Origin of the sequence: Bacillus haynesii (genome assembly GCF_001969855.1) — a bacterium.
GTDB classification, from domain to species: Bacteria; Bacillota; Bacilli; order Bacillales; family Bacillaceae; genus Bacillus; species Bacillus haynesii.
Genome location: NZ_MRBL01000005.1, coordinates 57,672 through 173,014, shown reverse-complemented (window position 1 = coordinate 173,014; position 115,343 = coordinate 57,672). Strand labels below are relative to the sequence as shown.

The window sequence follows — 115,343 nt, the reverse complement described above, 5'->3', positions numbered from 1 at the left end:
CCAGATGTTTGCGGAGGAGCATGCAGAACATCGGAGGGGTGCTCGGGTTGTCATAGGTTTCGTTTGTCAGGTGTACCCGCGCATAACTCGGGTGGGCGGAGAGCAGCAATTTGCGGTTCTGCCCGTTCGCCCTGATATGAAACACGAGCTCGTGCTTAAACGGCTGGTGTATTTTTGCGATCCGTCCGCCTCGAATTGTCTCATTTAATTCTTCGATCATTCCGTATGTAAAAATGCCGTCAAAAGACATATGAAAAACTCCCTTTTCTCGTTAATCCTCTTCGTAAAACGTCCATTCAATAATTATAGCATGATTTGGGACGAGTCTGAATAAATTGACTTATAGAGATGGATAAACCAAAAGCAACCTTTAGGGCAGGAGGAGTGGACGATTCAATGAAATGGCACGAGATGGGACAAACCGAATTGTTAAATATAACAAAAACGTCCATCGACAAAGGTTTAACAGAAGAAGAGGCCGAAAAGCGGCTGGAAAGACACGGAACAAACGAACTTCAGGAAGGGGAAAAAACATCGGCGGTCGCATTGTTTTTTTCTCAATTCAAGGATTTCATGGTTCTTGTTTTGCTTGCGGCCACGTTGATTTCGGGTTTTCTCGGCGAATATATTGACGCCATCGCGATCATCGCGATCATCTTTGTTAACGGCATTCTCGGATTCTTTCAGGAGAGGCGGGCGGAAAGATCGCTCGAGGCTTTGAAAGAACTGTCAGCTCCTCAAGTGGCTGTGCTCCGGGAGGGAGACTGGGTGAAGATCCCTTCCAAAGAGCTTGTTCCGGGAGATGTTGTCCGTTTTGCAAGCGGAGACAGAATCGGCGCCGATCTCAGGCTTATCGAGACAAAGAGCCTTGAAATAGAAGAATCGGCCCTTACGGGTGAATCGCTCCCCGTGTCAAAACAGGCAGAAGCTTTTCAGGCATCCGATGTCTCGCTGGGCGATCTGAAGAATATGGCTTTCATGGGAACGCTTGTCACAAGGGGGAGCGGCACCGGCGTCGTCATCGGCACGGGAATGAACTCTGCGATGGGGAAAATTGCCGATATGCTTGAATCTGCCGGGAATACGGCGACCCCTCTGCAAAGAAGGCTTGAAGAGCTCGGCAAAATTTTGATTGTCGCCGCTTTGTTCCTGACGCTGCTTGTCGTTGCTGCCGGCGTCATTCAGGGACATGATCTATACAGCATGTTTTTAGCGGGAGTTTCCCTTGCCGTCGCGGCCATACCTGAAGGGCTGCCGGCCATTGTCACGGTCGCTCTGTCTCTCGGCGTACAACGGATGATCAGGCAAAAGTCGATTGTCAGAAAGCTGCCCGCGGTTGAGACGCTCGGATGCGCGTCCATTATTTGCTCCGATAAAACCGGAACGATGACGCAGAACAAAATGACGGTTACCCATGTCTGGTCAGGCGGAAAAACGTGGAACGTATCAGGGATCGGCTACGAACCCGAAGGCTCTTTCAGCATGAACGGGCGCGACGTCCAAGCCAAGCACCATAAACCGCTCCAACAGGTACTATTGTTCGGCGCATTATGCAACTCATCTTCGATTATCGAAAAAGACGGGGAGTTTCGTCTTGACGGCGATCCCACTGAAGGCGCTTTGCTAACGGCGGCTCGAAAAGCAGGTTTTACGGACAGATATGTTGACGAACATTTTAAAATCATCGAGGAGTTTCCGTTTGATTCGACGCGGAAAATGATGTCTGTCATTGTGGAAGACAAGAGCGGCAAGCGCTTTGTCATCACAAAGGGTGCGCCGGATGTATTGATGAAGCGTTCGTCGCATACGCTGACAGAAGAAAAGCGCGAAATCTTCACAAAGGAAAGGCTCGCCGAAACAAGCGCGGCGCTGGAAACTCTTGCGTCCCAAGCGCTGAGAACGATTGCTGTCGCATATAAACTGATCAAAGAAACAGAAAATCCCCCGCTCGAAAAAGCGGAGTCAGGCTTAACTTTCATCGGGCTGTTAGGGATGATCGATCCGCCGCGGCCCGAAGTGAAAACAGCGATTAAAGAATGCCGGGAAGCGGGGATCAAAACGGTCATGATCACCGGCGACCATGTGATAACGGCAACGGCCATCGCAAAAGATCTCGGATTATTGCCTCCGCGCGGAAAGGTCATGGACGGCCAGATGCTGAACGAGCTCTCGCAGGAAGAATTGGCGGAAATAGTTGACGATGTTTACGTGTTTGCAAGGGTGTCGCCCGAACATAAGCTGAAGATCGTGACCGCCTACCAGGAAAACGGCCACATCGTCGCCATGACGGGAGACGGAGTCAATGATGCTCCTGCGATTAAACAGGCGGATATCGGTATATCGATGGGGATTACGGGAACGGATGTCGCCAAGGAGGCGTCGTCGCTCATCCTTGTCGATGATAATTTTGCAACGATTAAATCGGCCATCAAAGAAGGACGCAATATCTATGAAAATATTAGAAAGTTCATCAGGTACTTGCTCGCATCTAATGTCGGCGAAATTTTAGTCATGCTGTTTGCAATGCTGCTCGCTCTGCCGCTGCCGCTTGTCCCGATACAGATTCTATGGGTCAACCTTGTGACGGACGGCCTGCCTGCCATGGCGCTTGGCATGGATCAGCCTGAAGACGATGTGATGCAGAGGAAGCCGCGGAGTCCGAAAGAAGGCGTGTTTGCAAGGGGGCTCGGCTGGAAGGTCGTATCGCGCGGCTTTTTAATCGGAATCGCCACACTCGGGGCGTTTATGTTCATTTACAATCGCAATCCAGAAGCGCTTGAGTATGCTCAGACGGTCGCTTTTGCAACACTCGTCCTTGCGCAGCTGATCCACGTGTTCGACTGCCGGAGCGAGCGGTCCATCTTTGACCGCAATCCGTTTGAAAACATTTATTTGCTCGGCGCAGTATTGTCTTCGATTCTTTTGATGCTTGTCGTTATTTATTATCCGCCGCTGCAGCCGATTTTCCATACGGTTCCGATTTTAATGGCAGACTGGCTCCTGATTGTCGGAATGTCAGCGATTCCAACTTTTTTATTGGCCGGGTCACTTTTGACAAGAAAAAAATAGGCTTGTATGATATAATCTTAAAGGTAATAGAGGTTTCTATTGCCTTTTCATCTTGCGTAAATTTAAATCAAAGAAAGTCTTTTTCACTTATACGGAATTGGGTGTGTTTTATGATACGGAGTATGACCGGTTTCGGCGGCGCGAGCAAAACGAAGGATGGGCTGACAGCAGCTGTTGAGCTGAAATCTGTCAACTATCGGTTTAAAGAAGTAAATGCACGCATGCCAAGACCTTTGCTCTATTTAGAAGACAAAATAAAGCAAACGATTTTTAAACATATACAAAGGGGGCGGCTCGAGCTGTTCGTTTCCGTTGACGACGAGGCTCTGGTCACCCGGAAAATCCAGGTTGACTGGCCGCTGCTTGAAGAGTACCAGAAAGCCGCGCGCGAAATGAAAGACCGCTGCCGGCTTTCTGGAGACATCACGCTTCAAGACGCCTTTCAGTTTGAGCATGTCATTCAAGTCGAAGAAGAGCCGATTCAAAATGACAAGCTTGAAGAGGTTCTTCTTGAAGCGGTTGAGGCTGCCGTTCTTGAATTGTGCAGCATGCGCGAAGCAGAAGGGCTGAGGCTGAAGGATGACTGCCTTCAGCATATTGAAAGGCTTGAAAAGCTGACAGACGACATCGCAGAGCTTGCTCCCAAGGTCGTCGACCACTATCGGGAACGCCTTGAGGCGCGGCTTGAAGAATGGTCAACAGACGGTCTCGATGAAAGCCGTCTGCTGACGGAAGTCGCACTGTTTGCAGACCGTTCGGATATCACGGAAGAAGTGACGAGGCTGAAAAGCCATTTCCGCCAGTTCCGCGATATATGCGAAGCGGGCGGGGCCGCGGGGAGAAAGCTCGATTTCCTCGTTCAGGAGCTCAACCGTGAAGCGAACACGATCGGTTCAAAAGCGAATGATCACCAGATCACAAAACATGTGGTCGAAATGAAAAGCTCTATTGAAAAAATAAAAGAACAAGTGCAAAATATAGAATAGCGATTGTGCGTATTGTTTACGGATGTTCTCTGCAGGTTAAACTAGAGACGTCCAAGTACAGGGGGAACGTATAGGATGACGATTAAACTGATCAATATCGGCTTTGGAAATATCATATCCGCGAATCGGCTGATCTCGATTGTGAGTCCGGAGTCCGCGCCTATTAAGCGGATGATCCAGGATGCCAGAGACCGCGGCATGCTTATAGATGCTACATATGGAAGAAGAACCCGTGCGGTTGTCATTATGGACAGTGACCATATCATCTTATCTGCCGTCCAGCCTGAGACAGTAGCACAAAGGCTTTCCGTTAAAGAAGAAATTATGGATGAAGGGCAGGGATAAGAGCTTTATGAAAGAAAGAGGTTTATTAATCGTTCTCTCCGGCCCTTCAGGCGTCGGAAAAGGGACAGTCAGGCAGGCGCTGTTTGCTCAGGAGGACACAAAATTTGAATATTCGATTTCGGTGACGACAAGAAAACCTCGGCAAGGCGAAAGAGACGGCGTCGACTACTTTTTTAAGACGCGCGAAGAGTTCGAAGAGATGATCGAGAACAACAAGCTGCTCGAATGGGCCGAATATGTCGGCAACTATTACGGAACACCCGTTGACTACGTCGAACAGACCCTTGAAAGCGGAAGGGACGTTTTTCTCGAAATCGAAGTCCAGGGTGCGCTGCAAGTCAGAAAGGCATTTCCTGAAGGCTTGTTTATCTTTTTGGCGCCTCCGAGCCTTGCCGAATTGAAAAACCGGATTGTCACAAGAGGCACAGAGACAGAATCCCTGATCGAGAACCGGATGAAAGCGGCGAAGGAAGAAATCGAACTGATGGACGCCTATGACTATGTTGTCGAAAATGACAGCATTGAGCTTGCATGCGAAAGAATCAAAGCAATCGTTCTCGCCGAACATTTACGGCGCGACCGCGTTGCTCCAAGATATAAGAAAATGCTGGAGGTTGAATAATTATGCTAGATCCGTCAATTGACTCTTTAATGAATAAACTGGATTCAAAATACACGCTCGTTACCGTCTCGGCAAGACGCGCCCGCGAAATGCAGATCAACAAAGACGCGCAGATCGAAAATCCGAAGTCGCATAAATATGTCGGCAAAGCACTGGAAGAAATCGATGCCGGACTGCTTACATTCGAAAAGGAAAATCGCTAATAGCCTTAAAAATAGCAACCTATACACTAGGTTGTTATTTTTTTCAGGGCCGGCGAACAGAACATAAGGGGGAGAAAAACGATGCTGAAAAATCGCAACATCCTGCTGGGAGTAAGCGGAGGAATCGCGGTATACAAAGCGGCCGCCTTGACGAGCAAGCTCGTACAGGCAGGAGCCAATGTGAAAGTCATCATGACAAAATCCGCCTGTGAATTTGTGTCTCCGCTCACCTTTCAAGCGCTTTCGCGCAATGAAGTATATACCAATACGTTCGAAGAACCGAATCCCCGTGTCATTGCCCATATCGATGCCGCAGATTGGGCGGATCTGGTGATCGTTGCTCCGGCAACGGCCAATGTGATCGGAAAACTTGCTTCAGGCATTGCCGACGACATGCTGACGACGACGCTTTTGGCGACGACAGCCCCGGTATGGATCGCTCCGGCGATGAACGTCCATATGTACGACCACCCGGCTGTTCAGCGGAACATCAGCGTTCTTTACAAAGACGGCTACCGGTTTATCGAGCCGAGTGAAGGCTACCTTGCGTGCGGCTATATCGGCAAAGGCAGACTTGAAGAGCCTGAGCGGATCGTCCAGTTGGCCGAGTCGTATTTTTCAAACGAAAACAGCGGTTTGCTTGAAGGAAAGCGAGTCTTAATTACAGCGGGTCCGACAAGAGAACAAATCGATCCCGTCCGCTTTTTCTCCAACCGTTCAACAGGGAAAATGGGCTATGCTTTCGCTGAGGAAGCAGCAAGAATGGGAGCGCGCGTGACCCTGATTGCCGGCCCGACAGCGCTTGATGATCCCGCAGGGGTTGACGTTATTCATGTTCAGTCTGCAGAAGATATGTATCAAGCGGCACTATCCGTTTTCGATAAGAGCGACATCGTCATTAAAACAGCAGCTGTCGCTGATTACAGGCCAAAGCATGTTCACGATCAAAAAATGAAGAAAAAGGATGGCGGCCTCGTCATTGAGCTTGAGCGCACGAAGGATATTTTAAAAGCCTTGGGAGAGCGGAAAACAAAGCAAATCTTGGTCGGCTTTGCTGCCGAAACGCAGCATGTCGAAGACTATGCCAAACAAAAGCTGGAGACAAAAAATCTCGATATGATTGTCGCCAACAATATCACAGCTGAAGGCGCCGGTTTTGGAACGGAAACCAACATCGTGACGGTGTTTCATCGAGACGGCAAAAAGACGGAACATCCCCTGATGTCAAAGCGGGAGGTTGCCGCCGAAGTCTTGAAGGAAGCCGCTGAGCTTGCCGGACGGAGCGGGACGTCCTCATGAATTTCGCTGAAGTGATCGTCGATGTTACAACCAAAAATATCGACAGACCGTTTGACTACCGCATCCCCGACAAATTCAAAGGCATGATTAAAAAAGGGATGCGCGTGATCGTTCCGTTCGGAGCCCGCAAAATCCAGGGATTTGTCACCGGCGTGAAAGAATCGTCGGAGCTCGCCGGTCGTTCGGTTAAGGATATCGAGGATATCCTTGATCTGACGCCCGTTTTGACGGAGGAGCTGCTCGAGCTGTCAGACTGGCTGACAGAAAAAACACTTTCTTTTAAAATTACAGCTTTGCAGGCGATGCTCCCCGCGGCTATGAAAGCAAAATACGGCAAAGAAATCAAGGTGATCGGCGATCAGCCGCTTCCCGAACCGCTTCAAACCCTGTTCTCGCAAAAAGACACGCTTTCTTATTCAGATATAGATGACCACGGGACATTAAAGCTGATTCAGCGCCACGTTCAAGAGGGCAATCTTGAAGTGGCATATAAAGTAAAGCAGAAAACAAACAAAAAAACGCGGAGAATGATCGCCCCCCTTTGCGCGAAAGAACATTTAAAAGAAGCGCTTGACGGCCTCTCCCCGCAAGCTGTCAAACAAAAAGCGGTCCTTCAGTTTTTCATCGACCGCAAAGAGGATGGTGCTGTTCCGGCAAAGGCTCTGATCGACAAAACGGGAGGCTCTTCCGCGTCCTTAAAAGCGCTGATCGACAAGGGGCTGTTAAAGGAAAGGGAAGAGGAGGTTTACAGGGATCCTTATCAGGACAGAATGTTCAAAAAAACCGAACCGCTTCCGCTGACTGAAGAGCAAGCGCAGGCGTACGAGGCGATAGCAGATGCGATCGAAGACAAGCGGCACGATGTGTTTCTTCTTCACGGAGTGACCGGAAGCGGAAAAACGGAAGTCTATCTTCAATCGATCGAAAAGGTGCTGGAAGCCGGTAAAGAAGCGATCGTCCTCGTCCCGGAAATTTCGCTGACGCCGCAGATGGTCAACCGCTTTAAAGGGCGCTTTGGCTCACAGGTAGCCGTACTGCACAGCGGGCTTTCAACAGGAGAAAAATATGATGAATGGCGGAAAATCCACCGCAAAGAAGTCCGTCTCGTCGTCGGGGCGCGCTCGGCGATTTTCGCGCCGTTTGAAAATCTCGGCATGATTATTATTGATGAAGAGCACGAAACATCGTACAAGCAGGAGGAGATGCCGAGATACCATGCGAAAGAAGCGGCGATTCAAAGGGCTGAATACCACCGGTGTCCGGTCGTGCTCGGCAGTGCGACGCCAACGCTCGAATCGTTCGCAAGGGCGAAAAAAGGCGTGTACAAGCTTCTTTCTCTCAAGCACCGCGTCAATCACCAAGTCATGCCTGACGTGTCTCTCGTCGATATGAGAGAGGAATTGCGCAGCGGAAACCGTTCGATGTTTTCCAAAGACTTAATGGCCGGACTTGAGGAAACCCTTGAAAAAAGAGAGCAGGCCGTTCTGTTTTTAAACAAAAGGGGTTATTCCTCATTTGTCATGTGCAGAGACTGCGGATATGTCATCCAGTGCCCTCATTGCGAAATTTCATTGACGTACCACAGGTATGGACAGCGTCTGAAGTGCCATTACTGCGGCTATGAAACCGGTATGCCGTCAAGCTGCCCCGAATGCGGAAGTGAGCATATCCGCTACTTTGGTACAGGCACGCAGCGGGTCGAAGAAGAATTGACAAAGGTTCTGCCGGCTGCAAGGGTGATCCGCATGGACGTCGATACAACCTCAAGAAAAGGAGCGCATGAGAAGCTGCTCACATCTTTTGGCAGAGGCGAAGCCGATATCCTGCTTGGAACACAGATGATCGCCAAAGGGCTCGATTTCGAAAACGTCACGCTCGTCGGTGTTTTGAGCGCGGATACGATGCTTCACATCCCCGATTTCAGAGCCGCTGAAAAAACGTTCCAGCTGATGACGCAGGTGAGCGGAAGAGCGGGGCGCCACGAAAAGCCGGGCAAGGTGATCATTCAGACGTACACACCGTCCCATTACAGCATTCAGCTCACGAAAACGCACGATTATGAAACATTCTTCCGGCAGGAGATGCTGCACAGAAGGGAACAGGCCTATCCTCCTTATTATTACTTGGCGCTGGTCAGCGTATCGCACGAGGAAGTGACGAAGGCGGCACTCGTGACTGAAAAAATCGCCAACTATTTAAAACAGAACATTTCAAGTGAGGCGAAGATTCTCGGCCCTGTCGCATCACCGATCGCCAGGATCAAAGATAGATATCGCTATCAATGCGTGATAAAATACAAACAGGAAAACCAGCTTACATCGTTGCTTAAAACCATTATGGATCATTACAAACGCGACATTGAACAAAAGCAGTTGACGATTTCGATCGACATGAATCCATATATGATGATGTAAAAATAACAGTGTGATGGAGGGCTTCTAGATTGGCAGTAAAACCGATCGTAACGTATCCGGCGGAGGTTCTTGAGACCCCTGCCGAACCCGTTGCGTCTTTTGATAAATCATTAAAGAAACTACTCGATAATATGTATGATACGATGCTTGAGCTGGACGGAGTCGGACTGGCTGCCCCGCAAATCGGCGTTTCAAAAAGAGCGGCAGTCGTCGATATCGGCGATGACACGGGAAGAATTGAACTGGTCAACCCGGAGGTCATCGAAGAGAGCGGTGAACAAACGGGTCCTGAAGGCTGTCTGAGCTTTCCCGATCTATACGGTGAAGTGAAGCGTTCGGATTATGTAAAGGTCAAGGCGTTCGACCGCCGCGGGAAACCGTTTACGATTGAAGCTGAGGGCTTTTTGGCGCGGGCGCTGCTGCACGAAATCGACCACTTGGACGGTATTTTATTCACATCAAAAGTAACGCGCTATTATGATGCGGAAGAACTTGAGGAAATGGAAGGATGATTGGATGACAAGGATCGTTTTTATGGGAACGCCGGATTTTTCCGTCCCGGTGCTCAGCACATTGATTGATGACGGCTATGAGGTGGTGGGTGTCGTCACTCAGCCTGACCGCCCGAAAGGCAGAAAAAAGGTGATGACCCCGCCGCCTGTCAAGGAGGAAGCGCTGCGTCGCGGCATTCCCGTGCTCCAGCCTGAGAAAGTGAGGGAAGAAGCGGAAACGGACAAGATTTTGGCGCTTGAACCCGATCTAATTGTAACGGCGGCATTCGGACAGATCCTGCCGAAAAAGCTCCTCGATTATCCGAAATACGGCTGTATCAACGTCCATGCCTCTCTTCTGCCGGAGCTGCGCGGAGGAGCCCCGATCCATTACGCCATTCTGGAAGGCAAAGAGAAAACGGGCGTGACAATCATGTACATGGTCGAAAAATTGGATGCAGGCGATATGCTCGCCAAAGTTGAAGTTGACATCGAAGAAACCGATAATGTCGGCACGCTCCACGACAAGCTGAGCAAGGCCGGAGCTGCGCTTCTTTCCGAAACGGTTCCGAAAGTCATTGACGGTTCGGTAACCCCGGAAAAACAGGATGAACGGGAAGCGACATACGCGCCAAACATTAAGCGCGAACAAGAACTAATCGACTGGTCGAAGCCCGGCGAAGTCCTGTACAACCAAGTCAGGGGCTTGAATCCATGGCCTGTCGCATATACGGTTTTAAGCGGCCAGACGCTGAAAGTATGGACTGCGAAAAAATGCGAAACCTTAAAACAGGCAGAACCGGGAGAGATCATTAGCGTTGATAAAGACGGCGTTGTTGTTTCTACCGGAAATGACACCGCGTTAAAATTAACGGAAGTGCAGCCTGCCGGCAAAAAAAGAATGAAGGCTGGAGATTTTGTCAGGGGAGCGGGTCTTCAAGCCGGAATGAAATTGGGGCATGACGATGAAAAATAATGTGAGAGAAGTCGCGCTTGATGCACTGATTAAGCTTGACCAGAATCAGGCATACAGCAATCTTTTGCTTCAGTCTGTCATGAAAGCGAACGATTTAAGCGACAAAGACAGAGGCCTTTTGACAGAACTCGTTTACGGCACCCTTCAGAACAAGCTGGCGCTTGATTATATGCTGAAGCCGTTTATTAAAAAGCCGGAAAAAGTGAAAGACTGGGTCATTCATCTGTTGAGAATGTCGCTGTACCAGATGGAATACCTGGAGAAAATCCCTGACCGGGCCGCTCTTTTTGAAGCTGTTGAAATTGCTAAAAAACGCGGGCATAAAGGAATTTCTTCATTTGTTAACGGTGTTCTGCGCTCCGTTCAGAGGGAAGGCGTGCCTTCTTTTGCCGACATTGCCGACCCGATTGAACGCCTTGCGGTTGAGACAAGCCATCCGGAATGGCTTGTCAGAGAATGGACGAATGCCTACGGGTTCGAAGCGGCAGAACAAATCTGCCGGATTCATATGATCCCGCCGAAGCAGACGATCCGCGTCAACAGGCTGAAACACGACCGGGATACGCTTCTTTCCCGCCTGAATGAAGCGGGGATTGAGGCGGAAGAAGGCGACTTGTCCCAAGACGCTGTCAAACTGCTAAAAGGAACGATTGCGTCCACTCCTTTTTTCAAAGAAGGCGAAGTCACCATACAAGATGAAAGCTCAATGCTGGTAGCGAGAGCCCTCGGTCCTGAACGGGGAGAAACGGTGCTGGACGCATGCGCAGCTCCGGGAGGAAAATCCACTCATATCGGCGAACTGCTCGAAGATACGGGAAAGGTCGTTTCCCTAGATCTTCATCATCATAAAGTAAAGCTGATCAAAGAAGCGGCAGGCCGGATCGGACTTTCCAACATTGAAGCAAGGGCGCTGGATGCCAGAAAAGCCGGCGAAGCCTTCGAGCCGGAGCAGTTTGACCGGATTCTTGTCGATGCACCGTGTTCGGGCTTCGGTGTCATCCGCAGAAAACCGGATCTCAAATACAGCAAAACGCCCGAAGACAGCGCGCGTCTCGCCGGGATTCAGCTTGCGATTTTAAACGAAATCGCACCTTTATTGAAAACAGGCGGGACATTGGTCTACAGCACATGCACAATGGACCCGACCGAAAATGAACAAGTCATGCATGCTTTTTTGGAAGAACACGACGAATTTGAAGCGGACCCCACCCTCGCCGAGCGGCTGCCCGAAAAAACGGCGCCGTATGTCAAGGATGGAAGCATTCAAATCCTTCCCCACTACTTTGGAACGGACGGCTTCTTTATTTGCAGCATGAGAAAGAAGGGATCACAATAATGGAATCGAAACAAAAAGTGAGAAAAGAATTGCGGACAGAAAGACCGTCCATCTATTCTTTTGAAATAGAAGAACTGAAAAGCTGGCTTTCGGAAAACGGCGAAAAGCCTTTCCGCGCCGCGCAAATATTCGAATGGCTTTACGAAAAGAGAGTCACGTCATTTGAAAAGATGACAAACCTTTCAAAAGAGCTGCGGACAAAGCTGAACGAGCATTTCGTATTAACGACGCTGAAAACGGCCGTTAAGCAGACTTCACAAGATGGAACGATGAAGTTTTTATTCGAGCTTCATGACGGCTACACGATCGAAACCGTATTAATGCGGCACGAATATGGCAATTCTGTTTGTGTAACGACACAGGTGGGCTGCCGGATCGGCTGTACGTTCTGCGCGTCGACCCTCGGCGGCTTAAAGCGAAACCTGGAAGCCGGAGAGATCGTCGCCCAGGTTGTCAAAGTGCAGCAGGCGCTTGATGAAACAGATGAACGCGTCAGCTCAATCGTCATTATGGGAATCGGCGAGCCGTTCGATAATTTTCAGGAAATGCTTGCGTTCCTGAAAATCGTCAACCATGATAAAGGGCTGAATATCGGGGCGCGCCATATCACCGTATCAACGAGCGGGATCATTCCGAAAATCTATGATTTTGCAGACGAAAAGCTGCAGATCAACTTTGCGATTTCACTGCACGCGCCGAACACTGAGATCAGAAGCCGGCTGATGCCGATCAACAGAGCCTACAAGCTGCCGGATCTGATGAAAGCTATCGATTACTACATTAAGAAAACCGGCAGAAGGGTTACGTTTGAATACGGGCTTTTCGGCGGTGTCAACGATCAGGTTGAACACGCGGAAGAGCTGGCTGAATTGCTAAAAGGAATCAAATGCCACGTCAACTTGATTCCGGTCAACTATGTACCTGAACGAGACTATGTCAGAACACCGAAAGAACAGATTTTCGCCTTTGAAAAAACATTAAAGTCTCATGGAGTAAATGTCACGATCAGAAGAGAGCAAGGCCATGATATTGACGCTGCCTGCGGACAGCTTCGTGCAAAGGAGCGCCAGGAAGAGACGAGGTGAATCAAGGTTGAAAACAGCCTTAAAAACGGACAGGGGAAAAATACGCCAGCACAATGAAGACGATGCCGGCATTTTTACTGAAAAAAACGGACTGGTATTAGCTGTTGTCTGCGATGGAATGGGAGGTCATCTGGCCGGCGATGTCGCCAGCAGGATGGCCGTCTCAGCCCTTCGGGATATCTGGGAGGAAACCGAAGAAGTCCCGGCTTCGCCGGCTGAAAGCGAAGCGTGGCTGAAAGAGCAGATTTCAGCCGTCAACCAAAAACTTTTCGACCATTCGAGGGCGCATGAAGAGTGCCAGGGAATGGGGACAACGGTCGTCTGCGCTTTATACACGGGAAAAACGCTGACGGTCGCCCATATCGGAGACAGCCGCTGCTATCTCCTGCAAGGCGACAATTTCATACAGCTGACGGAAGATCACTCGCTTGTCAATGAACTCGTGCGGACTGGGGGGATTTCGAAGGAGGATGCCGAACACCATCCGCGGAAAAACGTGCTGACAAAAGCGCTCGGCACAGATCCGGAAGTGAAGGTTGAAGCGCACACATTTGAAATCGAACCGGGTGATCAAGTTCTATTATGCTCTGACGGGCTGACGAATAAAGTGTATGATGAGACACTGAAGGATATGCTCACGGCTCTTTCCTCTGCGGAGGAAAAAGCGGATCAGCTCGTTCAGCTAGCCAATGACAACGGCGGCGAAGACAATATCACCGTCGCGCTATTGGAACTTCCTTCTCAAATTGAAGAAGGTGAAGACAAGTGTTAATCGGCAGACGGATCAGCGGACGTTACGAAATCCTGCGCGCCATCGGCGGCGGGGGGATGGCGAACGTTTATTTAGCGCTGGACATCATCCTCGACCGTGAAGTTGCGATTAAAGTGCTGCGGTTTGACTTCGTTCACGATGCCGATTTCATCAGGCGGTTTAGAAGGGAAGCGCAGTCCGCCGCAAGCCTCGACCACCCGAATATCGTCAGCATTTATGATGTCGGAGAAGAAGATGACATCTATTATATCGTGATGGAGTACGTCGAGGGGATGACCTTGAAAGAATACATAAACCGCACAGGCCCGATTCATCCGAAAGAAGCGGTCCAGATCATGGAGCAGATCGTCTCCGCCATCGCACATGCCCATGATAACCAGATTGTCCACCGGGATATTAAGCCTCACAACATTTTGATCGACCATATGGGCCACATTAAAGTGACTGATTTCGGCATCGCCATGGCGCTCAGCTCGACGACCATCACGCACACCAACTCGGTTTTGGGCTCTGTCCATTATTTGTCGCCCGAACAGGCGAGAGGCGGATTATCGACGAAAAAATCCGATATCTACTCGCTCGGCATCGTGCTTTTCGAGCTGCTGACGGCGCGTATGCCGTTTGAAGGAGAATCGGCGGTCAGCATCGCGCTGAAGCATCTGCAATCGGAAACGCCGTCGGTAAAAAGGTGGAATCCGGCTGTGCCGCAAAGCATAGAAAACGTCGTCCTGAAAGCGATGGCAAAAGATCCATTCCACCGCTATGAAGCGGCCGAAGAGATGGAAAACGATTTGAAAACGGCTTTTGATCCGGACAGGCTCAACGAAAAGCGATTCACGATTGAATCCGATGATGAGATGACGAAAGCTGTTCCGATCATTAAGAACTTGCCGGAGGACAAGAGCAGCCCGCAATCCGGCGACGGAGAAGAGGAAGCGGCTCCATTATCAAAAAAAGAAAAGAAGAAGCAGGCAAAAGCAAACAAGAAGAAAAAAAGAAAGAAATGGCCGCTTATATTGCTGACAGTGTTTTTCGTTCTGGCTGTGTCAGCCGTCCTGGCTTTAACGGTGTTTCCGTCGCTCTTTATTCCAAAAGACGTTGCCGTTCCCGATGTTGCCGGCCTTGAGTATGAAGAAGCCGTCATCAAGCTTGAAGACGAAGGATTTGAAGTGGATCCGAATGCTGAAGACATTGCCGACGATAAAATTGAAGAAGGGCTGATCGTGAAGACGGACCCTGCAGCCGGCGATAACGTAAAGGAAGGTTCAACTGTCAAGCTTTATAAAAGCTCAGGCAAAGAGAAAACAGAAGTCGATGATGTGGTCGGCCAGAAAGTCGACGCCGCCAAAAAGATTCTCGAGCAAAAAGGCTTTAAAAACATCAAGACAGAAGAAGTGCACGATGAAGAAGAAGCTGGCACCATCATCGAACAGGACCCTGCAGCCGGAACCGAAATCGTTGCCGCCGACGATGAGGTCAAATTAACGGTCAGCCTCGGTCCGGAAGCCATTACTTTGAGGGATTTAAAAACATACAGCAAACAGGCGGCTTCTGGCTATTTGGACGACCATCAGCTTGTCCTTATCGAAAAGGAGGCGCATTCTGAAGACGTGCCGGAAGGTCAGGTCATCAAACAAAAACCGGAGGCGGGGGCATCCGTCAAGCCGGGAGACAAAGTCGAGGTCACGTTTTCACTCGGACCCGAAAAAAAACCCGTCAAAACGGTGACCGAGAAAATTGATATCCCTTATGAACCGGGAGCGGAGGGCGAAGAACAAAACGTCCAAATTTCGATCGATGATGAAGAACACAGCATTTCCGACGTCTACGAAAATTTCAAAATCACGGCGCCGGCAGAGCGGACGATCAAATTCAGGATTGCGCCCGGCCAAAAAGGGTATTATCAAGTAACGATCAACGATAAAGTGGTCAGGTCAAAAACGATTGAATATCCTGAGGATGAATAAGGGAGGTGCGATATGCCTGAGGGCAAAATCATTAAAGCATTAAGCGGATTTTACTATGTATTGGATGGCGATCAGATCATTCAGTGCAGGGGAAGAGGGGTCTTCAGAAAAAATAAAGTAACCCCTCTCGTCGGCGACGATGTCGTCTACCAGGCCGATAACGATAAGGAAGGCTACATTCTCGAGATTAAAGACAGATTCAATGAATTGGTCAGACCTCCGATCAGCAACGTGGATCAGGCGGTTCTCGTGTTTTCGGCAAAGGAGCCGACATTCAGCACGTCGCTATTGGATCGTTTTTTAGTGCTTGTTGAAGCGGCGGATATTTGGCCGATCATATGCATTACGAAAATGGATCTCGTGGATGATGATTCGCTGAAAGAGCGGATTCATCAATATGCCGAAGACTACCGGAACATCGGGTACAGCGTCTATTTAACATCGATGGAAAACGGAAGCGGCATCGAAGACATCATCCCCCATTTTCAAGATAAAATCACCGTATTCGCCGGCCAGTCCGGCGTGGGCAAGTCTTCGCTTTTAAATGCGATCAGCCCTGACCTTGAACTGAAAACCGCCGGTATTTCCGCCCATTTGGGAAGGGGAAAACATACGACGCGCCATGTGGAGCTGATCGATATAAACGGCGGGCTCGTCGCGGACACCCCGGGCTTCAGCTCGCTTGAGTTTGCCGGTATTGAAGCTGAAGATTTAGGGTCTGCATTTTTGGAAATCGGTGAAAAAAGCACCGAATGCAAGTTCCGCGGGTGCCTGCATCTGAAAGAGCCGAATTGCGCGGTCAAACGCGCCGTGGAAAACGGTGAAATCGCCCAGTATCGCTACGACCATTATGTTGAATTTTTAACAGAGATCAAAGATAGAAAGCCGAGGTATTAAGATATGGTATATGTTGCTCCTTCGATTCTTTCAGCTGATTTTGCCCGTCTAGGGGAGGAAATTCGAGATGTTGAACAAGGCGGCGCCGATTTCATCCACATCGATGTGATGGACGGCCATTTCGTTCCCAACCTGACCATCGGGCCGCTTGTAGTGGAAGCCGTCCGCCCGATCACTGAACTTCCGCTCGACGTTCATTTAATGATCGAAGCGCCTGACCGCTATATACCTGCTTTTGCAAAAGCGGGCGCCGATATTTTGTCCGTCCATGTTGAAGCGTGCCCGCACCTTCACAGGACGATCCAGCTCATCAAAGAGCAGGGAGTCAAAGCGGGTGTCGTCTTGAATCCGCATACCCCTGTGCAGCAGATCGAGCATGTGTTTGAAGACCTTGATCTCGTCTTATTGATGACAGTGAATCCGGGCTTCGGCGGACAGTCGTTTATTTCCTCAGTCCTGCCGAAAATCAGGCAGGTCAAGGAGATGGCTGAGCAAAAAGGACTCGCCGACCTGCTGATTGAAGTGGACGGTGGCGTCAACAAAAATACGGCAAGACAGTGTATCGAAGCGGGAGCGAACCTGCTTGTTGCGGGATCTGCCGTTTATAACGAAAAAGACCGCAAAAAAGCCATTTCCGATATAAAAGGTGCGCTTGGGTAAGGTGTCCCGATGAAAGAGAGCCGGCTTTCTGCAGCTGCGCTCTTTTTTTTAGGGCGTTCACAGAAAGGACAATGCGATGAAAACGATCAATATTGTAGCGGGAGGCCCTGATCATCTGATTCCCGACTTGGTGCAGTATCAGGACGGGGATGCGCTTTGGGTCGGGGTTGACAGAGGCGCTGTCACCCTTTTGGAAGCGGGGATCGTGCCTGATGAAGCATTCGGGGATTTTGACAGCATCACAGAAGAACAAAAAAAAGCCATTGAAAAGGCTGCTCCCCGCCTCCATATTTATCAGGCGGAAAAAGATCAGACGGATTTGGACCTTGCGTTAAGCTGGGCCGTCGGACAGCGGCCTTCATTCATCAGAATGTTCGGCATTTCGGGAGGCAGAGCAGACCATTTTCTCGGGAATCTGCACCTTCTTTATACCGCGATGAAGCAAAACGTCAAGACCGTCATGATCGACCGCCAAAATACGATCAGCATGCACCCCCCAGGTTCCTACACCGCCATGCATGATCAAACAAAACCGTATATTTCATTCCTGCCGTTTACGGAGACGGTAAAAAACCTTTCTCTCGAAGGATTTAAGTATTCTTTAAATAAGTGTCATATTGCTCTCGGTTCGACACTATGTATTAGTAACGAACTCATCCATTCACAAGGTGCTTTTTCGTTTTCTGAAGGCATATTAATAATGATAAGAAGCACTGATTAAATATCCTGGCGCTTCCGCTTGCTTTGTGTTTGGGATCCGATGTTGAAGGTGGATGCGGTTGCGGACTCTTTGAGGAGGGAAGGGAATGAAATTTTACACCATCAAATTACCGAAGTTTTTAGGGGGAATCGTCCGGGCGATGCTTGGCTCGTTTCGCAAAGACTAAGAAGCGCCGGGTGCGCTTTTTTTGCGGAGCGGGTCAAAGGGCTCTCCCCGGATAGCAGAGGAACGAAAAAACGCCTGCCTAAAGCGTACAGTCGCTCTTGGCAGGCGTTTATTTTTTCTTATACACGCTCAACTTTTCCAGATTTCAAAGCTCGAGCAGATACATATACTTTTTTAGGCTTGCCGTTCACAAGAATGCGCACTTTTTGAACGTTAGCGCCCCATGTGCGTTTAGAAGCGTTCATCGCGTGAGAACGAGAGTTGCCAGAACGTGCTTTTCTGCCTGTAATAACGCATTTACGTGCCATTTGTTTCCCTCCTAACTATCAAAAAAAACATCATCATTTTTTATCAGTTGATCACCTGTGATGCTTCAGATACTTTAATAATTTACCACAGCTAAAAACCGTTTGCAACTATTGATTGCTCTGCTTTCAAGAAAAATTCCTTGACATCTTGAAAAAATGAACGCGCTGTAGTATAAGTAGGGTTAGGTTTGGAGAGAAGCCTGCCTGTTCTTTTAAAAAGAAGGTCCTTATAGTAGAATGATGATAACCAGAGGTCAAAAGCGAGACTCGAAAAGGAGGAACCAACGTGTCCATTGAATTCCGAACAAAATACGGACAGATTGATATATCAAACGAAGTGGTCGCCATGGTTGCAGGAGGCGCAGCGATCGACTGCTACGGGATCGTAGGTATGGCATCCAAGAACCAAATTAAAGACGGACTGACTGAAATCCTCAGAAAAGAAAACTTTGCAAGAGGCGTTATCGTCCGCCAGGAAGAAGATCGTATTCATATTGACATGTACATCATTGTCAGCTACGGAACAAAAATTTCAGAAGTGGCACATAATGTTCAAACAAAAGTCAAATATACGCTCGATCATACAGTGGGTCTTGCAGTAGATTCCGTAAATATTTACGTTCAAGGAGTACGAGTGACGAACCCGTAGTTAGGAGGAAAACAAGAGTGTCTATACGAAATCTGGATGGAAAAGCTTTTGCAGAAATGGTTCTGTACGGCGCACACCATCTGTCTCAAAACGCAAATGTAGTTGATGCGTTAAACGTATTTCCGGTTCCGGACGGAGATACGGGAACGAACATGAATCTGTCGATGACATCCGGTGCAAAAGAAGTGGAGCAAATCGATACCGCCAATATCGGCAAAGTGGCACAAAGCCTGTCAAGAGGGCTTTTGATGGGAGCGCGTGGAAACTCGGGCGTCATTTTATCCCAGCTGTTCAGAGGCTTTGGCAAATCGATTGAACAGAAGTCGGACATTAACGCGAAAGAATTTGCCGCCGCGTTCCAGGCCGGAGTTGACACCGCCTACAAGGCTGTCATGAAACCGGTCGAAGGCACGATCTTGACGGTTGCCAAAGATGCGGCAAAAAAAGCAGTGCTCACCGCTCAAACTGAAACCGATATCATCAAGGTGATGGAAGCCGTCGTGAATGAAGCGGAGGCTTCATTGGAGCGGACGCCTGAGCTGCTTCCGGTTTTAAAGGAAGTCGGTGTCGTCGACAGCGGCGGAAAAGGGCTTCTTTACGTGTATGAAGGGTTTCTCGCTTCTTTAAAGGGAGAAAAGCTTTCTGAAAAAGCGGCAGCCCTTCCGTCATTGGATGATCTTGTCAGTGCGGAGCACCATAAAAACGCTCAAAGCCACATGAACACAGAAGACATCGAATTCGGCTACTGCACGGAGTTTATGGTGAAACTCGACAGCGGCAAAAGAAACTTTAATGAAGATGTGTTCCGCCAGGATTTAAGCGGCTTCGGTGATTCGCTGCTCGTCGTCTCAGACGAAAATATCGCCAAGGTGCACATCCATGCCGAATATCCAGGGGAAGTCATGACTTATGCGCAAAAATACGGCAGCCTAATCAACATAAAAATCGAAAATATGAGAGAACAGCACAGCGCGATTCTCAGTCAGAACAAACGTGAGACGGCTGCACCGGCTGAAAAAGCGCCGGCAGAAAAACAGCCGTACGGCATCGTCACAGTGGCCATGGGAGAAGGGATTGCCGAGCTTTTCGAAAGCATCGGCGCCACAAAGGTCATAGAAGGCGGCCAGACGATGAATCCGAGCACGGAAGACATCGTTCAGGCAATCAAAGACGCCAATGCGGAGACGGTCGTGATTCTGCCGAATAATTCAAACATTGTCATGGCGGCGAACCAGGCTGCGGATGTTGCCGGACAACATGTGATTGTCATCCCGACGAAGACCGTTCCTCAAGGGATGGCCGCACTGCTCGCATTCAACCCGGCCCTTGAAGCGGACGAGAATGAAGCCGCTATGCTCGGTGCGATCGGCGAGGTAAAAAGCGGACAAATCACCTATGCGGTCAGAGACACAAACATTGACGGCATCGATATTAAAAAAGGCGATTTTATGGGCATATTAAACGGAAAAATCGTTGAGACGGCGTCTGACCAGTTAACAGCAGCGAAAAAGCTGATTGCAGGCATGATCGATGAAGACAGTGAAATCGTCACCGTGATCAAAGGTGAAGACGCGCCGGAAGAAGAGGCCGAAGAACTCGCTGCCTTCATCAGCGAGACGTACGAAGACGTTGAAGTAGAAGTGCACGACGGAAAACAGCCGCTGTATTCCTACATTCTGGCTGTTGAATAAAGGATCAAAGGCAGAAGGGCAAGTTGATAAAAGCCCTTCTCTTCTTTTGGCTTTTTTTAAAGCATCAGTCCGCTCGGGCGTTGTCTGCTTGCCAATCGGGGCATGATCGATTAGTCTAAAAAAAAACGGCTTTTTTTCCTCCGTACAGCGGGGGAATCTGTGTGTAAAAGGGGGATAAGGATGAAGTACAGAAGTGTGTTTGATATTATCGGGCCCGTCATGATCGGACCGTCAAGTTCTCATACGGCCGGCGCGGCCAGAATCGGCAGAGTCGCCAGAAGCGTGTTTGGGAGGGAGCCGAAACAAATCATTGTATCGCTCTATGGTTCTTTTGCCGAAACGTATAAAGGACATGGAACAGATGTTGCGATCATCGGCGGCCTTTTGGATTTTGATACATTTGATGAAAGAATCAAAGATTCGATCCGCCTAGCCGAAGAAAAGGGAATCGCCATTGAGTTCCGGGAAGAAGAAGCGGTTCCGAAGCATCCCAATACAGCCCGCATCCTCATCTCTGATGATGAAGGCTCCCTTGAACTCGCAGGCGTCTCAATCGGCGGAGGGAAAATCGAAATCATTGAGCTGAACGGCTTCGAACTCCGATTATCGGGTAATCACCCCGCTATTTTAGTCGTCCATAACGACCGCTACGGAACGATTGCAGGCGTAGCCAATGTGCTTGCAAAGTTCGCAATCAACATCGGCCATATGGAAGTGGCCCGCAAAGACGTCGGCCAGGAAGCGCTCATGACGATTGAGGTCGATCAAACGATTGATCCGGCTGTTTTTGATGAATTGAGAGCGCTGCCGAACATCATTGAGGTGACCCAGATCGCTGACTAAAAGGAGGGTGAGACGATATGTTTCGAAATGTGAAAGAATTAATTCAGCTGACAAAAGAAAAGAACGTGTCCATCTCTGACATCATGATCACGCAGGAGATCGAGGTGACAGGCCGGACGCGGGAAGAAATATTCAAGCAGATGGAAGCTAACTTGGCTGTGATGGAAGATGCTGTTCAAAAAGGCGTTGAAGGCGTTGTGTCGCACTCCGGATTGACGGGAGGAGACGCCGTTAAGCTTCAGGCCTATCTCAAATCAGGCAAAGGGCTGTCAGGGGACGTCGTCCTTGACGCTGTCAGCAAAGCGGTTGCGACAAATGAAGTCAACGCTGCGATGGGAACGATTTGCGCAACGCCGACGGCCGGATCGGCCGGCGTGGTCCCGGGGACGCTCTTTGCGGTAAAAGAGAAACTACACCCGACGAAAGAGCAGATGGTCCGCTTTTTATTTACATCGGGAGCGTTCGGATTCGTCGTTGCCAACAATGCGAGCATTTCGGGAGCCGCCGGAGGCTGTCAGGCTGAAGTCGGCTCGGCCTCGGGCATGGCGGCTGCCGCCATCGTCGAAATGGCGGGAGGAACCCCTGAACAATGCGCCGAAGCGATGGCCATCGCTTTAAAAAACGTACTCGGTCTAGTCTGCGATCCTGTCGCAGGGCTCGTTGAGGTGCCGTGTGTGAAGCGGAACGCGATGGGCGCAGCCAATGCAATGGTCGCGGCTGATATGGCGCTTGCCGGCATTACAAGCCGCATTCCATGCGATGAAGTGATCGATGCGATGTACAAAATCGGCCAGACGATGCCGACGGCACTAAGGGAAACAGGCCGGGGCGGTCTTGCCGCAACACCGACGGGCAAAGAATTGGAGAAAAAAATATTCGGAGGAGCGTCAGCTGCACGTGGAACACAATCTGCAACTTAGTATATCTGTTATAAAAGGCGTCGGGACGGAAACGGAAAAAACGTTAAACGAGCTCGGAATCTATACAGTTCTCGATCTTTTAAACTACTTCCCGTACCGATATGACGATTATGAATTGCGCGATTTGGAAGAAGTGGCACACGACGAACGAGTGACGGTGGAAGGGAAGGTTCACAGCGAGCCTTCTCTTGCCTATTACGGGAAAAAGCGGAGCCGCCTCACATTCCGGCTATTAGTCGGAAACTATTTGATTACAGCGGTTTGCTTTAACAGACCTTATTTGAAAAAAAAGCTTGCGATCGGCTCGATTGTTACGGTAACCGGAAAATGGGACAAGCACAGACAATCCGTAATGGTGCAGGAGCTGAAAAACGGGCCGCACCAAGGTGATCAGTCGATTGAACCCGTCTACTCCGTCAAAGAAAACATCACCGTAAAGACGATGAGGAAATTGATTCAGGAAGCCGTCCGCAGCCATTTGCCGTTTGCCGAAGATCCCCTTCCGGAGAAGCTTCGGACCGCCTATAAACTTCTGTCTTACCAGGAGGCCGTGAAGGCGATGCACAAGCCTGAGTCGAGGGAAGCTTTAAAACATGCGCGGCGCCGTTTTGTATATGAGGAATTTTTACTGTTTCAGCTGAAAATGCAGGCTTTGCGGAAGTTCGAGCGGGAAGCGTCCGACGGAATCAGCCACACCTTTCAGCTGGAAGACGTCAATTCGTTTGTCAAAAGCCTTCCGTTTCCTTTGACAAACGCGCAGGCGAAAGCGCTCGACGACATATTAAGGGATATGGCTTCAGGGTATAAAATGAATCGGCTTTTGCAGGGAGACGTCGGTTCAGGCAAAACAGCCGTCGCCGCGATTGCGCTATACGCCTCGCTGCTTTCGGGATTCCAGGGGGCGATGATGGTGCCGACCGAAATACTGGCGGAACAGCACGCCGATTCGCTTGTATCCCTCTTTGAACAACACGATGTCAATGTGGCGCTTTTAACAAGCTCTGTGAAAGGGAAAAGGAGAAGAGAGCTTTTAGAAAGATTAAAAGAAGGAGAAATCGATATTTTGGTGGGGACGCACGCCCTTATTCAGGACGATGTCCACTTTAAACAGCTCGGGCTCGTGATCACCGATGAACAGCACCGCTTCGGCGTCGAGCAAAGAAAAAAACTGAGAAGCAAAGGGAAAGATCCCGATGTCTTGTTTATGACGGCGACGCCGATTCCGAGAACGCTGGCAATTACGGTTTTCGGGGAAATGGATGTGTCCGTCATCGATGAAATGCCGGCTGGGCGAAAGCGGATCGAGACTTATTGGGTGAAGCACGACATGCTTGAACGGATTCTCGCATTTATCGAAAAAGAACTGAAAAAAGGCAGACAGGCGTATGTGATTTGTCCCTTGATTGAAGAATCGGACAAGCTCGACGTTCAAAATGCGATCGATGTGCACAGCATGCTGACCCATGCTTTCAGAGGAAGATGGCAAATCGGTCTCATGCACGGAAAGCTGTCAAATGACGAGAAAGAACAGGTGATGAGGCAGTTCAGCAAAAACGAATGCCAGATTCTCGTTTCCACAACCGTCGTTGAAGTCGGGGTAAACGTTCCGAATGCGACGGTCATGCTGATCTATGATGCCGACCGGTTCGGCCTTTCCCAGCTGCACCAGCTTCGCGGCCGGGTCGGGCGGGGCGATCACCAGTCGTATTGCATCCTGATGGCAGACCCGAAATCTGAAACGGGCAAAGAGCGCATGAGCATCATGTCTGAGACGACGGACGGCTTTGAGCTTTCTGAAAAGGATCTTGAACTCAGAGGGCCCGGGGACTTCTTCGGCAAAAAACAGAGCGGGATGCCGGAGTTTAAAGTTGCCGACATGGTTCACGACTACCGTGCGCTGGAAACGGCAAGAAGAGACGCTGCAGAACTTGTCTCTTCAAAAGCGTTCTGGACGGATGCCGAATATGAAAGCCTGCGGGTACACTTGCAAAACAGCGGGGTTATGGACGGAGAAAAGCTGAGCTGACCTGAAGTCCCGTGAAAATTTATCGTGGGCGGGTAAAGAAAGATTGCATTCCAATCTATGAAATTATATACTACTATTAGTACCTAGTCATAATTGCGCGGATGGTGTTTAAAAACATGAGAAAAAGTAAGAGAGAACGCCAAGAATTGCTGCAGCAGACGATTCGTACGACCCCGTTTATTACAGACGAGGAGTTAGCGGAGAAATTTAACGTCAGCATTCAGACGATTCGCTTGGACCGTTTGGAACTTTCCATACCTGAACTGAGAGAAAGAATCAAAAGTGTTGCCGAGAAATCTCTTGAAGATGAAGTCAAGTCTCTCCCGCTCGACGAGGTCATTGGCGAGATTATTGACTTGGAGCTGGATGAGCACGCGATTTCAATTCTTGAGATCAGAAGGGAGCACGTTTTCAGCCGAAATCAAATCGCCAGGGGCCACCATTTGTTTGCCCAGGCCAACTCGCTCGCCGTCGCCCTCATCGATGATGAGCTCGCATTGACAGCCAAAGCGGACATCCGCTTTACCAGGCAAGTCAAGCAAGGCGAACGGGTCGTTGCAAAAGCGAAAGTCGTGAAGCTTGATAAAGATAAAGGCAGAACAGTTGTTGAAGTGAACAGCTATGTTGCCGAAGAGCCTGTGTTTTCAGGCGAATTTGTCATGTATCGTTCAAAACAATCATAGAAGGTGGCGCGTAAGTCATGAAAATTGCTGTAGATGCCATGGGAGGGGACAATGCTCCCAAAGCGGTTATTGAAGGCGTGATGAAAGCGGTCGAAGATTTTGAAGACCTCGAGATCACGCTGATCGGCGACCGGGAAAAAATAGCCGCCCATTTAACAGAACACGGGCGGATCACCGTCAAACACGCGGAAGAAGTCATCGAAGCGACCGACGAGCCAGTCAGAGCCGTCAGAAGAAAGAAGAATTCATCGATGGTTCTGATGGCTGGGGAAGTTGCCGAAGGCAGGGCTGATGCCTGCATTTCCGCAGGAAACACCGGAGCGCTTATGACGGCCGGGCTCTTTATCGTCGGCCGGATTGAAGGGATTGAAAGGCCTGCGTTGGCACCGACATTGCCGACCGTCTCCGGAGACGGCTTTCTCCTTCTTGATGTCGGAGCGAATGTGGACGCCAAGCCCGAACATCTTGTTCAATACGCCATTATGGGATCTGTTTACGGAGAACAGGTGCTTGGCGTCAAAAATCCGCGCATCGGACTTTTAAACGTCGGAACCGAAGACAAAAAAGGAAATGAGCTTGCCAAGCAGACCTTTCAACAATTAAAGGAAACCGATCTGAACTTCATCGGTAATGTAGAAGCACGCGATATGCTGGACGGAGTCGCTGATGTCATCGTGACAGACGGCTTTACCGGTAACGTTGCTTTGAAAACGGTAGAAGGCGCGGCGCTGTCCATTTTTAAAATGCTGAGAACGACGCTGACTTCGAGCTTCACGGCGAAGCTCGCCGCTTCTGCGCTGAAGCCGAAGCTGAAAGAAATGAAAACAAAAATGGATTACTCTGAATACGGCGGAGCCGGATTGTTCGGCTTAAAGGCGCCCGTCATCAAAGCGCACGGATCATCTGACGGACGCGCCGTTTATCACGCGATCCGCCAGGCAAGAGAGATGGTCAGTCAAAATGTCGCGGCATTTATCGAAGAAAAAATTCAACAAAAAGCAGATGAATAGTCTGGAGGTTTTAACACATGGGCAAGATTGCTTTTCTATTCCCGGGCCAAGGCTCGCAGCATATCGGCATGGGACACGAATTGTATGAAAAAGAACCGAATGCAAAGAAGATTTTTGAAGAAGCGGATCAAACGCTTGAAACAAAACTGAGCACCCTCATGTTTGAAGGGGATGCAAAGGAACTGACGCTTACATACAACGCGCAGCCAAGCCTTTTAACGGCAAGCGTCGCAGCGCTTGAAAAACTGAAGGAATACGGCATTAAAGCCGACTATGCGGCAGGGCACAGCCTCGGCGAATACAGCGCATTGGTAGCTGCCGGCGCTTTGTCGTTTAAAGACGCGGTTTATGCTGTCAGAAAGCGCGGCGAATTCATGAATGAAGCCGTGCCGGCAGGAGAAGGCGCGATGGCGGCAATTCTCGGCATGGACAGCCAGGCGCTGAAAGAAGTGACGGACAAAATTTCTGAAGAAGGAAACCTTGTTCAGCTGGCCAATTTGAACTGCCCCGGGCAAATCGTCATCTCGGGAACAGCTAAAGGCGTGGAGCTCGCTTCAGAGCTCGCCAAAGAAAAGGGCGCGAAACGCGCGATTCCTCTTGAAGTCAGCGGGCCGTTCCATTCTGAACTGATGAAGCCGGCAGCTGATAAGCTTCGTGAAGTTCTTGATGCGTGCACGATCAACGATGCAGCGATTCCGGTCGTCTCCAACGTAACGGCCGACTTTGTAACGGATAAAGACGATATTAAGAATAAACTGATTGAACAACTGTATTCCCCTGTGCGCTTTGAAGAAACAATCAGCCGCCTGATTGACGAAGGCGTCACAACGTTCATCGAAATCGGTCCCGGAAAAGTTTTGTCAGGGCTTGTGAAGAAAGTGAACCGCAGAGTCAAAACGATTGCTGTATCAGACCCGAACACAATTGAACTTGCCGTTCAAACGTTGAAGGAGGAAAACGAAAATGCTGGAGAATAAAACAGCCGTTGTTACAGGAGCCTCAAGAGGGATCGGCCGCGCGATCGCCCTGGACCTGGCGAAAAACGGAGCAAATGTCGTCGTCAACTACGCGGGAAATGAAGCGAAAGCGAACGAAGTCGTAGACGAAATCAAAGCGCTCGGCCGCGATGCGTTTGCTTTTAAAGCGGACGTTTCCAATGCGGATGAGGTTCAGGCGATGATGAAAGAAGCGGTTGGACGCTTCGGCACGCTTGACATCCTTGTCAACAATGCGGGCATTACAAAAGACAATCTGTTCATGAGAATGAAAGAAGATGAATGGGACGACGTCATTAACATAAACTTAAAAGGTGTGTTCAATTGTTCTAAAGCTGTGACAAGACAGATGATGAAACAAAGAAGTGGCCGGATCATCAATATCACCTCGGTTGTAGGCGTTGTCGGTAACGCCGGGCAGGCCAACTATGTCGCAGCAAAATCAGGCGTGATCGGCTTGACGAAAACACTGGCGAAAGAGCTGGCGTCAAGAAACATCACCGTTAATGCGATCGCTCCGGGATTTATTTCAACGGAAATGACGGACAAGCTGACGAAAGACATTCAAGATGAAATGCTGAAGCAGATTCCGCTTGCACGGTTCGGCGATCCGTCTGACATCAGCAGTGCCGTTGTTTTCCTCGCATCTGACCATGCGAGCTACATGACCGGCCAGACGCTGAACATCAACGGCGGAATGGCTATGGTTTAAACGACAGCAAAAATTGAATTATCTCTGGTTTTTTAAAAACGAATCAACTATAATACTTGAGGGGAGGTGAATAGCTATGGCAGACGCATTAGAGCGTGTAACAAAAATCATCGTAGACCGCCTCGGCGTGGATGAAGCTGACGTCACTCTTGAAGCTTCTTTTAAAGAGGATTTAGGCGCTGATTCCCTGGATGTAGTTGAGCTTGTCATGGAACTTGAAGACGAGTTTGATATGGAGATTTCTGACGAAGATGCTGAAAAGATTGCAACAGTCGGTGACGCTGTGAACTACATAAATAGTAAGCAGTAAGCTCATTTAAAGTCCCGTTTAAAGACGGGGCTTTATCCCTTTATAAATGCAGCTTTAATTTTCATGTCTTGCCCAATGATACACGAGCCTGCCTTTTCATAGGAGGTGAGGTGAACTTGATGTGCCCATATGGAGGTTGCTATGTCAAAACATTCACATTTCAGAGACAAAAAAATGTTTCAAAAGAAAGCGGAGCAGTTTAAAAAATTTCAGGAACGGATTTCGGTTCAATTTCAAAACGAGAAGCTTTTATATCAAGCGTTTACACATTCATCTTATGTGAATGAGCATCGAAAGAAGCCATATGAAGATAATGAGAGGCTTGAATTTTTAGGAGACGCCGTTTTGGAACTGACGATTTCTCAATTTTTATACGCCAAATACCCGGCGATGAGCGAGGGTGATTTGACGAAATTGAGAGCGGCGATCGTATGTGAGCCTTCTTTGGTTTCCCTGGCCCACGAGCTTTCTTTCGGAGAGCTAGTTTTGTTGGGAAAAGGAGAGGAAATGACTGGAGGAAGAAAGCGTCCGGCGCTTTTAGCCGATGTGTTTGAAGCTTTTATCGGTGCGCTCTATCTGGATCAGGGGCTCGAAGCTGTCGTGGCCTTTCTGAAAGCGTACGTTTTCCCTAAAATTGACGATGGTGCTTTTTCTCATGTGATGGATTTTAAAAGCCAGCTGCAGGAATTTGTACAACGCGACGGACGAGGCATTCTGGAGTATAAAATCCTTCAGGAAAAAGGACCGGCGCACAACCGCGAATTTGAAGCAAATGTATCGCTAAAAGGAGAAGTACTTGGGGTGGGAAACGGCCGTTCCAAAAAAGAAGCAGAACAGCATGCTGCTCAAGAAGCGCTTGCGAAGCTGCAAAAACACCATATGAAACAATAAATCCCCCTTGCAAAACTCAGGGGGATTTCAATGTATTTTGAGCCTTTTCAATAGGGTTATGATAGAATTGTAATACTTTAATACATAAGGAGGATCACCATGTTCCTCAAACGTTTAGACGTGATAGGATTTAAATCGTTTGCAGAACGAATTTCTGTAGATTTTGTAAAAGGCGTGACAGCCGTCGTCGGCCCGAACGGCAGCGGAAAAAGCAACATCACCGACGCGATCCGCTGGGTGCTCGGTGAACAGTCAGCCAAATCGCTCAGGGGCGGCAAAATGGAAGATATCATTTTTGCCGGCAGCGACTCGCGGAAAAAGCTGAACCTTGCCGAAGTGACGCTGACGCTTGACAATGACGACCGCTTTTTGCCGATCGATTTTCACGAAGTCAGTGTGACGAGAAGAGTTTACAGATCGGGGGAAAGCGAATTTCTCATCAACAACCAGCCGTGCCGCCTGAAAGACATCATCGATCTTTTTATGGATTCAGGGCTTGGAAAAGAAGCATTTTCCATCATCAGCCAAGGCAAAGTCGAAGAGATTTTAAGCAGCAAGGCTGAAGAGCGGAGAAGCATTTTTGAAGAAGCGGCCGGCGTCTTAAAATACAAAACGAGAAAGAAAAAAGCCGAAAACAAGCTGTTTGAAACCCAGGACAATCTGAACCGGGTCGAAGACATTCTCCACGAGCTCGAAGGACAGGTGGAGCCGCTGAAAGTGCAGGCATCGATCGCCAAAGACTACCTTGAAAAAAAGGCTGAGCTTGAAAAAATCGAAATCGCGTTAACGGCGCATGATATCGAAGAGCTTCACGGAAAATGGGAAGCCCTTCAGCAAAAAGTCGAAAAGGCGAAAGACGAAGAAATGTCCTCTTCTGCGGCCATCCAGGCCAAAGAAGCCAAAATCGAAGAGGCAAGAGACAAAATTCAAGCGCTCGATGAATCGGTCGATGAGCTTCAGCAAGTGCTGCTTTTGACAAGCGAGGAACTGGAGAAGCTTGAAGGCCGGAAAGAAGTGCTGAAGGAACGCAAAAAAAACGCGACGCAAAACAGAGCCCAGCTTGAAGAAGCGATCGTCCAGCGCAGTGAAAAAGAGCGTAGCCTGAAAGAGAAAATCGCCGCGCAGAAGCTTGTGTTTGAAAAGCTCGAGGCCGAAGCAAAAGAGCTTGCCCGCCAGGTGAAAGAAAAAAATCAGGCTCTCTCCGGATACAGCGAAAATGTAGAAGAAGAAATCGAACAGCTGAAAAGCGATTACTTCGAGCTCTTGAACGAACAGGCATCCGTCCGAAACGAGCTTCAATTTCTTGAAGACCAAATGTCCCAATCTGCGGCACAGCAAAAACGGCTCGCCCAAAACAATGAAAAATATTTAAGCGAGCGGAAGGAAATTGCCGACCGAAAGATGAAAACCGAACAAGAATTCAGCCTTGTGGACGAGCGTCTTCACAGCCAGATTCAAGCATTCAGGGACGCACAAAAAAGCTATGAACAGAAAAAAAGCCAGTACGAGAAAAAGGAATCCGCCCTTTACCAGGCTTATCAATACGTTCAGCAGGCGCGCTCTAAAAAGGAAATGCTTGAAGCGATGCAGGAGGACTTCTCAGGGTTTTATCAAGGCGTCAAAGAAGTATTAAAGGCCAAGAGCGAGCTTCCGGGAATTCGCGGCGCAATTGCAGAGCTGTTAAAGACGGACGAGCGGTATGAAACAGCGATCGAAATCGCGCTCGGCGCAACAGCCCAGCATGTTGTCACAGAAGATGAAGACGCCGCCAGACGGGCGATTCAATATTTGAAAAAGCATTCGTTCGGAAGGGCGACCTTTCTCCCGCTTTCCGTCATCAAAGAGCGCCGCATCCAGTCGAGAGACATCGAGACGGCGAAAGAAAACCCGTCGTTCATCGGCATCGCCAGCGAGCTTGTTTCATTTGATCCGGCCTACCGGACCGTCGTGCAAAACCTGCTCGGCACCGTGCTGATCACCGAACATTTAAAAGGAGCCAACGACCTTGCCAAGCGGCTCGGCCACAGATACCGGATCGTCACCCTTGAAGGGGATGTCGTCAATCCGGGCGGTTCAATGACGGGAGGAGCTGTTAAGAAAAAAAGCAGCTCACTTCTGGGGCGCAACAGGGAACTGGAAGCCCAGACAAAACGCCTCGCCGAGATGGAAGAGAAAACCGAATTGCTCGAAAAAGAAGTGAAAGCCCTGAAGCAGACGATTCAGGAGCTTGATGCCAAACTTCAGTCACTCCGCGAGGATGGGGAACGCTTAAGAACCGAGCAGCAGGAAATCAAAGGGCGTCTGTACGAACTCGAAATCGCCGAGAAAAACGTCAACAGCCATTTGGAGCTCTACGACCAGGAAAAATCGGCACTGCTCGAAGAGAACGAAGACAAGAAGCGGCGTAAAAAAGAGCTTGAAGAAAAGCTCACATCGATCGCCGGCGAGCTGAAGCGCCTTGATTCCGAAATCGAAGCCATGACGGAGCGGAAACAGACGCAGAGCTCGACGAAAGAAGCGCTGCAAAGCGAGCTGACCGATTTGAAAGTCGTGCTGGCGAAAACCGAACAGTCGTGTGCAAACGAACGGGAAAAGCTCGCAAGGCTTGAAGAAGAGGATGCCGAGAATGCGGAAGCGCTCAAGGTCGCCGAAGAGGATCTTTCTTTCTTGACGACAGAGATGTCCTCCAATTCTTCCGGTGAGGAAAAACTTGAAGAAGCTGCGAAAAAGAAGCTGAACGACAAAAATAAAACCGCAGAGCTTATCGCATCAAGAAGAGAGCAGCGGATGAAACTGCAAAAAGGCCTTGAAACCGAAGAACTGGAACTGAAAGAAATGAAGCGCCAGTATAAGCAGATGGCCGGTCTCTTAAAAGACGAGGAAGTCAAGCTCGGCCGCATGGAAGTCGAGCTCGACAACCTGCTCTCTTTCCTGAGAGAAGAGTACGGTCTTTCATTTGAAGGGGCAAGGGAAAAATATCCTTTGGAGCTTTCCCCTGAAGAAGCGAGGAAGCGCGTCAAGCTGATCAAGCTTGCGATCGAAGAACTGGGAACGGTGAACCTGGGCAGCATAGAGGAATTCGAAAGGGTCAATGAACGCTACCTCTTCCTCTCGGAGCAGAAAGACGACCTGCTCGAAGCAAAAAATACGCTCTTTAAGGTTATCGAGGAAATGGATGAGGAAATGACGAAGCGTTTTGCGGAAACATTTGCGCAGATCAGTTCCCATTTCGAAGACGTCTTCCGGGCGCTGTTCGGCGGAGGAAGAGCCGAGCTCAAGCTGACAGATCCGAATGACCTGCTTCAATCGGGCGTCGATATTATCGCTCAGCCTCCGGGCAAAAAACTGCAGAACCTGAGCCTACTTTCCGGCGGGGAACGGGCCTTGACGGCGATCGCGCTCCTGTTTTCGATCCTCAAAGTCAGACCGGTTCCGTTTTGCGTGCTGGATGAAGTCGAGGCGGCGCTTGACGAAGCGAACGTGTTCCGCTTTGCCCAATACTTGAAAAAATACAGCCATGAAACCCAGTTTATCGTCATCACCCACCGGAAAGGAACCATGGAAGAAGCCGATGTCCTTTACGGCGTGACGATGCAGGAATCAGGCGTTTCCAAGCTGGTCTCAGTCAAGCTTGAAGAAACAAAAGAATTAGTTCAATAAAGCGAGGTTACAGGACATGAGCTTTTTTAAAAAACTGAAAGAAAAAATCACACAGCAGACCGATTCGGTCTCAGGCAAATTTAAAGAGGGCCTGGCGAAAACGAGAAATACGTTTCAGGAGCGGGTCAATGAGCTTGTCTCCCGCTACCGGAAAGTGGACGAGGATTTTTTTGAAGAGCTTGAAGAGGTTCTGATCAGCGCTGATGTCGGCGTTGCAACGGTGATGGAGCTGATTGACGAACTGAAGAGCGAGGTCAAACGAAGAAATATTCAGGACCCGAAAGAGGTTCAGTCCGTCATTTCTGAAAAGCTCGTCGAAATCTATGAAGGCGGGGAGCAGGAAGCATCAGAGCTCCGCGTCGAAGACGGCCGCTTAAACATCATTTTATTCGTCGGCGTCAACGGCGTCGGCAAAACGACGACGATCGGCAAGCTCGCCCATCAATTCATCAAAGAAGGCAAAAATGTCGTCCTTGCTGCCGGAGATACATTCAGGGCCGGAGCGATCGACCAGCTTGAAGTGTGGGGAGAGCGCGTCGGCGCGCATGTCGTCAAACAGGCGGAAGGCTCAGATCCTGCGGCCGTTATCTATGACGCCGTTCAAGCCGCGAAAGCGCGCGGCGCCGATGTTCTGCTTTGCGACACGGCGGGCCGCCTGCAAAATAAAGTGAACTTAATGAAAGAACTCGAAAAGGTAAAGCGCGTGATTCAGCGCGAAGTGCCTGATGCACCTCATGAAGTGCTGCTCGTACTGGATGCGACGACAGGGCAGAATGCGATGACACAGGCGCGTGAATTTTCCAAAGCGACTGATGTCTCAGGCATCGTGCTGACGAAGCTCGACGGAACGGCAAAAGGCGGCATCGTCCTCGCCATCCGCCACGAGCTGCAGATTCCGGTCAAGTTTGTCGGACTGGGAGAAAAAATGGATGACCTGCAGCCGTTTGAAGCAGAATCATATGTATACGGCCTGTTTTCCGATCTGATCGAGAAAGAAGAGTAGGGCGCGGAAAACCCCTTCGCCGGGGTTTTCTTTTTCTCCGTCATGTATGACAAGATAAAAACTTGACAGATCAAATATTTCAGCGTAAACTAGTGTATCGTAAAGGGATTTGACTTAACAAAGGGGAGAGTCTCATGACGCTTGAAAAAACAACGAGAATGAATTACTTATTCGATTTCTATCAGTCGTTGTTGACATCAAAACAAAAAAGCTACATGTCGCTTTACTACTTAGACGATTTCTCCCTTGGCGAAATAGCTGAAGAATATCATGTCTCAAGGCAGGCGGTCTATGACAATATCAAACGGACGGAAGCCATGCTTGAGCAATATGAAGAAAAGCTACTTTTGTTTAAAAAATTTCAAGAGCGCAAAAAGATTTTTGAAGAGCTGAGAAAGCTGACTGACGGTCAGCCCGAGGCGGAGTCCCTGATCGATGCGCTTGAGAAATTAGATTAGGAGGCGGCACTTAATATGGCATTCGAAGGATTAGCCGACCGACTGCAACAAACGATCTCAAAAATCCGCGGAAAAGGAAAAGTAACGGAGCAAGACGTCAAAGACATGATGCGCGAAGTCCGTTTAGCGCTCCTTGAAGCGGACGTCAATTTTAAAGTCGTGAAAGATTTTGTGAAAAAGGTAAGCGAACGAGCTGTCGGACAAGACGTTATGAAAAGCCTGACGCCCGGACAACAGGTCATTAAAGTGGTAAAAGAAGAGCTGACGGAGCTGATGGGCGGCGAGGAAAGCAAGATTGCCACTGCAAAGCGTCCGCCGACCGTCATCATGATGGTCGGTCTGCAAGGGGCCGGTAAAACGACGTCGACCGGAAAGCTTGCCAACCTGCTTCGCAAAAAACATAACCGCAGTCCGCTGCTCGTGGCAGCAGACATTTATCGGCCGGCGGCGATCAAACAGCTGGAAACGCTCGGCAAGCAGCTCGATATGCCGGTATTTTCACTGGGTGACAAGGTCAGTCCGGTGGAGATTACCAAGCAGGCCATCGAAAAGGCGAAAGAAGATCATCACGACTACGTTCTCATCGATACGGCGGGACGCCTTCACATTGATGAAGAACTGATGGATGAGCTTGAGCAGGTAAAAGAAACAGCTCAGCCGGAAGAGATTTTCCTTGTCGTTGACTCCATGACGGGTCAAGACGCGGTCAATGTTGCCAAAAGCTTCAACGAACAGCTCGGTGTGACGGGTGTCATTCTGACGAAGCTTGACGGTGATACACGAGGCGGGGCGGCTTTGTCAATCCGCGCCGTGACAAACACGCCGATCAAATTCGCCGGAATGGGCGAAAAGCTTGATGCGCTGGAGCCGTTTCATCCCGAACGGATGGCTTCGCGGATTCTCGGAATGGGCGATGTGCTCACCCTTATCGAGAAAGCCCAGGCCAACGTAGACGAAGAAAAGGCGAAAGAACTCGAGCAAAAAATGAAAAACATGAGCTTTACGCTCGACGACTTTTTGGAACAGCTCGGACAGGTCCGCAATATGGGGCCGCTTGAAGACCTGATTCAAATGATGCCCGGCGCAGGCAAAATGAAAGGCTTAAAAAACGTGAAGGTTGATGAAAAACAGCTCATCCATATCGAAGCCATCATCAAGTCGATGACCGGGAAGGAAAAAGAGCAGCCTGAGATCATCAATGCAAGCAGGCGCAAGCGGATTGCAAAAGGAAGCGGGACATCCGTCCAGGAAGTCAACCGTCTTTTAAAGCAATTTGAAGAAATGAAAAAAATGATGAAACAGATGACAAACATGACAAAAGGCAAGAAAAAAGGGTTTAAACTGCCCTTCATGTAAACCTGTTTTCAGATGATAAAAACGTTGTTAAGAAAAAACACTTTACAAACACTTTTATCATTGTTAATATACTATCTTGTTGAAATATTTTCGGAGGTGCTAGTAAAATGGCAGTAAAAATTCGTTTAAAACGTATGGGAGCTAAAAAATCTCCTTTCTATCGTATTGTTGTAGCAGATTCTCGTTCACCGCGTGACGGCCGTTTCATCGAAACAGTCGGAACTTACAACCCGGTTGCAAAACCAGCGGAAGTCAAAATCGACGAAGAGCTTGCGCTTAAATGGCTTCAAACGGGAGCTAAACCGTCTGACACGGTTCGCAACCTGTTCTCTAAAGAAGGCATTATGGAAAAATTCCACAACGCTAAACAAAGCAAATAATGAGTGATCTGCACTTGGAAGAGCTGATTGTATCACTGGTCAAACCGCTTGTGGATCACCCGGATGATGTTCAGGTTTTCAAAGAGGAAAATCCAGAGCGGACGATGTTCCGCCTGTCTGTCAACAGAGAGGATACCGGCAAGATCATCGGCAAAAAAGGGCGCACTGCAAGAGCGATACGCTCTGTCGTATTTGCGGCAGGCGCACAGTCTTCTAAGAGAGTTCAACTTGAGATCGCAGACTAAGGGGAGAGGGTGAAAACCTCCCCCTTTTTTAACATGAAAGAAAAATAGAAACAGATGAACGATTCCGATTGTCAGCTTATGCCAGGCTGCCGGATTTCAGGGAAAGGAAAAATCACGGGACAGTAGGTGATGATGCCATGCAAATTATCCAACGTGTTACCGTCATGCAGGTTTTGACTGAAAACAGCAAAAAAAAGCTGCTGGCTTCTTTTGAAGAAAGAAAGGAAATTCTTGAGCGCGAATGCAACCAGCTCTATTTCCAGCTCAGGAAACACGAAAAGGAACACCACAATCCGGCAGCGACTGAGTCATTTAAAAAAGAAATTGAAAAACGCCAGGACAAGATCAAAATGATCGTTTTTCAAATCAATCAAATCCACACACTGCCGCTTGGCAGCGAAGTAAAGGAAAAAGAAATCGACGCTTTAATGGACATTGAAGTCGGGGATAATTGGCATGATATGACGGCGGGGAAAACAATCGTGATTAAAGACGGGATCGTCATTGAAATTCGTCCGAGGTGAAGAAATGCTGAAACAATGGTTTAATGTAGGGAAAATTGTTAATACTCATGGGGTAAAAGGCGAAGTTCGCGTCATTTCAAGAACCGATTTTCCTGAGGAACGGTACAAGCCCGGAAACACGCTCTACTTGTTCCTGGAAGGAAAAGATGAGCCTGTCCAGGTGACCGTCAGCGCCCACAGGCTTCACAAACAGTTCCACCTTTTGCAGTTTAAAGAGGTTGAAACGCTCACCGAAGCCGAAAAATTAAAAAATGCCTTGATTAAAGTTCCCGAAGACCAATTAAGCCAGTTGGCGGAAGACGAATACTACTTTCACGAAATCATCGGCAGCGATGTTTTCTCGGAAGACGGGGATTTAATCGGCAAGGTCAAAGAGATTTTAACGCCGGGTGCCAACGATGTCTGGGTCGTGGCCAGACCGGGAAAGAAAGACGCGTTCATCCCTTATATTGACGCCGTTGTCAAAGAGATTAATGTGGCGGATAAAACGATCAAGATTCATATCATGGAAGGGTTACTTGACGAATGAAAATCGATTTTTTAACGCTTTTTCCGGAAATGTTTGAAGGCGTGCTCGGCTCGTCGATCGTGCAAAAAGCCCAGGACAAGGACGCTGTCCGTTTTCGCGTGGTGAACTTTCGGGCCTTTTCCGACAATAAGCACCAAACCGTTGACGATTATCCATACGGCGGCGGAGCCGGAATGGTGCTGAAACCGCAGCCCGTCTTTGACGCGGTCGAAAAGCTGACGGCTGAAGCCGAAGGGTCTCCGAGAATCATCCTCGTCTGCCCCCAGGGGGAACGCTATACCCAACAGAAGGCGGAAGAACTGGCGCAGGAAGAACATTTAATGTTCATTTGCGGGCATTATGAAGGGTATGATGAACGGATCAGGGAGCACCTGTCTACAGACGAGATTTCGATCGGAGATTTCGTTTTGACAGGGGGAGAGCTGCCGGCGATGATGATCGCAGACAGTGTTGTGCGGCTTTTGCCGGGCGTGCTCGGCAAGGAAGAATCGCACCTTGAAGACTCTTTCAGCACAGGACTTCTTGAACACCCCCATTACACGAGGCCGGCAGATTATAAAGGCCTGAAGGTGCCGGACGTTCTGACATCCGGGAACCATGCGAAAATCAAAGAATGGCGGCGGAAGGAGTCTCTCAGGCGCACTTTTTTAAGGCGTCCCGACCTTCTGGAAAACTATCCTTTATCTGAAGAAGAGCGAAAATGGATTTCTGAATGGAAAAACCGGTAGATTCTATTGCACCCGGGAAAAAGGTGTGGTATGATACTACTTGTGACTTGAACGGGAACGCTCGTTTAAGTTTGAAAACGATGTTCCGCTGTGCCGCTTAACTCGCGCAAGAGCATCTGTTGGAAGGAGTTGAAGACGATGCAAAAATTGATTGAAGATATCACAAAAGAACAATTGCGCACTGATTTGCCTGCGTTCCGTCCTGGTGATACTTTACGTGTACACGTTAAAGTTATCGAGGGTAACCGTGAGCGTATCCAGGTTTTTGAAGGTGTCGTGATTAAGCGTCGTGGTGGCGGAATCAGCGAAACTTTCACAGTTCGTAAGATTTCTTACGGTGTCGGAGTTGAGCGTACATTCCCATTGCACACACCGAAAATCGCGAAAATCGAAGTTGTCCGTCATGGTAAAGTACGCCGTGCGAAACTTTATTACCTGCGCGAACTTCGTGGAAAAGCGGCTCGTATTAAAGAAATCAGACGATAATGATAACGAACGAAAAGAGCTTGTTAACCATAACAAGCTCTTTTTTTGTCAAACAAGTATAAATGCACCGCACCATTAAAAGAATAGCAATAACAGAAAGTAGGTGTCAGACAAATGGTGATCCAATGGTTCCCCGGGCACATGGCCAAAGCGAGGCGGGAAGTAACGGAGAAACTCAAGCTGATCGACATTGTATACGAACTGGTCGACGCCAGAATTCCGATGTCTTCAAGAAACCCGATGATCGAAGAGATTTTAAAGAACAAGCCGAGAATCATGCTGCTCAACAAGGCGGATAAAGCGGACTCCTCCGTGACAAAGGCTTGGAAGCAGCACTTTGAAAAAGACGGAATTCCTTCCCTCGCCATCAACTCGGTCAACGGACAGGGGCTCAATCAAATTCTTCCCGCATCAAAAGAGCTGCTGAAAGAAAAGTTTGATAAAATGAAAGCAAAAGGTGTAAAGCCGCGCGCGATCAGAGCATTGATCGTCGGCATACCAAACGTCGGCAAATCGACCTTAATCAACCGGCTTGCGAAAAAAAACATCGCCAAAACGGGCGACAGACCCGGGATCACAACGGCGCAGCAGTGGGTGAAGGTCGGAAAAGAGCTCGAGCTTCTCGATACACCGGGGATTTTATGGCCGAAATTTGAGGACGAGCTTGTCGGGCTGAGGCTTGCGGCAACAGGCGCAATTAAAGATTCGATTATCAACTTGCAGGATGTCGCCGTCTACGGTTTGCGCTTTTTGGAAGAGAATTACCCTGAGCGCTTAAAAAAGCGCTATGACCTGGAGGAGATTCCTGAAGAGATTGCAGCGCTTTTTGATGAGATCGGAAAAAAACGCGGCTGTCTCATGGCCGGAGGCGAGATCAATTACGACAAGACGACAGAAGTCATCATCCGCGATATCCGCACCGAAAAGTTCGGTCCGCTTTCTTTTGAAAAGCCGGAGGATATGTAAAAAGGCGCGCTTTTAAAAGAGCGGGCCTTTATTTTTGCAGGAGATGCGCCGATAAGAACATTAGGGGAGAAGAGAAAGTGAAAACATTAACCGTCAAAGAAATTAAAGAACATCTTCAATCGGTGAGTGATGAAAAAGACCCTTTTATAGAGCAGTGCAAAAATGATGAGAGGAAAAGCGTCCAAGCGCTCGTCGACGCCTGGCTGAAGAAAAATGAAAGGCTTTCGGCCATGCGGGAAGAGTGGCAGGTGATGACGTCTTTTGAACGGTCGCTGAGAGCGCGGGGCTATCAATATATCGCCGGAATCGACGAGGCGGGCAGAGGGCCTCTCGCAGGACCGGTTGTTGCCGCCGCTGTCATCCTCAAAGAAGACTGTGAAATATTAGGGCTGACAGATTCGAAAAAACTGTCAAAGCAAAAAAGAGAAGACTATTATTCATACATAATGGAAGAAGCCGCAGCAGTCGGCGTCGGGATCGCGGACGCCCATGAGATCGATGAGCTGAATATTTATGAAGCCTCGAAAGCGGCGATGCTGAAAGCGGTCCAAGCGCTGGACGTCGCACCGGATTATCTTCTGATTGACGCCATGTCGCTTGCAGTCGATACAGAGCAGTCATCGATCATTAAAGGGGATGCCAAAAGCGCCTCGATAGCGGCAGGCGCATGCATCGCAAAAGTGACGAGGGACAGGCTGATGGATGAATACGCTGAAAAGTATCCTCTCTACGGGTTTGAAAAGCATAAAGGCTACGGAACAAAGGAGCATCTGAATGCCCTTGCCAAATACGGCCCGTCGCCGATACACCGAAGATCGTTCGCCCCTGTTAAAGCACATGAATAACGTTCCGGAGGAAGAATGACTTTGATGATGCTGAACGATGTACATAACAGCTTAAGAAAACAATTTGAACAAGCGGATTCTCTCCAGCGGATCAGCGGAACGGAGACGGATCAGAAAAGGCTGATGCTCGGCAAAGTGCTCCGCTTTATCAGCGAGCAGTTCGCCGAAATACAAATCGGCAATACGAAATGGCAGGGGAAGCTAGAGGCACCCCTGAAAGCGGGCGCTCATTACTGGTTTTCGTATGAAAAGAAGCCGGATGAAGCGACAGGCCGCCTTCAGGTCGTTGAAGCGTTTGATAAAAACCCGAAGACAGTGCAGGATGCCGCCTTTAAGCTGTTGAACGGGCTTTCTCTGAGGCGGACGAAGGAAGCTGTCTTTCTGGTCGGAGCGTTGCTGAAGGAGCAGCAGCCGATCAGGGAAAACGATTTAAGAGCGGCCATCAAGTGGCTTGAAAATCTGCCGAAGTCTGATGCCCAGAAAGGCGCCGATGCCGTCATGTTCGCTCTTAAACGCGAACTTCCCGTCCATCCCGGCGTGCTCGATTCGATTTTGGCCGTCAAAAACCCCGTTCCGCTCAACGAACAGATTGCCAAAACGTTCGAGATGATCACGAACGCCACTCAGCCATCCGCAGGCATGGAAAAGCTGAAACAGGCGCTTTTGCCTGTTTTACAAGCGGAGACCGAGGTGCATGCCGAAAGGTTGATTCAAAAGCTTGCGGAACACGTCAGACCGCTGGAAAAAGGAGAACTGCAGGCTGTTCAGTCATTAAAGCCGCAGGTTCAGTCAGAAGGCGGAAAACCTCTGCAAAAAGCAGACGCTGGCGGCGCTCTAGAACAAGAAGCAAAAGCAGTTCAGCAGAAACCGCAAATCGCAGAAATCGCGGCAGCTAAAGACCTGTTCGCTAAATTGGCGGCACAAGCCGAAACGAACGGGACGCAGATTGGAAGAGAAGCGGCGGGCGTCATCAGAGCGCTTGAATCGCGAGGATCTTCCGGACAAGCTCCGGCCATTCTGGAAGGATTCACGCCAAAAGAGACGGAACTATTGCAGCATATCATGAAAGAAACAGCACCTGCATTGACGAATAAAGCCGATGTATTATCCGTTCTCCTCAAGATCAAAGACGTTTTAGGCGTCAGAGATGAACTCTCATTGTTGAAAGCGATGGAAAACGGCGCCGTTCTCAAAGAGCAGGGCCTTCAATCTTTAAAGCTTGTGCTGAATGAAATGAGGCATGCTTCAGATCTTCCGGCTCCTGTAAAACAGGAAGCGGACCAGATCTTTCACCGTTTAAACGGACAGCTGTTTTTGCAGAATGATCAGCCTGCCCAAAGCCAGCTTTTTCTGTCGTACCCTCTGTTTTCAAAGAACGGCGTCCAGGATTTGACCGTTTTCTTAAAAGGGCAGAAAAAAGACGACGGAAAAATCGACCCTTCCCAGTGCCGCCTCATGTTTTACCTTCAGCTGGAGGCCTTGGAAGAGACGGTGATCGATTGTTTGATCCAGCAAAACGTCATGACGGTTACGATTGAAACTGGGTTCGATTTGGAGCCTTTGATTGAACCGCTGGTCCCGGCTTTAAAGGAAAACCTGAAAGAACTGGGCTACAGCTTGTCAGGCGTCACAGCAAAAAAACGGGAAAACATGAAGCTTGCTCCTTTTTTGGACGCCCGTTTTGAACAAATTACAGAGAGCGCAGTGGATGTGAAAATATGAAGGAAGAATCTGTTCCATTAAGAAGAGCTGTTGCGCTTCACTACGATGAAATGAAAGATAAGGCGCCGAAGGTGGTTGCCAAAGGATCGGGATACACGGCGGAGAAGATCATTGAAGAGGCGCAAAAAGCCGGTGTACCGATTCAGGAGGATGCGACGCTTGTCGAATTAATGCGCCACTTGGAACTTGACGACCACATTCCTGAAGCGCTTTACGAAATCGTTGCCGAGATCTTTTCATTCGTCTATACGCTTGATGAAAAAATGAAAAAGAGGGAATGACTTTTGAAAAAAAGCCGTTTCCTCTATTAATTTTATATTTTTAATAAAATAAAAGTGTGAATGTTTAGAAGGATTTTACGATTTCTCATCGAAACCTAGACAATCGATCTATGATTATATAAAATGAAAGCGCAGTCTATTTTTATTTTTGCTACATAAGTTAGGAGGATGGGAAATGAATATCCATGAGTACCAAGGGAAAGAAGTACTCAGAAAATACGGAGTGGCTGTTCCGGAAGGTAAAGTGGCATTTACAGCAGATGAAGCGGTCAAAGCAGCGGAAGCGCTGTCCAGCTCGGTTTATGTCGTGAAAGCTCAAATTCACGCCGGCGGACGCGGTAAAGCTGGCGGGGTTAAAATTGCAAAATCAAAAGAAGAAGTCAAAGCCTATGCGGAAGAATTGTTGGGGAAGACGCTTGTCACTCACCAGACGGGTCCCGACGGCCAACAAATAAAACGCTTACTTATTGAAGAAGGCTGCGATATCAAAAAAGAATACTATGTCGGTCTGGTTCTCGACAGGGCGACTTCACGCATCGTGCTGATGGCTTCTGAAGAAGGCGGCACGGAAATTGAAGAAGTCGCTGAAAAAACACCGGAAAAAATCGTCAAAGAAGTGATCGATCCGGCTGTCGGACTGCAGAGTTATCAGGCGAGAAAAATCGCCTTCACCATCAATATCCCGAAAGAGCTTGTCGGCCAAGCCGTTAAGTTTATGATGGGACTGTACAAGGCGTTTACTGAAAAAGACTGTTCCATTGCTGAAATCAATCCGCTCGTCGTCACAGGGGACGGAAAAGTCATGGCCCTTGACGCCAAGCTGAACTTTGACAGCAATGCGCTATACAGACAAAAAGACATCTTGGAGTACAGAGATCTCGATGAAGAAGATCCGAAGGAAATCGAAGCCTCCAAGTATGATTTAAGCTATATCTCGCTCGATGGAAACATCGGCTGCATGGTCAACGGAGCGGGGCTTGCGATGTCGACCATGGACATTATTAAGCACTACGGAGGGGAACCGGCCAACTTCCTTGACGTTGGAGGCGGCGCGACAGCTGAAAAGGTAACGGAAGCGTTCAAGATCATTTTGTCTGATCAAAATGTCAAAGGGATCTTTGTCAATATTTTCGGCGGCATCATGAAATGCGACGTCATTGCAGAAGGCGTTGTTGAAGCGACGAAACAGGTCGGTCTGACATTGCCGCTTGTCGTTCGCCTTGAAGGCACCAATGTCGACCTCGGCAAGAAGATCCTAGATGATTCAGGACTCAATATTACGTCTGCGGAATCAATGGCTGACGGCGCGCAGAAAATCGTATCCTTAGTGAAGTAAGAAAGGCAGGGGACCAAAATGAGTGTATTTATTAATAAAGACACAAAAGTCATTGTTCAGGGGATAACGGGTTCAACCGCTTTGTTTCACACAAAGCAGATGCTTGAATACGGAACGAAAATTGTCGGCGGAGTCACACCGGGCAAAGGCGGAACAGAGGTCGAAGGGGTGCCTGTGTTCAACACGGTCGAAGAGGCTGTAAAGCAGACCGGGGCAAATGCGTCTGTCATTTACGTTCCTGCGGCTTTTGCGGCCGATGCGATTATGGAAGCGACAGATGCTGCGCTTGATCTTGTCATCTGTATTACTGAGCACATTCCGGTGCTGGATATGGTAAAAGTGAAAAGGTATATGGAAGGCAAGAAAACAAGGCTTATCGGTCCGAACTGTCCGGGAGTCATTACGCCTGAGGAATGCAAAATCGGGATCATGCCCGGATATATCCATAAAAAAGGCCATGTCGGCGTTGTGTCGCGTTCAGGAACCCTTACATATGAAGCGGTTCATCAGCTTTCCGAAGCAGGAGTCGGCCAGTCGACTGCAGTGGGCATCGGCGGAGACCCTGTCAACGGCACAAACTTCATCGATGTGCTGAAGGCTTTTAATGAAGATCCTGATACACATGCGGTGATCATGATCGGCGAAATCGGCGGAACAGCTGAAGAAGAAGCGGCTGAATGGGTGAAAGCCAACATGACCAAACCTGTCGTCGGTTTCATCGGAGGAAAAACAGCGCCTCCGGGCAAGCGCATGGGGCATGCAGGCGCCATCATTTCCGGAGGAAAAGGCACCGCGGACGAAAAGATCAAAACGATGAATGCCTGCGGAATCGAAGTGGCTGAAACGCCTTCTGTCATGGGAGAAACATTGATTAAAGTGCTGAAGGAAAAAGGCCTTTACGAAACGTGTAAAACACACTGATTTTAACATGAGCGGGAATAGTCCGATTGGTCTATTCCTGCTTTTTCATAACTGGTTATATCGTTTAGTACTTTCAGATTGTCTTGTTTTAAAAATTTTTGGAGGTTTTTGAATGAACGACATCAGCGAGCTTTTGATATTGCTCCGCCTTCGCGGCACACTCTCCCCTTCTCTGCTGACCAAGTGGTGGAAGCAAGACCCTTCCTTGTCTCTTACGGGCGAAAAAAACCATCTTTTAACGAAGCTTTCATTAAAAAGATCAGACTTGTGCTCCATACGAAAACTGGCCGAACAAGAACTGTCTAACGTGAAACGGCTGATCCGTTCTTACGAGGCGGACGGTGTCCGCATGACCGCCATATCTTCCCCCGATTATCCAGCCAGCCTGAAAACCATTCATGACCCGCCTCCCGTCCTTTTTTTAAAAGGAAACGAAAAACTTCTCCATGACCAAAGACTGATTGGAATCGTCGGTACCCGCAGCCCGTCATTATACGGAAAAAGAGCAGCGGTCCACCTTGTCAGGGAGCTTTGCAAAAAAAGCTGGACGGTCGTCAGCGGCCTTGCAAAAGGAATTGACGGTCTTGCCCATCAGGAGAGCATCCGTTCAAAGGGAAGGACAATCGGCGTCATCGCGGGCGGATTCAACAGCATATATCCCCGTGAACACCGCCAGCTCGCCGGTCAAATGGCCGAAAGCCACCTGCTGGTATCAGAGCACCCTCCCCACATTAAACCTCAAAAATGGCACTTTCCGATGCGAAATCGGCTGATCAGCGGATTAACGGAAGGAATCGTTGTCGTTCAGGGAAAGGAAAAGAGCGGATCGCTCATCACCGCATATCAAGCCCTTGAGCAGGGGCGGGAGGTGTTCGCCGTGCCGGGTCCGATCTTTGACGCCAACTCTATCGGTCCTTCGAGGCTGATCCAGGAAGGGGCGAAACTCGTATTGAATATTGAAGATATTTTGAGCGAACTTCCGCCTTCACACGCTTAATATACGGAGCCTGTTTAGAATTATCGTTTGACAAACCGTATTGTAATATTTAATAATAGTGAGGATTTCAAGTTTAAACGCTTTAATCGGCGTTCAACATATAGAAGGATTAAATCAGACACTTTTCGTAAAAATAATGACTATATAAACGACGATTATGCTGAATACAATAAAAAGGCTAAATTGAAAAGAGAGAGAACACCTCTTGAGGGGGATAATGTTATGTCCGAATACTTAGTCATCGTGGAATCGCCTGCAAAGGCAAAAACGATTGAGCGATACTTAGGAAAAAAATATAAAGTGAAAGCTTCGATGGGGCACGTCAGAGACTTGCCGAAAAGCCAGATGGGCGTTGACATCGAGCAGAACTTTGAACCAAAATACATTACGATCCGCGGGAAAGGCCCCGTGTTGAAAGAATTAAAAACGGCCGCCAAAAAGGCAAAAAAAGTCTATCTCGCAGCCGACCCCGACAGGGAAGGGGAAGCGATCGCGTGGCACTTGGCACACAGCCTTGATTTGGATCTGAACTCCGACTGCCGCGTCGTATTTAATGAAATTACAAAAGATGCGATTAAAGATTCATTTAAGCATCCGCGCATGATCAATATGGATCTTGTCGACGCCCAGCAGGCGAGAAGAATTCTGGACCGCCTTGTGGGGTACAAAATCAGTCCGATATTATGGAAAAAAGTAAAAAAAGGCTTGAGTGCCGGACGTGTCCAATCTGTTGCGCTCCGCCTTATCATTGACCGGGAAAAAGAAATCAACGATTTTAAACCGGAAGAATATTGGACCATTGAAGGGTCTTTTCTCAAAGGTAAAGAAACGTTTGAAGCGAGCTTCTTCGGAATCAACGGCGAAAAGCACCAGCTGAAAAGCGAAGATGATGTGAAGCAAATCCTCTCCCGGATCAAAGGGAACAAATTTGAGGTCAAAAAGGTAACGAAAAAAGAACGGAAGCGGAATCCTGCGCTCCCGTTTACGACGTCGACGCTTCAGCAGGAAGCGGCGCGCAAATTAAATTTCCGGGCAAAGAAAACGATGATGATCGCCCAGCAGCTTTATGAAGGAATCGATCTCGGCAAAGAAGGAACGGTCGGGTTAATCACTTATATGAGAACGGATTCAACCCGTATCTCGAATACAGCTCAAGAAGAAGCGGCATCATTCATCGGCGAACAGTACGGAAAAGAATTTTTGGGGAGCAAGCGAAAGCCTGCCAAAAAGAATGAAAACGCCCAGGATGCCCACGAAGCGATCAGGCCGACCTCGGTGCTCAGAAAGCCTTCCGATCTGAAGGCCGTATTGGGAAGAGACCAGCTTCGGCTATACAAGCTGATCTGGGAGCGCTTTGTCGCAAGCCAAATGGCTCCGGCGACACTGGATACGATGAGCGTCGACCTTGAAAACAACGGCTTGACATTTCGTGCAAACGGCAGTAAAGTCAAGTTTTCAGGCTTCATGAAAGTGTACGTTGAAGGCAAAGACGATCAGATGGAAGAGAAGAATAAGATGCTACCAGCTCTCGCTGAAGGCGATACCGTTCTTTCAAAAGATATCGAGCCCGAACAGCACTTCACACAGCCGCCTCCGCGCTATACGGAAGCAAGGCTGGTCAAAACGCTTGAAGAGCTCGGAATCGGCCGGCCGTCCACATACGCACCGACGCTTGACACAATTCAAAAGCGCGGGTATGTTGCCCTTGATAACAAACGCTTTACCCCGACTGAGCTCGGTCAAATCGTGCTTGAATTGATCATGGAGTTTTTCCCTGAGATCATTAACGTTGAGTTCACCGCCAAAATGGAGAAAGAGCTCGATGACGTTGAAGACGGGAACATTCAATGGGTGCAGATCATCGATTCCTTTTATAAGGACTTTGCAAAGCGCGTTGAAAAAGCGGAAGCCGAGATGCAGGAAGTCGAAATCGAACCTGAGTATGCCGGGGTCGATTGTGAAGAATGCGGGCATCCGATGGTCTATAAAATGGGCCGCTACGGCAAATTTATGGCCTGCTCCAATTTTCCGGACTGCCGCAACACCAAGCCGATTGTAAAAGAGATCGGCGTCAAATGCCCTTCATGCAAAACCGGCAACATCGTCGAGCGCAAATCGAAAAAACGCCGCATTTTTTACGGCTGTGACCGCTATCCTGAATGCGAATTCGTATCATGGGATAAACCGCTTGAACGGAAATGTCCGAAATGCGAGGACATGCTTGTGGAGAAAAAGCTCAAAAAAGGCGTTCAAGTGCAGTGCGTGAATTGCGATTATAAGGAAGAACAACAAAAGTAGCGGTGAGCAGGGCTTTGCTCACCTTCTTTGTTGTGTTAAAAGAATAAGTCAACTCATAAATTAGGAGATGTGAATATGAATCAAACAGTAAATGTCATCGGTGCAGGACTTGCCGGAAGCGAAGCGGCATGGCAGCTTGCCAAACGCGGTATCAATGTCCGTTTATACGAAATGAGGCCTGTCAAGCAAACGCCGGCACACCATACAGATAAATTTGCAGAACTTGTTTGCAGCAACTCGCTTCGGGCGAATTCATTAACGAATGCTGTCGGTGTATTAAAGGAAGAAATGCGGGTTCTTGACTCGGCCATCATCGCTGCTGCTGACAAATGTTCTGTTCCTGCCGGCGGTGCACTTGCCGTAGACAGGCATGAATTTGCCGCAAACGTTACCGAAAAAGTAAAGAATCATCCGAATGTGACCGTGCTTAATGAAGAAGTCACAGAAATACCGGAAGGGCCGACAATTATTGCGACAGGACCGCTGACATCAGAAGCGCTTTCCGCAAAGCTCCGGGAGCTGACAGGCGAAGACTATCTGTACTTTTATGATGCCGCTGCGCCGATTGTTGAGAAAGACAGCCTTGACATGGATAAAGTCTATTTGAAATCCCGCTATGACAAAGGGGAGGCAGCGTATTTGAACTGTCCGATGACAGAAGAAGAGTTTGACAGGTTTTATGACGCCCTCGTGTCTGCGGAAACCGTTCCATTGAAAGAATTTGAAAAGGAAATCTTCTTTGAAGGCTGTATGCCGATTGAAGTCATGGCAAAACGCGGCAAAAAGACCATGCTGTTCGGCCCGATGAAGCCTGTCGGACTTGAAGATCCCAAAACAGGAAAGCGCCCATACGCCGTTGTGCAGCTGCGCCAAGATGATGCAGCCGGCACGCTTTACAATATCGTCGGTTTTCAGACCCACCTCAAATGGGGCGACCAAAAGGAAGTGCTTCGCCTCATTCCGGGACTGGAACAGGCTGAAATCGTCCGCTACGGCGTCATGCACAGAAATACGTTCATCAACTCGCCGAGTCTTTTAAAAGCAACCTACCAGTTTCAAAAACGTGACGATCTGTTTTTCGCCGGTCAAATGACAGGTGTTGAAGGGTATGTTGAATCAGCGGCTTCAGGTCTTGTGGCCGGTATAAATGCGGCTCGGCTCATCCAGGGAAAAGAACCGGTCGCTTTTTCAAATGAAACAGCGATCGGCAGCATGGCCCATTACATCACGGAAACAAACAAGAAAAACTTCCAGCCGATGAATGCAAACTTCGGCCTGTTCAAAGAATTGGGTGTTAAAATTAAAAACAAGCAGGAACGAAATGAACAGTATGCTTCGCGCGCATTGGAGACAATTCGAAATATTTCGAAAACGCTATAGTTATTCATTGCCAGATGAACTTGTTATGTGATAACATTTAAAAGCCCTTTTCGAAGAGGTGTAATGATGGCAAATGTTAAGAATTTTTTAACTTTATTCATTGAATATTTACAAATAGAAAAGAATTATTCAAAATATACAATTGTGGGTTACATTTCTTCCATTGAAGACTTTGAACGCTTTTTACAAGTTCAGGGCATAAAAGGTTTTGAAGACGTGACTTATCCGGATGTGAGGATTTTCTTGACGGAAGCGCATGAAAAAGGGCTCACTCGCAGGACGATCAGCAAGAAAATTTCGGCTCTGCGAAGCTTCTATAAATTTTTATTAAGGGAAAAGATGGTAAAAGAAAACCCGTTTCTGCTTGTCAGTCTTCCGAAACAGGATAAGCGGATTCCGAAGTTTTTATATGAAAAGGAACTTGAAGAACTGTTTGAGGTTTCAGACTTGAGTACACCGCTCGGCCAAAGAAATCAGGCGCTCCTGGAACTTCTTTACGCGACAGGCATGCGGGTAAGCGAACTTTGCAGCCTGAAGGAATCTGATTTGGATCTGTTTTTAGATACGGTTTTGGTGCACGGGAAAGGCAGGAAGCAAAGGTATATTCCATTTGGTTCATTCGCCCGGGAGGCTTTGGATCTGTATTTGCAAAATGGAAGACGCATCCTTCTGTTAAAAGCGAAAGAGCCCTGCCCTTTTATTTTTTTGAATCAAAGGGGCGGGCCCTTAACCCCGAGGGGGGTTCGTTACATTTTGGGAGAACTGGTCAAGAAGACTTCGGGTACATTACATATACATCCGCATATGCTCCGCCATACTTTTGCCACCCATTTGTTAAATGAGGGTGCGGATCTCAGGAGCGTTCAGGAACTGCTTGGGCATTCAAATCTCTCTTCAACCCAGGTGTATACGCATGTATCTAAAGATATGCTCAGAAAGACATATATGTCTCATCACCCTCGGGCACATAAAGGGAAATAAAGGAGGTTCTTTTATGTCATCTTTTCACGCAACGACGATATTTGCCGTCCAGCACAACGGAAAAAGCGCGATGGCGGGAGACGGCCAGGTTACGTTCGGTCAGGCTGTCGTCATGAAGCATACTGCTAGAAAGGTAAGAAAGCTCTTCAACGGGAAAGTCATTGCCGGCTTTGCCGGTTCTGTTGCGGACGCTTTCACGCTCTTTGAAATGTTTGAAGCGAAGCTTGAAGAGTACAACGGCAATTTGCAGCGGGCGGCAGTCGAGCTTGCAAAAGAGTGGCGAAGCGACAAAGTCCTCAGAAAGCTTGAGGCGATGCTGATCGTCATGAATGCTGACAGCATGCTGCTCGTTTCCGGAACAGGCGAAGTGATTGAACCTGACGACGGCATTTTGGCGATCGGCTCAGGTGGAAACTACGCCTTGGCAGCCGGAAGGGCGCTGAAACGTCATGCAGGCGGTCAGCTTGACGCGAAAGCGATTGCGAGGGCCTCACTTGAAACCGCGGGCGAAATCTGTGTGTATACGAACGATCAAATCATTGTAGAAGAACTTGAATAGAAAGGATTTGAGGCATATGGAAAAAAAGCCGCTGACTCCTAGGCAGATCGTCGAAAGACTTGACCAATACATCGTCGGCCAGCTTGATGCGAAAAAAGCGGTCGCCGTGGCATTGAGGAACCGCTACAGAAGAAGTCTTCTTGATGAAAAACTGCGCGAAGAAATCGTTCCGAAAAACATATTGATGATGGGCCCGACAGGTGTGGGAAAAACCGAGATTGCAAGACGAATCGCGAAGCTCGTCGGCGCTCCGTTCGTCAAAATCGAAGCGACGAAGTTCACAGAAGTCGGTTATGTGGGCCGAGATGTTGAATCGATGGTCAGGGATCTTGTCGAAACGTCAATCCGCCTGGTTAAAGAGGAAAAAATGAACGAAGTGAAAGGCATCGCCGAAGAGAACGCAAATAAACGCCTCGTCCGCCTGCTTGTACCGGGAAGAAAAAAACAGACGGGTGCGAAAAATCCTTTTGAAATGCTGTTTGGCGGAAATCAGGATCAAGACACCAATGAAGCGGAAAAGCATGAAGACACGGATATTGAAAACAACCGGAAGCGGATTGCACATCAGCTTGCTCTCGGTGAGCTTGAAGACCATTATGTCACCGTTGAGGTGGAGGAGCAGCAGCCGTCCATGTTTGATATGCTCCAAGGCTCGGGTATGGAACAGATGGGCATGAACATGCAGGATGCGCTCAGCAGCCTGATGCCGAAAAAGAAAAAACGCCGCAAGCTTACGGTCAGGGAAGCGCGAAAAGTGCTGACAAATGAAGAAGCGGCAAAGCTCATCGATATGGACGAAGCTGCCCAGGAAGCTGTCCTGAGAGCCGAACAGTCTGGAATCATCTTTATCGATGAGATCGATAAAATTGCCAAAAAGAGCGGTGCTTCTTCTTCGGCGGACGTCTCAAGAGAGGGCGTGCAGCGCGATATTCTTCCGATTGTAGAAGGCTCTACCGTCATGACGAAGTACGGTGCGGTCAAAACGGATCACGTGCTGTTCATTGCTGCAGGTGCATTCCACATGGCGAAGCCTTCAGATCTCATTCCGGAGCTGCAGGGACGCTTTCCGATCCGTGTTGAGCTTCAAAAGCTGAGCATCGATGACTTTGTGAAAATCTTAACTGAGCCTGACAACGCTCTTCTAAAGCAGTATAAGGCTTTATTGAAGACGGAAGGTATATCTCTTGAATTTTCTGACGATGCTATTCGTAAGATTGCAGAAGTGGCTTATCATGTGAACCAGGACACAGACAATATCGGGGCGAGAAGGCTTCACACCATTTTGGAACGTCTTTTGGAAGAACTGTCATTCGAGGCTCCGGATGTGATGATGGAGGAAGTTGTCATCACGCCTCAATATGTTGAAGAAAAGCTTGGTTCGATCGCTAAGAATAAGGATTTAAGCCAGTTTATTTTATAAACAATTAAATAAGAGTAATTTAGGAGGATCAATTTATTATGGCTTTATTACAAAAAACAAGAAAGATTAATGCAATGCTGCAAAATGCGGCAGGGAAGCCGGTTAATTTTAAAGAAATGGCCGAAACGCTTCGCGATGTGATTGATTCGAACATTTTCGTCGTCAGCCGCAGAGGAAAGCTTCTCGGTTTCTCGATCAACCAGCAGATCGAAAATGACCGGATGAAAAAAATGCTTGAAGAGCGCCAGTTTCCTGAAGACTATACAAAAAGTCTTTTCAACATTCCGGAGACTTCATCTAACCTTGACATTAACAGCGAATACACGGCTTTCCCTGTGGAAAACCGCGATTTGTTCCAAGCGGGTCTGACCACAGTCGTTCCGATCATCGGAGGAGGCGAAAGACTCGGCACCTTGATTCTGTCCCGCCTTCAGGAGAAATTCGAGGATGACGATCTGATCCTTGCTGAATATGGCGCCACGGTCGTAGGAATGGAAATTCTCAGAGAGAAAGCTGAAGAGATTGAAGAGGAAGCGCGCAGCAAAGCGGTCGTTCAAATGGCGATCAGTTCATTATCTTACAGCGAGCTTGAAGCAATTGAACATATTTTTGAAGAGCTTGACGGAAATGAAGGCCTGCTTGTCGCAAGTAAAATTGCAGACCGCGTCGGCATCACCCGCTCGGTCATTGTCAATGCGCTGCGCAAACTTGAAAGCGCCGGTGTCATTGAATCAAGGTCATTAGGGATGAAAGGCACATACATTAAAGTGCTGAACAACAAATTTTTGATGGAATTAGAAAAACTAAAGTCTCATTAAAAGACGAAAGCCGCAGAACGGCATGTTCTGCGGCTTTTTTTATTTCATGTTTTAAACTATATTATCGTAATTTTTTCATAGCGAAAACAAATAGATTGCGGTGCTAAATCAATGCGTTACTTGAATAAAAGATATACTAACATAATGTTTCGGAACTTTAATACACGTAACATTACATAGTTCTTATAATCTAGGTCAAAAGTACTATTCATAAAATAGATATTTCTTACGATTTTTTTTTGCTTCCAGATCATAGACTTTAAGCCTATTATTCCTTACAATAGGCTTATGGTTTTTACAATTCTCGACAAGATTTTAAGACAGATGGAAAAAGATTGGAGGTATTTGGCGATGGATATATTTTCAGGAACAATACATAGACTAGAGGGAGCCTTGAATCAAGCGAACATTAAGCAAAAAGTCATAACGAATAATCTGGCTAATGTAGATACACCGAACTACAAGGCGAAAAAAGTATCCTTCAAAAATGTGCTGAATGAGGAGTCCTCCCGGATTAATGCTATAAAAACAGACTATAGACACATTGACTTCAAAGGGAATGAGTCAAATTATTCAGTTGTGTCGAGAGAGAATACGACTTATCAAGAAAACGGGAACAACGTGGACGTTGATCGGGAAATGAGTGAAATGGCGAAAAATCAAATCCAGTATCAAGCGCTGGTTGAAAGAGTAAGCGGTAAATTCAACTCACTAAGAACCGCGATTACAGGAGGTAAATAATGGGGGTATTCAATAGCATCAACATTTCAGCTTCAGCGTTGACTGCACAGAGAGTCAGAATGGATACCGTTTCTTCCAACCTGGCAAACGTGGATACGACAAGAGCGAAGCTGGTCGACGGACAGTGGCAGCCGTATCGAAGAAAGCTTGTATCGACGGCTCCGAAAGGCGAATCCTTCTCATCCGTTCTCCAATCATCGATGAATGCATCGGCGAGAGTCGGAGAAGGGGTAAAGGTGACCAAGATCAGCGAAGACAAAACACCGTTTAAACTCGTTTATGATCCGACGCATCCCGACGCAAACGAAGATGGATACGTGCAGATGCCAAATGTCGATCCGCTAAAAGAGATGGTCGATTTAATGAGCAGCACAAGGTCATATGAAGCGAATGTCACAGCAATGAACGCGACAAAAGGAATGCTGATGAAAGCATTAGAAATCGGAAAGTAGGGTGATGACACGAATGGTTAATGGAATCTCTCCGTTTGGAGTTCAATCCGTGCAGGCGGGAACGAATGCAACCAATCAGATCGCGAACAAGCAGGACGGTTCAGAGAACCAAGTCAGCTTTGCCAACGTGCTGAAAGATTCTATCAATGCTTTGAATCAATCTCAAAATGAATCTGATAAACTGACAAACGCGCTTGCTCTCGGTCAGGATGTCAACCTTGATGAAGTGATGGTTGCAGCCCAGAAGGCAAACATTACATTGACGGCTGCGACGGAATTCCGCAACAAAGCGGTTGAAGCTTATCAGGAAATCATGAGAATGCAAATGTAAGAAAGGAGTCTGAAAGCGAAGAGAATTAGTGTAACTACCGGGGGAGTAAGATGAATCGTACTTTATTGCAAATTAAAACGAAAATAACTGATTTTTGGAAAAACAGATCAAAGCTGCAGAAGATTTTGCTGATCGGCATTGTCGCTCTGGCAGTGATCATGTCAATTGTCATTGGAATTGTTGCTTCGTCAAATAAAATGGTGCCGCTCTATAAGGATTTAACAGCTGAAGAAACCGGTCAAATCAAACAGGTACTCGATGAAAAAGGTATTCCATCTGAAGTAACGACTGACGGTTCAGTCATCAAAGTTCCGGAAGAAACAGTCGATGGGCTGAAAGTCGACCTTGCGGCAGAGGGTCTTCCGAAAAGCGGAAGCATCGATTATTCGTTCTTTGGCGAAAATGCCGGTTTCGGCATGACGGACAACGAATTTGACGTTTTGAAAGTGAAAGCAACGCAAACCGAGCTTTCCAACCTCATCAAAGGAATAGACGGGATTAAAGATTCGAAGGTCATGATTAACCTGCCGAAGGAATCCGTCTTTGTCGGAGAGGAAAAGCCGGAAGCATCCGCTTCGATTGTTCTTCAGGTGAAGCCCGGCCACACGCTTGATCAAAATGAAATCAACGGCCTTTATCATCTCGTATCGAAAAGCGTGCCGAACCTTGACCCGAAAAACATCGTGATCATGGATCAAAACTCCACATATTACGATCAAACAGGAAAAGAATCCGGTTCTTACGCTGACAGCTATTCTAACCAGAGGGAAGTCAAAGCCCAGATCGAAAAGGACCTGCAAAGACAAATTCAAACCATGCTCGGCACGATGATGGGACAGGATAAAGTGGTTGTATCCGTCACATCTGACATCGATTTCACAAAAGAAAACAGGACCGAAGACCTGGTTGAACCTGTCGACAAAGAAAATATGGAAGGAATCACGGTCAGCGCAGAGCGCGTCAGTGAAACGTATTCCGGACAGGGAGCACAAGCGGGAGGTGTCAACGGAACAGGTGAAAACGATGTAACGAACTATGCGGAAACAGAAGGCGGAACAGACAACGGAGACTATGAGAAAAGCGAAGAACGGATCAACAATGAAGTCAACAGGATCCATAAAGAAATCGCTGAGAGCCCGTACAAAATCAGAGATCTGGGCGTCCAGGTCATGGTTGAACCGCCTGATGCAAACAACCCGCAGTCACTGCCTGCTGAAAGGGAGGACGATATTAAAAAAATCCTCTCAACCATTGTGAAAACATCGATCGACAAGAACTATGAAGAAGAGCCTCTGACAGATGAGGATGTTGAAAATAAAATCGTTGTTTCTGTCCAATCGTTCGACGGCAAGCAGACAATCGATGAAGGAACGGAAACAGGCGGCATACCGATGTGGGTTTACATCGCAGGCGGAGCAGTGCTTGTTGCTGTAATCGGCCTCATCATCTGGCTTGTCAGAAGACGTAAAAATAGAGATGACGAATACGAGGAAGAATGGTATGAGACGCCTCAGGAACCGATTCGGGTTGCTGATGTGAACAATGAAAAAGAAACGGAAGAAACTGTCAGACGAAAACAGCTTGAAAAAATGGCGAAAGATAAGCCTGAAGAATTCGCCAAATTGCTGCGCAGCTGGCTGACTGAGGATTAGGAGGAGTATTGAAATGGCAAAAATGAAACAAGACAGGCTTACAGGCAAACAAAAAGCGGCCATTCTCATGATATCCTTAGGGCTTGATGTGTCAGCTTCCGTTTACAAGCATTTAACAGATGAAGAAATCGAAAGGCTGACGCTTGAAATATCAAATGTCAGAGCTGTATCACCAGAGAAAAAAGATGAAATTATTCAAGAATTTCATGAAACGGCTGTTGCTCAAGAATATATATCACAAGGTGGCATCCACTACGCCAAGCAGGTGCTTGACAAAGCGCTCGGCGAAGACAAAGCCGCCAGCATTATCAACAGGCTGACATCGTCTCTTCAAGTCAGACCGTTCGATTTTGCCAGAAAAGCGGATCCCGAGCAGATTCTGAACTTTATCCAGCATGAGCATCCGCAGACGATCGCATTGATTCTGTCTTATCTCGATCCCGTGCAATCCGGTCAGATATTGTCAGAGCTGAATCAGGATGTGCAGGCAGAGGTTGCAAGACGGATCGCTGTCATGGACAGGACGTCACCGGAAATCATCAATGAAGTCGAACAGATTCTGGAGCAAAAGCTATCCTCCACATTCACTCAGGACTACACGCAGACCGGCGGCATTGAAGCCGTTGTCGAAGTGTTGAACGGAGTTGACAGAGGTACGGAGAAAACGATCCTTGACGCCCTTGAAATTCAGGATCCTGAGCTTGCCGACGAGATTAAAAAGCGGATGTTCGTCTTTGAAGATATCGTTACGCTCGATAACCGCGCCATTCAAAGGGTTATCCGCGATGTGGAAAACGACGATCTGCTTCTCTCTCTCAAAGTGGCCAGCGAAGAGGTCAAAGACATCGTCTTCAGCAACATGTCGCAGCGTATGGCTGAAACATTTAAAGAAGAAATGGAATTCATGGGCCCTGTGCGTCTGCGTGATGTAGAAGAAGCGCAATCCAGAATCGTAAGCGTCATCCGAAGACTTGAAGAAGCAGGTGAGATCGTAATCGCCAGAGGCGGAGGAGATGATATCATTGTCTAACATTATTAAACAGCGATTATCATCAATACCGCCAAAAGAAAGGCGGACGATTTCATTAAAGGAAGTCAAACTTCCCGAAACAGAAACCGAACTTGATACCGGACAGGATCCGGAATTCCTCCTCGATCATGCCAGACAAGAAGCCGGGAAAATATACAAAAAAGCCAGCGCTGAACTCGAACAGGTCAGACGGCAAATCGAAGAGGAAAGGTTAAGCTGGGAAACAGAACGCGAAGCGCTGATAGACCAGGCGAAACAAGAAGGCTTTCAAGCGGGGTTTGAACAGGGAAAGGCTGAGGCCCGAAGCGCTTATCAATCCTCTTTGGATGAAGCCAATGCCATCGTCAGAGCGGCGAGGCATGACTATGAAGAAAAGATCGAACAATCTTCCGAAGAAATTGTCGAACTTGCCGTGTCGCTGGCTAAAAAAGTTTGGAATCAAAAAGCTGACGACAAAGAAGCTTTTACAGCCCTCGTCAAACAGGTGCTGTCCGAAATGAAGGAGTTCGATGACCTTGCCGTCTATGTGGATCCGGAGTATTACACGGAGATTCAAAGCCACAAAAACGAACTTGAGCAGCTTCTCCAATATGGCGCCCATCTCGCGATATACGCCGATGAAAAAGCGCCGAAAGGAACGTGCTATGTTGAAACGGCTTTCGGAAGAATCGATGCAGGCATCGACACTCAATTACAGCAGCTGAAACAAAAGCTGCTCAGCCTGCTTGAAACGGCAGGTGAAGTCCGTTGATGCTCAAGCAGCTCCTTGAATGTATAGAAACCGCAGACTCCTACAAACGATACGGAAAAGTCAAACAGGCGGTCGGCCTGATGATTGAATCGAAAGGACCTGAATGCTCAATCGGCGATGTCTGCAAAATCTATACAAAAGGTGACGGGCCAAAGGCCATCAAAGCTGAAGTTGTCGGTTTCAAAGACCAAAACATTCTTCTGATGCCATATTTGGAAGCGGCCAATATTGCACCCGGCAGTATTGTCGAAGCGACGGGCGAATCGCTCAGAGTCAAAGTCGGCTCCGGATTGATCGGGCAAGTTGTCGATGCCTTCGGCAATCCGCTCGACGACAGCGCGCTCCCGAAAGGTCTGGCTCAAGTTTCGACAGACCAGGCGCCGCCTAATCCGATGAAAAGGCCGCCGATCAGAGAAAAAATGGCGGTCGGGGTCAGATCGATCGACAGTCTGCTGACCGTCGGAAAAGGACAGCGTGTCGGGATATTCGCCGGAAGCGGCGTCGGAAAAAGCACGCTTATGGGAATGATTGCGAGAGAGACGGCCGCAGACTTGAATGTCATCGCTCTTGTCGGAGAGCGGGGCAGGGAAGTCAGGGAGTTCATAGAGAAAGATCTCGGCGAAGAAGGGCTGAAGCGCACGATCGTTGTAGTGGCTACATCTGACCAGCCGGCATTGATGCGGCTGAAAGCAGCCTATACAGCAACTGCGATTGCCGAGTACTTTCGCGACAAAGGACAAAACGTCATGTTCATGATGGACTCGGTGACAAGGGTTGCCATGGCTCAGAGGGAAATCGGCCTGGCGACGGGCGAACCGCCGACGACGAAAGGTTATACACCCTCGGTGTTCGCTATTTTACCTAAGCTCTTAGAACGAACAGGAACGACGGAAAACGGGTCAATCACTGCTTTCTATACGGTTCTTGTCGACGGCGATGATATGAATGAACCGATCGCCGATACTGTAAGGGGAATCTTGGACGGTCATATCGTTCTTGACCGGAGTCTTGCGAATAAAGGCCAGTTTCCGGCAGTCAACATTTTAAAAAGCATCAGCAGGGTGATGTCGAACATCGCCGAGAAAGACCATATAAGAGCAGCGAACCGGTTCAGGGAAATGCTGTCAACCTATCAAAACTCTGAGGACCTGATCAACATAGGAGCCTATAAAAAAGGGTCCTCCAGAGAAATTGATGAGGCCATCCAATTCCATCCTAAGCTGATCAGCTTCCTCAAGCAGGAAGTGGATGAAGCGGCATCGCTGGAAGAGAGCATTTCCTTATTAAAGAGTCTGACAGGAAGAGAGGATTAAGAATGGCTTATTCATTTAAATTTCAAAAGCTCCTTGAGCTTAAAGAAAATGAAAAAGACCAATCATTCGCTGAATATCAGCACTCAGTTTCCGAATTCGAAAAAGTCGCGGAAAAGCTGTATGAAAGCATGAGCCAAAAAGAAACGCTGGAAAAAAACAAGGAAATCAAGATGCAGACGGGGATGAGCGTTCAGGAAATGCGGCATTATCAGCAATTTGTCACAAATCTTGAAACGACAATCTACCATTATCAAAAGCTCGTCATGATGAAGAGAAATGAAATGAATGAAAAACAGCACGATTTGACGGAAAAAAATATCGAGCTGAAAAAATTTGAAAAAATGAAAGAAAAGCAGTTTGAAATGTATTCGCTGCAAAACAAAGCAAATGAGTTAAAGGAAATGGATGATATCTCCATTGCTCAGTACATAACTCAAGGAAGCTAGGGGTAGAAAAACGATGACCGAAGAAAAAAAAGCCGGTAAATTTCAGACATTTTTGTTTGTCATCGTCATTCCGCTGATCTTTTTAATCGTTGTAGCGTTCGTCGGCATGTGGCTTTTGGGCGTCAATTTCCAGGATGCAGCCTCCAAAATCCCCGTCGTAAAAGAGCTTGTGAAAAACGGCGAGGATCAGGACATAGATCACGCAGCAAAGCAGCAGGAGAACAAAGCTGAAAAGCTCCAAAAGACGATCGATGAACAAAAAAGCGAAATCGAAACGCTGACGAGTGACTTAAAAACGAGTGATCAAGAGATTAAAAGGCTGAAACAAAAAATCAGCTCGCTCGAAAAAACGGCAAAAGATGAAAAAGAGCAGGATGAAAAGAACGCAGAAGGTCAAGGAGACGGAAAAGTCGTCAAAATTTATGAAAGCATGCAAAGCAATAAAGCTGCAAAAATTTTAAGCGAATTAAAAGAAGAAGAGGCAATCAACATTTTAGATTCTTTAAGCAAAAAGAAAGTGACTGAGATCCTCTCAAAAATGTCTCCTGATAAAGCGGCTCTATTCACAGAAAAACTTGTGAAAAACGAGGCGAAAAACGAAAAGAAAAAAGAAGGGGGGGAATAGCTTGAGGCTTTTTGACGCAATCTCCTTTGATGCCAAGCCTGCGGTGGAAACCGCATCTGCAAAAACGAGCAGGACGCCACTGGGCGCACTCTTTCAGAATGTGCTCCAGAAGGAAAACAGCTCACTTTCCCCTTTTCAAAAGGGAGAAGAGCCTTCTCAGGATACGCCGTTAGAAGGGCTTTTGCATGAACTGAAGCAATGGCTTTCAAGTAATGAAGGCGGCTCTTTCAATGAAGACTGGCTGAATTCCCTCAAGCAGCTTGAAGAGCTGAATGCATCTCCGGATGAACTGGCATTGGCAGAACAGCTGTTGCAGCAAATAAAAGAGCTCCTTAAAAATGCCGACCTGCCTGGACAATCAGGCAAAACGGCTGATGCTATTGAAGCTTTGCCTGCCGACGACAGCGGGACAGAAGAGCCGAAACTGCCTGACCCGCAAATTCTCGGTCAGATTCAGCAGCTGCTCGCTGTGATCGTAAATGAAAATCAACCGTCACTAAAAACTTCGCAAATCGCAGAATTATTGAAACAGGCGCCGGAATTTCTCGCCGCTCTTCAGACAAAGGCGGGAACAGAAGGGCTGATTGATCAACTTAAACGCCAGTTTTTCACGAAAGATCCGAGCGAGTCGCAGCTTTTGTCCATGTCAAACGCTGAGCTGAAAAGCTTGAAAAGTTTAATGGAGCAGATGATGAACGCAAACGCTGAACCGGATCAAAAAGAGTGGAAAATGGCGGAAAGCGAACTGAAGGCAATGCTCATGAGTAAAAAAAACGATGTCTCTCTTTCTGAGAAGCCGTTGTCCTTTGTTTTGAACGGAAGGGAAATTCAAACTGAAGGAAAGCAAGGCCAAAAGGAACAGCCGATTCAATCCTCTGTACTGGCCAATCATCGGACAGGCGCAGTGCTGATCCAGGGTCTCCAGACCTTGGCGGCAGAGGAATCTTCCGCTCAGCCGAAAAGCTTTTCAGAACAAATTCTCAGCTCATGGAAACAGGCGAAGTATACGCCGTTCGGCAGATCGACAGGCAGTTTCACGATCCGTCTGAATCCTGAAAATCTTGGTTTTATCACGATCAAGCTCGTCAAACAGCACGGGATGTTTTCGAGCAAAATCATCGCATCGACCCAGTCGGCCAAAGAGCTGCTCGAACACAATCTCGCGCACCTTAAACAGGCGCTGCCCAACATGTCTGTGCAAATTGACCGCTTCGGTGTACCGCTTCAAAACAGCGATCAGACTTTCGGACAGCTGGCGGACGAACAGAAAAATCAGCATCAGCCGAAGCAAGATCAGCAAAAAGAGCAGGAAAATGAGGATTTTCAGGAGTTTCTGGATGAGCTTATCGAGACTCGATCACTGGACAGCGAGGAGGAGATCTAATGCCTGACACTTCAATTGATACAAGAACTGCCATAGGGACAACAAACACGAAATCGACGACATCCGATTTTTTATCCGAAGCAAAAAAAGCCGAAAAAGCAGGGAGCGGCTCCAATCTTGGCAAGGATGAATTTTTGAAACTGCTCATGAAACAACTGCAGTACCAAGACCCCTTAAATCCGATGGAAGACCGTGAATTCATTGCGCAAATGGCGACCTTTTCAAGCCTTGAGCAACTAACGAATCTGAACACAACGATGTCGGCGTTCGTCGGACTTCAGGACCCGATGACGATGTATGTCAGCTGGATCGGAAAAGAAGTTACCTATGAAGGCGAAGACAGCGAAGAAAAAACGGCGCTCGTCAAATCAGTTAAAAGCTCAGACGGACAGTATCTGCTTGTCCTTGACGATGGAACCGAAGTCAATCCGTGGAATGTGACGGCGGTAAGCCATTCTGATAAATAAAAACAGACAATTCAGGGAGGAATAATTATGTTACGTTCACTATACTCAGGAATCAGCGGCATGAAAAACTTTCAGACAAAGCTTGATGTCGTCGCAAACAACATCTCGAATATCAATACGGCAGGCTATAAGAAAAGCCGGGTTACGTTTAAAGATATTGTCAGTCAGCAGCTTTCCGGCGCGTCGTCGTCTACTGCAAATCGCGGCTCTGTCAACGGCCAGCAGGTCGGACTCGGTGCAACGATCGGATCGATCGATATCATTCACACAAACGCAGCGCCTTCAACAACCGGCCGCCAGCTTGATATGACCATTACAGGAGACGGCTACTTCCGCGTCGGATCTGGAGATGAAGTGTACTACACAAGGTCCGGTAACTTCTACCGATCTGATGAAGGTGACCTCGTCACTGTTGACGGGCTGTTCGTCTTAACGGCCAATAATGAAAGAATTAATATCCCGCAAGACGCGCAAAGCTTCAGCATCGCACCTGACGGAACCGTGTCTTATGTCGATCAAAACAACGAGAACCAGACCGCCGGCCAGATCTCGCTCGCGACATTCAACAACACATCCGGTTTAACAAAAACGGGGGACAACCTTTACCGCGAAACATTGAGTTCGGGAGATCCGCAAGTCGTTGTGCCTGGGGAAGACGGCTCAGGAAAGCTTCAAACGAGTGCGCTTGAAATGTCGAACGTCGACCTTTCAGAAGAATTTTCCGAAATGATTATCGCGCAGCGCGGCTTCCAGTCCAATGCGAAAATCATTACCACCTCTGATGAAATTCTTCAGGAACTCGTCAATCTGAAGCGATAGGAGGGAAGGAGGCGTCCTCGTGAAGGCGCCTCTTGATAACACATGATCAAAGTTACGCGATTAAACGGACAGCCCTTTATTCTGAATGCACTATTCATTGAGCAAATTGAATGTTTTCCGGATACGACAATTACGCTGTCCAACGGAAAAAAGTTTGTTGTCAAAGAAGATGAAGATACAGTTGTGGATACAATCGTGTCATTCTATCAAAAAATCCAAATACTTTCTTGTGACCAAAGAATTGAGGAATCTGAATGAATAAAAAACTTCTAGGAATTATGCTGACGATTATTCTGGCAATTGCTGTGTTGGGAACCGCTGCGTTCTTTGTCATCAATGGAAGCGCAAGTGAAAAAGATCAAAATGCTGAACCTTCGATCGATGAAGTGGTCGAATCTTCAGTTGAAGTCGCCGAAATCACGACAAACTTGAAATCAGACAATGTGGTTCGTTTGTCAATCAAGCTTGAAACCGATTCGAAAGAGGCGAAAGAAGAGCTTGAAAAGCGGGATTTCCAAATTAAAGATTCAGTCATCTCGCTTTTGGCGAACACGAACGCAGATGAGCTTGAAGGACAAAAAGGAAAAGAAAAATTTAAAGAACAGCTGAAAGAAAAGCTGAACAAGAACTACATGAAAGAGGGAAAAGTGAAAACTGTATACATTACCTCCTTTAATCTGCAGTAGGAACATAGATGACAGAACCATGGAGGTGAAAACAGATGGCAGGAGAAGTGCTCTCCCAAAATGAAATCGATGCACTGCTTTCAGCGATATCGACCGGTGAAATGGACGCCGACGAGCTGAAAAAAGAAGAGTCCGTTAAAAAAGTAAAAGTCTATGACTTTAAACGGGCGCTCCGCTTTTCAAAGGATCAAATCCGCAGCTTGACAAGGATTCATGATAACTTTGCAAGGCTGCTAACGACTTATTTCTCGGCTCAGCTGAGAACCTATATCCAGATCTCGGTCAGCTCGGTTGACCAGGTTCCGTATGAGGAATTCATCAGGTCCATTCCGAATATGACGATCCTTAATCTGTTTGAGGTTCGCCCTCTTGAAGGAAGAATCATGATGGAGATCAACCCGACCATCGCCTATACGATGATGGACCGGGTGATGGGCGGGATTGGCTCGAGCCACAACAAAATTGACAGCATGACGGAAATTGAGACGAAAATCATGTCCAATTTATTCGAAAGCTGCCTCACGAATTACAAAGATGCGTGGGAATCCATCACGGAAATCGAGCCGGAAATGTCCGATTTTGAAGTGAATCCGCAGTTTGTGCAAATGGTATCGCCGAATGAGACGGTCGTTGTCATTTCGCTGAACACGCAAATAGGAGACATCAGCGGGGTTATCAACCTGTGCATCCCGCACGTCGTCTTGGAACCGATCATTCCTAAGCTTTCCGTTCACTACTGGATGCAATCAGACAGAATTGAACCAAAACCGGAGGAAACAAAGTCGATAGAAAAGCGGATTATGACGGCGCAAATTCCAATTGTCGCAGAACTCGGATCATCGGAATTAACCATTGAAGAGTTTTTAAATTTAGAAATTGGAGATTGTATCACTTTGGACAAATCAGTAGCAGAACCTCTTACTGTTTTGGTCGGAGATAAACCGAAATTTCTAGCACAAGCCGGCCGAATGAATCGAAAGACTGCGATTCAAATTCTAGATCACGACATAAGAGGTGAAGAATATGGAGAATAACAATAGGTTATCACAGGATGAAATTGATGCGCTGCTTAAAGGCGGCGATGATACGGCTCAAGAGCAGCCGGAATCAGGGTTGTCCCTGATGGAAAAGGATACGATCGGGGAAATCGGAAACATTTCCTTTGGGAGCTCTGCAACAGCTTTGTCCACTTTATTGAATCAAAAAGTCGAAATTACAACGCCGACTGTTTCGGTGATTGAAAAAAGCCATTTAAATGATGAGTTCCCGCACCCGTATGTTTCAATCGGTGTGAGCTATACGGAAGGTTTTTCAGGAAACAATCTTCTCGTCATCAAGCAGGAAGATGCCGCGATCATTGCTGATTTGATGATGGGGGGAGACGGGACGAACGCAGATCCGTCGCTTGGCGAAATTCATCTAAGCGCCGTTCAAGAAGCGATGAACCAAATGATGGGTTCCGCAGCGACGTCGATGTCCACCGTCTTCAGCAAGAAGATTGATATTTCTCCGCCGGAAGTTGACCTTCTTGATGTAAATGAAGGGGAAGGGACAGAGCAAATTCCGAAAGAGGACCCGCTCGTCAAAGTATCTTTCAGACTAAAAGTCGGAGATCTGATCGATTCGCATATTATGCAGCTTTATCCGCTGACCTTTGCAAAAGACCTGATTGATGAATTAACAAATCAGGACGGCGGAGAAGAGCCTGTGCAGACTGAAGAGACACAGCCGCCCGTACAGGAAAAGCCGGCGCCTAGTCCGAGTCCGGCACCTGCTCAGACACAGAGACAGGAACCTGCGCCTAAACGGCAGGGGACGGCAAAAGTTTCAGAGCCTGTGCAGGTGGCACCGGCAGAGTTTCAATCCTTTGCCCCTCAGACTGAAGCGCAGCCGCACCTTCAAAACCTTGACATGCTCATGGATATTCCTTTGTCCGTCACAGTCGAACTGGGGAGGACAAACCGCAGCGTCAAAGAGGTGCTTGAACTGTCAACCGGCAGTATCATTGAGCTTGACAAACTCGCCGGTGAGCCTGTCGACATCCTGGTCAACCAGCGCGTCGTTGCCAAAGGCGAAGTCGTCGTCATAGACGAAAACTTCGGCGTCAGGGTGACAGACATTTTAAGTCAGGCGGAACGAATCAGCAAATTACGATAATAACAGATTGATTGGAGAGATTAATAATGGCTTACAAGATTTTAGTAGTTGATGATGCAGCATTTATGAGAATGATGATTAAAGACATTTTGGTGAAAAACGGCTTTGAAGTCGTCGCAGAAGCGCAAGACGGAGCACAGGCTGTTGAAAAATATAAAGAGCATTCACCTGATCTTGTCACAATGGATATCACGATGCCGGAAAAAGACGGAATCACGGCTCTTAAAGAAATCAAGGAAATCGATCCGCAGGCAAAAATCATCATGTGTTCGGCAATGGGCCAGCAATCGATGGTTATCGACGCCATCCAGGCGGGAGCGAAAGACTTTATCGTCAAACCGTTCCAGGCTGACCGCGTCATGGAAGCGATCAATAAAACGCTAAGCTAAAGGGTGTACAACTTGTTTAAGAAACCTCTTATTTTCATAGCCGGCCTTTGTCTATCTGCCTTTTTCGTTTTGCCGTATGCTCCGGCTCTCGCAGAGGAATCGGGGGACCAGACCGTTGATCATCTGTTTGAGCAAAAAGGTGCGGGCAAAGAGAAAGAAAAAGAAAAAGCAAAAGACAAAGACAAAACCGAGGAAAAAAGTTCTCTTAAGGAAGAGGCGGAGACCGAACCCCCGTCTCCTTCCGTTTCCATATTTGATTTTGTGAAAATGATCGGCGCGTTACTGTTTGTCATTTTTCTGATCTATGCTTTGGTCAAATTCATGAATAAACGCAACCGCCTGCTAAAACCCTTCCAGTATGTCGAAAACATCGGCGGGACTTCGCTCGGACAAAACAAGTCCGTACAGCTGATTAAAGTAGGGAACAGGGTGCTGGTCGTCGGTGTCGGCGAAAATATCCAGCTGCTGAAAGAGATCGATGATGAAAAGGAATATAAAGAAATTCTCACGCAGCATGAAGCTGCGATGAACAGCAAGATTGAATGGCAGAAATGGATGGATCAAGTCAAAGTTCCAGGCGTGCAAAAACAAAGCGGCACGGCATCTTTTTCCGAGTCGTTAAAAGCACAGCTCGCGGAACTGAAACAAAATCGCGCAGAAGGCAGAAAGAAAGGCCAAAATCAACATGAATGAGTTTATGGATTTATTTAATTCTAGCGATGCGGCAAATGTCAGCGCCAGCGTTCGGCTCTTGCTGCTTTTGACAGTATTTTCGATCGCTCCGGGGATCTTGATCCTGATGACGTGTTTCACAAGGGTTGTCATCGTATTGTCCTTTGTCCGGACATCGCTGGCAACACAGTCAATGCCCCCAAACCAGGTGCTGATCGGACTTGCACTGTTCCTGACATTTTTCATTATGGGGCCGACTTTTTCAGAGATTAATAAAGAAGCGCTGACGCCATTAATGAACAATAAAATCACCTTGGATGAAGCTTACACAAAAGCGGAAGCCCCGATCAAAACATTTATGAGCAAGCATACAAGACAGAAAGATCTGGCTTTATTTATGAATTACGCAAAGATGGAAACGCCTGAATCCATCGATGATATTCCGCTCTCAACAATGGTTCCCGCGTTTGTCATCTCAGAATTGAAAACCGCGTTTCAAATGGGATTTATGATATTTATACCGTTTCTGATTATCGATATGGTTGTGGCAAGTGTTTTGATGTCGATGGGGATGATGATGCTTCCGCCGGTCATGATTTCACTGCCGTTTAAGATTTTGCTGTTTGTGCTTGTAGATGGCTGGTATTTAATCGTTAAATCTTTGCTGCAAAGCTTTTAGAGTAGGTGCTAATACATGAATTCAGAATTTGTTATATCGATGGCTGAAAGGGCTGTATACGTTACATTGCTTATCAGCGGGCCGCTTTTGGCGCTCGCTCTTCTCGTCGGACTGATCGTCAGCGTTTTTCAGGCAACCACCCAAATACAGGAACAGACTCTTGCATTCATTCCTAAAATCGTCGCCGTTTTGGTCGGACTCGTCGTTTTCGGTCCATGGATGCTGTCGACGATTTTGTCATTCGCGACTGAGCTGTTCTCTAATTTAAACCGTTTTGCAGGGTAGTTTTAACATGTCAATAATCGAATCATTTCCAGCCTTTTTACTTGTGTTTGTCAGAATTACAGCATTCTATGTAACGGTGCCTCTATTTTCTTATCGGACAATTCCGGCCGTTCATAAAATAGGTTTTGCATTTTTTCTTGCGCTCGTCAGTTTTCAGGCGATTGAAAAGCCTCCTCAGCTTGATGTTGACGGAGTTTACATGATGTTAGCCATGAAGGAAGCGCTCATCGGGCTTCTGCTTGGGCTGATCGCCTACATGATGATCTCAGCCGTTCAAATCGCCGGATCATTCATTGATTTTCAAATGGGATTTGCGGTGGCGAATGTGATCGATCCTCAGACAGGGGCGCAAAGCCCGCTTGTCGGCCAGTTTTTATATACGATGGCGCTGCTTCTCATGCTGAGTCTGAATGCGCATCATCTCCTGCTTGACGGGATTTATTACAGCTATCAATACATTCCGGTCGACAAGATGGCGCTGTCGTTTGGAAGCGAAGGGTTTGCCGAGTTTATTGCAAAAAGCTTTAACACGATGTTTATTACAGCATTTCAATTGTCTGCGCCTGTTGTGGCTTGTTTGTTTTTAGTCGATCTGGCATTGGGGATTGTGGCGAGAACGGTGCCGCAGCTCAACGTGTTTGTCGTCGGTCTTCCTTTGAAAATCGCGATCACCTTTATCATGCTCATCATCTGCATGGCCGTTATGTTCAGCATGATGCAGCACGTCTTCGAATTTGCCATTCGGACAATGAGAGATCTATTAACTTTGCTTGGGGTGGCATGATGAAGCAGACGTTGGATTTGCAATTTTTCGCAGGTGAAAAAACGGAAAAAGCGACGCCGAAAAAACGGCGGGAAAGCAGAAAAAAAGGTCAGGTTGCCAAAAGTGCAGATGTCAATACAGCGGTCACACTTCTCATCGTGTTTTTATCCTTTTTATTCATCGGACCTTTTATGAGAGACCGCCTGCTCGCCCTGATCGAAAAGTATTACAAAGAGTTGATCACGATGAAGGTGTCAGTCGCCAATATTCCCGGCCTGTTTCAAAGTATTGTGCTTGAATCGGGCCTCATCATGGCACCGCTTTTGCTGACAGCCGTCGTCTCCGGGGTATTGAGCAACTATTTGCAAGTCGGGTTTTTATTTGCCCCTGAAGCGATCAAGCCTGATTTGAAAAAGCTTGACCCGCTTAAAGGATTCAAGCGGATTTACAGCATCAGGGCGATTGTTGAACTGCTTAAATCGATTTTAAAAATCGTGATTGTCGGCGGCGTGACATTCGCCGTTCTCTGGCTGAACTTCGACAAAATCCTCAGAATCCCGGCGCTGTCCGCGGGCGAGGCTTTGTCATATGTCGGCTGGCTCACCTTTTTAATGGGGGTTTCCGCTGCAGTCGCATTGATTTTTCTCGCGGTGCTCGATTACCTCTATCAAAAATTCGATTATGAGAAAAATATTCGAATGTCGAAACAGGACATCAAAGACGAATACAAAAAAACCGAAGGCGATCCTCTGATCAAGTCGAAGATCAAGCAGAAGCAAAAGGAAATGGCGATGCGCCGCATGATGCAGGAAGTGCCAAAAGCGGATGTCATCATCACGAACCCGACCCATTACGCCGTCGCACTGAAATATGACGAAAACAAAATGGATGCGCCGTTTATCCTCGCAAAAGGGGTCGATCTGATGGCTCTGAAAATCCGGCAGATCGCCAAAGAACACGATGTCATGACGGTCGAGAACAGACCTTTGGCGAGGGCGCTCTATGACCAGGTTGAGATCGACCAGGCCGTTCCGGAAGAATTCTTTAAGGCCGTTGCCGAAATCCTGGCCTATGTTTACAAAACAAAGCAAAAAATCTAGTGAATTTTTCAGTTTTAAAAGGAGAGAAACAGCATGTCTGCAAGAGATTTATCTATTTTATCCGGCGTTGTCCTCATCGTGGCAATGCTTATCATACCCTTTCCAACATGGATGTTGAGCATCTTAATTATCGTTAATATTTCTCTTGCGTTAATCGTGCTTCTCACCACAATGAACATGCAAGAACCGCTGCAATTTTCGATTTTTCCTTCTTTGCTGCTCCTCTTGACGCTGTTCCGTCTCGGGCTGAATGTATCGACGACGCGTTCGATTCTGTCCAACGGAGATGCGGGGAAAGTAGTCGAGACGTTCGGGTCTTTCGTTGTCGGCGGAAACGTTTTGGTCGGTCTCGTTGTCTTTATCATTTTGATCATTATCCAATTTATCGTCATAACGAAAGGGGCGGAACGGGTATCTGAAGTTGCTGCCAGGTTCACCCTCGACGCCATGCCGGGGAAACAGATGAGCATTGATGCCGATTTGAATGCCGGAATGGTGACCGAGCAGGAAGCGAAAGTGCGCCGCGAGAAGGTGGCGCGTGAAGCCGACTTCTACGGCGCGATGGATGGAGCGAGCAAATTCGTGAAAGGGGATGCGATCGCAGGGATCATCATCGTCCTTATCAACGTCCTTTTCGGAATTGTCATCGGCATGCTGCAAAAACAAATGAGCATTCAGGAAGCCGCTTCACACTTTACGCTCTTGTCTGTAGGTGACGGAATCGTATCTCAGCTGCCTGCGCTCTTGATATCAACGGCGACGGGTATCGTCGTGACAAGAGCAGCATCGGAGGGAAACCTCGGCCACGATATTACAGGCCAGCTGTTTGCCTATCCAAAGCTTTTGTATGTCACGGCGGGAACGATTTTCCTGCTCGGGATTTTCACGCCGATCGGTATTCTCCTGACAGGCCCTCTGGCTCTTCTTCTCGCCATCGGCGGCTATATGCTCTCCAAAGCCGGTGAAGAGAAGGAAAAAGTGGAGGATATCCTTGAGGAAGAAGCTGAAGTGGACGAATTAAAAAGCCCCGAAAGCGTTGTCCATCTGCTCGATATTGACCCGATTGAATTTGAATTCGGCTACGGATTGATTCCGCTTGCAGATGCAAATCAGGGCGGCGACCTATTGGACAGGATCGTCATGATCAGGCGCCAGCTCGCACTTGAACTCGGGCTCGTCATTCCGGTCGTCAGAATCAGGGATAACATCGCTCTTCAGCCGAACGAGTACAGGCTCAAAATTAAAGGAAACGAAGTCGCGAAAGGCGAGCTTCTCCTCGATCACTTTTTGGCGATGTCTCCGACAGGCGAAGACGATCAGATCGAAGGGATTGACACGATCGAACCATCCTTCGGCCTCCCGGCTAAATGGATACCTGAATCTCAGAAAGATCAGGCCGAAATGCTCGGATATACGGTTGTCGATCCGGCTTCAGTCGTGTCGACCCATATTACAGAGCAGGTGAAAAAACACGCCCATGAACTGATCGGCAGACAGGAAACGAAACAGCTGATCGACCACTTGAAAGAATCTTATCCTGTACTGGTCGAAGAGGTCTCGCCGAATCCGCTGTCTGTCGGTGATATTCAGAAAGTGCTGGCAAAACTTCTGAAAGAAAAAGTATCGATCAGGAACTTGGTGACAATCTTTGAAACGCTGGCCGACTACGGAAAGCTGACGACGGATTCAGATATGCTGACCGAGTACGTAAGACAGGCTCTTGCCAAGCAGATCACCGCCCAATATGCGAAGGAAAATGAGACGCTGAAAGTGGTGACTTGTTCGGGCCGCGTCGAAAAGGCCGTGGCCGAAGGAATTCAGCAGACTGAACACGGCAACTTTTTATCTCTTGAACCTGCGTTATCCGAAAATATCATTCAATCTGTAGCAAGAGAAATCGAACAGCTCTCATTAAGGCAGGAAGTGCCGATCCTTCTATGTTCGCCGCCTGTCAGAATGTATGTCAAACAGCTGCTTGAGCGCTATTTCCCTGATCTGCCGGTTCTTTCCTATAACGAATTGGAAGCCAATGTAGAAGTTCAAAGCATCGGAGTGGTGGATATTCCATGAAAATCAAAAAATTTGTAGCTGGTTCTATGCAGGAAGCCACAAAACAAATTATACAGGAGCTCGGAAATGACGCCGTAATCTTGAATTCTAAAAAGATTCAAACAAGAAAATTTCTCGGCTTTGTGAAAAAAAACGGGGTTGAAGTGATCGCGGTTGTCGACCAGGACTTTTCCGACGCAAGGAAGCCGGAGCGGCAAAAGCCCGTTGTCAGTGAACAAAGCCCTTCGCCTGTCCCGCAGCCGGACCACCTTGATTTGGCAAGCCAAGTGAAAGAGCTGAAAGAACTGCTGGAAATGCGGCAGCATGAGCAGCCTGTTGATGTGCTGCCTGAGCCGCTGAAAAAGGCGGACCAGCTCCTGGCAAAGCAAGGGGTATTGCCGGCCATCCGTACGAAAGCGCTCGGCCGGTTGGTCAGCACTTCTTTAAGAAACGGCGAAGAGTGGACGGATGAAAAGGCACTGGCGCACTTAACAGATGCTTTGGCCGATCTTCTTCCCGTCAATCAGGAGCAGGACGTGGCGATTCATTCGCAATATATCGTGCTCTTCGGATCGACCGGAGTCGGCAAAACGACGACATTGGCAAAACTCGCCGCTTCTTCTGTGCTGGAAAAGCAGAAAAAAATCGCTTTTATCACGACGGATACGTACCGGATTGCAGCGGTTGAACAGCTCAGGACATATGCCGAGCTTTTGAATGCACCGCTCGAGGTGTGCTACACGAAAGAAGAATTTAAAGCGGCCCAGCAAAAGTTCGCCGATTTTGACCACGTCTTCATCGATACGGCGGGCCGGAATTTCAAAGACGGGAAATATGTCAGGGAGCTGACGGAAATCATTCCGTTTGAGCGTAAGATACAGGCGTTTCTCGTTATGTCCGCGACAAGCAAGTACGAGGATATGAAGGAGCTCATTAAGCAGTTCTCAAGCATTCCGATCGATCAGTTGATATTCACGAAAGTGGACGAAACCGATTCATTGGGAAGCGTCATGAATCTGCTTGCCGAATCAAGAATCGGCCTCGGCTATATTACAAACGGACAAAATGTTCCGGAAGATATTCGCTACTTGTCAAATGCATCATTTGTTAGACTGCTTACGGGGTGTTGAACATGGATCAGGCAGAAAGCTTACGAAGGCGGATGGGGCAGCGCTTCGCCGAACCGCCCGCCGCTATCGCTCATCCAAAAGCGAAAACGCTCGCTGTCATGAGCGGAAAAGGAGGCGTCGGGAAGTCGAATGTATCGCTGAATACGGCTCTCGCCTTCTTGGAAAAAGGAAAGAGCGTGCTGTTGATCGATCTTGATGTCGGTATGGGGAACATCGATATTCTGATCGGCCGGCAATCGCTTTACACCGTGATGGATCTCCTCCAGCAAAAAATGCCGTTTGAGCGCGCCTTGTCAGCCGGCCCGCGAGGCCTTCAATACATTTCGGGCGGAACGGGGCTGGATGCGATGTTCGAATTGAACAGGGAAAACTGGACGTTTTTTCTGAAGGAATTGACGAGGGCTTTGACAAGCTTTGATTATGTCATATTTGACATGGGAGCGGGGCTGTCAAAAGATCAGCTGCCATTCGTCCTGTCAGCGGATGAAATTCTGGTCGTCACCACACCGGAGCCGACATCCATCATGGACGCTTACAGCGCGATCAAGCATTTGGCATTAACCGGACGCGATCTTCAGCTGAAAGTCGTTGTCAATCGCTGTACAACCCAAAAAGACGGAATTTCTGCCTTTCTCCGCCTTTCCAATACGGTAAACGCTTTTTTACAGCAAAAGCTTGCATATGCAGGGCCGATTCCTGAGGATCCCCTGGTATCAAGAGCCGTTGTGGAGCAGCAGCCGTTTCTGATGAAGAATCCGCGTTCAAAGCCGAGCAGGGCGGTTTACCTGCTGGCAGAATCGCTGCTTCATAACGGCAGAACGGAAGTTGGCGAAAACCGGTCCTTTATCGATAAATTATCTTCATTCCTGAGGAGGGGCAATACATTATGATTCGTGTTCTTGTCGTTGACGACTCTGCTTTTATGAGAAACATGATCACCAAGTTTTTAACATCCAATCACGAGATTGCTGTAGCAGGAACGGCGAGAAACGGCGAGGAAGCGCTCCAAAAAATCAAGGAGCTCCGTCCGGACGTGATCACATTGGATATTGAAATGCCTGTGATGAACGGAAAAGAAACATTGAAAAGGATCATGGCAAGCGATCCAGTTCCGGTTGTCATGGTATCGAGCCTTACGCAGCAAGGGGCGGATATCACGATCGAATGTCTTGAACTCGGGGCGATCGATTTCGTCGCGAAGCCGTCGGGTTCGATTTCAATTGATTTATATAAAGTAAGAGACATGCTGATTGAGAAAGTTTTGACAGCAGGACGGGTGAAACTGAAAGGCCGGCCTGTTCCGATGTCAAAGCCCGCCATCGAGACGGCGAAGCAGCCGCTGGTGAGCGGCAGCGATTCAGTCCGCTTTCGGGCTGGAAAACAGCTCGTCTGCATCGGTACATCGACTGGGGGACCGAGGGCGCTGCAAAGAGTGCTTCCCAAGCTTCCTAAAACGTTGAAGGCGCCTGTTTTTGTCGTTCAGCACATGCCAAAGGGGTTTACGGCCTCATTAGCGAACAGGCTGAACCACCTCTCAGAAGTAACCGTGAAGGAGGCTGAAAACGGTGAGAGAGCGAAAGACGGCTGGGTTTACATTGCACCCGGAGGGAAAAACATGGCGGTCGGCCTTGAAAAGGGCGAATTGGTGATCACGCTTGATGACCGCGATACAGAAAGCCGCCACAAGCCTTCTGTTGACTACTTGTTCCAATCCCTGGCCTCACTTCGAGAGTTTGAAAAAATCGCCGTCATTATGACGGGGATGGGAAGCGACGGAACAGAAGGCGTAAAAGGCCTTTTGAAACATGGAAGCGGAACGGTGATCGCCGAAGCAGCCGAGTCGTCCGTCGTTTTCGGAATGCCGAAATCGGTCATTAACAACGGGCTTGCAAACGACATCAAGCATGTTGATGAGATTGCCGCAGCCATTATGACGTATATGAAAAAAGAGAGGGCGTGACTCATATGGATATGAATCAATATTTAGACGTCTTTATTGAAGAAAGCAGAGAACATTTGCAAACCTGTAACGAAAAATTGCTCGAACTCGAAAAAAATCCTACAGACCTGCAGCTTGTCCATGATATTTTCAGAGCGGCTCATACCTTGAAAGGGATGAGCGCAACGATGGGCTATGAAGACATGGCTCATTTAACGCACAGTCTGGAAAACGTGCTGGACGCGATCCGGAATGAAGAAATGACCATCACGTCAGAGTGGATGGACGTCATGTTTGAAGCGCTCGATGACCTTGAAGCGATTGTCCTTTCGATCATCGAAGGGGGCGACGGCAAAAGAGACGTTTCCGAAGTCTGTGCCAAGCTTGATGTGACAGGCGCAAACAAGGAGACAGCCGCATCGGCAGAAGCGCCTGAAGCGGCATCTTCCGAAACGAAATGGGCCTATGACGAATTTCAGCGGACGGTCATCGCCGAAGCTGAGGAACAAGGTTTTAAATGTTACGAAATCAATGTTGCATTGAAAGAGGACTGTCTGTTGAAGGGCGTTCGGGTGTACATGGTATTTGAGCAGCTGAACGAAATCGGCGAAGTCGTTAAAACGATTCCGGAAACGGAAGTCCTTGAATCGGAAGATTTTGATTCCGAATTCGTCGTTTGCTTTTTAAGCAAACACGGGGAAGAAGAGATTTTCAACAAAATCAACGGCGTTTCCGAAATCGAAAAAATAGAAGTGACCGAGCTGAAAAACGATTTTTCGGCACAGGAAGAAGCGAAGCCTGCCGCACCTGAAAAGCAAACCGCACCGAAAGAGGCGGAGAAAAAACCGGCGAAGCAGCCTGACGGCAACAAAGAAGCGGCGAAACCTGCAGCAGGCGGCGGAACGAAGACGATCCGCGTCAACATCGACCGCCTCGATTCATTAATGAACCTGTTTGAGGAGCTGGTCATTGACAGGGGGCGCTTAGAGCAGATCGCTAAAGAGCTTGAACACGGCGAATTAACGGAAACCGTCGAACGGATGACAAGAATTTCAGGCGACCTGCAATCGATCATCCTCAATATGAGAATGGTTCCGGTTGAAACGGTATTCAACCGCTTCCCGCGCATGGTCCGCCAGCTGACAAAAGAATTAAATAAAAAGATCGAGCTGTCGATTTTCGGGGCGGAAACAGAGCTTGACAGAACGGTAATAGACGAAATCGGTGATCCGCTTGTCCACCTCTTGAGAAACAGCCTTGATCACGGGATCGAAGCGCCTGAAGTCAGGGTGAAAAACGGTAAACCTGAAACGGGTCAAGTCCGCCTGAAAGCATACCACAGCGGAAACCACGTCTTTATCGAGGTGGAGGATGACGGCGCCGGCATCAACCGCAAAAAGGTGCTCGAAAAAGCGCTTGAGCGCAATGTCATTACTGAACGCGACGCCGAAACGATCGAAGATCATGAAATCGACGCACTCATTTTTGCGCCGGGATTCTCAACCGCAGATCAAATCTCGGATATTTCAGGACGCGGGGTTGGCTTAGACGTTGTCAAAAGCAAACTGGAATCATTGGGCGGTTCTGTCAGCATCAAATCGAGCGAAGGCGAAGGTTCGCTTTTCTCCATTCAGCTTCCGCTTACACTGTCGATCATATCGGTGCTGTTAGTCAAACTTGAAAATGAAACGTTTGCGATTCCGATTTCTTCTATTATAGAAACGGCTGTCATCGATAAGAAAGATATACTTCAGACGCACGATCGCGAAGTGATCGACTTCAGGGGCCATATCGTACCGGTGGTTTACCTGAAAGAACAGTTTAATGTTGAGGATTCTTCAGATGATCTTGATCAGCTTCACGCCATCGTCGTGAAAAAAGGGGACAAGCTGACGGCATTTGTTGTCGACTCCTTTATCGGCCAGCAGGAAGTCGTATTAAAATCACTCGGCGATTATTTAACAAACGTCTTTGCCATTTCCGGCGCGACGATTTTGGGAGACGGACAAGTAGCCCTGATCATCGACTGCAACGCCCTTATTAAATAGAAAGCGAAAGGAGAGCGATCCTCTTGACCACACAGACTACCACCGGTGAAAAAATGATTGTGTTCAAAGTAAATCATAAAGAGTATGCCATCTCTGTATCCGAAGTGATGTCCATTGAAAAATGGCAGCAGCCAACAAGGGTGCCGGGAGTGGAACCGTATATTTGCGGCGTCATTAATTTGAGAGGTGTTGTCACACCTGTCATCGATTTAAGAAAGCGGATTGAAGCGCCTGGAGATACGATTACAGATGAAACGAGAATCATCATCATCACCCATCAGGACATTGAAGTCGGCTGGGTGGTGGATGAAGCGAACGACGTCATCACCGTCGAGGAAGAGGAAATTGAATCGGCTCCCGAAACGGTAGGAAAAGACGGCAGGCAATGGATTAAAGGCATCGTCAAGCAAGGGTCCAGACTTCTCAATCTGATTGACTCTGAAGCTGTTTTAAACCGGAAGTCGAGCCTTGCCGCCGCTTCTGAAAATGTGAAGAAATAAGGAGCCAATGATGAGCGTATTTAACGGAATTAGAGAAGAGCATCTTGATATATTGCGGGAAGTCGGGAATATCGGAGCGGGCCATTCCGCTTCCGCCCTGGCTCTGTTGCTGAACAGGAAAATCGAAATGGAAGTGCCGTTTGTCAAGCTGATGTCGTTTGATGAGCTTGTCAACCTATTCGGCGGTGCAGACCTTCCTGTCGCAAGCATCTTTTTGCGCATGGAAGGGGATTTTCCTGGTTCTATGTTCGTGATCATGCCTTTTTCAGAGGCCGAGCAGCTGATCAGGGAGCTTGTCGGCAATCCGGAATTCGAGATTGACAGCATGACGCCGAACGATATCGGAGCCTCTGCCCTGCATGAACTCGGAAACATTATGGCGGGATCTTATTTGACCGCTCTCGCTGATTTAACAAACCGGCAAATGTACCCGAGCGTCCCTGAACTGACGCTTGATATGTTTGGAGCCGTCATCAGCGAAGGACTGATCGAACTCAGCCAAGTCGGAGACCAGGTCATCGTGATCGACAACTCCATTTTTGACGAGGAGCACAACCGGAAAGTTAAAGCGCATTTGTTCCTTCTGCCGGACTATGATTCTTTTGAAAAGCTCTTTCATGCATTGGGTGCAGCGCTATGAAAATCTTAGAAAAAGAAACATCGATTATCAGAGTGGGAATTGCCGATGTAAAAATTGTCCGCACGCCCGACAAGATCAGGACATCGGGTCTCGGCTCGTGTGTCGGGCTCGTGCTTTATGATTTGGAAGCAAAGACGGCCGGTCTCGTCCACGTCATGCTTCCCGACTCTTCCTTATCCAAGACGCCGGACATCAACGTGGCAAAATACGCGGACACAGCTGTCGAAGCAACGGTCAAGATGCTGCTTGAAGCCGGATGCCGAAAATACGCTTTGAAAGCAAAAATGGCCGGAGGAGCCGAAATGTTTAAATTTAAGATGACAAACGATTTGATGAAAGTCGGGCCAAGAAATGTGCTTGCGATTAAAAAACATCTATCTCTCTTAAATATTCCGATTGTAAGCGAGGATACAGGCGGAAATAGCGGAAGGACGATCGAGTTCGATCCGCAGTCAGCTGAACTTGTCATCCGGACAGTTAAACAAGGTGTAACGACGATTTAATATGCAATATAGGGGGATAAAGATGCAATCCTTGAACTATGAAGATCAGATGCTTTGGTCGCGGTGGAAAGAATGGAAAGATCCTCAGGCAGGCGATGATTTAATCCGCCGCTATATGCCGCTTGTGACATATCATGTCGGCCGGATAGCCGTCGGCTTGCCCAAGTCCGTTCATAAAGACGATTTGGTCAGCCTTGGCATGCTGGGTTTGTATGATGCCCTTGAAAAATTTGATCCGGGAAGGGATTTGAAGTTTGATACATACGCTTCCTTCAGAATCAGAGGCGCTATTATCGACGGCCTTCGCAAAGAAGACTGGCTTCCAAGAACATCCCGTGAAAAAACGAAGAAAGTGGAAGCTGCGATCGAAAAGCTCGAACAGCGTTACTTAAGAAATGTTTCGCCGAGCGAAATCGCCGCTGAGCTGGGAATGAGCGAACAAGACGTCGTGACCACAATTAATGAAGGTTTCTTTGCGAACCTCCTTTCAATTGATGAGAAGCTTCACGACCATGAAGACGGGGAGAACGTCCAGGTGATGATAAGGGACGACAAAACGAGCACGCCTGAAGAAAAAATGCTCAAAGACGAACTGATTTCCCAGCTTGCAGAAAAAATAAACGAGCTTTCAGAAAAAGAGCAGCTCGTGATCAGCTTATTCTATAAAGAAGAGCTGACACTGACGGAAATCGGACAGGTTTTGAATTTGTCGACTTCCCGCATTTCACAGATTCACTCCAAGGCGCTTTTGAAATTGAAGCATCTGCTGGATAAAGTGGTACAATAACATGTAAGCTGCCGGCATGAAACCGGCAGCATTTTTTAAGCGTCCGACGGGAAGTCTTTTTTTGATTAAATTTCATGGTTAGCGAGTGAAAAATATGTCAACAATATTATGGCTTGTGAGCTTTACGCTCCACGGTATATTGATTTATTTCGTCATCATTCTGAATACGAGGCTCAGCGCTTTTAAGGCCGCGGAGAAAGAGCAAAAACAGCTTTTGGAAGAAACCGAGAATACATTGACCGCTTTCTTGATGGAGTTAAAAGACGAAAATGAAAAACTCGTTCAGGAGATTCGGGCGAATGCCGAAGAAAAGCCGCAAAGACCGCAAACACAGCCTGACATTCCTGCTCAAACCCCCGTCCTTCCGGAAGCGGACGAATCGCGCGATCTGCCGCTTCACATCGAAGCGATGATCAATGAGGTGGAGCAGGAAGAGGATGAGCTCAATCAAAAGGAGCAAGAAGCATCCATATCCTATGAAGAAGAAGCTCTCGCATTATATGAAAAGGGGCTCTCTCCGGAGGAAATCGCAAGACAGCTGAAAAGCGGGAAAACAGAAATCGAGCTTTTCTTAAAATTTCGCGGAAAGCTGAAAAACGATTCTTGATTGTCGAGAAAGCTTATGTTATATTATTTCTTGGTGTTAATTACACACGCTTAACGATTTATGCAAGCGGTGCTGTGCAATCTCGTGCAGTCCTGCATAAAAATGACCTAAGCGGAGGAAAAAAACCATTATATTAGGAGGAAATAACACATGTCAGTCATTTCTATGAAGCAATTGCTTGAAGCTGGTGTTCACTTCGGCCACCAAACGCGCCGCTGGAACCCAAAAATGAAGCGTTACATCTTCACGGAGCGTAACGGAATCTACATCATCGATCTTCAAAAAACAGTCAAAAAAGTTGAAGAAGCATACAACTTCACGAAAAACCTTGCAGCTGACGGAGGAAAAATCCTTTTCGTCGGTACGAAAAAGCAAGCTCAAGACTCTGTTAAAGAAGAAGCGGAACGTTCTGGAATGTACTATGTCAACCAACGCTGGCTTGGCGGTACATTAACAAACTTTGAAACGATCCAAAAGCGTATCAAACGCCTTAAAGATATTGAAAAAATGCAGGAAAACGGCACATTTGACGTACTTCCTAAAAAAGAAGTCGTTCAATTGAAAAAAGAATTAGAGCGTCTTGAAAAATTCCTCGGCGGAATCAAAGAAATGAAAGAACTTCCTGACGCACTGTTCATCATCGATCCTCGTAAAGAGCGCATCGCGGTTGCAGAAGCGCGCAAGCTGAACATTCCGATCATCGGAATCGTTGACACAAACTGCGATCCTGATGAAATCGATGTTGTCATCCCTGCGAACGATGACGCCATCCGCGCTGTTAAATTGCTGACTTCTAAAATGGCAGATGCCATCCTTGAAGCAAAACAAGGTGAAGAAACAGCTGAAACAGAAGCGAAAGAAGCAGAAACAACTGAAACAACAACTGCTTAACCTGGTCAAAAGGTGATAAGGGGGTCTGCCTTTTATCACCTTTTTTTTCACCAGATCAACATTTACATATTTTGTTTGATATATAAGGAGGAAATCAAAAATGGCAATTACTGCACAAATGGTAAAAGAGCTTCGCGAAAAAACTGGCGCAGGCATGATGGACTGCAAGAAAGCGTTAACTGAAACTGACGGCAACATGGAAAAAGCGATCGATCTTCTAAGAGAAAAAGGAATCGCAAAGGCTGCCAAAAAAGCTGACCGCATCGCAGCTGAAGGTTTGACTTTGATCAAAACCGACGGCAACACAGGCGTTATTCTTGAAGTGAACTCTGAAACGGACTTCGTTGCGAAAAACGAAGGCTTCAAAGAGCTTTTGAACGACCTGGCTGACCACATTCTTGCTGAAAACCCTGAAAGCGTTGAAGCTGCTATGGCCCAAAAAATGGCTAACGGTTCAACTGTAGAAGAATACATCACAAGCGCGGTTGCTAAAATCGGAGAAAAAATCACGCTTCGCCGCTTCACTGTCCTGACAAAAGGCGATGACGCTGCATTCGGCGCATACCTGCACATGGGCGGAAAAATCGGCGTATTGACTGTCCTTAACGGCACAACTGACGAAGAAACAGCAAGAGACATCGCGATGCATGTTGCAGCTGTAAATCCTCGCTTCATTTCCCGCGACCAAGTGTCAGAAGAAGAAGCGAACCGCGAGCGCGAAATCTTGACTCAGCAGGCGCTTCAAGAAGGCAAACCTGAAAACATCGTTGCAAAAATGGTTGAAGGCCGCCTGAACAAATACTTCGAAGAAATCTGCCTGCTTGATCAAGCATTCGTTAAAAACCCGGATGAAAAAGTGAAACAGGTCGTTGCTGCGAAAAACGCAACAGTTGAAACATTCGTCCGCTACGAAGTTGGAGAAGGTATCGAAAAACGCCAAGAAAACTTTGCTGAAGAAGTTATGAACCAAGTGAAAAAATAAGATTGAAAAGCGCTTGCCTTAAAACACACGGCAGGTTCTTTTCAAGGAGAATAGGGGACACAATTTGTGTCCCTATTTTTAAAACAGTTTACAAACCTTTTTTTCTCTTGCATAATAAATAACGGCAAGCATGCACTTGGAGGTTATTATGGAAAAACCAAAGTATAATCGTATCGTATTAAAGCTTAGCGGAGAAGCCCTTGCGGGTGAACAGGGAAACGGCATCAACCCGACCGTGATCCAGTCCATCGCCAAACAGGTGAAAGAAATCGCCGAGCTTGATGTTGAAGTGGCGGTCGTCGTCGGCGGCGGCAACCTGTGGCGCGGAAAAACGGGCAGCGATCTCGGAATGGACCGCGCAACTGCGGACTACATGGGAATGCTTGCAACGGTCATGAATTCCCTTGCGCTGCAAGACAGCCTTGAAACGCTCGGGATTCAGTCAAGAGTTCAGACATCCATTGAAATGCGGCAGGTCGCTGAGCCATACATAAGAAGAAAAGCGATTCGCCATCTTGAAAAGAAGCGCGTCGTCATCTTCGCTGCCGGTACAGGCAATCCATACTTCTCAACGGATACGACAGCAGCGCTCAGAGCGGCTGAAATCGAAGCCGATGTCATCTTAATGGCCAAAAATAATGTCGACGGTGTATACAATGCCGATCCTAGAACTGACGAAACAGCCGTAAAATATGAACAATTGTCTTATCTCGATGTGTTAAAAGACGGTTTGGCTGTCATGGATTCTACCGCTTCTTCACTTTGCATGGATAACGATATCCCGCTGATCGTCTTTTCTATTATGGAAGAAGGAAATATTAAAAAAGCCGTTTTAGGCGAACAAATCGGTACAATCGTAAGGGGGAAATAACGTGTCAACTCAAGTGATGAATGAAACAAAAGAACGGATGGAAAAAGCGATAGGCGCTTATCAGCGCGAATTGGCCACTGTCCGTGCAGGACGTGCAAATCCGTCTTTGCTGGACAAAGTGACAGTTGAGTACTACGGAGCGCAGACGCCTTTAAACCAGATTGCGTCCATTACTGCTCCTGAAGCGCGCATGCTCGTCATCACACCATATGACAAAACGGCGCTCGGCGATATCGAAAAAGCGATTCAAAAAGCCGACCTCGGCGTAACTCCGTCAAACGACGGCAATATCATCCGGATCACGATCCCTCCTCTAACTGAGGAGCGCAGAAAAGAGCTTGCCAAGCTCGTGAAAAAATATTCGGAAGATGCTAAAGTCGCGGTCCGCAACATCCGCCGCGATGCGAATGATGATCTGAAAAAACTAGAGAAAAATGGTGAAATGACTGAGGATGAATTGCGCTCTTCAACGGAAGACGTACAAAAGCTGACAGATGAATATGTGTCAAAAATTGATGAGATCACAAAAGATAAAGAGAAAGAAATCATGGAAGTTTAATGAAAAACTCTGTACAATAGATAATAGTGAAAAGACCCTCTCATGTTTACAGGGGGTTTTTTTGTTAATACTGTTGTTATCTAGAATGATATAACAGGAAAGCAACCTTTTGGGTGATGGAGGACTCTCATGCTCAATATACTCAAAAATTGGAAGAATCAGCATTCAGCTGCTTCCAACATGGAATGTTACACAAAAGAAAATATTTTAAAAGGAGAAATTCCTGAACATATCGCCATTATTATGGACGGAAACGGCCGTTGGGCAAAGAAACGGGCGATGCCCCGCATTGCGGGTCATCACGAAGGCATGAAGGTGGTCAGACAGACGACAAAGCTTGCCAATGAGCTCGGTGTCAAAGCGTTGACGCTGTATGCCTTTTCGACGGAAAATTGGAAGCGTCCAAAGTTTGAGGTTGACTTTCTGATGAAGCTGCCTGAAGAGTTTCTGGGAACGTATCTCCCGGAGCTGGTCGAAGAAAATGTCCGGGTCCGCTTGACAGGCGATAGGGAAGGACTGCCGCCCCACACGATCCGCGCGGTTGAAAAAGCCATCCGTGATACGGAGAACAATGATGGACTTATTCTTAATTTTGCATTGAATTACGGGGGACGTGCAGAAATCGTCAGAGCCGCAAAGAGAATCGCCGAAGAAGCGAAAAAAGGCACATTGAATACCGAGGAAATCGATGAAAAGCTATTTTCCGATTATTTAATGACAGAAGCTTTGCAGGACCCTGATTTGCTGATTCGCACAAGCGGCGAGATCAGGTTGAGCAACTTCATGCTTTGGCAGCTTGCCTACAGCGAATTTTTATTTACCGATGTATTGTGGCCTGATTTTAAAGACGTTCACTTGCTTCAGGCTATCGGAGAATATCAGCGTCGCGGGAGAAGGTTTGGCGGAATTTAGAGGATGGTGCAGATGAAACAGAGAATATTGACGGGTGTGATCGCGGCAGCGGTTTTTCTGCCGCTCGTGATTTTCGGCGAGCTGCCGTTCACCCTGCTAGTTTATGCAATAGGTATACTCGCTCTATTTGAACTTTTAAGAATGAAAGGCCTGAAGCTTATCAGCGCTCCGGGTATCATCAGCCTGCTGCTTTTGGCGGTTTTGCTGTATCCAAGCCAATACGCGGAAAACGCGGGGCTGGGTATAACCAAGGGGGAGGTCGTCTTTTTGGCCGTCCTTTTGCTTTTGGCATATACGGTGCTCAGCAAAAACTCGTTTACTTTTGACGAAGCGGCATTCGTGGCGCTGGCAGCAGTTTATATCGGATTCGGGTTTTATTACTTTATTGAAATCAGAAACATCGGACTCAGCTATGTCTTTTTTGCGATCGGCGTTGTCTGGTCAACAGATTCCGGCGCTTATTTTATCGGAAAGGCGTTTGGAAAGCGGAAGCTCTGGCCTGAAATCAGCCCTAACAAAACGGTAGAAGGCTTTTGGGGCGGAATTTTGACAGCGGTCGTTTTTTCCGCGATTTATCAGACTGCCACAGGTTTTCCGCACGCTTATCTGTTTGTGCTGATCATTACCGTGCTTTTATCAATCGTCGGTCAGATCGGCGATTTGGCCGAGTCTGCGTTCAAAAGACATTACCAAGTGAAAGACTCGGGCCGGATTCTCCCGGGACACGGCGGAATGCTGGACCGCTTTGACAGCTTTTTATTTGTCATGCCGGTTCTCTACTTCCTGCTTGTTCTTTTTCAGCCGTTCGGGCTATGATAGAAAAGGGTACTGATAGCTAGAAAGAAACAGAGGTGCGGCAATTTTGAAGAACATATGTCTATTGGGGGCGACAGGCTCCATAGGAGAACAGACGCTTGATGTGATCAAAGCGCATGATGATAAGTTTCGGCTGACCGCCATGACTTTCGGTAAGAACGCCGAAAAAGCGGCAGAAATCATTGAAACATTTAAACCGAAGTATGTAGGCGTCGGGGATGAGCATACATATGAAACATTAAAACAGCATTCTTTCTCCTACACCTTTAAAACAGGGATCGGCGAGGAAGCTTTAATCGAAGCGGCCGTTATCCCGGAAGCGGATATCGTCGTCAACGCTCTCGTCGGCAGCGTCGGCCTTCTTCCGACTTTAAAGGCGATGGAGCATAAAAAAACAATTGCGCTTGCAAATAAGGAAACTCTCGTGACAGCCGGTCATATAGTGAAAGAACACGCCCAAAAATACGATGTCCCGCTGCTGCCCGTCGACAGCGAACATTCCGCGATTTTTCAGGCCCTTCAGGGGGAAAATCCGAAGCATATCAAACGGCTGATCGTCACAGCTTCAGGCGGCAGCTTCAGGGACAGAACAAGACAGGAACTTGAAGGCGTCACAGTGGAAGAAGCCCTCAATCACCCAAATTGGTCGATGGGTGCAAAAATCACGGTCGATTCGGCTACAATGATGAATAAAGGGCTCGAGGTCATTGAAGCGCACTGGCTGTTTGATCTGCCTTATGACCAGATCGATGTCCTCCTTCACAAAGAAAGCATTATTCATTCAATGGTGGAATTCCACGACCGGAGCGTCATCGCCCAGCTTGGCACACCTGATATGAGAGTGCCGATTCAATATGCGCTCAGCTATCCGGAACGCCTCCCGTTCGATGAAGCCAAATCCCTCGAACTTTGGGAAGTCGGACAGCTGAATTTTGCCCAAGCTGATTTTGAAAGGTTCCGCTGCTTACAATTTGCTTATGAATCAGGTAAAATAGGCGGTACAATGCCGACTGTTTTAAACGCGGCCAACGAGGAAGCCGTTGCGGCATTTCTTTCGGGCAGGATTTCCTTTCTCGGAATTGAAGACATCATCGAAAAAGCTTTGGAACGCCATCAGGTGATCGCAAAGCCGAGCCTTCAAGAGATCCGTGAAGTGGACAAAGACGCCAGAAAGTTTGTCCAAACATTACTCACATAAGGTGGTATGTTCGTGAATACTGTGATCGCGTTTATTCTTATTTTTGGAACGCTCGTATTTTTCCATGAGCTTGGTCATCTCATCCTTGCTCAAAGAGCCGGAATACTGTGCCGGGAGTTTGCTATCGGCTTCGGTCCGAAAATCTTTTCGTTTAAGAAAAATGAGACCGTTTATACGATCAGGCTTCTTCCGATCGGCGGATTTGTCAGAATGGCCGGCGAAGATCCTGAGATGATTGAAGTGAAGCCCGGTTATACGGTCGGGCTCTTGTTCGACAGCGAAAACAAAGTCGAAAAGATCATTATCAACCAAAAAGAAAAGTATCCTGACGCATTGGTCATCGAAGTCGAGCAGGCTGACCTGGAGCACCAGATGAGGATTACGGGCTATGAACACGGCAATGAAGATCATCTCTCTTCATTTTCTGTCAGTGAAACGTCCTTTTTCATCGTAGACGGGGAAGAAGTCCAGATCGCCCCTTACAACCGCCAATTCCATTCAAAAACGGTTTGGCAGCGCATAAAAGCGATTGCGGCCGGCCCGATTATGAACTTTATTTTGGCTTATGTCATTCTCGTGATGCTCGGACTGATGCAGGGAGTGCCGTCTGACGAGCCGGTGCTCGGCAAGTTGATAGACAACGGACGGGCGACGGAAGCAGGGCTCCAGGAAGGAGACCGCATTCAAACGATCAACGGCGAGAACATGAGATCGTGGACGGATATTGTCAACACAGTCAGGGAACACCCTGAAAAAGAAATGAAAATCGTTGTGATGCGCGACAATGTCAAGCTGACGAAATACGTAACCCCTGAAGCAGTCAAAGCAGGGGATGAAACCGTCGGCAGATTCGGCGCTTACAACCCGGTGAAAACAGGAATCCTGACATCGATTTCCTACGGTGCGACCGAAACGGCGACAGTTGCGCAGAGCATCGTGACCAATCTCGGAATGCTCGTCACGGGACAGTTCTCGATCGACATGTTGGCCGGTCCTGTCGGTATCTATGACATGACAGACCAAGTGGCTAAGACAGGCGTTATCAACCTGCTGAAGCTGGCCGCATTTTTAAGCATCAACCTCGGGATCGTCAACCTTCTGCCAATCCCTGCGCTGGACGGCGGAAGACTGTTGTTCCTGTTTATTGAAGCGATCCGCGGAAAGCCGATCAACCGCGAGAAAGAAGCGTTTGTCGTCTTTATCGGCGTCGCATTTTTGATGCTCTTAATGCTTGTCGTCACATGGAACGATATCCAGCGCTTATTTCTGTAAAACTAATTGCCTTTTTTAAGTGCAGCCAAGCCTTTTAAAAGGCTCTTTTTTAGGGACACCGTTCCCGACTCAAAAGTAACCAACTGAAACAAATGAGGTGCGAACGAATGAGACAGAGCAGGACTTTAATTCCTACGCTCCGCGAAGTGCCGGCTGATGCTGAAGCGAAAAGCCATCAGCTTCTTCTCAGAGCAGGGTTTATCAGACAAAACACAAGCGGCGTATACAGCTATATGCCTCTTGCCAATAAAGTCATTCATAAAATCCAGAGTATTGTCCGCGAAGAAATGGAGAAAATCAATGCCGTCGAAATGCTGATGCCGGCGCTCCAGCAGGCGGAAACTTGGCAGGAATCGGGAAGGTGGTACACGTACGGTCCTGAGCTCATGAGGCTGAAAGACCGCAACGGCCGTGAATTTGCCCTTGGTGCGACACACGAAGAGGTCATCACAAGCATCGTCAGAGATGAAGTGAAATCGTACAAGCGCCTTCCGCTGACCCTTTACCAGATCCAATCGAAATTCCGCGATGAAAAGCGCCCGCGCTTCGGTCTATTGAGAGGCCGCGAATTCATCATGAAGGATGCGTATTCCTTCCATTCCTCCGCTGAAAGCCTTGATGAAACGTACAATGATATGTACCAGGCGTATACGAATGTGTTTACGCGCTGCGGCCTGAATTTCAGACCGGTCATTGCAGATTCAGGCGCGATGGGCGGAAAGGATACCCATGAATTTATGGCATTGTCAGATGTCGGTGAAGATACAATTGCGTACTCTGATCAGTCTTCATACGCTGCCAACATCGAAATGGCTGAAGTGAAGGAAACCGGTGCCGGCGGGCAGGCAGAAATGAAAGAGCTGCAGGAAGTCCACACACCTTCGGTCAAAACGATCGAAGAGGTTGCCGCCTTTCTTGGCATATCCCCGTCAGACTGCATGAAATCAATGCTGATGAAAGCAGACGGGCGTTTTGTCCTCGTATTGACGAGAGGGGATCATGAAGTCAACGATATTAAGGTGAAAAACCTGCTTCAAGCAGAAACGATCGAATTCGCGAGCGCCGAAGAGGTTGCAGAGATAACAGGTACTGAACCCGGTTTTGTCGGACCGGTGGGGCTCGACCGCGAAATCGAAATCTTTGCAGACTTTGCTGTGAAGGCGATGGCAAACGCAGCAGCAGGAGCGAATAAAACAGATTACCATTATCAAAACGTGAATATCAGCCGGGATGCGCACAATGTGACATTCGCCGATCTCCGCTTGATCCAGGAAGGAGACCCTTCACCGGATGGAAACGGAACGATCCGTTTTGCAAAAGGAATCGAAGTCGGACAAGTCTTTAAGCTCGGCACCCGCTATTCTGAAGCGATGGATGCAACATACCTTGATGAAAACGGACGCGCTCAGCCGATGCTGATGGGCTGCTATGGAATCGGGATTTCTCGGACGCTTTCGGCCATCGTTGAGCAGCATCATGACGATAAAGGCTTGATCTGGCCGCTGGAAGTGACGCCATATGACCTGCACATCCTCGCGCTCAACATGAAAAATGACACGCAGGTTCAGCTTGCTGAAAAGCTGTATGAAGATTTTAAAGCAAACGGCTATGACGTACTGTTTGATGACCGTGCCGAACGGGCCGGCGTTAAATTTGCAGATTCCGATTTGATCGGTCTGCCGATCCGCATCACGGTCGGAAAGAGAGCTGATGAAGGCGTTGTTGAAGTGAAGATCCGCAAAACCGGAGAATCCTTTGAAATCGCTGCTGATGAGCTTCCGGACTTTATCGAAAAACAGGTCAAGAGCTTATCTTCTCACTCTTAAACATGTTAAACTAGAGTAAAGGAAGGTACCTCGGGAATCGTCCCAAGGTACCTTCAATTATGATTTTCTTTTAGGGAGGAATCTGTCTTGGAAGACCAGCTTTCTGTCAACAGAAGACAGTTTCAAATTCTTCTGCAGCAGCTGAATGTAACGGAAGATACGATGATCCGCCATCTTGAAGGCGGACAAATCATAAAGCTGACCGTTCATAAAAACAAGAAGACATGGCACTTTCACTTTAAATTGAAAAATGTGCTGCCTTATCAAATCTTCGAACGGTTTCACAGCCAGCTGACCCGCACCTTTTCCCATATCGCCCAGGTCACCTGTTCCATCGAGGCGGAAAACCCTTCGGTTGATGAGCAGCTTGTTCAGGATTACTGGACGCGCTGCATCCAAGAACTCGATGGTATTTCTCCGCCGATTTTGACGCTTTTGAACGACCAAAAGCCCAAGCTGACGGGAAACAAAATCCTGCTTAAAACGAAAACAGATACAGAAGCATCCGCTTTAAAAAAGAAATACAGCTCGCTCATACAGTCAAACTACTGCACATTCGGTTTTCCTGAGCTCCAGCTTGACACAGAAATTTTTGTCTCAGATCAAGAGATTCAGAAATTCAGAGAGCAAAAAATGGCCGAAGATCAAGAGAGAGCCCTTCAGGCTTTAATCGAAATGGAAAAGCAGGATAAGGAAGCCCAAGACGATGAAGCGCCGACAGGCCCTCTTCAGATCGGCTACCAGATTAAAGACTCTGAAGAGATCAGAACGCTTGACAGCATCATGGATGAAGAGCGGAGAATTACGGTGCAAGGCTATGTCTTCGACGCTGAAACAAGAGAGCTGAAAAGCGGGAGAACGCTTTGTATCTTTAAAATAACTGACTATACAAACAGCATTCTCGTCAAAATGTTCGCGCGTGAAAAAGAGGACGCTGTTTTGATGAAGTCCCTGAAAAAAGGGATGTGGGTAAAGGCGAGAGGAAGCATACAAAACGATACGTTCGTCCGCGATTTAGTGATGATCGCCAACGATGTCAATGAAATCAAAGCGAAAACCCGTGAGGATACAGCGCCAGAGGACGAAAAACGAGTCGAGCTCCACCTCCATTCACCGATGAGCCAGATGGATGCCGTATCAAGCATCGGCAAGCTTGTCGAACAAGCGAAAAAATGGGGGCATCCAGCTATCGCGCTCACTGACCACGCTGTTGTCCAATCGTTTCCTGATGCATTCGCGGCAAGCAAAAAGCATGGCGTGAAAATGATCTACGGACTTGAAGCCAACCTCGTCGACGACGGCGTGCCGATTGCCTACAATCCCGTACACCGTCTGCTTGAAGAGGAAACATATGTCGTGTTCGACGTCGAGACGACGGGGCTGTCGGCCGTCTATGATACGATCATCGAGCTGGCCGCCGTAAAAATAAAAGGCGGGGAAATCATCGAACGCTTTGAAAGGTTTGCGAACCCGCATCGCCCTTTATCGGCTACGATCATCGAGCTGACGGGGATTACAGATGATATGCTGAAAGATGCGCCTGAAGCCGAAGAGGTCATCCGAGATTTTAAAGAATGGGTCGGAGATCACACGCTTGTCGCTCACAATGCAAGCTTTGACATCGGCTTCATCAATGTTGCCTACAAGCGTCTGCTGAATTCGGAGAAAGTGCAGAACCCGGTCATTGACACACTTGAGCTGGGCCGTTTTCTTTATCCGGAATTCAAAAACCACAGGCTGAATACGCTTTGTAAAAAGTTTGACATCGAGCTCACCCAGCACCACAGGGCGATTTATGATACCGAAGCGACGGGCTATCTCCTTGTGAAAATGCTGAAAGACGCGGCCGAAAAAAATATCCTGTACCACGATCAGCTGAATGAAAATATGGGGCAGTCCAATGCCTATCAGCGTTCAAGGCCATATCACGCGACCCTTTTGGCAGTCAATGAGACAGGCTTGAAAAACCTTTTCAAACTCGTGTCGCTTTCACATATCCATTATTTTTACAGGGTGCCAAGGATCCCAAGGTCACAGCTTGAAAAGTACAGAGAAGGACTTTTAATCGGTTCGGCGTGCGACAAAGGCGAAGTATTCGAAGGCATGATGCAGAAATCGCCGGAAGAAGTCGAAGACATCGCTTCATTTTATGACTATCTTGAAGTCATGCCGCCTGAAGTCTACCGGCACCTGCTCCAGCTTGAACTCGTCAGGGATGAAAAAGCGTTAAAAGAAATCATCGCCAACATCACAAAGCTTGGCGAAAAGCTGAATATTCCAGTAGTAGCAACAGGAAATGTCCATTACCTGAACCCTGAGGACAAAATTTACCGGAAGATTCTAGTTTCCTCACAAGGCGGCGCCAATCCGCTCAACAGGCACGAGCTGCCGAACGTTCATTTCCGTTCGACGGATGAAATGCTAGAGGCCTTTTCATTTTTGGGTGAGGAAAAAGCGAAAGAAATCGTTGTCAAGAACACCCGCTTGATCAGCGAGCGAATCGAAGAAATCAAGCCGATCAAAGACGATCTTTACACACCGAAGATTGAAGGCGCAGATGACGAAATCCGCCGCATGAGCTATGAGAAAGCAAAAAGCATTTACGGCGACGACCTTCCGGAAATCGTCGAAAAGCGGATCGAAAAAGAGCTGAAAAGCATTATCGGCCATGGATTCGCCGTCATCTATCTGATCTCTCATAAGCTTGTAAAACGCTCCCTTGATGACGGCTATCTCGTCGGTTCAAGGGGATCTGTCGGTTCTTCCCTTGTCGCAACATTGACGGAAATTACCGAGGTCAACCCGCTGCCGCCGCATTACGTCTGTCCGGATTGCCGGCATTCCGAGTTTTTCAACGATGGATCTGTCGGTTCGGGATTTGATTTGCCTGACAAGGACTGTCCGAAGTGCGGAGCGGCCTACAGAAAAGACGGCCACGACATTCCGTTCGAGACGTTTCTGGGGTTTAAAGGGGACAAGGTTCCTGATATCGACTTGAACTTCTCAGGCGAATATCAGCCGCACGCCCACAACTATACGAAAGTCCTGTTCGGGGAGGATAACGTCTACCGTGCGGGAACGATCGGCACAGTCGCCGAAAAAACGGCTTACGGGTATGTCAAAGGGTATGCTAACGATAACAATTTGCATATGCGCGGGGCGGAAATCGACCGCCTTGTCCAAGGCTGTACAGGCGTCAAGCGGACGACAGGGCAGCACCCGGGCGGAATCATCGTTGTGCCTGATTACATGGATATTTACGACTTTTCACCAATCCAGTTTCCGGCGGATGCCACCGATTCCGAATGGAAGACGACGCACTTTGACTTCCATTCCATCCATGACAACCTGCTGAAGCTGGATATTCTCGGACACGATGATCCGACGGTCATCCGTATGCTCCAGGATCTGAGCGGGATTGATCCGAAGACGATTCCGACCGATGATCCTGAAGTGATGAAAATTTTCCAAGGGACAGAATCTTTAGGGGTAACCGAGGAGCAGATCGGCTGTAAAACCGGAACGCTTGGCATCCCTGAATTCGGAACCCGCTTTGTCAGACAGATGCTCGAAGACACCAAGCCGACGACATTTTCCGAGCTCGTTCAGATTTCCGGATTGTCACACGGTACGGACGTATGGCTCGGCAACGCGCAGGAGCTGATTCACAACAATATTTGTGAACTGAGCGAAGTGATCGGCTGTCGAGATGACATTATGGTGTACTTAATCTACCAGGGGCTAGAGCCATCCCTCGCCTTTAAGATTATGGAATTTGTCCGTAAAGGGAAGGGACTAACACCTGAGTGGGAAGAAGAAATGAAGAATAATAATGTTCCGGACTGGTATATCGATTCCTGTAAAAAAATCAAATACATGTTCCCGAAAGCCCACGCTGCGGCATATGTTTTAATGGCGGTCAGAATCGCTTATTTTAAAGTCCATCATCCGCTGCTCTACTACGCAGCATACTTTACGGTGCGGGCCGATGACTTTGATATCGAAACGATGATCAAAGGGTCGACAGCGATCAGAGCCGTCATGGATGACATCAACTCTAAAGGCCTTGACGCTTCTCCGAAAGAGAAAAGTTTGCTCACAGTGCTTGAGCTGGCGCTTGAAATGTGCGAAAGGGGCTTCTCTTTCCAAAAAGTCGACTTATACAGATCGAGCGCTTCCGAATTCATCATTGACGGAAACAGCTTGATTCCGCCGTTTAATTCAATACCGGGGCTTGGAACAAACGCCGCTTTGAATATTGTCAAAGCAAGGGAAGAAGGCGAATTTCTTTCCAAAGAAGATTTACAAAAAAGAGGCAAGGTGTCAAAAACGATCATGGAATACTTGGAGCGCCACGGCTGTCTCGAGTCGCTTCCAGATCAGAACCAGCTTTCTTTATTTTAAAGGCTGCCGACTTTTTCGGCAGTCTCTTTTTTGTTTGTAACCTGGCGCTCATTGAGAGATACGAATATTACGGCAATAAAGATTGTTAGATCGATTGACAATAAAAATACATTAATGTTAATATTTTCAAAATGATATCGATTCTATAAGAAACCTGCTTTTTAGTAAACGGAAGTTAGTTTCTTGATTAAACAAACAAAGTTTTTCATTCCTCCGGACAACACTGAACCTGCATGTTTACCCGAAATAGATGAATCCGCAGCGCATCCTCAAATTTCAAAAAAATTCAATCAAGCTCTTCTCCACTTACCGCAGACACCATTTGTCCCTCACTAAAAGGAGGTGAGTGTCATGTAAGCATCGGCTGTTTTGAAGGAAAACAAAATGAGGAGGAAGGAGTCAGTTGAAAGAGAAAGCTTTTTTAAAAATGAAAGCGTTTTTCTTTGTTTTGCTGCTTGCGTTTGCAATGTTGTTCATGCCGGCTTCCGGCAAGGCGGACATTGCATCTGCGAAAGAGAGCCAAAATTATGCGGAATTGCTGCAAAAATCAATTCTTTTCTATGAGGCACAGCGCTCCGGAAAGCTTCCGGAAAGCAGCCGTCTGAATTGGAGAGGGGACTCTGCTCTTGAGGATGGAAAAGATGTCGGCCATGATTTGACAGGCGGATGGTATGATGCCGGAGATCACGTGAAGTTCGGCCTTCCAATGGCTTATTCTGCGGCCGTTCTGTCGTGGTCTGTCTATGAGTACCGCGATGCCTATGAAGCGGCAGGACAGCTTGATGCGATATTAGACAATATCAGATGGGCGACAGACTATTTTATTAAAGCGCATACAGGTCGTTATGAGTTTTGGGGCCAAGTCGGCAATGGGGCCCAAGATCATGCCTGGTGGGGCCCGGCCGAAGTGATGCCTATGAAGCGGCCGGCCTATAAGATAGATGCAGCCTGTCCTGGGTCAGACCTTGCCGGCGGTACAGCAGCAGCCCTAGCTTCTGCATCAATCATCTTCAAGCCGACAGATGCTTCTTATTCAAATAAACTATTGGCCCATGCCAAGGAATTGTATGATTTTGCCGACCGCTACCGCGGCAAATATTCAGACTGCATTACAGACGCGCAGCAATATTATAATTCGTGGAGCGGATATAAAGATGAACTGACATGGGGAGCTGTCTGGCTCTACTTGGCAACCGGCGATCAAAAATATTTGGATAAAGCGCTTGCTTCGGTCTCAGATTGGGGCGATCCCGCAAACTGGCCTTACCGCTGGACGCTTTCCTGGGATGACGTCACTTACGGAGCACAGCTGCTGCTCGCTCGTCTGACGAACGATTCCCGTTTTACCGCATCTGTCGAACGCAATCTTGATTATTGGTCGACAGGCTATAAAAATAATGGAAGCACAGAGCGGATCACTTATACACCAGGCGGGCTGGCATGGCTTGAGCAGTGGGGATCGCTGCGCTATGCTTCAAACGCCACTTTTCTCGCCTTTGTTTATTCAGATTGGGTAAAAGATGCCGGCAAAGCAAAAAGGTATCGGGATTTTGCAGTTCAGCAAATGAACTATATGCTCGGAGATAATCCGCAACAGCGCAGCTTTATCGTCGGATACGGAACAAACCCGCCGAAGCATCCGCATCACCGCACCGCCCACGGTTCATGGGCCGATCATATGAATGTGCCTGAAAATCACCGCCATACCCTCTACGGCGCGTTAGTAGGCGGACCGGGAAGGGATGATTCGTACCGTGACGAAACAAATGATTATGTGTCAAACGAAGTTGCAATCGATTACAACGCTGCTTTTACCGGCAATGTAGCGAAAATGTTTCAACTGTACGGTGCGGGGCAATCACCGCTGCCTCATTTTCCCGAAAAGGAAACACCAGAAGATGAATTTTTTGCAGAGGCATCCATTAACAGCTCGGGAAACAACTACACAGAAATTAGAGTGCAGCTCAATAACCGGTCAGGATGGCCGGCAAAGAAAACTGATAAGCTGTCTTTCCGCTATTACGTTGACCTGACTGAAGCGGCGAATGCCGGATTTTCTTCTGAAGATATAAAGGTCTCAATCGGATACAACGAAGGGGCGTCGGCGTCCCAGCTGAAGCCACATCACATCGGCAAACATATTTACTATACGGAGGTCAGCTTCAGCGGGGTTATGATATACCCCGGCGGTCAATCCGCCCATAAAAAAGAAGTCCAGTTCCGCCTATCGGCTCCAGCGGGGACGTCTTTTTGGAATCCGGAAAATGACCACTCCTACCAGGGACTGTCACAAAAGCTGGCAAAAACCTGGTATATGCCTGTATATGATGATGGCCGGCTTGTTTTCGGAAATGAGCCCGGCTAAAAAACGCCCGGATTCAATCATATGAAACGGAAGTATGAAGCTTCAAAAGGAGGACGCATCATGGACAATAAAACACGCTTTATGCAATTGTATGAGCAAATTAAAAATCCGCAAAACGGCTATTTTTCGCCTGAAGGCATTCCTTATCACTCGGTTGAAACGCTCATATGCGAAGCGCCTGATTACGGCCATATGACAACATCTGAAGCATACAGCTATTGGCTGTGGCTTGAAGCGATGTATGGCCGCTACACACAGGACTGGTCAAAGCTAGAAACCGCCTGGGACAATATGGAGAAATATATCATCCCGGTCAATGAAGGCGATGGAAACGAAGAACAGCCTACGATGAGCTACTATAACCCCTCAAGCCCTGCCACATATGCCGCAGAACACCGCTACCCTGATCTTTATCCTTCGGCTCTGACCGGACAATATCCGGCCGGAAACGATCCGCTTGACGGAGAGCTTAGATCCACATACGGAAGCAATGAAACGTATTTAATGCACTGGCTGCTTGACGTCGACAACTGGTATGGATTCGGGAACCTGCTGAACCCATCGCACACCGCTGTTTATGTCAACACTTACCAGCGCGGTGAACAGGAGTCTGTTTGGGAAACGGTTCCGCACCCCTCTCAGGATAATCAGACGTTTGGAAAACCGAATGAAGGATTTATGAGTCTGTTTACAAAAGAAAATCAGGCTCCTGCCCCGCAGTGGCGCTACACCAATGCAACAGATGCCGATGCGCGCGCCGTTCAGGCGATGTACTGGGCCAGACAATGGGGCTACAGCAATACTAAATATTTAGAAAAAGCTAAAAAAATGGGGGACTTTCTCCGTTACGGCATGTATGATAAATACTTCCAAGAGATTGGAAGTGCTGCTGACGGCTCGCCTTCCCGCGGTACTGGGAAAAATGCATGTCATTATTTAATGGCGTGGTACACCGCTTGGGGAGGCGGATTGGGACAGTATGCAAACTGGGCGTGGCGGATCGGTGCGAGCCATATGCATCAAGGTTATCAAAACCCTGTTGCCTCTTATGCACTGTCAACGGCTGAAGGCGGATTGATTCCAAATTCATCCACAGCGCGAAGCGATTGGGAAAAGGCGCTGAAAAGGCAGCTAGAACTTTACACATGGCTGCTTTCGTCAGAAGGGGCTGTTGCCGGCGGCGCCACGAACAGCTGGAACGGCAGCTACAGCGCATATCCGCAGAATGTCAGCACATTTTACGGAATGGCCTACACAGAAGCGCCTGTATATCACGATCCGCCTTCTAACAATTGGTTCGGGATGCAAGTCTGGCCGCTGGAAAGGGTGGCGGAACTGTATTATATTTTCGCGGAGAAAGGTGACAAATCGTCTGAAAACTTCCAAATGGCAAAGCATGTGATTGAAAAATGGATCGCATATTCACTTGATTATGTGTTTGTGGGCGAACGGCCGGTTACTGATGAAGAAGGTTATTATTTAAATGATGCGGGAGAACGCGTCCTTGGCGGCCAAAACCCGCAGATCGCCGTACAATCCGACCCAGGCGAGTTTTGGATTCCGGCAAACCTTGAATGGAGCGGCCAGCCTGATCCGTGGAAGGGGTTTGATTCATTTACCGGAAATCCGGGACTGCATGTCACGACGAAGAATCCTTCTCAAGATGTCGGCGTTCTCGGCAGCTATATTAAAACGCTTGTCTTCTTTGCAGCCGGAACAAAAGCCGAAACCGGCGGCTTTACCGCTCTTGGAAACAAAGCCAAAAATCTGGCAAAAGAACTGCTTGATGCAGCATGGAGTAAAAATGACGGAATCGGTATCGCAGCAGAGGAAGAACATGAAGATTATATCCGCTACTTTACGAAGGAAATCTACTTTCCGAATGGTTGGAGCGGCAGAAACGGGCAGGGCAATACCATCCCTGGCCCCAACACCGTGCCGTCTGATCCGGCAAAAGGCGGTAACGGCGTCTATATCAGTCATGCGGAGCTCCGGCCGAAAATTAAAAACGATCCGATGTGGCCTTATTTGGAAAACAAATATCAGACATCGTGGAATCCGAATACGGGCAAATGGGAAAACGGCGCACCCGTTTTCATCTATCACCGTTTCTGGTCTCAGGTCGATATGGCGACAGCCTATGCTGAGTATGACCGTTTAATCGGAAATGCATAACAATCAATAGGAGATTGTAAGATTGAGATGCGCTCGACCGTTGGAGCAAAGGCGGCGTTCAGCCGCCTTCTTTTTTTAAAGGCAGACTTTAGGATTTTAGCGAGCGTTTTGCACGATTATCTAAAAAGGAGATCAAAAGTTTGAGAGAAAAATGGTTAGCCTTATGTTTAAAGTCGATCATTCTGTTCGTTTTGATCATAGGAACCGTTCTTTTATCCGCAGTTCCGAAAGCTTCGGGAACGAGCGGGCCAGCAAAGCAAGCGAAGCAGAGCAGCATCCCCCCGACTGATCTTTTGGAAAACATGAGCCCTGGATGGAACCTTGGCAACACGCTGGATGCCGTTCCGACAGAAGGCTCTTGGAACAATCCGCCGGTTCGCGAGCATACTTTTGATGATATTCGCGATGCGGGGTTTAAAAGCGTCCGGATTCCGGTGACATGGGATTCCCACATCGGCAGCGCTCCCGGGTATCCGATCGACACCGCTTGGATGAACCGGGTGGAAGAAGTGACAGATTGGGCTTTGGAAAGAGAATTTTACGTCGTGTTAAATATTCACCACGATTCTTGGCTATGGATCAGCCGCATGGGAAACAGCCAGCAAGAGACATTAGATAAGCTGGGGAAAGTCTGGAAGCAGATTGCCGAGCGCTTTAAAAACAAAAGTGAACGCCTCCTGTTTGAAATCGTCAATGAACCGACCGGAATGAGCGCATATCAAATGAATCTGCTAAACCGAGAGATGCTGAACACCATCCGTTCGACCGGCGTCAAAAACAGCCAGCGGCTTGTGATCGTCGGAGGGCTTGAAGATAACAAAGATGAATTGCTTCATTCATTTGAACCGCCTGATGATGACCGGATTGTCCTCACATATCACTACTATTCTCCTTGGGATTATGTATCAAACTGGTGGGGTCGGACGACTTGGGGGTCAATGGCCGAAATCTCCGAGATGGAGCAGGACATCAGACCTGTTTATGAAAAATTTGTAAAAAAAGGATACCCGGTTATTATCGGTGAATATGGTACCCTCGGCGCCAATGAAAATCATTCAAAGCGGCTCTATCACAATACGTTTGTCCGCCTTGCCCACAAATATCAAATGATCCCGATGTGGTGGGACAATGGGAATGACCAGTTTGACCGGACTGTGAGACAGTGGCGCGATCCTGTTGTAAAAGACATTGTCATTCAGGCGGGACGCGGCGTTCCTAATGCGATCATCAAACCGGCAGATCTTTTTATCAAAAAAGGTCAAAGCATCAGCGATCAGACGGTGGACATTCAGCTGAACGGCAATACGCTGACAGGCATCTATCAGAAATCAGCACAATTAAAGGAAGGCAGCGATTATACAGTCGGCAATGCCGGAAAAACGGTCTCTATAAAAGCATCCTGTTTGGCAAAGCTGATGAACGGGTCTGAGCAGCCGGGGGCAAAAGCACAGCTCACTTTTACGTTTCATAAAGGAGCCAGCCAGGTTATGGATATCATCCTTTATGATGATCCGAAGCTTGAAAAAAGCGAATTCACCATCAGTCAATCGGCAATTAGCGGTGATCTCAAAATCCCTGCGTCATTGAACGGAACGAAGCTGGCTACGGTTAAAGGAGTCGTCGACTCTACCGGAAGGCCGGTTCTTGAAGAAGTATGGTCATGGACGCCCTACTTGAACTATGACGAAGATTTTTACGAAAAAGACGGGGATTTGTATTTGAGAGAGCGGGTTTTAAAGTATTTGAAAAGCGATTCCACCTTTACATTTGAACTGTGGCCGAAAGGCGTCGAAACGGTCGTGAAGGTGAAAGTCACGCCTTGAACTGCCGGCTATCCTCTCAATGACGCCGTCCATGCATCCTCTTTATGAAAGCAGGGAAAACATAATGATGACGAAAAAGGGTTTATTGCCATTGCTGATGCCGTTTTTGTTTGCCCTCTCCGCTATCCAGTTTGGCAATCCCCGGCCGGCACTAGCCGCGTCTCCTTTTGTTGAGACAGCCGGAACATCGTTCACTTTAAATGGAAAAGACTTTTATTTTGCCGGGACGAATAACTATTATTTTCACTATAAATCTAAAAAAATGGTCGATGATGTGTTCGAAGATATGAAAGCGATGAATTTGAAAGTGATCCGCATCTAGGGATTTCTTGACGGCCAGCCGCAGGAAAATACCGTCATGCAGCCAAGGCCGGGCATGGATGATGAATCAGGCTTTTCCAAGCTTGACTATGCCATTTATAAAGCGGGACAGTCAGGGATAAAACTTGTCATTCCATATGTGAACAACTGGGATGATTTTGGCGGAATGAATCAATATGTCAGGTGGTTTCAGGCCGATGGACATGACGCGTTTTACACTCATCCGGACATCAAAGAGGCGGATAAGAACTATGTATCCTATATGCTGAACCGAGTCAACACTTATAATGGCGTCAAATATAAAGATGATCCCGCGATTATGGCATGGGAGCTTGCCAATGAACCGAGGGTCCAGTCTGACAGGACCGGAAATACACTTGTCGAATGGGCAGATGAGATGAGCGAATTTATTAAATCCATTGATCAGCACCATCTTGTGGCGGTTGGAGATGAAGGATTTTATCATACAGAAGGGCACCCTGATTGGCATTACAGCGGCGGAGAAGGTGTGGATTGGAAAAGGCTGACCGCTCTTATGCATATTGATTACGGCACATTTCACCTCTATCCGGATCATTGGGGCAAAACGCCCGAATGGGGGAACCAGTGGATCACAGACCATATTTGCGATGGAAAAGAAATCGGCAAACCGGTCGTTTTAGAAGAGTACAGCTATCAGGATAAATCCAGAAGGGACGACGTCTACAGAACATGGCGTGAACTCATGAGAAAAGCAGGGCGGGGCGGGCAGCCAATTTTGAATTTTGACCGGCATTCAGGATGACGAGACACTCTATCCGGACGATGACGGTTTTCGGATCGTTTATCCGAGTTCTGCCGCTTCTGTCATTTCAGAACATGCGAAGCGGATGAATGAAAAATCATCCGCTTCCGAAATGCTTCAGACTGAACGCTGTCATGATTTGCAATAAAAATATGGTTATGGTATAGTTTTATTGGAAATGCTAACGATAGCCGAGGCGAAGAGTGGGGAAACCCGCTCTTTTGTATTGAACAGGCAATTTTGTCTCGACATGTTCATCGTTTTTTCTAAATCCCCTGCTTTTGAAGCAGGGTTTTTACGAGGGAGCTGATGAATGGGACCCTGCACAAGGAGGAAAAGTATGAGTAACAAAGTGATCGATACCGTCAGCGAAATGGTCCAGCCTATACTAGACAATCTTCAGCTTGAACTCGTTGACATCGAATTTGTCAAGGAAGGTCAAAGCTGGTTTCTTCGCGTGTTTATTGATTCAGATGACGGCGTAGACATCGAGGAATGTGCCAAGGTTAGCGAAGCTCTTAGTGAAAAGCTCGACGAGGCTGATCCGATCAAGCAAAACTATTTTCTTGAAGTATCGTCCCCGGGAGCTGAGAGGCCTTTAAAGAAAGCAGCCGATTTCATGAAAGCGCTCGGAAAAAACGTATATATTAAAACGTACGAACCTATTGAAGGCAATAAAGAGTTTGAAGGCGAGCTTTCCGCATTTGACGGTGAAAACGTGGAGGTCGCGGTGATGATCAAAACGCGCCGGAAAACGATCAATATTCCATATGATAAAGTAGCCAAAGCGAGGCTGGCTGTTTCGTTCAATTAATTTTTGACTGTTTAAGGGGGAAACCATAAACATGAGTAGTGAGTTGTTTGATGCCCTGACTGTTCTTGAAAAAGAAAAGGGAATCAGTAAGGACATTATTATTGAAGCAATTGAAGCTGCGCTCATTTCCGCTTATAAGCGGAACTTCAACCAGGCGCAGAACGTCAGGGTAGATTTAAATCGCGACACCGGTTCAATCCGCGTTTTCGCCCGCAAAGATGTCGTGGATGAAGTGTATGATCCGCGCCTTGAAATCTCGATTGAAGATGCCGTAAACATCAATCCGAACTACATTGTCGGGGATGTTGTGGAAATCGAAGTGACGCCGAAGGATTTCGGCCGCATCGCTGCCCAGACGGCAAAGCAGGTCGTGACCCAACGCGTCCGTGAAGCGGAGCGCGGCGTCATCTATTCTGAATTCATCGATCGCGAAGAAGATATCATGACAGGTATCGTCCAGCGGATCGATAATAAGTTCATCTATGTCTCTTTAGGAAAAATCGAGGCGCTTCTGCCGGTTTCAGAACAGATGCCGAATGAAGTCTACAAGCCTCATGACCGGATCAAAGTGTTCATTACAAAAGTCGAAAAAACGACGAAGGGTCCGCAGATTTACGTTTCAAGAACTCATCCAGGTTTATTAAAACGTCTCTTTGAAATCGAAGTCCCGGAAATTTACGATGGAACGGTCGAGCTCAAATCTGTGGCGCGAGAAGCGGGAGACCGCTCGAAGATTTCCGTCCGCACGGATAATCCCGACATCGATCCCGTCGGCGCCTGCGTCGGACCGAAGGGTCAGCGCGTCCAGGCGATCGTCAATGAATTGAAAGGCGAGAAAATTGATATTGTTCACTGGTCAAACGACCCGGTTGAATTCGTCGCCAATGCGCTGAGCCCTTCAAAAGTGCTCGACGTCATCGTCAATGAAGAGGATAAGGCGACAACAGTTGTCGTTCCTGACTACCAGCTGTCGCTCGCCATCGGAAAAAGAGGCCAAAATGCCCGCCTGGCAGCCAAGCTGACAAGCTGGAAGATCGATATTAAAAGCGAAACAGATGCAAGAGAGCTTGGAATTTATCCAAGGGAGCTTGAAGAAGAGGAGCCGGAAGAGCTTTTCTTGGAAAGCGAAACTCCAGAATCGGATGAATAAGAGGTGACCTTTGGTGAATAGCCGAAAGAAGATCCCGCTTAGAAAATGCGTCGTAACAGGGGAAATGAAGCCTAAAAAGGAGCTCATCCGCGTCGTCCGTTCCAAGGAAGGGGAAGTTTCCGTAGACCCGACCGGCAAGAAGAACGGCCGGGGAGCCTACCTTACACTTGATAAAGACGTCATTTTAACTGCAAAAAAGAAAAACAGCTTAGCAAATCAGCTTCAAGCACAGATTGATGATCAGATTTTTGATGAACTGCTGGAACTGGCGGAAAAGGAGAACAGATAAATGTCGGAATCAGAATGGTTTTCCTTGCTGGGTCTGGCGAATCGAGCTCGAAAGGTCGTGTCCGGAGAAGACCTGGTTGTGAAAGAAATCAGGCATTCACGCGCAAAGCTTGTTTTGCTTGCAGACGACGCATCGGCTAACACGGAGAAAAAAGTAACCGACAAATGCAGGCACTACGATGTACCGGTAAAAAAAGTCGGAGATCGTATGCTTTTGGGCCGTTCAATCGGCAAAGAATCCCGTGTGGTTGTTGCTGTCACTGATCAAGGTTTTGCGAATACGTTGCTCCGAAAGCTCGATTAATTTTTTTGGGGGTGAACGAATGGCTAAAATGAGAGTTTATGAATATGCAAAAGCCATAAATGTTTCAAGTAAGGATATTATCGCGGCATTGAAAGATATGAATATCGAAGTCAATAACCATATGGCGATGATCGAAGAAAATGCGATCAAACAGCTCGATCAAAAATTCAAGAAGGGCGCTAAGCCTGCGGGAAATAAAAAGGATGCCGGTACAGGCGGACAAAAGCCGCAGCAAGAAGCCGCAAAACAAAATGCCGGAAGTAAGCCAAACAAAAATCGAGACGGAAAGAAGAATAACGTGCAGAATACTCAATTTAACAATAAAAACAAGAAGAAAAACAACAACAATAACAAAAAGAACAAACGCGGTAAAAATCATCAATCTCCGCAGGAGAAGCAGTTCAAGCCGAAAAAAGAGCTGCCTGAAAAAATCGAATTCACCAACTCAATGTCGGTCGGACAGCTTGCAGAAGAGCTCGGAAAAGAACCGTCAGAAATCATTAAAAAATTAATGCTTCTCGGCACTATGGCAACGATCAACCAAGATCTTGACAAAGATACCGTGGAGCTGATCGCTTCAGAATACGGCGTCGACGTCGAAGAAGTGATCGTCCATGAAGAAACCGAATTCGAAAAATACGAAGAGCCGGATAACGAAAAAGACCTCGAAATCCGCCCTCCTGTCGTAACGATCATGGGTCACGTCGACCACGGAAAAACAACGCTTCTCGACAGCATCAGAAAAACGAAGGTCGTCGAAGGCGAAGCCGGAGGCATCACACAACACATTGGCGCTTATCAGATCGAGGAAAACGGCAAGAAGATCACCTTCCTTGACACTCCGGGCCACGCCGCATTTACAACGATGCGCGCACGCGGTGCGGAAGTTACGGATATTACGATTCTCGTCGTAGCTGCAGATGACGGGGTTATGCCGCAGACGGTCGAAGCGATCAACCATGCGAAAGCGGCTGAAGTGCCGATCATCGTCGCTGTCAACAAAATCGACAAACCGACGGCAAACCCTGACCGGGTGATGCAGGAGCTGACAGAGCACGGTCTTGTTCCTGAAGCATGGGGAGGCGAGACGATTTTCGTTCCTCTTTCCGCACTGTCAGGAGAGGGAATCGATGAGCTGATCGAAATGATCCTGCTTGTCAGCGAGGTCGAGGAGCTCAAAGCAAATCCGAACCGCAGGGCAAAAGGAACGGTCATCGAAGCCGAGCTTGATAAAGGAAAAGGTTCTGTCGCAACATTGCTCGTTCAAAACGGAACGCTTCACGTCGGAGATCCGATCGTCGTCGGGAACACATTCGGCCGCGTTCGCGCGATGGTCAATGATATCGGCAGACGCGTTAAATCGGCGGGACCGTCAACACCTGTTGAAATCACCGGGTTGAACGAAGTTCCGAACGCAGGGGATCAGTTCCTTGTGTTCAAAGACGAAAAAACAGCCCGTTCAGTCGGCGAAGCGCGCGCTACCAAACAGCTTGAAGAACAGCGCAGCGATAAAGCGAAGCTCAGCCTTGATGACTTGTTTGAACAGATTAAACAAGGCGACGTCAAAGACATTAACCTTGTCGTCAAAGCCGATGTTCAAGGTTCTGCTGAAGCTCTCGTTGCAGCACTGCAAAAAATTGAGGTCGAAGGCGTCAGAGTCAAAATCATCCACACAGGCGTAGGTGCGATTACCGAATCAGACATTATTTTAGCTTCTGCATCAAATGCAATCGTGATCGGGTTTAATGTCAGACCTGACGGAAATGCTAAGAGTACCGCTGAAGCCGAAAATGTGGATATCCGCCTTCATCGCATCATTTATAAAGTCATTGATGAGATCGAAGCAGCCATGAAAGGCATGCTTGATCCTGAGTATGAAGAAAAAGTGATCGGCATGGTTGAAGTCCGTCAAACATTCAAAGTCTCTAAAATCGGAACGATTGCCGGAGGCTATGTAACGGAAGGTACGATCACACGTGACAGCGGAATCCGCTTGATCCGCGACGGCGTCGTCATCTATGAAGGGGAAGTCGATGTGCTGAAACGCTTTAAAGATGACGTGAAAGAAGTTTCACAAGGATATGAATGTGGTATCACCATTAAGAAATACAACGACATACGCGAAGGCGATATGATCGAAGCGTATGTTATGCAAGAAATTGAAAGAAAGTGATCGGTTTCGTTGAATGCGAATGCATCATTTACGATGCATCATCACTCAAGGAAAAACGGGCGGTGCTGAAGCGGGTGATCACAAGAATCCGCGCCAAGTTCAACGTTTCTGTTTCAGAAATTGACTACCAGGACACATGGCAGCGCACAAGCTTTGGTATTGCCGCCGTTTCTTCCTCTCGCGTGCAAACGGAAAAAGAGCTGCAGCGGGTTCTAAGCTTTATCGACTCTTTTCCGGAAATTGAACGGACGATCACGAGAACAGAGTGGTTTTAACGTAGAGGTGGTATGGTCATGACGATGAGAGCTACCCGTGTGGGTGAGCAGATGAAAAAAGAACTTGGTGACATTATCGGCAGAAAACTGAAAGATCCGCGAATCGGATTTTTAACAGTCACCGATGTCAGGGTCTCAGGTGATCTGCAAATTGCCAAAGTGTATATTTCCGTTTTAGGCGATGAAAAGAAACGGGAAGAAACGCTCAAAGGCCTGGCAAAAGCAAAAGGCTTTATTCGTTCCGAACTTGGAAACCGAATCAGGCTTCGCAAAACACCTGAAATCCAGTTTGAGTTCGATGAATCGATCGATTACGGAAACCGTATCGAAACATTGATTCACGAGCTGAACGAAAACAAAGAAGAATCATAAGCTTAAAAAGGATAGGCGGGCGACTGCCTGTCCTTTTTAGCTCCAAATAAGAAAGGGGCGAAGAAACACGAATGTATAACGGAGTCCTTCTATTACATAAACCGGCCGGCATGACTTCGCATGACTGCGTCATGAAGATCCGCAAACTGCTGAAAACAAAAAAGGTCGGCCATACCGGTACATTGGATCCCGAGGTGTCGGGTGTTCTCCCGATCTGCGTCGGGAGGGCAACCAAAATCGTCGAGTATCTGACCGAAAAGTCCAAAACATATGATGCAGAGGTCACGCTTGGCTTTTCAACGGCGACAGAAGACCAGACGGGGGAAGTGACAGAAAAGAAACCCGTCTCAGTGCCGCCTGATGAACAGACCGTGCAGAGCGTCCTGAGATCTCTTGAAGGAGCGATTGAGCAAGTCCCGCCGATGTATTCCGCTGTCAAGGTAGGCGGCAAAAAGCTGTATGAGTACGCGCGGGCTGGAATCGAGGTTGAACGGCCGAAACGGACCATCACCATCCACCATATCGAACTGACATCCGAGATTCGCCATGAGCAGGATAAAGCCCGCTTCCGGTTTGTTGTGACATGCTCAAAAGGCACATATGTCAGGACCTTGGCGGTAACAATCGGGGAGAAGCTCGGATATCCCGCGCATATGTCCCATCTGGTCAGGACCGCGTCAGGCCCTTTCACCCTTGATGAATGTTTGACCTTTGAAGACGTCGAAGGCTTGAGCGCTGACGGAACATTATCTGAAAAGCTTGTCCCCATCGAACGTGCGCTTGATCATTTGCCGAAATGGATAATTAGTGATACATTAGCTAAGAAAGTGGAAAATGGAGCAGTGCTTGAAACGCCCGGCAGCTTTTCTCATTTGACGAGCGAAGACCGCATTGCGGTCTTTACGGAAGCAGGCCGGTGCACAGCCGTCTATTATCCGCATCCGACCAAAACCGGCCTGTTGAAGCCGGCAAAAGTACTCGTGCAAAAAAGCGAACAATAGAAAAGGTGACCGTTCTTGAAGACGATACATATTTCCCACCCACACGACTTAAAGCGTGAGGATTTTCCGACATCAGTTATGGCATTAGGCTATTTTGACGGTGTTCACCTGGGACATCAGCAAGTGATTCTTACAGCAAAAAACACCGCGGCAAGAGAAGGGGTCAAAACGTCGGTGATGACCTTTCATCCCCACCCTTCTGCCGTGCTCAAAAAAGGCCGGGAGCCGAAAGACTTAATCACGCCTTTGCAGGACAAAATCAGCATTATCGAAGATTTAGGGGTCGATTTTTTATACGTTGTCACATTTACCCCCGAATTCGCTTCTCTATCACCTGAGGAATTTATCGATCAATATATACTCGGCTTTCACGTTACTCATGTTGTAGCCGGATTTGACTTTACCTTCGGGAAATTCGGCAAAGGCACAATGGAAAACTTCCAGGCGTATGCGAAAGGCCGTGTCAAAAGCACGTCTGTCGCAAAATATTCCAATCAGGATCAAAAGGTAAGCTCCACGAGGATCCGCAGCGTCCTGGGAGCCGGCGACGTCGAGTATGCCGCTGAACTGCTCGGCAGGCCGTACCATGTGAAAGGCTTTGTGATCCACGGTGATAAAAGGGGCCGCACGATCGGATTTCCGACCGCCAATATCGGCCTTAAAGACACATACATCGTCCCGCCGACAGGTGTGTATGCTGTTAAAGCCGAAATCGGCGGCGCTGTCTACAACGGCGTCTGCAATGTCGGATACAAGCCGACGTTTTACGAAAAACGGCCGGGGCAGCCTTCAATCGAAGTCAACTTATTCGATTTTGACCGTGACATATACGGATCCGAAATCAAGGTTGAATGGTATAAGCGGCTGAGGAGCGAGAAAAAATTCGGCAGCGTTGACGAGCTTGTCGAACAGATTTCCAGAGACAAAGAAGAAGCGATCCGCTTCTTCAGAGAGCGGAAGCCGGCCGGAATCTAGATGTATGGAAACGGCAATACGCGTCAACAATGGTGATAAAAGCTAAACTTCATCATAAATGGTTGCATTAGGCCCGTCTTTCTAGTATCATATTGTCTGTAGCTTTAAAACCGTTCACTTGGCAAATCGAATCACCGGCGTTTGCTAGGTAATCGGGGCTAATATTATATGGAGGTGAAACAGGATGGCAATTACTCAAGAGCGTAAAACACAACTCATCAATGAGTTCAAAACACACGAATCTGACACGGGATCACCGGAAGTTCAGATCGCTATCCTAACAGATCAAATCAACAACTTGAACGAGCATTTACGCACTCACAAGAAAGACCATCACTCACGTCGCGGTCTTCTTAAAATGGTAGGTAAACGTCGTAATCTTCTTACGTATCTTCGTAACAAAGACGTAACTCGTTACCGTGAGTTGATCAACAAACTAGGATTACGTCGATAATCGTAAAAAGCGGGAGGATTCCCGCTTTTTTATCGTATAAGAACGAATATCCGGCAACTCCCAAACGCGTTGTTCATATAAATGATTTTAAATGACACCGATTCATTCTTTACATAGCACTTTGCCATTGATATGTTCAATTCATTTCGTTCATAATAGGAGTAACCTAAAAACTATCCGAAGAGAGGAGTTCATATAAGAATGGGACAAGAGAAACATGTCTTTTCCATAGATTGGGCCGGCCGCAAGCTGACAGTAGAAACCGGCCAGCTTGCAAAACAAGCAAACGGAGCTGTCATGGTGCGTTATGGAGACACTGCAGTGCTCAGCACCGCAACGGCTTCAAAAGAACCTAAAACCGTAGACTTTTTCCCGTTAACAGTGAATTATGAAGAAAGACTTTACGCCGTCGGAAAGATTCCGGGCGGGTTTATTAAAAGAGAGGGAAGACCGAGCGAAAAAGCGATTCTTGCCAGCCGGTTAATCGACCGGCCGATCCGCCCGCTGTTCGCAGACGGCTTCCGGAATGAAGTTCAAGTCGTCAGCATCGTCATGAGCGTTGACCAGGATTGTTCATCGGAAATGGCGGCAATGTTTGGATCATCTCTTGCGCTGTGCGTATCGGACATCCCGTTTGAAGGGCCGATCGCCGGAGTGACGGTAGGCCGGGTTGACAACGAATTCATTATCAATCCGACACTTGAACAGCTTGAAAAAAGCGACATTCACCTCGTCGTAGCGGGAACGAAAGATGCGATCAACATGGTTGAAGCAGGAGCAGACGAAGTTCCGGAAGAGATCATGCTTGAAGCGATCATGTTCGGTCACGAGGAGATCAAGCGGCTTATTGCGTTCCAGGAGGAAATCGTCGCCGCTGTCGGTAAAGAAAAATCAGAAATTACCCTGTATGAGATCGATTCCGATCTGAAAGAAAAAGTGCGGGGAATGGCTGAATCAAGCCTCTTAAAAGCCATTCAGGTTCATGAAAAGCACGCGCGCGAGGACGCGATCAGCGAAGTGAAAAATGAGGTTTTGGCAAAGTTTGAAGAAGAGGAACACGATGAAGAAACGCTGAAACAAGTGAAAGACATTTTGTCGCAGCTTGTTAAAAATGAAGTGCGCCGTCTGATCACGGAGGAAAAAGTTCGTCCTGACGGCCGGGCTGTCGATGAGATTCGCCCGCTTTCTTCAGAAGTCGGCCTCCTTTCGAGAACACACGGTTCAGGACTTTTTACAAGGGGTCAGACTCAGGCGCTCAGCATTTGTACGCTCGGTGCGCTTGGCGATGTGCAGATTTTAGACGGTCTCGGTGTCGAAGAATCAAAACGCTTTATGCACCATTACAACTTCCCGCAGTTCAGCGTCGGGGAAACAGGGCCGATGCGCGGGCCGGGACGACGCGAAATCGGGCACGGAGCCCTCGGGGAACGTGCGCTTGAACCGATTGTTCCGTCTGAAAAAGACTTCCCGTATACGATCCGCCTCGTCTCTGAAGTGCTTGAATCAAACGGTTCCACTTCCCAGGCGAGCATTTGTGCAAGCACGCTTGCGATGATGGATGCAGGGGTGCCGATTAAAGCCCCGGTTGCCGGAATCGCGATGGGCCTTGTCAAATCAGGTGACAATTACACGGTCTTAACCGATATTCAAGGTATGGAAGATCATCTCGGGGATATGGACTTTAAAGTAGCAGGAACGTCCAAAGGCGTCACAGCCCTGCAAATGGATATTAAGATTGAAGGCTTATCGAGAGAGATTTTGGAAGAGGCGCTTCAGCAGGCGAAAAAAGGCAGAATGGAGATCCTTGAAAGCATGCTGAGCACATTGGCTGAATCAAGAAAAGAGCTTTCTCCTTATGCGCCGAAAATCTTGACGATGTCGATCAATCCGGATAAAATCCGCGACGTCATCGGACCAAGCGGAAAACAAATCAATAAGATCATTGAAGATACAGGCGTTAAAATCGATATTGAACAAGACGGCACAATCTTCATTTCTTCTACCGATGAAAGCATGAACCAAAAAGCGAAGAAAATCATCGAAGACCTCGTCAGAGAAGTTGAGGTTGGACAGCTTTACTTAGGTAAAGTAAAGCGGATTGAAAAATTCGGAGCTTTCGTTGAACTGTTCAGCGGAAAAGACGGTCTGGTCCATATTTCAGAGCTTGCGCTCGAACGGGTAGGAAAAGTCGAAGATGTCGTCAAAATCGGCGACGAGCTCCTTGTTAAGGTTACCGAAATCGATAAACAAGGACGCGTCAACTTATCAAGAAAAGCTGTATTGCGGGAACAGAAGGAAAAAGAAGAGCAAAAATCGTAAAAACGGTGTCTATCTTGCTTCTGTCTTCGTCTTCAAAGCAAAAGGAAGCCTGGGTAACCCGGCTTCTTTGTTTTAAGCCGTGAAAACGGTCCGGTTCTATCTTGTCCTTTTCTCACATACTTTGTGGGGAAGGGAGGAATACAATTGAAAAGAACGATTGTTCGTGTTTCCGTTTTTTTCTTTCTTTTGCTGATGTCCTATCAGATGATGAACCGTCCGTATTCACAACATTACATAGATGCGATGAAAAAAGACGCGGTCACGGTTGCCGCTCAAAAGGATGAATTGTACCAGGAGCTTTTGCAAAAAGCGCCTGAATATGAAGTGAAGGCCCAGAATGCGAAAATTGATCGCATATGGAAAGCGATGCCCGGCTACAACGGCTTAAAAGTAAACATCGAAAAATCGTACAAAAAAATGAAACGGGCAGGTGCATTTGATGAGAAGCTGCTCGTTTACGACCAAGTGAAACCTGACGTTCATTTAGACTCCTTAAAGCCTGAGCCGATCTATCGCGGACACCCGGATAAACCGATGGTATCGTTTATTATCAATGTCGCTTGGGGTAATGAATATTTGCAAGAGATGCTTCCCGTTTTGCAAAAGCATCGTGTCAAAGCCACCTTTTTTCTGGAGGGCAGATGGGTGAAACATCATCCTGAGCTGGCAAAAGCCATACAAAACGGCGGGCATGAAATCGGAAACCATTCATACAATCATCCGGATATGAGCAAACTGACGAGAGAACGTATTTCAGAACAGCTGCGGAAGACAAATGAACAAATCGATGAAACGCTCGGCGTCAAGCCGAAGTGGTTCGCCCCGCCGAGCGGCAGCTTCCGCAAAGAGGTTGTGGATCAGGCTCACAAGATGGGGATGGGAACGATCTTGTGGACAGTTGATACGATCGATTGGCAGAAACCGCAGCCGGCCGTCTTACAGCAACGGGTATTAAGCAAAGTACATAACGGCGCCATGATATTAATGCATCCGACAGATCCAACTGCAAAAAGTCTTGCCGTTTTGATACAGAACCTGCATGAAAAAGGCTATCAAATCGGAACTGTTTCACAGCTGATGAATGAAAAAAGGCTTGTTGAAGAATAGGATGTGCGGCCCGTTCTTTGAATAGGAGGAACAAATTTGATTAAACGGTATACTTGTCAAAATGGGGTAAGAATCGTATTCGAAAACAATCCCACTGTCCGGTCTGTGGCCATCGGAGTTTGGATTGGAACCGGATCAAGACATGAAACACTTGAAATTAACGGTATTTCGCACTTTCTTGAGCACATGTTTTTCAAGGGGACAAAAACGCGCACTGCAAGGGACATCGCAGAGTCTTTTGACAGAATCGGCGGACAGGTCAACGCGTTTACCTCAAAGGAATATACGTGCTATTACGCCAAAGTTCTCGATGAGCATGCAAGCTATGCTCTGGAAGTGCTTTCTGATATGTTCTTTCATTCATCATTTGACGAAGAAGAATTGAAAAAAGAAAAAAACGTCGTCTATGAAGAGATTAAAATGTATGAGGACACGCCTGATGACATCGTTCACGATCTCTTGAGCAAAGCGTCATACGGCAGCCATTCCCTCGGTTATCCGATCCTTGGCACAGAGGACACGCTTGCCGAATTTGACGGAGATTCGCTCAGAAAGTATATGGACGAATATTATACGCCTGACCGCGTCGTCATTTCGATAGCCGGAAATGTACCGGAAACTTTTATAAAAGAAGCTGAAAAGCATTTCGGCTCATATGAAGCCAAAGGCAAAAGAACCGGCATGACAAAACCGGATTTTCACCATGAGAAAATGACGCGCAAAAAAGAAACCGAACAGGCTCACCTCTGCCTCGGCTTCAACGGGCTGGAAGCAGGCCACCCGGAAATCTATGATTTGATCGTTCTCAATAATATTTTGGGAGGAAGCATGAGCAGCCGTCTTTTTCAGGATGTCCGTGAAGATAAAGGTCTTGCATATTCCGTGTTCAGCTACCACACTTCCTATGAAGACAGCGGCATGATGACCATCTACGCCGGAACCGGCGCAAATCAGCTTCAGCTCCTGTCAGAAACGATTCATGAAACACTGCGCATGCTGAAAAGCGACGGTATTACACCGAAAGAGCTTGAAAACAGCAAAGAGCAAATGAAAGGCAGCCTAATGCTCAGTCTCGAAAGCACAAACAGCAAAATGAGCCGCAACGGCAAAAATGAGCTATTGCTCGGTAAACACCGGACGCTTGATGAAATCATCGAAAAGTTGAATGCCGTCAGCCTCGAGCGTGTGAACAATCTTGCCAACCGGATTTTCACCGATGATTACTCATCTGCATTAATCAGCCCGTCGGGTGAGCTGCCGAAATAAAGCCTTCTTAAAACATGCTTGTCTTTTTAGGCAGGCATGTTTTTTATTATCGGTTCATACATCATAACAAAAGGGGGTTTTTTCATGAGGCTGAGTGAACTTTCGGGAAAAGAAATCGTCGATGTCAAGCGGGCCGAACGGCTCGGCGTACTGGGTCAGACGGATCTTGAGATCAATGAGCAGGACGGACAGATTACAGCTCTTATCATCCCTTCTGTTAAATGGTTCGGACTTGGCAGAAAACAGGGGAATGACATCAAGGTGCCCTGGTCGCAGATTCAAAAAATCGGATCGGATATGATCATTTTGGATGTTCCGGAAAGCAGCGTGACAAAAGATGAGTAAGCAAGGCTGGAACACCCGCCCGTCCCTTGGGGCGGGCTTTTTGTTTTTCTGGATTTCAATTCACCGCTATTTCCTTTTTGTCATATGATGAAATTAGCTTATGAATTAGATCCTTGTCAAAAAAGAAGGTGAATGTTAGAGCCATGTTAACCGGATTGACGATTGCAATCATCGGCGGCGATGCAAGGCAGCTCGAGATCATCCGCAAGCTGACAGAACAGGATGCAAAGGTCTTTTTAATCGGTTTTGACCAGCTTGATCACGGGTTTACCGGAGCTACAAAACTAAAGCTGACCGAACTTGACTTCGGCACAATAGACAGCATTATTCTGCCTGTATCGGGCACATCGATGGAAGGAACGGTTGCGACTGTTTTTTCCAATGAAAAAGTGGTGTTAAAACAAGAACATTTAGAAAAAACCCAGCCTCACTGCGCGATTTATTCAGGGATTTCAAACCAGTATTTAGACGGCATGGCCAAAGGGGCGAACCGTCGTCTTATCAAGCTATTTGAAAGAGACGATATTGCGATTTACAACTCGATACCTACAGTCGAAGGTGCCATTATGATGGCCATACAGCATACAGACTTTACGATTCACGGCTCGAATGTGATGGTTCTCGGGCTCGGGCGGACGGGAATGAGCATCAGCCGGACGTTCTCGGCGCTCGGCGCACGCGTAAAAGTCGGAGCGCGCGACTCCGCCCACCTCGCCAGAATCATGGAGATGGGACTCACTCCTTTCCACACAAACGAACTTGCAGAGCATGTTGAAAATATCGACATTTGCATCAATACCATTCCAAGCCTGATTCTCAATAAACATGTCCTCTCACGAATGACACCCAGAACATTAATTCTCGATTTAGCAACCCGTCCCGGAGGCACTGATTTTGATTTTGCCGAAAAGCAAGGCATTAAAGCGCTGCTTGCTCCAGGACTTCCCGGGATCGTCGCGCCTAAAACGGCGGGACAGATTATTGCCAATGTTTTGTGCAACCTTTTGTCTGAATCAACAACTGACCGAAAGGGGCTGTCATAATGTCGATCAAAGGAAAAAGAATCGGATTTGGCCTGACGGGTTCACATTGCACGTATGATGCCGTATTTCCGCAAATTGAAGCGCTGATCAACAAAGGAGCTGAAGTGAGACCTGTCGTCACGCATACTGTCAAGTCGACGGACACACGCTTTGGAGAAGGGGAAGAATGGGTCAGAAGAATAGAAGAACTGACTGGATTTAAAGTCATTGATTCCATTCCGAAAGCGGAGCCTCTCGGACCGAAAACACCGCTGGACTGCATGGTTGTTGCGCCATTGACGGGAAATTCAATGAGCAAGCTCGCAAACGCCCAGACGGACAGTCCGGTTCTCATGGCGGCCAAGGCGACAATGAGAAACTCCCGCCCCGTCGTT

General features: G+C 47.8%; 114 protein-coding genes and 1 pseudogene (2 of these 115 cut by a window edge). 113 read left to right on the top strand and 2 right to left on the bottom strand.

Annotation, left to right across the window (positions count from 1 at the left end):
- On the bottom strand, positions 1–250 hold the beginning of the coding sequence (locus tag BTA31_RS05495) for an Rqc2 family fibronectin-binding protein (protein ID WP_043925956.1). The gene continues 1,463 nt to the left of window position 1, outside the view; only the first 250 of its 1,713 coding nucleotides appear in the window; its start codon is at positions 248–250; its stop codon lies off the left edge, out of view.
- Positions 251–396: 146 nt separating this feature from the next.
- Here BTA31_RS05495 and BTA31_RS05490 point away from each other — a divergent pair, with 146 nt between their 5' ends.
- The 17 genes from BTA31_RS05490 (at position 397) to spoVM (ending at position 18,009) form a co-directional block, all read left to right on the top strand.
- Positions 397–3,069: a calcium-translocating P-type ATPase, SERCA-type gene (locus tag BTA31_RS05490; RefSeq protein ID WP_076789589.1), complete on the top strand. Its 2,673-nt coding sequence runs from the start codon at positions 397–399 to the stop codon at positions 3,067–3,069.
- Positions 3,070–3,179: 110 nt separating this feature from the next.
- Positions 3,180–4,055, top strand: coding sequence for a YicC/YloC family endoribonuclease (locus BTA31_RS05485; RefSeq protein ID WP_076789586.1), 876 nt, complete (start codon positions 3,180–3,182; stop codon positions 4,053–4,055).
- Between the two features lie 75 nt (positions 4,056–4,130).
- Positions 4,131–4,400 carry an extracellular matrix/biofilm regulator RemA gene (remA, locus tag BTA31_RS05480; protein ID WP_003181657.1) on the top strand — a complete coding sequence of 90 codons (270 nt, stop codon included), beginning with the start codon at positions 4,131–4,133 and terminating at the stop codon, positions 4,398–4,400.
- Between the two features lie 7 nt (positions 4,401–4,407).
- Entirely contained in the window at positions 4,408–5,022 is a 615-nt protein-coding gene (gene gmk / locus BTA31_RS05475; protein ID WP_043926043.1) for a guanylate kinase, read from the top strand.
- A 2-nt stretch (positions 5,023–5,024) separates the two neighbouring features.
- Positions 5,025–5,225, top strand: a complete 201-nt coding sequence (gene rpoZ / locus BTA31_RS05470) for a DNA-directed RNA polymerase subunit omega (protein WP_026586917.1) — start codon at positions 5,025–5,027, stop codon at positions 5,223–5,225.
- An 81-nt stretch (positions 5,226–5,306) separates the two neighbouring features.
- The gene (coaBC, locus tag BTA31_RS05465) at positions 5,307–6,524 is read left to right on the top strand and encodes a bifunctional phosphopantothenoylcysteine decarboxylase/phosphopantothenate--cysteine ligase CoaBC (protein ID WP_076789583.1); all 1,218 of its coding nucleotides are present in this window, start codon (positions 5,307–5,309) and stop codon (positions 6,522–6,524) included.
- Positions 6,521–8,938: a primosomal protein N' gene (gene priA / locus BTA31_RS05460; RefSeq protein ID WP_076789580.1), complete on the top strand. Its 2,418-nt coding sequence runs from the start codon at positions 6,521–6,523 to the stop codon at positions 8,936–8,938. The genes coaBC and priA overlap by 4 nt, the downstream gene beginning before the upstream one ends.
- 29 nt (positions 8,939–8,967) lie before the next feature.
- Positions 8,968–9,450, top strand: coding sequence for a peptide deformylase (def, locus tag BTA31_RS05455; RefSeq protein ID WP_009328532.1), 483 nt, complete (start codon positions 8,968–8,970; stop codon positions 9,448–9,450).
- 4 nt (positions 9,451–9,454) lie between these two features.
- On the top strand, positions 9,455–10,405 hold the full coding sequence (fmt, locus tag BTA31_RS05450; RefSeq protein WP_076789577.1) for a methionyl-tRNA formyltransferase: 951 nt from the start codon (positions 9,455–9,457) through the stop codon (positions 10,403–10,405).
- Positions 10,395–11,741, top strand: a complete 1,347-nt coding sequence (rsmB, locus tag BTA31_RS05445) for a 16S rRNA (cytosine(967)-C(5))-methyltransferase RsmB (protein WP_076789734.1) — start codon at positions 10,395–10,397, stop codon at positions 11,739–11,741. The genes fmt and rsmB overlap by 11 nt, the downstream gene beginning before the upstream one ends.
- Positions 11,741–12,826, top strand: a complete 1,086-nt coding sequence (rlmN, locus tag BTA31_RS05440) for a dual-specificity RNA methyltransferase RlmN (protein ID WP_043925950.1) — start codon at positions 11,741–11,743, stop codon at positions 12,824–12,826. The genes rsmB and rlmN overlap by 1 nt, the downstream gene beginning before the upstream one ends.
- A gap of 7 nt (positions 12,827–12,833) precedes the next feature.
- Positions 12,834–13,598: a Stp1/IreP family PP2C-type Ser/Thr phosphatase gene (locus BTA31_RS05435; RefSeq protein WP_076789573.1), complete on the top strand. Its 765-nt coding sequence runs from the start codon at positions 12,834–12,836 to the stop codon at positions 13,596–13,598.
- Positions 13,592–15,565, top strand: a complete 1,974-nt coding sequence (pknB, locus tag BTA31_RS05430) for a Stk1 family PASTA domain-containing Ser/Thr kinase (RefSeq protein ID WP_043925948.1) — start codon at positions 13,592–13,594, stop codon at positions 15,563–15,565. Before BTA31_RS05435 ends, pknB begins: the two co-directional genes overlap by 7 nt.
- Before the next feature lie 12 nt (positions 15,566–15,577).
- Entirely contained in the window at positions 15,578–16,462 is an 885-nt protein-coding gene (gene rsgA, locus BTA31_RS05425) for a ribosome small subunit-dependent GTPase A (RefSeq protein WP_076789570.1), read from the top strand.
- A gap of 3 nt (positions 16,463–16,465) precedes the next feature.
- Positions 16,466–17,122, top strand: a complete 657-nt coding sequence (gene rpe, locus BTA31_RS05420) for a ribulose-phosphate 3-epimerase (RefSeq protein WP_076789567.1) — start codon at positions 16,466–16,468, stop codon at positions 17,120–17,122.
- A 76-nt stretch (positions 17,123–17,198) separates the two neighbouring features.
- Positions 17,199–17,843, top strand: coding sequence for a thiamine diphosphokinase (locus tag BTA31_RS05415; protein ID WP_076789565.1), 645 nt, complete (start codon positions 17,199–17,201; stop codon positions 17,841–17,843).
- A gap of 85 nt (positions 17,844–17,928) precedes the next feature.
- Entirely contained in the window at positions 17,929–18,009 is an 81-nt protein-coding gene (gene spoVM, locus BTA31_RS05410; RefSeq protein WP_003221545.1) for a stage V sporulation protein SpoVM, read from the top strand.
- Positions 18,010–18,127: 118 nt separating this feature from the next.
- On the opposite strand, the gene rpmB is transcribed toward spoVM, so the two are convergent.
- Positions 18,128–18,316 carry a 50S ribosomal protein L28 gene (gene rpmB / locus BTA31_RS05405; RefSeq protein WP_043925945.1) on the bottom strand — a complete coding sequence of 63 codons (189 nt, stop codon included), beginning with the start codon at positions 18,314–18,316 and terminating at the stop codon, positions 18,128–18,130.
- 286 nt (positions 18,317–18,602) lie between these two features.
- On the opposite strand from rpmB, the gene BTA31_RS05400 reads away from it, so the two are divergent.
- The 96 genes and pseudogenes from BTA31_RS05400 to dpaB form a co-directional block, all read left to right on the top strand.
- Entirely contained in the window at positions 18,603–18,965 is a 363-nt protein-coding gene (locus BTA31_RS05400; protein WP_003181687.1) for an Asp23/Gls24 family envelope stress response protein, read from the top strand.
- A 17-nt stretch (positions 18,966–18,982) separates the two neighbouring features.
- Positions 18,983–20,656, top strand: a complete 1,674-nt coding sequence (locus BTA31_RS05395) for a DAK2 domain-containing protein (RefSeq protein WP_076789561.1) — start codon at positions 18,983–18,985, stop codon at positions 20,654–20,656.
- A 180-nt stretch (positions 20,657–20,836) separates the two neighbouring features.
- Positions 20,837–21,499, top strand: coding sequence for an L-serine ammonia-lyase, iron-sulfur-dependent subunit beta (gene sdaAB / locus BTA31_RS05390; protein WP_043925943.1), 663 nt, complete (start codon positions 20,837–20,839; stop codon positions 21,497–21,499).
- A 17-nt stretch (positions 21,500–21,516) separates the two neighbouring features.
- Complete coding sequence (gene sdaAA / locus BTA31_RS05385; protein ID WP_076789558.1) at positions 21,517–22,419, top strand: L-serine ammonia-lyase, iron-sulfur-dependent, subunit alpha; 903 nt, start codon at positions 21,517–21,519, stop codon at positions 22,417–22,419.
- Entirely contained in the window at positions 22,397–24,445 is a 2,049-nt protein-coding gene (gene recG / locus BTA31_RS05380; protein ID WP_239693142.1) for an ATP-dependent DNA helicase RecG, read from the top strand. Before sdaAA ends, recG begins: the two co-directional genes overlap by 23 nt.
- Positions 24,446–24,561: 116 nt before the next feature.
- Positions 24,562–25,128, top strand: a complete 567-nt coding sequence (gene fapR, locus BTA31_RS05375) for a transcription factor FapR (protein ID WP_003181698.1) — start codon at positions 24,562–24,564, stop codon at positions 25,126–25,128.
- A 17-nt stretch (positions 25,129–25,145) separates the two neighbouring features.
- Positions 25,146–26,138 carry a phosphate acyltransferase PlsX gene (plsX, locus tag BTA31_RS05370; RefSeq protein ID WP_043925941.1) on the top strand — a complete coding sequence of 331 codons (993 nt, stop codon included), beginning with the start codon at positions 25,146–25,148 and terminating at the stop codon, positions 26,136–26,138.
- A 17-nt stretch (positions 26,139–26,155) separates the two neighbouring features.
- A complete protein-coding gene (gene fabD, locus BTA31_RS05365) occupies positions 26,156–27,115 on the top strand; it encodes an ACP S-malonyltransferase (protein WP_043925940.1) in 960 nt (319 codons plus the stop codon).
- Complete coding sequence (gene fabG, locus BTA31_RS05360; RefSeq protein ID WP_023857217.1) at positions 27,102–27,845, top strand: 3-oxoacyl-[acyl-carrier-protein] reductase; 744 nt, start codon at positions 27,102–27,104, stop codon at positions 27,843–27,845. Before fabD ends, fabG begins: the two co-directional genes overlap by 14 nt.
- Positions 27,846–27,921: 76 nt before the next feature.
- Positions 27,922–28,155 carry an acyl carrier protein gene (acpP, locus tag BTA31_RS05355; protein WP_003181706.1) on the top strand — a complete coding sequence of 78 codons (234 nt, stop codon included), beginning with the start codon at positions 27,922–27,924 and terminating at the stop codon, positions 28,153–28,155.
- Positions 28,156–28,296: 141 nt separating this feature from the next.
- Complete coding sequence (rnc, locus tag BTA31_RS05350) at positions 28,297–29,046, top strand: ribonuclease III (protein WP_043925939.1); 750 nt, start codon at positions 28,297–28,299, stop codon at positions 29,044–29,046.
- Positions 29,047–29,145: 99 nt separating this feature from the next.
- On the top strand, positions 29,146–32,706 hold the full coding sequence (smc, locus tag BTA31_RS05345; protein ID WP_076789555.1) for a chromosome segregation protein SMC: 3,561 nt from the start codon (positions 29,146–29,148) through the stop codon (positions 32,704–32,706).
- Between the two features lie 16 nt (positions 32,707–32,722).
- Positions 32,723–33,709 (top strand): signal recognition particle-docking protein FtsY, encoded by a 987-nt coding sequence (gene ftsY / locus BTA31_RS05340; protein ID WP_043925937.1) that lies wholly within the window; start codon positions 32,723–32,725, stop codon positions 33,707–33,709.
- A 134-nt stretch (positions 33,710–33,843) separates the two neighbouring features.
- The gene (locus BTA31_RS05335) at positions 33,844–34,167 is read left to right on the top strand and encodes a putative DNA-binding protein (RefSeq protein WP_043925936.1); all 324 of its coding nucleotides are present in this window, start codon (positions 33,844–33,846) and stop codon (positions 34,165–34,167) included.
- A gap of 15 nt (positions 34,168–34,182) precedes the next feature.
- Positions 34,183–35,523, top strand: a complete 1,341-nt coding sequence (gene ffh, locus BTA31_RS05330; RefSeq protein ID WP_076789551.1) for a signal recognition particle protein — start codon at positions 34,183–34,185, stop codon at positions 35,521–35,523.
- A 107-nt stretch (positions 35,524–35,630) separates the two neighbouring features.
- Entirely contained in the window at positions 35,631–35,903 is a 273-nt protein-coding gene (gene rpsP, locus BTA31_RS05325; RefSeq protein ID WP_006638197.1) for a 30S ribosomal protein S16, read from the top strand.
- Positions 35,903–36,148 (top strand): KH domain-containing protein, encoded by a 246-nt coding sequence (locus BTA31_RS05320; RefSeq protein ID WP_076789548.1) that lies wholly within the window; start codon positions 35,903–35,905, stop codon positions 36,146–36,148. Before rpsP ends, BTA31_RS05320 begins: the two co-directional genes overlap by 1 nt.
- Before the next feature lie 137 nt (positions 36,149–36,285).
- Entirely contained in the window at positions 36,286–36,672 is a 387-nt protein-coding gene (locus BTA31_RS05315) for a YlqD family protein (RefSeq protein ID WP_003181722.1), read from the top strand.
- Positions 36,673–36,676: 4 nt separating this feature from the next.
- Positions 36,677–37,201 carry a ribosome maturation factor RimM gene (gene rimM, locus BTA31_RS05310; RefSeq protein WP_043926040.1) on the top strand — a complete coding sequence of 175 codons (525 nt, stop codon included), beginning with the start codon at positions 36,677–36,679 and terminating at the stop codon, positions 37,199–37,201.
- Entirely contained in the window at positions 37,198–37,929 is a 732-nt protein-coding gene (gene trmD / locus BTA31_RS05305; RefSeq protein WP_043925933.1) for a tRNA (guanosine(37)-N1)-methyltransferase TrmD, read from the top strand. The genes rimM and trmD overlap by 4 nt, the downstream gene beginning before the upstream one ends.
- 138 nt (positions 37,930–38,067) lie before the next feature.
- A complete protein-coding gene (rplS, locus tag BTA31_RS05300; RefSeq protein ID WP_043925932.1) occupies positions 38,068–38,415 on the top strand; it encodes a 50S ribosomal protein L19 in 348 nt (115 codons plus the stop codon).
- 114 nt (positions 38,416–38,529) lie between these two features.
- The gene (gene ylqF / locus BTA31_RS05295) at positions 38,530–39,381 is read left to right on the top strand and encodes a ribosome biogenesis GTPase YlqF (protein ID WP_020451374.1); all 852 of its coding nucleotides are present in this window, start codon (positions 38,530–38,532) and stop codon (positions 39,379–39,381) included.
- A gap of 77 nt (positions 39,382–39,458) precedes the next feature.
- Positions 39,459–40,226: a ribonuclease HII gene (locus BTA31_RS05290; protein WP_043925929.1), complete on the top strand. Its 768-nt coding sequence runs from the start codon at positions 39,459–39,461 to the stop codon at positions 40,224–40,226.
- 24 nt (positions 40,227–40,250) lie between these two features.
- Positions 40,251–41,948, top strand: a complete 1,698-nt coding sequence (locus BTA31_RS05285; RefSeq protein WP_076789546.1) for a hypothetical protein — start codon at positions 40,251–40,253, stop codon at positions 41,946–41,948.
- On the top strand, positions 41,945–42,229 hold the full coding sequence (locus BTA31_RS05280) for a FlhB-like flagellar biosynthesis protein (protein ID WP_025811381.1): 285 nt from the start codon (positions 41,945–41,947) through the stop codon (positions 42,227–42,229). Before BTA31_RS05285 ends, BTA31_RS05280 begins: the two co-directional genes overlap by 4 nt.
- Positions 42,230–42,404: 175 nt before the next feature.
- Positions 42,405–43,565: an ADP-forming succinate--CoA ligase subunit beta gene (sucC, locus tag BTA31_RS05275; protein WP_076789540.1), complete on the top strand. Its 1,161-nt coding sequence runs from the start codon at positions 42,405–42,407 to the stop codon at positions 43,563–43,565.
- 18 nt (positions 43,566–43,583) lie between these two features.
- Positions 43,584–44,486, top strand: coding sequence for a succinate--CoA ligase subunit alpha (gene sucD, locus BTA31_RS05270; RefSeq protein ID WP_043928305.1), 903 nt, complete (start codon positions 43,584–43,586; stop codon positions 44,484–44,486).
- A 112-nt stretch (positions 44,487–44,598) separates the two neighbouring features.
- Positions 44,599–45,483, top strand: coding sequence for a DNA-processing protein DprA (gene dprA / locus BTA31_RS05265; protein ID WP_076789538.1), 885 nt, complete (start codon positions 44,599–44,601; stop codon positions 45,481–45,483).
- Between the two features lie 222 nt (positions 45,484–45,705).
- On the top strand, positions 45,706–47,781 hold the full coding sequence (gene topA / locus BTA31_RS05260) for a type I DNA topoisomerase (RefSeq protein ID WP_076789535.1): 2,076 nt from the start codon (positions 45,706–45,708) through the stop codon (positions 47,779–47,781).
- 75 nt (positions 47,782–47,856) lie between these two features.
- Positions 47,857–49,161, top strand: coding sequence for an FADH(2)-oxidizing methylenetetrahydrofolate--tRNA-(uracil(54)-C(5))-methyltransferase TrmFO (gene trmFO / locus BTA31_RS05255; protein WP_076789531.1), 1,305 nt, complete (start codon positions 47,857–47,859; stop codon positions 49,159–49,161).
- 66 nt (positions 49,162–49,227) lie between these two features.
- Positions 49,228–50,142: a tyrosine recombinase XerC gene (xerC, locus tag BTA31_RS05250; protein ID WP_020451383.1), complete on the top strand. Its 915-nt coding sequence runs from the start codon at positions 49,228–49,230 to the stop codon at positions 50,140–50,142.
- Positions 50,143–50,155: 13 nt separating this feature from the next.
- Complete coding sequence (gene hslV / locus BTA31_RS05245; protein ID WP_043928298.1) at positions 50,156–50,701, top strand: ATP-dependent protease subunit HslV; 546 nt, start codon at positions 50,156–50,158, stop codon at positions 50,699–50,701.
- Between the two features lie 16 nt (positions 50,702–50,717).
- A complete protein-coding gene (hslU, locus tag BTA31_RS05240) occupies positions 50,718–52,121 on the top strand; it encodes an HslU--HslV peptidase ATPase subunit (protein WP_076789528.1) in 1,404 nt (467 codons plus the stop codon).
- Positions 52,122–52,159: 38 nt separating this feature from the next.
- Positions 52,160–52,939, top strand: coding sequence for a GTP-sensing pleiotropic transcriptional regulator CodY (gene codY / locus BTA31_RS05235; protein WP_003181756.1), 780 nt, complete (start codon positions 52,160–52,162; stop codon positions 52,937–52,939).
- Between the two features lie 351 nt (positions 52,940–53,290).
- Positions 53,291–53,680, top strand: a complete 390-nt coding sequence (gene flgB, locus BTA31_RS05230; RefSeq protein WP_076789526.1) for a flagellar basal body rod protein FlgB — start codon at positions 53,291–53,293, stop codon at positions 53,678–53,680.
- Positions 53,680–54,132, top strand: coding sequence for a flagellar basal body rod protein FlgC (gene flgC / locus BTA31_RS05225; protein ID WP_043926370.1), 453 nt, complete (start codon positions 53,680–53,682; stop codon positions 54,130–54,132). Before flgB ends, flgC begins: the two co-directional genes overlap by 1 nt.
- A 13-nt stretch (positions 54,133–54,145) precedes the next feature.
- Positions 54,146–54,463 (top strand): flagellar hook-basal body complex protein FliE, encoded by a 318-nt coding sequence (fliE, locus tag BTA31_RS05220; RefSeq protein ID WP_076789522.1) that lies wholly within the window; start codon positions 54,146–54,148, stop codon positions 54,461–54,463.
- A gap of 50 nt (positions 54,464–54,513) precedes the next feature.
- On the top strand, positions 54,514–56,115 hold the full coding sequence (gene fliF / locus BTA31_RS05215; RefSeq protein ID WP_076789518.1) for a flagellar basal-body MS-ring/collar protein FliF: 1,602 nt from the start codon (positions 54,514–54,516) through the stop codon (positions 56,113–56,115).
- Positions 56,116–56,128: 13 nt separating this feature from the next.
- Positions 56,129–57,145, top strand: coding sequence for a flagellar motor switch protein FliG (fliG, locus tag BTA31_RS05210; RefSeq protein WP_043926372.1), 1,017 nt, complete (start codon positions 56,129–56,131; stop codon positions 57,143–57,145).
- Entirely contained in the window at positions 57,129–57,896 is a 768-nt protein-coding gene (fliH, locus tag BTA31_RS05205; protein ID WP_076789514.1) for a flagellar assembly protein FliH, read from the top strand. The genes fliG and fliH overlap by 17 nt, the downstream gene beginning before the upstream one ends.
- A complete protein-coding gene (gene fliI / locus BTA31_RS05200; protein WP_043926374.1) occupies positions 57,896–59,209 on the top strand; it encodes a flagellar protein export ATPase FliI in 1,314 nt (437 codons plus the stop codon). The genes fliH and fliI overlap by 1 nt, the downstream gene beginning before the upstream one ends.
- A 2-nt stretch (positions 59,210–59,211) precedes the next feature.
- On the top strand, positions 59,212–59,655 hold the full coding sequence (fliJ, locus tag BTA31_RS05195; RefSeq protein ID WP_003181776.1) for a flagellar export protein FliJ: 444 nt from the start codon (positions 59,212–59,214) through the stop codon (positions 59,653–59,655).
- A gap of 13 nt (positions 59,656–59,668) precedes the next feature.
- The gene (locus tag BTA31_RS05190) at positions 59,669–60,280 is read left to right on the top strand and encodes a MotE family protein (protein ID WP_076789510.1); all 612 of its coding nucleotides are present in this window, start codon (positions 59,669–59,671) and stop codon (positions 60,278–60,280) included.
- A 1-nt stretch (position 60,281) separates the two neighbouring features.
- Complete coding sequence (locus tag BTA31_RS05185) at positions 60,282–61,664, top strand: flagellar hook-length control protein FliK (protein ID WP_076789507.1); 1,383 nt, start codon at positions 60,282–60,284, stop codon at positions 61,662–61,664.
- On the top strand, positions 61,664–62,131 hold the full coding sequence (gene flgD / locus BTA31_RS05180; protein WP_023857206.1) for a flagellar hook assembly protein FlgD: 468 nt from the start codon (positions 61,664–61,666) through the stop codon (positions 62,129–62,131). The genes BTA31_RS05185 and flgD overlap by 1 nt, the downstream gene beginning before the upstream one ends.
- A gap of 27 nt (positions 62,132–62,158) precedes the next feature.
- Complete coding sequence (gene flgG, locus BTA31_RS05175) at positions 62,159–62,950, top strand: flagellar basal body rod protein FlgG (protein WP_043926377.1); 792 nt, start codon at positions 62,159–62,161, stop codon at positions 62,948–62,950.
- A gap of 42 nt (positions 62,951–62,992) precedes the next feature.
- A complete protein-coding gene (swrD, locus tag BTA31_RS05170) occupies positions 62,993–63,208 on the top strand; it encodes a swarming motility protein SwrD (protein WP_003181786.1) in 216 nt (71 codons plus the stop codon).
- On the top strand, positions 63,205–63,636 hold the full coding sequence (fliL, locus tag BTA31_RS05165; protein ID WP_076789504.1) for a flagellar basal body-associated protein FliL: 432 nt from the start codon (positions 63,205–63,207) through the stop codon (positions 63,634–63,636). Before swrD ends, fliL begins: the two co-directional genes overlap by 4 nt.
- A 35-nt stretch (positions 63,637–63,671) precedes the next feature.
- Complete coding sequence (gene fliM / locus BTA31_RS05160) at positions 63,672–64,670, top strand: flagellar motor switch protein FliM (RefSeq protein WP_043926379.1); 999 nt, start codon at positions 63,672–63,674, stop codon at positions 64,668–64,670.
- A complete protein-coding gene (fliY, locus tag BTA31_RS05155; RefSeq protein ID WP_076789501.1) occupies positions 64,660–65,793 on the top strand; it encodes a flagellar motor switch phosphatase FliY in 1,134 nt (377 codons plus the stop codon). The genes fliM and fliY overlap by 11 nt, the downstream gene beginning before the upstream one ends.
- Positions 65,794–65,819: 26 nt before the next feature.
- Positions 65,820–66,182, top strand: coding sequence for a response regulator (locus tag BTA31_RS05150; protein WP_003181796.1), 363 nt, complete (start codon positions 65,820–65,822; stop codon positions 66,180–66,182).
- A gap of 12 nt (positions 66,183–66,194) precedes the next feature.
- Positions 66,195–66,875 (top strand): flagella biosynthesis regulatory protein FliZ, encoded by a 681-nt coding sequence (gene fliZ, locus BTA31_RS05145; protein WP_043926381.1) that lies wholly within the window; start codon positions 66,195–66,197, stop codon positions 66,873–66,875.
- Positions 66,868–67,533 carry a flagellar type III secretion system pore protein FliP gene (fliP, locus tag BTA31_RS05140; RefSeq protein ID WP_043926382.1) on the top strand — a complete coding sequence of 222 codons (666 nt, stop codon included), beginning with the start codon at positions 66,868–66,870 and terminating at the stop codon, positions 67,531–67,533. Before fliZ ends, fliP begins: the two co-directional genes overlap by 8 nt.
- A gap of 15 nt (positions 67,534–67,548) precedes the next feature.
- On the top strand, positions 67,549–67,818 hold the full coding sequence (gene fliQ / locus BTA31_RS05135; protein ID WP_003181801.1) for a flagellar biosynthesis protein FliQ: 270 nt from the start codon (positions 67,549–67,551) through the stop codon (positions 67,816–67,818).
- 7 nt (positions 67,819–67,825) lie between these two features.
- Positions 67,826–68,602 carry a flagellar biosynthetic protein FliR gene (gene fliR / locus BTA31_RS05130; protein WP_043926383.1) on the top strand — a complete coding sequence of 259 codons (777 nt, stop codon included), beginning with the start codon at positions 67,826–67,828 and terminating at the stop codon, positions 68,600–68,602.
- Positions 68,602–69,681 (top strand): flagellar biosynthesis protein FlhB, encoded by a 1,080-nt coding sequence (gene flhB, locus BTA31_RS05125; protein ID WP_076789498.1) that lies wholly within the window; start codon positions 68,602–68,604, stop codon positions 69,679–69,681. Before fliR ends, flhB begins: the two co-directional genes overlap by 1 nt.
- 33 nt (positions 69,682–69,714) lie before the next feature.
- Positions 69,715–71,751, top strand: a complete 2,037-nt coding sequence (flhA, locus tag BTA31_RS05120) for a flagellar biosynthesis protein FlhA (RefSeq protein ID WP_076789492.1) — start codon at positions 69,715–69,717, stop codon at positions 71,749–71,751.
- Positions 71,748–72,860, top strand: coding sequence for a flagellar biosynthesis GTPase FlhF (gene flhF, locus BTA31_RS05115; RefSeq protein ID WP_076789488.1), 1,113 nt, complete (start codon positions 71,748–71,750; stop codon positions 72,858–72,860). Before flhA ends, flhF begins: the two co-directional genes overlap by 4 nt.
- Positions 72,861–72,862: 2 nt before the next feature.
- Positions 72,863–73,750 (top strand): MinD/ParA family protein, encoded by an 888-nt coding sequence (locus BTA31_RS05110; protein WP_076789485.1) that lies wholly within the window; start codon positions 72,863–72,865, stop codon positions 73,748–73,750.
- The gene (locus BTA31_RS05105) at positions 73,747–74,820 is read left to right on the top strand and encodes a protein-glutamate methylesterase/protein-glutamine glutaminase (RefSeq protein WP_076789482.1); all 1,074 of its coding nucleotides are present in this window, start codon (positions 73,747–73,749) and stop codon (positions 74,818–74,820) included. Before BTA31_RS05110 ends, BTA31_RS05105 begins: the two co-directional genes overlap by 4 nt.
- Before the next feature lie 5 nt (positions 74,821–74,825).
- Entirely contained in the window at positions 74,826–76,847 is a 2,022-nt protein-coding gene (locus BTA31_RS05100; protein WP_043926388.1) for a chemotaxis protein CheA, read from the top strand.
- A gap of 23 nt (positions 76,848–76,870) precedes the next feature.
- Entirely contained in the window at positions 76,871–77,347 is a 477-nt protein-coding gene (locus BTA31_RS05095; RefSeq protein WP_003181816.1) for a chemotaxis protein CheW, read from the top strand.
- A 10-nt stretch (positions 77,348–77,357) separates the two neighbouring features.
- Positions 77,358–77,987 (top strand): chemotaxis protein CheC, encoded by a 630-nt coding sequence (locus tag BTA31_RS05090; protein ID WP_003181818.1) that lies wholly within the window; start codon positions 77,358–77,360, stop codon positions 77,985–77,987.
- Positions 77,984–78,490, top strand: a complete 507-nt coding sequence (locus BTA31_RS05085; protein ID WP_003181820.1) for a chemotaxis protein CheD — start codon at positions 77,984–77,986, stop codon at positions 78,488–78,490. The genes BTA31_RS05090 and BTA31_RS05085 overlap by 4 nt, the downstream gene beginning before the upstream one ends.
- A gap of 22 nt (positions 78,491–78,512) precedes the next feature.
- Entirely contained in the window at positions 78,513–79,277 is a 765-nt protein-coding gene (locus tag BTA31_RS05080) for a FliA/WhiG family RNA polymerase sigma factor (RefSeq protein ID WP_003181822.1), read from the top strand.
- A gap of 94 nt (positions 79,278–79,371) precedes the next feature.
- Positions 79,372–79,884: a DUF6115 domain-containing protein gene (locus tag BTA31_RS05075; protein WP_076789727.1), complete on the top strand. Its 513-nt coding sequence runs from the start codon at positions 79,372–79,374 to the stop codon at positions 79,882–79,884.
- 150 nt (positions 79,885–80,034) lie between these two features.
- Positions 80,035–80,775 (top strand): 30S ribosomal protein S2, encoded by a 741-nt coding sequence (gene rpsB, locus BTA31_RS05070; RefSeq protein WP_043926390.1) that lies wholly within the window; start codon positions 80,035–80,037, stop codon positions 80,773–80,775.
- A gap of 100 nt (positions 80,776–80,875) precedes the next feature.
- Positions 80,876–81,757: a translation elongation factor Ts gene (tsf, locus tag BTA31_RS05065; RefSeq protein ID WP_043926391.1), complete on the top strand. Its 882-nt coding sequence runs from the start codon at positions 80,876–80,878 to the stop codon at positions 81,755–81,757.
- A gap of 148 nt (positions 81,758–81,905) precedes the next feature.
- Positions 81,906–82,628, top strand: a complete 723-nt coding sequence (gene pyrH / locus BTA31_RS05060; protein ID WP_043926392.1) for a UMP kinase — start codon at positions 81,906–81,908, stop codon at positions 82,626–82,628.
- 16 nt (positions 82,629–82,644) lie between these two features.
- The gene (frr, locus tag BTA31_RS05055; protein WP_278192773.1) at positions 82,645–83,187 is read left to right on the top strand and encodes a ribosome recycling factor; all 543 of its coding nucleotides are present in this window, start codon (positions 82,645–82,647) and stop codon (positions 83,185–83,187) included.
- A 129-nt stretch (positions 83,188–83,316) separates the two neighbouring features.
- Positions 83,317–84,099 (top strand): isoprenyl transferase, encoded by a 783-nt coding sequence (locus tag BTA31_RS05050; RefSeq protein WP_020451418.1) that lies wholly within the window; start codon positions 83,317–83,319, stop codon positions 84,097–84,099.
- A 12-nt stretch (positions 84,100–84,111) separates the two neighbouring features.
- Positions 84,112–84,915: a phosphatidate cytidylyltransferase gene (locus tag BTA31_RS05045; RefSeq protein ID WP_076789474.1), complete on the top strand. Its 804-nt coding sequence runs from the start codon at positions 84,112–84,114 to the stop codon at positions 84,913–84,915.
- 46 nt (positions 84,916–84,961) lie between these two features.
- Positions 84,962–86,113 carry a 1-deoxy-D-xylulose-5-phosphate reductoisomerase gene (dxr, locus tag BTA31_RS05040; protein WP_076789470.1) on the top strand — a complete coding sequence of 384 codons (1,152 nt, stop codon included), beginning with the start codon at positions 84,962–84,964 and terminating at the stop codon, positions 86,111–86,113.
- Positions 86,114–86,119: 6 nt separating this feature from the next.
- Positions 86,120–87,385 carry an RIP metalloprotease RseP gene (gene rseP / locus BTA31_RS05035; protein ID WP_094777405.1) on the top strand — a complete coding sequence of 422 codons (1,266 nt, stop codon included), beginning with the start codon at positions 86,120–86,122 and terminating at the stop codon, positions 87,383–87,385.
- A gap of 107 nt (positions 87,386–87,492) precedes the next feature.
- The gene (locus BTA31_RS05030) at positions 87,493–89,211 is read left to right on the top strand and encodes a proline--tRNA ligase (RefSeq protein ID WP_076789468.1); all 1,719 of its coding nucleotides are present in this window, start codon (positions 87,493–87,495) and stop codon (positions 89,209–89,211) included.
- An 87-nt stretch (positions 89,212–89,298) separates the two neighbouring features.
- Positions 89,299–93,615 (top strand): PolC-type DNA polymerase III, encoded by a 4,317-nt coding sequence (locus BTA31_RS05025; protein WP_076789464.1) that lies wholly within the window; start codon positions 89,299–89,301, stop codon positions 93,613–93,615.
- Between the two features lie 403 nt (positions 93,616–94,018).
- Complete coding sequence (locus BTA31_RS05020) at positions 94,019–95,980, top strand: glycoside hydrolase family 9 protein (protein ID WP_076789461.1); 1,962 nt, start codon at positions 94,019–94,021, stop codon at positions 95,978–95,980.
- Positions 95,981–96,040: 60 nt separating this feature from the next.
- Positions 96,041–98,155: a glycoside hydrolase family 48 protein gene (locus BTA31_RS05015; protein WP_076789458.1), complete on the top strand. Its 2,115-nt coding sequence runs from the start codon at positions 96,041–96,043 to the stop codon at positions 98,153–98,155.
- 140 nt (positions 98,156–98,295) lie between these two features.
- Positions 98,296–99,978: a cellulase family glycosylhydrolase gene (locus BTA31_RS05010; RefSeq protein WP_076789454.1), complete on the top strand. Its 1,683-nt coding sequence runs from the start codon at positions 98,296–98,298 to the stop codon at positions 99,976–99,978.
- Between the two features lie 64 nt (positions 99,979–100,042).
- Positions 100,043–101,231, top strand: a pseudogene (locus BTA31_RS05005) (glycoside hydrolase 5 family protein).
- A gap of 192 nt (positions 101,232–101,423) precedes the next feature.
- A complete protein-coding gene (rimP, locus tag BTA31_RS05000; protein ID WP_043926402.1) occupies positions 101,424–101,897 on the top strand; it encodes a ribosome maturation factor RimP in 474 nt (157 codons plus the stop codon).
- A gap of 31 nt (positions 101,898–101,928) precedes the next feature.
- Positions 101,929–103,047, top strand: coding sequence for a transcription termination factor NusA (gene nusA / locus BTA31_RS04995; RefSeq protein ID WP_076789451.1), 1,119 nt, complete (start codon positions 101,929–101,931; stop codon positions 103,045–103,047).
- 13 nt (positions 103,048–103,060) lie between these two features.
- A complete protein-coding gene (gene rnpM, locus BTA31_RS04990; RefSeq protein WP_026587006.1) occupies positions 103,061–103,336 on the top strand; it encodes an RNase P modulator RnpM in 276 nt (91 codons plus the stop codon).
- The gene (locus BTA31_RS04985) at positions 103,337–103,639 is read left to right on the top strand and encodes a YlxQ family RNA-binding protein (RefSeq protein ID WP_020451431.1); all 303 of its coding nucleotides are present in this window, start codon (positions 103,337–103,339) and stop codon (positions 103,637–103,639) included.
- A gap of 19 nt (positions 103,640–103,658) precedes the next feature.
- Positions 103,659–105,812: a translation initiation factor IF-2 gene (gene infB / locus BTA31_RS04980; protein ID WP_076789448.1), complete on the top strand. Its 2,154-nt coding sequence runs from the start codon at positions 103,659–103,661 to the stop codon at positions 105,810–105,812.
- Entirely contained in the window at positions 105,809–106,087 is a 279-nt protein-coding gene (locus tag BTA31_RS04975) for a DUF503 domain-containing protein (protein WP_020451433.1), read from the top strand. Before infB ends, BTA31_RS04975 begins: the two co-directional genes overlap by 4 nt.
- A gap of 18 nt (positions 106,088–106,105) precedes the next feature.
- Entirely contained in the window at positions 106,106–106,459 is a 354-nt protein-coding gene (gene rbfA / locus BTA31_RS04970) for a 30S ribosome-binding factor RbfA (protein ID WP_043926405.1), read from the top strand.
- A gap of 71 nt (positions 106,460–106,530) precedes the next feature.
- Positions 106,531–107,460 carry a tRNA pseudouridine(55) synthase TruB gene (truB, locus tag BTA31_RS04965; RefSeq protein ID WP_076789446.1) on the top strand — a complete coding sequence of 310 codons (930 nt, stop codon included), beginning with the start codon at positions 106,531–106,533 and terminating at the stop codon, positions 107,458–107,460.
- 15 nt (positions 107,461–107,475) lie between these two features.
- Positions 107,476–108,435 (top strand): bifunctional riboflavin kinase/FAD synthetase, encoded by a 960-nt coding sequence (ribF, locus tag BTA31_RS04960; RefSeq protein WP_043926406.1) that lies wholly within the window; start codon positions 107,476–107,478, stop codon positions 108,433–108,435.
- Between the two features lie 184 nt (positions 108,436–108,619).
- Complete coding sequence (rpsO, locus tag BTA31_RS04955) at positions 108,620–108,889, top strand: 30S ribosomal protein S15 (RefSeq protein ID WP_003181879.1); 270 nt, start codon at positions 108,620–108,622, stop codon at positions 108,887–108,889.
- A gap of 201 nt (positions 108,890–109,090) precedes the next feature.
- Positions 109,091–111,208 (top strand): polyribonucleotide nucleotidyltransferase, encoded by a 2,118-nt coding sequence (gene pnp / locus BTA31_RS04950; RefSeq protein WP_076789443.1) that lies wholly within the window; start codon positions 109,091–109,093, stop codon positions 111,206–111,208.
- A 144-nt stretch (positions 111,209–111,352) separates the two neighbouring features.
- Positions 111,353–112,315, top strand: a complete 963-nt coding sequence (locus BTA31_RS04945; RefSeq protein WP_043926408.1) for a polysaccharide deacetylase family protein — start codon at positions 111,353–111,355, stop codon at positions 112,313–112,315.
- Positions 112,316–112,351: 36 nt separating this feature from the next.
- Positions 112,352–113,581 (top strand): M16 family metallopeptidase, encoded by a 1,230-nt coding sequence (locus BTA31_RS04940; RefSeq protein ID WP_076789440.1) that lies wholly within the window; start codon positions 112,352–112,354, stop codon positions 113,579–113,581.
- 84 nt (positions 113,582–113,665) lie between these two features.
- Positions 113,666–113,926: a YlmC/YmxH family sporulation protein gene (locus BTA31_RS04935; RefSeq protein ID WP_043926410.1), complete on the top strand. Its 261-nt coding sequence runs from the start codon at positions 113,666–113,668 to the stop codon at positions 113,924–113,926.
- Between the two features lie 143 nt (positions 113,927–114,069).
- The gene (gene dpaA, locus BTA31_RS04930) at positions 114,070–114,969 is read left to right on the top strand and encodes a dipicolinic acid synthetase subunit A (RefSeq protein WP_076789437.1); all 900 of its coding nucleotides are present in this window, start codon (positions 114,070–114,072) and stop codon (positions 114,967–114,969) included.
- A protein-coding gene (dpaB, locus tag BTA31_RS04925) for a dipicolinate synthase subunit B (protein WP_094777404.1) crosses the window boundary here: on the top strand, positions 114,966–115,343 show its 5' portion. 216 nt of this gene lie beyond the right edge of the window; 378 of the gene's 594 nt are visible here — the first part of the coding sequence; its start codon is at positions 114,966–114,968; its stop codon lies off the right edge, out of view. The genes dpaA and dpaB overlap by 4 nt, the downstream gene beginning before the upstream one ends.

Bases quoted from the DNA above. Each gene is read 5' to 3' on its own strand.
- hslV (WP_043928298.1), top strand. From the start codon at position 50,156: ATGTCATCTTTTCACGCAACGACGATATTTGCCGTCCAGCACAACGGA.
- truB (WP_076789446.1), top strand. From the start codon at position 106,531: ATGTATAACGGAGTCCTTCTATTACATAAACCGGCCGGCATGACTTCG.
- sdaAA (WP_076789558.1), top strand. From the start codon at position 21,517: ATGTTTCGAAATGTGAAAGAATTAATTCAGCTGACAAAAGAAAAGAAC.
- BTA31_RS04935 (WP_043926410.1), top strand. From the start codon at position 113,666: ATGAGGCTGAGTGAACTTTCGGGAAAAGAAATCGTCGATGTCAAGCGG.
- BTA31_RS05315 (WP_003181722.1), top strand. From the start codon at position 36,286: ATGCAAATTATCCAACGTGTTACCGTCATGCAGGTTTTGACTGAAAAC.
- rpoZ (WP_026586917.1), top strand. From the start codon at position 5,025: ATGCTAGATCCGTCAATTGACTCTTTAATGAATAAACTGGATTCAAAA.
- fliY (WP_076789501.1), top strand. From the start codon at position 64,660: ATGGAGAATAACAATAGGTTATCACAGGATGAAATTGATGCGCTGCTT.
- fliL (WP_076789504.1), top strand. From the start codon at position 63,205: ATGAATAAAAAACTTCTAGGAATTATGCTGACGATTATTCTGGCAATT.
- acpP (WP_003181706.1), top strand. From the start codon at position 27,922: ATGGCAGACGCATTAGAGCGTGTAACAAAAATCATCGTAGACCGCCTC.
- nusA (WP_076789451.1), top strand. From the start codon at position 101,929: ATGAGTAGTGAGTTGTTTGATGCCCTGACTGTTCTTGAAAAAGAAAAG.
- rimM (WP_043926040.1), top strand. From the start codon at position 36,677: ATGCTGAAACAATGGTTTAATGTAGGGAAAATTGTTAATACTCATGGG.
- fliH (WP_076789514.1), top strand. From the start codon at position 57,129: ATGATATCATTGTCTAACATTATTAAACAGCGATTATCATCAATACCG.
- BTA31_RS05075 (WP_076789727.1), top strand. From the start codon at position 79,372: ATGTCAACAATATTATGGCTTGTGAGCTTTACGCTCCACGGTATATTG.
- xerC (WP_020451383.1), top strand. From the start codon at position 49,228: ATGGCAAATGTTAAGAATTTTTTAACTTTATTCATTGAATATTTACAA.
- flgB (WP_076789526.1), top strand. From the start codon at position 53,291: ATGGATATATTTTCAGGAACAATACATAGACTAGAGGGAGCCTTGAAT.
- tsf (WP_043926391.1), top strand. From the start codon at position 80,876: ATGGCAATTACTGCACAAATGGTAAAAGAGCTTCGCGAAAAAACTGGC.
- rpsP (WP_006638197.1), top strand. From the start codon at position 35,631: ATGGCAGTAAAAATTCGTTTAAAACGTATGGGAGCTAAAAAATCTCCT.
- BTA31_RS04985 (WP_020451431.1), top strand. From the start codon at position 103,337: ATGTCGGAATCAGAATGGTTTTCCTTGCTGGGTCTGGCGAATCGAGCT.
- fliM (WP_043926379.1), top strand. From the start codon at position 63,672: ATGGCAGGAGAAGTGCTCTCCCAAAATGAAATCGATGCACTGCTTTCA.
- fliE (WP_076789522.1), top strand. From the start codon at position 54,146: ATGGTTAATGGAATCTCTCCGTTTGGAGTTCAATCCGTGCAGGCGGGA.
- BTA31_RS05105 (WP_076789482.1), top strand. From the start codon at position 73,747: ATGATTCGTGTTCTTGTCGTTGACGACTCTGCTTTTATGAGAAACATG.
- fliR (WP_043926383.1), top strand. From the start codon at position 67,826: ATGTCAATAATCGAATCATTTCCAGCCTTTTTACTTGTGTTTGTCAGA.
- BTA31_RS05030 (WP_076789468.1), top strand. From the start codon at position 87,493: ATGAGACAGAGCAGGACTTTAATTCCTACGCTCCGCGAAGTGCCGGCT.
- gmk (WP_043926043.1), top strand. From the start codon at position 4,408: ATGAAAGAAAGAGGTTTATTAATCGTTCTCTCCGGCCCTTCAGGCGTC.
- fabG (WP_023857217.1), top strand. From the start codon at position 27,102: ATGCTGGAGAATAAAACAGCCGTTGTTACAGGAGCCTCAAGAGGGATC.
- sucD (WP_043928305.1), top strand. From the start codon at position 43,584: ATGAGTGTATTTATTAATAAAGACACAAAAGTCATTGTTCAGGGGATA.
- flhA (WP_076789492.1), top strand. From the start codon at position 69,715: ATGTCTGCAAGAGATTTATCTATTTTATCCGGCGTTGTCCTCATCGTG.
- remA (WP_003181657.1), top strand. From the start codon at position 4,131: ATGACGATTAAACTGATCAATATCGGCTTTGGAAATATCATATCCGCG.
- dprA (WP_076789538.1), top strand. From the start codon at position 44,599: ATGAACGACATCAGCGAGCTTTTGATATTGCTCCGCCTTCGCGGCACA.
- fliG (WP_043926372.1), top strand. From the start codon at position 56,129: ATGGCAAAAATGAAACAAGACAGGCTTACAGGCAAACAAAAAGCGGCC.
- fapR (WP_003181698.1), top strand. From the start codon at position 24,562: ATGAGAAAAAGTAAGAGAGAACGCCAAGAATTGCTGCAGCAGACGATT.
- BTA31_RS05045 (WP_076789474.1), top strand. From the start codon at position 84,112: ATGAAACAGAGAATATTGACGGGTGTGATCGCGGCAGCGGTTTTTCTG.
- BTA31_RS05320 (WP_076789548.1), top strand. From the start codon at position 35,903: ATGAGTGATCTGCACTTGGAAGAGCTGATTGTATCACTGGTCAAACCG.
- infB (WP_076789448.1), top strand. From the start codon at position 103,659: ATGGCTAAAATGAGAGTTTATGAATATGCAAAAGCCATAAATGTTTCA.
- BTA31_RS05415 (WP_076789565.1), top strand. From the start codon at position 17,199: ATGAAAACGATCAATATTGTAGCGGGAGGCCCTGATCATCTGATTCCC.
- rseP (WP_094777405.1), top strand. From the start codon at position 86,120: ATGTTCGTGAATACTGTGATCGCGTTTATTCTTATTTTTGGAACGCTC.
- BTA31_RS05490 (WP_076789589.1), top strand. From the start codon at position 397: ATGAAATGGCACGAGATGGGACAAACCGAATTGTTAAATATAACAAAA.
- BTA31_RS05280 (WP_025811381.1), top strand. From the start codon at position 41,945: ATGAAGGAAGAATCTGTTCCATTAAGAAGAGCTGTTGCGCTTCACTAC.
- fliQ (WP_003181801.1), top strand. From the start codon at position 67,549: ATGAATTCAGAATTTGTTATATCGATGGCTGAAAGGGCTGTATACGTT.
- rimP (WP_043926402.1), top strand. From the start codon at position 101,424: ATGAGTAACAAAGTGATCGATACCGTCAGCGAAATGGTCCAGCCTATA.
- fliP (WP_043926382.1), top strand. From the start codon at position 66,868: ATGAATGAGTTTATGGATTTATTTAATTCTAGCGATGCGGCAAATGTC.
- rpmB (WP_043925945.1), bottom strand. From the start codon at position 18,316: ATGGCACGTAAATGCGTTATTACAGGCAGAAAAGCACGTTCTGGCAAC.
- frr (WP_278192773.1), top strand. From the start codon at position 82,645: ATGAATGAAACAAAAGAACGGATGGAAAAAGCGATAGGCGCTTATCAG.
- BTA31_RS05110 (WP_076789485.1), top strand. From the start codon at position 72,863: ATGGATCAGGCAGAAAGCTTACGAAGGCGGATGGGGCAGCGCTTCGCC.
- rbfA (WP_043926405.1), top strand. From the start codon at position 106,106: ATGACGATGAGAGCTACCCGTGTGGGTGAGCAGATGAAAAAAGAACTT.
- BTA31_RS05285 (WP_076789546.1), top strand. From the start codon at position 40,251: ATGATGCTGAACGATGTACATAACAGCTTAAGAAAACAATTTGAACAA.
- BTA31_RS05150 (WP_003181796.1), top strand. From the start codon at position 65,820: ATGGCTTACAAGATTTTAGTAGTTGATGATGCAGCATTTATGAGAATG.
- pnp (WP_076789443.1), top strand. From the start codon at position 109,091: ATGGGACAAGAGAAACATGTCTTTTCCATAGATTGGGCCGGCCGCAAG.
- priA (WP_076789580.1), top strand. From the start codon at position 6,521: ATGAATTTCGCTGAAGTGATCGTCGATGTTACAACCAAAAATATCGAC.
- BTA31_RS05080 (WP_003181822.1), top strand. From the start codon at position 78,513: ATGCAATCCTTGAACTATGAAGATCAGATGCTTTGGTCGCGGTGGAAA.
- rsgA (WP_076789570.1), top strand. From the start codon at position 15,578: ATGCCTGAGGGCAAAATCATTAAAGCATTAAGCGGATTTTACTATGTA.
- BTA31_RS05335 (WP_043925936.1), top strand. From the start codon at position 33,844: ATGACGCTTGAAAAAACAACGAGAATGAATTACTTATTCGATTTCTAT.
- flgC (WP_043926370.1), top strand. From the start codon at position 53,680: ATGGGGGTATTCAATAGCATCAACATTTCAGCTTCAGCGTTGACTGCA.
- rsmB (WP_076789734.1), top strand. From the start codon at position 10,395: ATGAAAAATAATGTGAGAGAAGTCGCGCTTGATGCACTGATTAAGCTT.
- codY (WP_003181756.1), top strand. From the start codon at position 52,160: ATGGCTTTATTACAAAAAACAAGAAAGATTAATGCAATGCTGCAAAAT.
- BTA31_RS05085 (WP_003181820.1), top strand. From the start codon at position 77,984: ATGAAAATCTTAGAAAAAGAAACATCGATTATCAGAGTGGGAATTGCC.
- trmFO (WP_076789531.1), top strand. From the start codon at position 47,857: ATGAATCAAACAGTAAATGTCATCGGTGCAGGACTTGCCGGAAGCGAA.
- flhF (WP_076789488.1), top strand. From the start codon at position 71,748: ATGAAAATCAAAAAATTTGTAGCTGGTTCTATGCAGGAAGCCACAAAA.
- BTA31_RS05015 (WP_076789458.1), top strand. From the start codon at position 96,041: ATGGACAATAAAACACGCTTTATGCAATTGTATGAGCAAATTAAAAAT.
- fliF (WP_076789518.1), top strand. From the start codon at position 54,514: ATGAATCGTACTTTATTGCAAATTAAAACGAAAATAACTGATTTTTGG.
- rlmN (WP_043925950.1), top strand. From the start codon at position 11,741: ATGGAATCGAAACAAAAAGTGAGAAAAGAATTGCGGACAGAAAGACCG.
- fliJ (WP_003181776.1), top strand. From the start codon at position 59,212: ATGGCTTATTCATTTAAATTTCAAAAGCTCCTTGAGCTTAAAGAAAAT.
- swrD (WP_003181786.1), top strand. From the start codon at position 62,993: ATGATCAAAGTTACGCGATTAAACGGACAGCCCTTTATTCTGAATGCA.
- hslU (WP_076789528.1), top strand. From the start codon at position 50,718: ATGGAAAAAAAGCCGCTGACTCCTAGGCAGATCGTCGAAAGACTTGAC.
- fliI (WP_043926374.1), top strand. From the start codon at position 57,896: ATGCTCAAGCAGCTCCTTGAATGTATAGAAACCGCAGACTCCTACAAA.
- ftsY (WP_043925937.1), top strand. From the start codon at position 32,723: ATGAGCTTTTTTAAAAAACTGAAAGAAAAAATCACACAGCAGACCGAT.
- flhB (WP_076789498.1), top strand. From the start codon at position 68,602: ATGAAGCAGACGTTGGATTTGCAATTTTTCGCAGGTGAAAAAACGGAA.
- dpaA (WP_076789437.1), top strand. From the start codon at position 114,070: ATGTTAACCGGATTGACGATTGCAATCATCGGCGGCGATGCAAGGCAG.
- BTA31_RS05190 (WP_076789510.1), top strand. From the start codon at position 59,669: ATGACCGAAGAAAAAAAAGCCGGTAAATTTCAGACATTTTTGTTTGTC.
- spoVM (WP_003221545.1), top strand. From the start codon at position 17,929: ATGAAATTTTACACCATCAAATTACCGAAGTTTTTAGGGGGAATCGTC.
- BTA31_RS05050 (WP_020451418.1), top strand. From the start codon at position 83,317: ATGCTCAATATACTCAAAAATTGGAAGAATCAGCATTCAGCTGCTTCC.
- pyrH (WP_043926392.1), top strand. From the start codon at position 81,906: ATGGAAAAACCAAAGTATAATCGTATCGTATTAAAGCTTAGCGGAGAA.
- flgD (WP_023857206.1), top strand. From the start codon at position 61,664: ATGCCTGACACTTCAATTGATACAAGAACTGCCATAGGGACAACAAAC.
- rpe (WP_076789567.1), top strand. From the start codon at position 16,466: ATGGTATATGTTGCTCCTTCGATTCTTTCAGCTGATTTTGCCCGTCTA.
- rpsB (WP_043926390.1), top strand. From the start codon at position 80,035: ATGTCAGTCATTTCTATGAAGCAATTGCTTGAAGCTGGTGTTCACTTC.
- rnc (WP_043925939.1), top strand. From the start codon at position 28,297: ATGTCAAAACATTCACATTTCAGAGACAAAAAAATGTTTCAAAAGAAA.
- BTA31_RS05100 (WP_043926388.1), top strand. From the start codon at position 74,826: ATGGATATGAATCAATATTTAGACGTCTTTATTGAAGAAAGCAGAGAA.
- rpsO (WP_003181879.1), top strand. From the start codon at position 108,620: ATGGCAATTACTCAAGAGCGTAAAACACAACTCATCAATGAGTTCAAA.
- BTA31_RS05485 (WP_076789586.1), top strand. From the start codon at position 3,180: ATGATACGGAGTATGACCGGTTTCGGCGGCGCGAGCAAAACGAAGGAT.
- flgG (WP_043926377.1), top strand. From the start codon at position 62,159: ATGTTACGTTCACTATACTCAGGAATCAGCGGCATGAAAAACTTTCAG.
- trmD (WP_043925933.1), top strand. From the start codon at position 37,198: ATGAAAATCGATTTTTTAACGCTTTTTCCGGAAATGTTTGAAGGCGTG.
- rplS (WP_043925932.1), top strand. From the start codon at position 38,068: ATGCAAAAATTGATTGAAGATATCACAAAAGAACAATTGCGCACTGAT.
- fmt (WP_076789577.1), top strand. From the start codon at position 9,455: ATGACAAGGATCGTTTTTATGGGAACGCCGGATTTTTCCGTCCCGGTG.
- coaBC (WP_076789583.1), top strand. From the start codon at position 5,307: ATGCTGAAAAATCGCAACATCCTGCTGGGAGTAAGCGGAGGAATCGCG.
- plsX (WP_043925941.1), top strand. From the start codon at position 25,146: ATGAAAATTGCTGTAGATGCCATGGGAGGGGACAATGCTCCCAAAGCG.
- sucC (WP_076789540.1), top strand. From the start codon at position 42,405: ATGAATATCCATGAGTACCAAGGGAAAGAAGTACTCAGAAAATACGGA.
- smc (WP_076789555.1), top strand. From the start codon at position 29,146: ATGTTCCTCAAACGTTTAGACGTGATAGGATTTAAATCGTTTGCAGAA.
- ffh (WP_076789551.1), top strand. From the start codon at position 34,183: ATGGCATTCGAAGGATTAGCCGACCGACTGCAACAAACGATCTCAAAA.
- BTA31_RS05090 (WP_003181818.1), top strand. From the start codon at position 77,358: ATGAGCGTATTTAACGGAATTAGAGAAGAGCATCTTGATATATTGCGG.
- topA (WP_076789535.1), top strand. From the start codon at position 45,706: ATGTCCGAATACTTAGTCATCGTGGAATCGCCTGCAAAGGCAAAAACG.
- fabD (WP_043925940.1), top strand. From the start codon at position 26,156: ATGGGCAAGATTGCTTTTCTATTCCCGGGCCAAGGCTCGCAGCATATC.
- ylqF (WP_020451374.1), top strand. From the start codon at position 38,530: ATGGTGATCCAATGGTTCCCCGGGCACATGGCCAAAGCGAGGCGGGAA.
- sdaAB (WP_043925943.1), top strand. From the start codon at position 20,837: ATGAAGTACAGAAGTGTGTTTGATATTATCGGGCCCGTCATGATCGGA.